Origin of the sequence: Brachybacterium tyrofermentans (genome assembly GCF_014897585.1) — a bacterium.
GTDB lineage: Bacteria > Actinomycetota > Actinomycetes > Actinomycetales > Dermabacteraceae > Brachybacterium > Brachybacterium tyrofermentans.
In genome coordinates this window covers 1-113919 of record NZ_JABUXW010000007.1, presented here as the reverse complement: position 1 = coordinate 113919, position 113919 = coordinate 1, and the positions used below count along the sequence as shown (strand labels likewise).

Sequence of the window (113919 nt, the reverse complement as noted above, 5' to 3'; positions counted from 1 at the left end):
CAAGGACGTGAAGCGGTGGATGCCGAGCGGGGTGACCTCCTCCTCGAGCACTCCACCCTGATGCACGTAATAGTGGAGCCGCTGCACCTCGGGACCCTGCGCGGTCTGCACGGTGCGCTCGGCGGTGGTGAACAGGGTCGCGGTGCGCCGCAGCACCAGACAGCCGGCGATCATCGGCTCCGCTGTCCACTGCTGGCGTCCGATGCTCGGCTCGATCCCCCCGCTCACCTGACCGGCGGCGATCAGCGACCGCAGCCCCACCCCGGCGGCGAATCGGCGCTGATCAGCGTGCTCGTCGAGCCACGGGGTCGCCGTGAACTGCGCTCGCGCGTAGCCGTCCAGCGCCGCGAGCTGCTCATCGCTCAGGGCGACCAGCATCTCCGGATCGCTCTCTCCCGCACGGTCCAGCACGTCCGCGGCAGCGGCGGCGTCGGCCGCGGAATAGGCGATGGGGGCCTCGGGGTCGCTCGAGCCGAGGCCGGCAGGGAGGTCAGGGACCGCCCCGGGCCCCGCGGGATCGGATGCTCCCGACGGGCCTGCTCGGGAAGGTTCGGGCTGGTCGGCGGGGGTCTGGCTCATACCTCGACACTATCGGCCAGGCACCCGCTTCCGGTGTGGGCCGAGGGACCGCACGACCTGGCGGACTGACGTCGGCTGTCGCCCCGCGGCCGCAGGGCCGACAATGGAAGGGCCGACAATGGAAAGGCCAGCCAGAGAGAGGCCGGCAAGGGAAGTGCACCTCCGCCCCGTGTGAAGGAGACGATCACCGATGACCGCTGACCCCGTGCTGCTCGACCTCAACGCCGATCTCGGGGAGGGCTTCGGTGACTGGTCGATGGGGGATGACGCCGCCATGCTCGACGTCGTGACCACGGCGAACATCGCCTGCGGCGGGCATGCCGGGGACCCCGGCACGATGCGTTCGGCCCTGCGCGGCGCGGCCGCCCGGGGCGTCGCGGTCACGGCGCACGTCGCCTATCCGGACCTGCAGGGCTTCGGCCGACGCTTCCTCGACATCTCCCCGACCGAGCTCACGGATCTCGTGATCGTGCAGGTGGGCGGCTTGCAGGCGATGGCGCGGGCCGAGGGGACCACGGTGCGCGGGGTGAAGCCGCACGGGGCGCTGTACAACGCCCTGGCCCACCACGACGCGCAGGCCGCCGCCGTGGTGCAGGCCCTGCGGGAGCTCGGCGGGGAGCTGTCGCTGCTCGCCGCTCCCGGGGCGGCCGTCCTCGCGCCGGCACGCACGGCCGGGATCAACGTGGTGCTCGAAGGATTCGCCGACCGGGCGTACCTCTCCGACGGGACGCTCCTGCCGCGCAGTCGCCCGGGCTCCGTGCTCACCGACACGAACGCCGTCGTCGACCAGGCGCTGGAGATCGCGACCGGGCGCCGCGTGCGCGCTGACGACGGGACGTGGGTCGATCTCCCCGTCCGCTCCCTGTGTCTGCACGGGGACACCCCCGGCGCGGTGACGCTCGCCCGCGCGGTCCGCGACCGTCTCGAGGACGTCGGCGTGCGGCTCGAGGCGGCTCTGTGACCAGGGATTCTGTGGGCAGAGATTCTGTGGGCAGCGGTTCTGTGGGCAGCGGTTCTGACGGAGCCGGAGCGCCTGAGCTGCTGGGGCCGCCCTCGGCGGTGCACCAGGCCGGGGAGGTCTCGATCCTGGCCGAGTATCCGGACACGGGCGCCGTGCTCGCCGCGGCCGCCGCTCTGCGAGCTCTTGCCCCCTCGCATCTGGTGGACCTCGTCCCCGCGGAACGCACGCTGCTGCTGGTCGGTGCGGCGCCGCGCGATCGCCACGAGCTCGCCGACCTGCTGAGCACCCTGCCCGCAGCGGCCGAGGAGCAGGCCGACGCTGCGGAGCACACCCTTGCCGTGGTCTACGACGGGGCGGACCTCGCCGAGGTGGCAGACCTGCTCTCGATGAGCACCGATGCCCTGATCGCCGCGCACACCGGAGCACTGTGGACCGTGGCGTTCGGCGGATTCGCCCCGGGGTTCCCGTACCTGGTCGCCGAGGAGCCGAGAACCGCGGAGCCGGTCGCTGAGGAGTCGGGCGCCGACGGACGCCCTGCCGGCGGCCCGCCCTGGGACGTTCCGCGCCGAGGAGAGCCGCGCACCTCCGTTCCCGCGGGCGCCGTCGGCCTGGCTGCCCGGTACTGCGGCATCTATCCCCGGCCCTCCCCGGGCGGGTGGCAGCTGATCGGGCGTACCGACGCCGAGCTGTTCGACCCGGAACGCACGCCGCCCGCGCTGCTCCTCCCCGGATCACGGGTGCGCTTCGTCGCCCGTCGACCGTCCGTGCGGGCCGCCGCCACGGCTCCCACACCAACCACGTCCTCTACGACGTCCACGTCCTCCACGTCCTCCACGACGACCAGAGCATCTGTCCTGGCCAGGGCGAGGTCAGGGGTCGCAGCGGCACCTCGTCGGCTGGGCCGTCGTCGTGATGCCGCAGCGACGCTCCCGCCGCCCGGCGACCCGGCGCTCGAGGTGCTCTCTCCCGGACCGCAGCTGCTGCTGCAGGATGCCGGACGGCCCGGCCACGGGGCGATCGGGGTGAGCCCGTCGGGGGCTTTCGATCGGGGAGCGCTGGCCCGGGCCGACGCCGCGGTCGGCAATCGGACCCATGCGACCGCCCTGGAGGCGCTGCTGGGGCCGGTGCGGCTGCGCGCCCTCGCCCCGACCGTCCTGGCGGTCGCCGGCGGAGCGGGAGAGATCACCGTGCGCCGGGCGGATCCCGAGGGCACAGCGCTCGAGCTCGACGCCGGCCAGGGTCTGGATCGGGCGATCGCCCTGGATCCCGGCGACGTCCTGACGCTGGGCGTTCCGCTGCAGGGTCTGCGCCGCCTGGTCGCGGTGCGCGGAGGGATCTGCGGCGTGAAACGGGCGTCCGACGCGGCGGTGCACCCTGCCGGAACTGATCACGCTGCCGGAACCGCCGACCACGAGCAGCAGACCTCGGACTCCCTGTTCCTCGGCTCCCTCTCGCACGACACGCTCTCGGGGCTCGGACCGGCGCCGCTGCGCACGGGCGACGTGCTGACCGTCGGCCGCGAGCAGGGGCTCGATGCCGTACCGGATGCCGTTCCCCGGACCGATGAGGACGGCCCGGTCGACGATGCAGCCGACGCTGCGGCCGACGACGCGACCACCCGTGCGGACGATGGCGGGGCAGGATCTCCCAGCCGCCACCTGCTCGAGATCCCGATGCACACCGGACCTCGCGACGATCTCCTGGGCCGCGGCGTGCTCGACGCCCTGCTCCGAGCTGAGTGGACGGTGCGCTCGGACTCGGACCGGGTGGGCGTGCGGTTGGACGGTCCGCCGCTGCCGGTCCCCGAGGGAACGGGGTCGCTGCCCAGCGAGGCGATGGTGCCCGGCGCGATCCAGGTCCCCCCGTCGGGCCTGCCGGTCGTGTTCGGCCCGGACCACCCCACCACGGGCGGGTATCCCGTGGTCGCCGTCGTGACCCGTGCGGGGTTGGACCGACTGGCCCAGGCGGCACCCGGCACCTCGGTGCGCTTCACGCCGGCAGCAGGATCCGCCCGCTGACGGACTGCCCCTGCCCCGAAGGCGCCGATGGTGCCACGATGGGGTCATGCCCCGACTGCTCCCGGACCCCGCCTACTTCGCCTCCCTGCCCACGGTGATCAGCTCCGGCGCGGTGATCCTGCGCGACGAGGACGGCCGCTTCGTGGTCGAGAAGCCGAACTACCGCGACCACTGGCTGCTGCCCGGCGGCGGCGTCGACCCCGGCGAAGATCCCCGACTCTGCGCGCAGCGCGAGGTCGCCGAGGAGCTCGGCCTGGACGTCGAGGTGGGCCGTGTGCTCGCGATCGACTGGATGCCCTCGAGCGCCGTGCGGAGCGCCCCGATGGGCGTGCACTTCGTGTTCGACGCCGGAATGATCCCGCGCGCCCAGCTCGAAGCGACGGTGATCCCGCAGGTCGAGGAGCTCGACGACTGGGCCCTGATCGACGAGGCCGACGCGGACATCCTCTCCCCCTGGGGCGGCGCCCGTGCCCGACGCGCGCTCGCCGTGCTGCGCGGCGAGGCGCTGCCCGACCTCACCGCGCACGCCCACCGCTGACGCCCCGCCGGGCGCCACCATGCGTCAAGATGTCCCCCGGACCTTCCTGCCCCTCCCGGAGATGACGATGAGCCCCGCCCCCGCTTCGCCCGACGAGTCCCTCGTGGACCCGGGCAGCACCCTGACCAGGTCGCAGCGCCTGGATCGCCTGCCCTTCACCCGCAAGCACGGGAAGCTGCTGGGGGCCTCCGGCATCGGCTGGGCGCTGGACGCGATGGACGTCGGCCTGATCTCCTTCGTGATCGCCGCGCTCAGCGTCCACTGGGGGATCTCCAAGGGCGACGGCTCCCTCATCGCCTCGGCGGGCTTCGCCGGGATGGCGATCGGCGCGAGTGTGGGCGGTCTGCTCGCCGACCGGATCGGCCGACGCAGCGTCTTCGCCCTGACGCTCCTGGTCTACGGCCTGGCCACGGGCGCCTCCGCGCTCGCGATGGGCGTCGGCGCGCTGATCGCGCTGCGCTTCGTGGTGGGGCTGGGCCTCGGGGCCGAGCTGCCGGTCGCCTCGACGCTGATGAGCGAATTCGCCCCGGCCCGGATCCGCGGCCGGGTGATCGTGTGGCTCGAGGCGTTCTGGGCCCTGGGCTGGATCCTCGCCGCCGTGATCGGCACCTTCGTGGCCGCCTCGGGGCCGACGGGATGGCGCTGGGCCCTCGCGGTGGGCCTCGTCCCCGCGGCATATTCGCTGGTGGTGCGGTGGGGCACGCCCGAATCGGTGCGGTTCCTCGAGCAGAAGGGCCGTCACGACGAGGCCGAGTCCGTGGTGCGCACCTTCGAGGAGTCGGCGGGCCCGGGAACTGGTTCGGCGACAGATCCCGTTGCCGGGGCATCCACCACGGTGAGCGCCGTGGCGCCCGCCGCAGTGGGTGAGGTCCCAGCAGCCGACGCCGTGCGCACGGGAGGGATCTGGTCGAAGGCCCTGCGTGCGCGCACGGCCGGGCTGTGGGCGGTGTGGTTCTGCATCAACCTGGCCTACTACGGCGCCTTCATCTGGATCCCGACGCTGCTGGTGGAGCGCGGGTTCTCCCTCACCCAGTCGTTCACCTTCACCCTGATCATCACGCTCGCCCAGATTCCCGGCTATGCGGTGGCCGCCTGGCTGATCGAGGTGCTCGGCAGGCGCTGGACCCTCACCGTGTTCCTCGCGGGCTCCGCCGTGGCCGCCACCTGCTATGGGCTGGCCGACTCGGAGGCGACGATCATCGCTGCCGGCTGCGCGCTGAGCTTCTTCAACCTCGGCGCCTGGGGCGCGCTGTACGCGATCGGCCCGGAGCTGTACCCGACGGCGGTGCGCGGCACGGGCACCGGCGCGGCCGCGGCGTTCGGGCGGGTCGCCTCGATGCTCGCGCCGTTCTTGGTGCCGGTGCTGGTCGTCGCGGGCGGGCAGGTGCTGGCGTTCGTGGCCTTCGCGATCGCCTTCGCCCTCGCCGCGGCCGCCGCCTTCACCCTCCCCGAACAGCGCGGACGCGCGCTCGCGGAGTAGCGGGCGCGCATCGGCGCAGCCGGATGACAGGGGTCTGGCCGTGCCGGGCGGGCGGGCGCCGAGCCGATCAGACGGGGCCGTCCCGGCCAGGCGGGGCTGAGCCGGCCAGGCGGGGCCGAGCCGGCCAGGCGGGGCCGAGCCGGCCGGGCGGGGCCGAGCCGGACGGGCGCCCCGGGGTCGATCAGGCCTCGTCGAGGGAGCCGTCGTAGGCGCAGATGGCGTCGACCTTCGCCGCGGAGGAGGACTCCGGGTCGAACTCGAGGTCCAGCCACACCTTGACCAGCTCCTTCGCGAGCTCGAGCCCGATCACCCGCTCACCCATGCACAGCACCTGGGCGTTGTTCGAGAGCACCGAGCGCTGCACCGAGTACAGATCGTGCGCGGTCACGGCGCGGATACCGGAGACCTTGTTGGCCGCGATCGCGACACCGAGGCCCGTGCCGCAGACCAGCAGTGCTCGGTCCGCCACACCGGCGGCGATCTTCTCCGCGGCCTCGACGGCGACGTTCGGGTAGTACGTGCCGTCCTCACGACCGGTGACGCCGACATCGACGACCGAGTCGACGCGGGGGTCGCTCTCGAGAAGCTCCTTCAGCGCGCTCTTGTGGCCGTACCCGGCATTGTCGGATCCGGTGATGATCTTCCAGCCCATGACTGCTCCTTCGTAGTGGTCGTGACGTCGGGGTGTTCGGGTCGACGTGGTGTTCGGGTCGTCGGGGTGTTCGGGTCGACGTGGTGTTCGGGTCGACGTGGTGTTCGTGGCGGGATCGGTGCTGGCGGCCAGCCACTCAGCCACTCAGCTGCTCAGCTGCTCAGCTGCTGAGCTGCTCCCCGAGGAGGGTCACGATCTTCGAGAAGGAGATCGCGCCCGGGTCCGGGGTGCCCACGGACTTGTCACCGTGGTTGCGGGCCCGGCCCATGGTGGCGGCGATGTCCGCCGTGGCCTCGGCGGCGGCGGTGGCCTTCTCGGCCGCCGCGACGACCGCGTCGGCCGCAGAACCTGCCGCATCCTTCGCGTCGGCGAGGGCTTCCCGGAAGGGCACCGCGGCGTCGACCATCGTCTTGTCGCCGGGCTTCGCACGGCCCAGCCGCTCGACGGCCTCGACGGCCTGCACGAGACCGGTGAGGAGCTGCTCGTCGCTCACGGGCTCCTCGTCGGCGAAGGCGCTGCCGAGGCTGGTCAGGGCCGCGCCCCACAGCGCACCGGACGTGCCGCCGGCCTCGGCGGACCAGGACGCCCCGGCCTGCACGAGCACGGTGCGTGCCCCGGCGCCGGACTCGGTGACGCGCTGCGCGGTGGCCTGCGCGGCGCGGATGCCGAGCACCATGCCCTGGCCGTGGTCGCCATCGCCGGCGACCGCGTCCATCCGGCCCAGCTCCGGCTCGAGCTCACCCAGCAGGGCCTCGACCTCGCCGAGGATCGCGGTGATCCGCTCGGCGCTGCCGCGGGACCCCTCGGAGGCCTCGGGGATCGGGTCCTCGCCGGGGGTGTACAGCTCCCCGCGCTCCTCCCCCAGGTCGCCGCCCACCGTGCCGCCGCGACGGAAGGCGGGGGTGTCGGCCGGGGCCAGCCAGTGCTGCTCGAGCTCCTCGTCCAGGCGCATCACGGTGAGCGAGAGCCCGGCCATGTCGAGGCTGGTCACGTGCTCGCCGACTTCCGGTCGCACCAGCGTGAGGCCGGCGTCGGCGAGGAGCGCCGAGGCATGCTTCCACACCACGAACATCTCCTCGTACTTCACGGTGCCCAAGCCGTTGAGGACCACGGCGACACGGTCGGAGTCCAACTCGGGGGTCTCCTTCAGCACGCCGTCCACGAGCACCTTCGCGAGCTCCGCGGCCGACGGCATGTCCACCTCGTCGATCCCGGGCTCGCCGTGGATGCCCAGGCCGATGGCCATCTTCCCCTCGGGGACGTGGAACAGCGCATCGTCGGCGCCGGGCAGCGTACAGCCGTCGAACGCGACCCCGAGGGACCGCGTGGCGTCGTTCGCCTTCCAGGCCAGGCGCTCGGCCTCCTCGAGGTCCGCGCCGGCCTGGATCGCGGCGCCGGCGATCTTGAACACCGTGAGGTCGCCGGCGATGCCGCGGCGGTCGCGGTGGTCCCCCTTCGCCCCGGAGGCCACGTCGTCGCTGACCGCGACGATGCGCACATCGATGCCCTCGGCGCGCAGCTTCTCCGCGGCGACGCCGAAGTGGAGCACGTCGCCCGCGTAGTGGCCGAAGCCGAGGATCACTCCCCCGCCGTTCTCGGCGTTCTTCGCCACCGAGTAGACCTGGTCGGAGGACGGCGAGGAGAAGATGTTGCCGCAGGGGGCGCCGTGCGCGAAGCCCGGGCCCACCCAGCCGGCGAAGGCCGGGTAGTGCCCGGAGCCGCCGCCGACCACGAGCGCCGGCTGGCCCTTCACGGTGGCGTTCTTGCGCACCACACCACCGTGGACCTGCAGCAGCTCCTCGGGGTGGGCGGCCACGAGGCCCTCGACGGCGTCGGCGGGGAAGGACTTCGGATCATCGAAGAGGTAGGTCATCGGAGTCTCTTTCGGTCGGAGGCGGGGACGGACGGGGGCTGGATCAGGACGCCGCGGTGCTCGCGTCGGCCTCATCCTGCACCTGCTCGCCGTGCAGGCGGGGCTGGTGCACCTTGAAGAAGAAGGTCATCGTGAAGGCGCAGGCGTACAGCAGGATGAAGGCCCAGACCACGCCGACGTTCCCGGCGAGCGGACGCACGATCGCGACCACGGCGGAGCCGAGGAAGGTCGCGCCGCCCGCAGCCGTCGTGTACATCGCCATCGCGGCGCCGGTGTGCTTCGGGGCGATCGCGGGCATGATCGCGCCCAGCGGCACGAAGCCGGCGAGCAGGATGCCGAAGACGGTGCCCGCGGCGACGGAGACCACGAAGCCCCAGTCGGAGCCGGCCGGGACCATGTGCGGCACGTACCACCACAGCAGCAGGCCGATGGCGGAGCCGACGATGCCGAACCAGCGCACCGTCTTCGTCCAGCCCCACTTGTCGCCGAGCGTGCCGAAGGCAGCGTTGAACAGGATGTTCCCGGCGTACACGATCGCGGTCATGACCAGCCACTGCGACTGGCTCCAGCCGAGGCCGCCGTCGTCGATCGACCCGGCGATGACGTTGGGCAGGATGATGAACATGCCGAACTCGGGGGCGGTGTTGATCAACCGGGTCAGGAAGCCCATCGCGATGCGCTTGTTGGTGAAGGTCAGGCGCAGGCCGGAGAGGATCACGCCCGCGGAGGACTCGCCCTGGGGCGCCAGGCGCATGGAGCCGTGCTTCTCGCGCACCCCGAACCAGGCGATGAGGAAGCCGGCCACGACCACTGCCGTGGAGGCAGCCATCGCCCCGGTCTGCCCGGTGTGGCCGCCGCCGAAGCCGCCGATCAGGAAGACGGCGACGATCGAGCCCAGGGTTGGGAAGCCGCCGGTGAACATGACGTAGAACCAGCCGACGCCGGCGCCGTTGCGCTCCTTGTCGATCACGGCGTTGATCCATACCAGGAACGCGAAGGCGAACAGGGGGAACCCGAAGCCGCGCAGGAAGTAGGAGATCGCGATGAGCGGCACCGACTCGAGCTGGAGGGAGCCGAGGAAGGCGAGCTGGAACACGACCCACACAGCCACGCCCAGGGCCATCACGCGGCGCGGGCCGATGAGGTCGGAGAGGGCCCCGGCGAGGTAGGAGCCGATGAGCACTGCGAGGCTGTAGGCGGTGATGATCTTCGCCGCGAGGTCGATCTTGTCGTCGCCGCCGCCGAAGGCCTGCGCGATGTGCGGGGAGACGAAGTTCGACTCGATGCCGTTGCCGGTCATGAACACGAGCACGCCGAGGAAGCCCCAGCGCAGCACGTGGGGGATGCCGAGGCGGTCCAGGAAGGTCTCCCGACCGCCTGTTCCACCGATCGGACCGGCTGCCTGCGTCGCCGAACTCATACAGGACACTCCTTCGTGTGGGCGCGGCCGGATCCCCGACCTTCGAACGCGACCCCGGGCTCGGCGAAGCGGGCCGAGGATCGGCACGACCATAGGCCGAATCCAGAACATACGTCAAGCACAAATGTGCCACTGGGAACCGACGTGCATCATCGGTGGGGCGATGACGATCAGGCGCCGCACGCGCCTCGCGGCGCGGCGGCGCCCGGCCTCACTCGGTGTAGGTGAACGGCGCGGTCATCTTGTCCACGTTGTCCTCGGTCACGAGGATGCAGTCCAGCGCCTGCTTCTCGGTCTCCGGCTCGGTGCCGTTGCGCAGCAGGTCATCGGCCATCTCGATGACCAGCTCCGCGAACGTCGCGACCGGCTGCAGCACCGTGTAGGCGAGCTCGCCGTTCTTGATCGCCTCGATGGCGTCCGGCGAGCCGTCGAAGCCGCCGACGATGATCCCCTCGAGCGCCCCGGCCTCCTTGAAGGCCGCGATCGCTCCCAGCGCCATCTCGTCGTTGCCCGAGATCAGGCCGGTGATATCGGGGTTGGCCTGGAGCAGCGACTGGGCCTTGTCATGCCCCTTGGTGCGGTCCCAGTCCGCAACCTCCTCGCCGACCTTCTCCAGATCCGGGTACTGGCTGATCGTGGTGGTGAAGCCGTTGGAACGGGTCTGGGCGTTGTTGTCCGAGGGCAGTCCGAACAGCTCGACGTACTGACCCTTCTCCCCCATCTGCTTCACCCACTCCTGGGCGCCGAGGGCGGCACCCTGGGCGTTGTTGGAGACCAGCTGCGCCTTGACGAGGCCGGCCTCGTTGATCTCCGCGTTGATGAGGAAGACGGGGATCTCGGCCTGGATGGCCTTCTTGATGGTGCCGATCGAGCCGTCGGCGTTCGCGGGGTCCATGATCAGGGCCACGGACTTGTTGGAGATCGCGGTGTCGACCAGGGTGTTCTCGGTGTTGGTGTCGCCCTTGTGGGCGCCGATGGTGGTCGTGTAGCCGAGCTCCTCGGCCTTCGCCGCGGCGACGTCGCCCTCGATCTTCCAGTACGGGTTCGAGGGGTCGTTGACGATGATCGTGATCAGACCGCCGTCCGTGCCCCCGCCGCCTCCATCGCTGCCGCCGTCGGACGACCCGCCGCCGGAGCCTCCTCCGGCGTCGTCAGAGCTTCCGGAGCACGCTGCGAGACCGGCCGCTGCGGCCCCGATGCCGAGTGCGGAGAGGAAATGCCTGCGTTCCATGATGTGTTCCTTTCAGGGCGACGTCTCCCGATCGGGAGGCGTCGGAGCTCGTGCGCGAGATGCGGCGAGCCGGATGGATGGAGAGGAGTGAGCGGGTGGAGAGAAGCGAGCGGGTGGAGAGGACTGAGTGGATGGAGAAGACTGGGTGGATGGAGAGCTGGGTCGAGGGGTCGGAGGTTGGATCAGTCGGTCGGTGGTGACCCCCGGCGCGGAGGCTCGGTCGACGAGGGTTCGGTCGACGAGGGTTCGGTCGACGGGGTTTCAGTCGACGAGGGCTCAGCCAGCGGGGGATCGGACGGGGAGCGCTGGGGCGAGGAGTTCTGCGCCGACGGGGATTCCGGCGAGGCGCCCGTGTCCGTCCCGGGCTTCCGTCGGGCCCTGCGCTTCGAGCCGCCGGGGCGGCCGTACTGCAGGGTGTTCAGCAGCACCGCGACCACGATGACCGCGCCCACGAAGACCGTCTGCCAGTAGGCGGAGACGCCGATGAGCACGAGCCCGTCGGAGAGGAAGCCGATCACGAAGGCGCCGAGCAGGGTGCCGCGCACCGTGCCGCGACCTCCCGAGAGCGCGGCGCCGCCGATCACCACGCCGGCGATGGCGGTCAGCTCATAGGTGTTGCCGGCGGTGGGGCTCGCGCTGGTCAGGGTCGAGGCGAGGATGATGCCCGCGACCGCCGAGCACAGCCCGGAGATGACGTACACCCACACGGTCACCGTGCGCACGGGCACCCCGGACAGCTGCGCGGCGCGCTCGTTGCCGCCGGTCGCGTACAACCACCGACCGAAGGTGGTGCGACCCAGCACCACCGCGATGACCAGGGCGATCACCGCCATGATGAGCACGCCGGCAGGGATGCCGAGGATGCGGTTGAACCCGAGCCATTCGAAGCCCGTGTTGCCCAGCGCCTCCTCGCCCGAGAGGTCGTTGATCGTGCGTCCGTTGGTCATCAGCAGGGCGAAGCCGCGCACCACGTAGAGCATGCCCAGGGTCGCCACGAAGGGCGCGACCTTGAACTTCGCCACGAGCACGCCGTTGATCAGACCCAGCGCCCCGCCGAGCACGATCGCGATGAGCACGGCCGCCGGGACGCTGGGGTACAGCGTCACCCCGAACATGCTCAGCGGCACGCCGCGCAGCAGGAAGCCGCCGATCACGGCGGTGAAGCCGAGGATCGAGCCGACGGACAGGTCGATGCCGCCCGTGAGCACCACGAGCAGCTGCCCCAGGGAGAGCAGCGCGAAGATCGCCACGTGGGAGGACATGATCAGGAGGTTGTCGACCGTGAGGAAGTTCGGGGACAGCAGCGAGAAGATGACGATGATCAGCGCGAGGGCCAGGAAGGCCCGACTCTCGATGAGGACCTTGGAGATGTCGAGCGAGGAGCGCTCCCGCGTCGAGGAGCCAGATGTCGACGAGCCCCGCTTCGAGCTGTCGGGCGTCGGACTGTCGGGGGTCGGGCTGTCGGGCATCCGGGGCGCGTCGCCTGCGGCGGTGGAGGTCATGAGGCGTATCCGTTCAGGGAGCAGGGTCAGGAGGAGACGACTTCGCCGGAGGCGGCCATGACGTCGGCCTTCTCGGCGTCGGGCCCGAACTCGGCGGAGATGCGGCCGCGGTGCAGCACGACGATGCGATGGGCGATGCCGAAGCACTCCTCGATCTCGGAGGTGGAGAACACGACGGCCAGCCCTTCGCGGGCACGGTCCGCGAGCAGGCCGAAGACTTCGGACTTGGCGCCGATGTCGATGCCGCGGCTGGGCTCGTCCAGCAGCATCACGCCGGGCCGGGTCGCGAGGATCTTGCCGATGACGACCTTCTGCTGGTTGCCGCCGGAGAGCGACCCGATGCTGACGTCGGGCCCGGGCGCCTTCACGGTGACGTCGTGGATCAACCCTGTGGCCAGGGACGTCTCCGCACGACGCGAGGTCAAGCCGCGACGCAGGAACTGCGTGATGCTCGCCAGGGTGAGGTTCTGGCCGACGGTCATCGTCGGCACCAATCCGTCGCGCTGACGGTCCTCGGGGACCAGGCCGATGCCCATCGCGAGGCGATCGCGGATCGATTCGGTGCCGAGCTCCTCGCCGCGGAACAGGATCCGGCCCCCGGCGATCTCCCCGCGACCGGCGACGGCCTCGAGCAGCTCCGTGCGACCGGCCCCCATGAGGCCGTAGACGCAGACGATCTCACCCTCGCGGACCTCGAGGGACAGCTGATCCACGACCGCGCGCTCAGGATTCTCGGGGTCCAGCACCGTGAGCTCCTGGATCTCCAGCACCGGTTCCCCGAAGTCGTAGCCCTGCGGGGCGGTGCCGAGGTCGAAGTTCTCGCCGACCATGTGCCGCACGATCCAGTCCAGGTCGATCTCCTCGCGTCGGCCGCGGGCGGTCATGGAGCCGTCCCGCAGCACCACCGCATGGTCGGTGACCCGCAGAGCCTCTTCGAGGTGGTGCGAGATGTAGACCAGGGAGACGCCACGGGAGGTGAGGTCCTCGATGATCTCGAACAGGATCTCGACCTCGCGGGCGGCGAGGGCCGACGTCGGCTCGTCCATGATGAGGATGCGGGCGTCGATCGACAGGGCGCGCGCGATCTCGATGATCTGCTGCTGGCCCACCCGCAGGTCCCCGACCATCGTGGAGGGGTCCACGTCCAGGTGCATCTCCGCCAGGAGCGCGGCGGTCTGCCGGGTCTCCTCGGCGAAGTCCACTCCCCCGTTTCTGGTGATCTCGCGGCCCAGGAAGATGTTGTCGCGCACCGAGAGGTTCGGGGCGAGGCTCAGCTCCTGATGGATGATCGCGATGCCGTGGTCGCGCGCGTCGTTCGTGGTGGCGAAGGTGACCGGCTCGCCCTCGAGGACGATCTGCCCCGAGGTGGGCTGCTCCACGCCGGAGAGGATCTTCATGAGCGTGGACTTGCCGGCCCCGTTCTCCCCGAACAAGGTGGTGACCTCGCCGCGGTGGATCTCGAAGTTCACGCCCTTCAGCGCCCGGGTGCCGCCGTAGGTCTTCACGATGTCACGGGCCTCCAGCACCCTGTCGCCACGGGTACTGTCCTCCGGTGCGACGGACCCGGTCGCGGTGCTCATGCCACCTCCAGGGAGACGGGGGTGACGAGCCAGCCCTCGGGGTTGATGGCGGTGAAGGCACCGGTCACGGTGACCGTCTTCCCGCTCAGCGTGCTCGGATCGACCGGATCCAGGACCTGCTTCTTCATCTCCTCGTTGAGGGCGGCGCCGGCGTCCTGGAACTCGATCTGGTTCGTGAACTGGCCGAAGCCGTAGTTCCCGGTGGCGTCGCGGAGCTCGGTGCCGTTGATGGCCGGGCCGGTCTGGATCCGCACGGTGACGTTCTTCGGCATGCCCTCGATGGCGACGTCGTAGATACCGGCCTGCCCCTCCCCGACCGTGCCGGTGAAGGTGGTGCTGTACACGGTGTTGCCGGCCGCCTCGACGCCATGGTCCGCGGCGGCAGCCTTCGGGTCCGCGGCGATCGCCGCGGCCAGCTCCGTCGCGGGGACCGCCTGCTCGGTGACCTGCTTCTGCACCGTCGGGAACTCCTGCGCTCCGAAGGTGGCCTTGTCGAACGCGGCGGGCCCGGCGACCTCCTCCTGCCCGTCGGGCACCACCTTGGTGCCCAGGACCACGACGAGAAGGGCGAGCACCGTGAGCGCGGCGGCGATCCACCGGCCCAGGTGCCTCTTCGGCGGGCGCGCCGGGCGGGGGCGGCTCCCGTGCTCGGCGACTGCTGCTGTGCTCATGGAGAGCCTTCCTCTGGAGGGGCCCGGCGGGCCGTCTGCTGCGGGCGGCGACGGGACCGGGGGCAGACCACGCGGTGGCCTGGATGGGAGGCGCGGGCCTGCCCTCATCGGCGGGCCGTGTGCGGCGGGATGGCGAGCTCGGCGTCGAGCTCACCGGACGTCCGTGGTGCTGATCGACAGCTGGTGATCCGGAGCGGCTGCGGTCCGGAACGCCCAGCGGGGTGAAGTGATCCGGAACGGCTGCGGTCCGGAACGACTAGGGGTGAGGTGGTCCGGAACGACTGCGATCCGGAAGGCTCGTAGGTGGGATGGGCAGCGGCTGATCGCCGGGACCCCGTGGCCGGAGCGTCAGGCGGGACGCTCCGACCACGACGTCGGCGTCGGCGGCCGCGGAGCCGTCGGCACCGCGGCCGGACGGGTCAGGTTCCGGGGAGGATCGAGACCTTGATCGAGGCGCCGGCGGAGTCGGCGACGGTGTCGAGGGCCTTCTGGACGTCCTTCAGGCCGAACTGGTGGGTGCAGATCTCGTCGAGCGGCAGCACGCCGGACTCGATGATCTTGATGGCGGCGGGCCAGCAGTGCGGGCCGAGGTGGGCGCCGAGCACGTCGAGCTCCTTGTCGTCGGAGATGATCGACCAGTCCACCGACACGTTCTCCTTGAACACCGAGTACTCGACGTAGCGGCCCAGCTTGCGCAGCAGGTTCAGTCCCTGCGAGACCGCACTGGGGTGGCCGGTGCACTCGATGTACACGTCGGCCCCATAGCCGCCGGTCAGGGCGCGGATCTCCTCGTAGACATCGACCTTCGAGGGGTTCAGGGTGAGGTCCGCTCCGCACTTCTTCGCGAGCTCGAGCTTGTGCTCGTCGAAGTCGAGGGCGATGACCATCTTGGGGGTCTTGTGCGAGGCACCGATGATCGCGCCGAGGCCGATCGGGCCGGCGCCGGCGACGACCACGACGTCGTCGAAGGTGAGCTGCGCGCGCTCGACGGCGTGCAGCGAGCAGCTCAGGGGCTCGGCGAACGCGGCGTGGTGCGGCGGGATCTCGGGGGAGATCGTGTGGGCGCGGGCGAGCGAGGGCACGATCATGTACTCGGCCATGCCGCCGTCGTAGTGCTTGAAGCCGAACATGTCGTGCGGGCCGCACATCCAGTACCAGCCGCGCTTGCAGTACATGCACTCCTCACAGGGCACGATCTGCTCGACGACGATCCTGTCCCCGAGCTTCACGCCATGCAGCGCGAGCGCCTCGTCGGACCCGGTGACGACCAGGCCGGTGATCTCGTGGCCGGGGGTGATGCCGGGCTCGACCCAGCGCTCACGGTTCTCGTCGCCCCAGAACTTGGCGGCACCGGCGTATGCCTTCAGGTCGCTCGCGCAGACGCCGACGGCCTCGACCCGGATCAGCAGCTCATCGGCGGCGGGGGTGGGCACGTCCTTGTCCTCGAGGCGGTAGTCCTCGGGCGCGTGCATCACCACGGCCTGCATGGTCTTGGGGACATCGGTCATCTCGACACTTCTCCTTCACTACGTTCAGGCTCACTGCGCGGCACCGGCGGCCGCCGTCCACGGATCCGCTCGGAGGGCCTGGCCACCCCGGGCCGCAGAAGCCGGTCACCTGTGAGCCTAGGCACAGGACGCACATTCGTCAAGCACAAATGTTCGACCGTGATGTCGGCACGTGGCGTGCGCAGAGGCGGGGGCAGAGGCAGGCACTGTGGCAGGCATAGGGGCGGACACCAGGACAGACCCAAGGGCGGGCGACGATCCGCCCAGACCTGCTCAGTCCCGTTCCGTCCTACTCAGCCCCCGTTCCGTCCCGCCCTGTCCCGATCAGCCCTGTTCGGACTCCGTGTCGGCGAGAACGGCTTCTGCCGTCGGCGCGTCCGTGATCAGCGTGGTGAACAGCGCGGCCTTCGCCCCGGCCCGGATCGACAGGGCCTTGCCGCGCCCGGCGGCGAGCGCGATCGAGGTGGGGATGGCGCGCAGGACCTCCGCCGAGGGACGCACCAGACGGTCCGAGCCGGGGTAGACCAGGGTGTTCCCGTCGGCGTCGTAGAAATGCAGGCACACGTCGCCCACCGCGCTGCGCAGCGACGGGTCATCGCGCGGGACCACGGACGTCAGGGACTCACGGCTCGAGTACGGGGCGCCGATGCCGGAGACCAGCACGGAGGCCCGGGTCCACAGGTCGGTGATGCTCATGAAGCTCGGATCGGCCTGCAGCGAGCGCCACAGGCTGGGGCTGGGCAGGGCCGGGGCGAAGATGAAACGCGGGTCGCCGCCGGTGCGGTCGGCGAGGTTCCGCACGATCTCGTTGGTCTGGAAGACGGGATCCGACTCCTGCTGACCGCCGACGGTGGGAGCGATGATCACGCCGCGCAGCTCGGGCATGCCGGGCATCCTGCTCACGGCGCGCGTGGTCGTGCCCGAGGAGATGAGGAGCACGTCGCCGCGCCGCAGCTCGAGCCGGCGCAGCTCCTCCCCCAGCAGGTCACCGATGCCGCGGAACTCCCGCTCGCGCTGATCGCCGGGGGCGATCCGCACCCGGTCGATGCCCAGCAGGTCCCGCAGCCGCTTCTCCAGATCGGTGACATCGGGGCCGGAGACGTCGAGGACCTCGAAGCGCACCATCCCGATGCGCCGGGCCTCGGTGAGCAGCTTGCTGACCGTCGGGCGGGAGACCCCCAGGTGCTCGGCCACCTCCGCCTGGCGCAGGTTGTCGAGGTAGTACGCGGACGCCGCGCGGTGCAGGAGCTGCGGATCCATGGTCGATTCGAGCATGCCCGCTCCTTTCGTCGTCAGTCCGGTCTCGTCGTCAGTCCGGTCTCGTCGTCGGTCCGTCCCCGACCCCTGCGTCGAGGCACGGATGTGCCCGGGTCACATATGTTCTGCCTGCCGATCCTATCGACGTCGGAGCCGGGCGCGCCCACGCCGAGCAGATCGGGCCCCCTCCCGGGAGGCGATCCGAGCCCGGGTACGGGTCCGGGCCGCGGTGCCGGAGCGACGCATATCGGGGCGCGGTCAGTGGCAGTATGGAGCAGGCCCATCGGCGGATCCGACCGGGCCATCACGCCGAGGCGGCGACGAAAGGGCTGGTCGATGACGAAGTACGAGGAGGCTGTGCTCGGCGTCGATATCGGCACGTCCAGCGCCAAGGGGGTGCTCGTCGCGCTCGACGGGACGATCCTGCGCACGGCGACCCGGGAGCACGCCGTCGAGCGTCCCGCGCCCGGCCATGTCGAGATGGACGCCCGGGTGTGGTGGGAGGAGTTCGTCGGGATCTCCGCCGAGCTCACCGCCGGCACAGATGTTCGCGTCACCGGGATCGGCGTGTCGGGGATGGGCCCGTGCGTGGTGCTGGCCGACGACGCCGGGGAGCCCGTGCGCCCCGCGATCCTCTACGGGGTCGACACCCGCGCCGAGCGGCAGATCCAGGAGCTCACCGACTGCTTCGGCGAGGACGAGATCCTCGCCCGCAGCGGCTGCGTGCTCTCCTCCCAGGCCGCCGGCCCGAAGATCCGCTGGGTCGCCGATCACGAGCCCGACGTCTTCTCCCGGGCGACGCACCTGTTCATGCCGTCGTCCTATCTCGCGTTCCGCCTCACCGGCGAGTACGTGCTCGATCACGCGAGCGCCAGCATGGTCACCCCGCTCTACGACACCGAGACCCTGGACTGGCATCGACCCTGGGCCGAGCAGGTCGCGCCGGGACTGGAGCTGCCGCCGCTGGCCTGGTCCGGCGACGTCGCCGGCACCGTGACGGCCGTTGCCGCCCAGGGGCTCAGCGGCATCGAGGCGGGCACGCCCGTGGTCGCCGGCAGCACCGACGCCTGGGCCGAGGCGATCAGTGTGGGCGCCACTGCGCCCGGAGACGTCATGCTCATGTACGGCACCACGACGTTCCTGGTCGCGATCACGGCCGAGCCGGCCCCGAGCCGTGCGATGTGGGTGACCGCCGGGACCACGCCGGGCACCTTCACCCTGTCCGGCGGGATGGCGAGCTCCGGGGCGATCACCGGATGGATGCGCGATCTGACCGGAGGGGCCGACTTCGAGGACCTGGTCCTGGAGGCGGCAGCGAGCGGCGTCGGCGCGAACGGCCTGCTCATGCTCCCCTACTTCGCCGGGGAGCGCTCCCCGATGCACGACCCGTCGGCCCGCGGCGTGATCGCCGGGCTGACCCTCTCGCACACGCGCGGCGATCTCTACCGGGCCACCCTCGAGGCCGCCGCCTACGGCGTGCGCCATCACCTCGAGGAGCTGCGCGCAGCGGGTGTGCGCGTCGAGCGGGTGGTCGCCGTGGGCGGCGGCACCCAGAACGAGCTGTGGCCGCAGATCGTCTCCGACGTCACGGGCCTCGCCCAGGAGATCCCGCGCCGCACCGTCGGTGCCTCCTACGGCACGTCCATGCTCGCCGCGCGCGCGGTCCACGGCCAGGACACCGACGCCTGGAACTCGATCGATCGCGTCTGCGTGCCGGACCCCGCCGCCACGGCGCGCTACGACGAGCTCTACCGGATGTACCGCGAGCTCTACCCCGCGACCCGCGACATCGCCCACTCCCTCGCGAGCATGCAGAGCGAGGGCTGACCGTCAGGCACCGGCCTGCCGTCGATCGGAGGATCCATGCACGAGAGCACCTCGCCCGGCCTGCACTCCGAGGACGCGGGCAGACCGACAGATGGGGCAGCCTCGACCGCCCTGCCGCCCCTGGACGCCCAGCGCCCGATCCCGCGGCACCAGCCGTTCGTCCACGATCTCGTCGGCGTGCTCCGCGCGCCGGTCCAGGCCTGGTCGCGGCCCGACGGCGCCATGCTCGGCGCAGGCGCCGAGGGCATCTACCTCGGGGACACCCGGGTGGTCTCCGACCTGCGCTGCGATGCCCGGGCCGCGGACCTCTCCCCACTGGGCGTGCAGGTGCGGGCCGCCGACGAGATCGTCCATCGTGATGTCGTCTCCACGGCGGACAGAGCGGGCGATCCGCTGCTGACCCTCGAACGCACCCGCACGGCGCACGCCGACGGGTTCCGGGAGCAGCTGCGCCTGGTCTCCGACGACGACCGTCCCCGCCGCGTGGTGCTCCGCCTCGCGCTGATCGCCGACGGGATGTCGATGTCCGCGGTGAAGGACCATCGCCTCGCGCTCGCCGAGGGCGAGGCCCGCCCGGCTGTCACCCTCGAGCCGGGCACGGCCCGGTGGCCGATCGGGACTGAGGGCGGTCGCGCACGGCTGACCGTGGGTGCCGGAACAGTCTCGCGCGGTCCCGACGAGGTCCTCTCGGCCGACGGGCCCATCGTGACCTGGACCGTTGCGCTCGAGGCGCCGGCCCGCGGGGAGGCGCTCGCCTCCTGGCGCCTCGACCTGGACGATCCGTCGGTCCCCTTCGAGGCAGCGAGCGAGCCGTGGGCCGGCGCCATCGCGCCGTCGGCCGCGGTGACCGATCCCGTCGCCTCGACCGATCCCGCCGCCTCGATCGAGCCCGGCACCGCAACGGCCCCCACCCCGGAGTCCCGCGCCGTCGACCGCCTGCTGCGCAGCTCCCTGTCGGACCTCGACGCACTGCGTCTGCAGGTGCCGGGCGAGCCCGCCCAGACCTTCTTCGCCGCCGGCGCCCCGTGGTTCTTCACCCTCTTCGGGCGTGATGCGCTGATCGCCGCCTCTCTCGCGCTGCCGGTGGACCGCTCGATCGCCGAGGGCACCCTGCGCACCCTGGCCCGTCACCAGGGGACGATCGTCGACGTGGAGACCGCGCAGCAGCCCGGGAAGATCCTCCACGAGGTGCGCGCCCAGGGCATGGACATGGTGGAGACGCGTCTGCCGCCGGTCTACTACGGGACGATCGACGCCACCCCGCTGTGGATCGAGCTGCTCCACGACGCCCGGCGCGCGGGGCTGGATGACGCGGTCCTCGCCGAGCTGCGGCCCGCGCTGGAGGCGGCGTCGCTCTGGCTGCTCGAGCACGCCGACGCCGACGGGGACGCTCTGCTGGAGTACCTCGACGACTCCGGGCACGGCCTGGCGAATCAGGGCTGGAAGGACTCCGGGGACTCGATCCGCTTCGCCGACGGCTCCGTCGCCACCGGGGCGATCGCCCCGGCCGAGGTGCAGGGATACGCCTATGCCGCAGCCCGGCACGCCGCGGATCTGCTGGAGGAGTCGGATCTGCTGGAGGAGCCAGATCTGCTCGAGGAGTCGGGCCCGGTCGAGAAGTCGACACTGCTCGAGGGGTCCAGGGACGGTTCCAGCACCAGCCTCCCCGGCCGCCTCCGCGCCTGGGCCGAGCGCCTGCACGCACGCTTCCACGAGACGTTCTGGTGCGAGGACGAGCTGGGGCCCTTCGTGGCGCTCGCCCTCGACGGCGAGAAGCACCCGGTCACCGGGGTCGCCTCGAACATGGGCCACCTGCTCGGCACCGGGATCCTCGATGCGGCGCAGGAGCGCCAGGTGGTGGACCGTCTGCTGCATCTGAGCCTGTTCTCCGGCTTCGGGATCCGCACCCTGTCCACGACCAACGGCGCCTACGGGCCGCTGCGGTACCACGGAGGCAGCGTGTGGACCCATGACACCGGGTACATCCTGCGCGGTCTGCTCCGCGCGGGGTTCGACGCGGAGGCGCAGGTCGTGGCCCGGGGACTGCTCCGCGCGGCCGACGGCTTCGACCAGCGCCTGCCCGAGCTGTTCGGGGGCACGAGCGGCGACGATGTCGATCCGCCGCTCCCCTATCCCGCCGCGTGCCGGCCCCAGGCCTGGGCCGCGGCGAGCGCCGTCCCGGTCGCGCAGGCCCTCGGAGCGCTGCCGCGCTGAGTAGCGGCGGCCCGCCGCCCAGCCCTCGCCAGCCCGTTGCTCCTCCCTCCGCGGGTACCCGTCACCAGCTGCACCCCGTACGGTGGGCCGCACCGCAGTTCCGAGCGAATGGAGCCCTCATGCACGCCGACCGCCTCACCGACTCGATCTGCTATCACGCCGAGGGCCCGTACTGGTCCGACACCTGGGGCGGGCTGCGCTGGGTCGACATGCTCGCCGGCGACCTCATGCACCTCGCCGCCGACGGCACGGTGCAACGGCTCTCCACCCCCAGCCCGGTGGTGGCCTGCGTGCGCCCCGCCTCGAGCGGGGGCGCGGTGCTCGCCCTCGAGAAGGGCTTCGGCCTCGAGGATCCCGACGGCTCGATGAGCCTGCTCCCGCCCCTGTGGGACGAGGATGTGCGGATGAACGAGGGGGCGATCGCGCCCGACGGCTCGTTCCTGTGCGGCTCGATGGCCTATGACGGCCGCCCCGGCGGCGCCTCCATGTGGCGCCTGCTGCCCGACGGCACCACCCGCCGCGAGGTCGGCGACCTCACCATCTCCAACGGGCTCGCCTTCTCCGCCGACGGCACTCTCGCGTACTACGTCGACACCCCGACGAACCGGGTCGACCTGTTCGACTGGTCCGACGCGGACGGTCTGACCCATCGCCGGCCCTTCGCCGATCTCACCGACCAGGACGGCTCCCCCGACGGGCTCACGCTCGACGCGGCGGGCAACGTATGGGTCGCGATGCACGGCGGCAGCCAGGTGCTGGGCCTCGACGGGCGCGGAGCGGTCGCCGCCCGGATCGAGGTCCCGGCGCGGCAGGTCACGGCCTGCACCTTCGGCGGCGAGGACCGCGGCACCCTGTTCATCACCACCAGCCGGGAGAACCTCCCCGAGGGTGAGGATCCGCAGGCCGGGTCCCTGTTCTCGGTGCGGCCCGGCGTGGCGGGCCCTGTCGACGAGCGGCTGTTCGCCGCCTGATCCGCAGGAACCGATCCAGCAGCGCGCACACAGGACGGCGCCCGCCCGACGGTCCTTCGTCGGGCGGGCGCCGGGTGTCGATCAGGCGTTCTGGGCGGGTCAGACCGCCGAGCCGGAACCGGTCGCGCCGGAGCCGGCAGGCTCCGCGTCGGCCGAATGATCGATGAATTCTCCGGTCTTGAGGGAGCCGAGCATCTCGTCGAACTCCTCCATCGCCTTCGCCGGCGGCTGAGGAGTGATCATGCTGATCACGATCGCCAGCACGAGGCAGACCAGGAAGCCGGGGACGATCTCGTAGAGATGCTGATCGCCGAACAGGCCCCAGGCGACGTCGGGCGTGAACTGGCCCCAGATGAAGACCACCGCAGCGCCGGCGACCATGCCCACGGCCGCACCGGCCATGGTGAGCCGGCGCCAGAACAGCGACAGCAGCACGATCGGTCCGAAGGCGGCGCCGAAACCGGCCCAGGCGAAGCCGACCAGGCCCAGCACGGAGCTGTCCGGGTTCATGGCCAGGATCAGCGCGATCACCGCGACGGCGAGCACGCCGATGCGGCCGCCCCACAGGGCACCCTTGGCGCTGAGCTTGATGCCCACGCCGCCCAGGAGGTCCTCGATCAGCGCGGAGCTGGAGACGATCAGCTGCGAGGAGATCGTGGACATGATCGCCGCCAGCACCGCGGCCAGCAGCAAGCCGGCGATCAGCGGGTGGAACAGGAGCTGCGAGAGGTCCAGGAACACCGACTCGCCGTTGGTGGCGTCGGTGAGGACCGCATCGGCGTTCTGCTGGAAGTAGGCCAGGCCGGCGAGCGCGGTGAACACGGCGCCGAGGACGCAGATGATCATCCAGCTCATGCCCACGACCAGGCCGTACTTCGCGTCGCGCGAGGAGCGCAGCGCCATGAAGCGCACGATGATGTGCGGCTGGCCGAAGTAGCCCAGGCCCCATGCGGCCGAGGAGACGATGCCGATGAAGGTGCCGCCGGCGGTCAGGGAGCCGAAGGTGGAGTTGACCTCGCGCACGGACTCGAACATCGCCACCGGTCCGCCGACGACGATCATCGCGGTGATGGGGACCGCGATCAGGGAGATCATCATGATGATGCCCTGGACGACGTCGGTGTAGCTGGCCCCGAGGAACCCGCCGAACAGCGTGTACAAGATGGTGACGCCCGCGACCAGCAGCATGCCCATGAGGTAGGAGCCGCCGAACGTCGACTCGAAGAACACGCCGCCGGCGACCATGCCGGAGGAGACGTAGAAGGTGAAGAACACCAGGATGATCACGCCCGCCGCGACGCGCAGGATGTTCGTGCGGTCATGCAGACGGTTGCCGAAGAAGCTCGGCACGGTGATCGAGTTGCCGGCGATCTGCGTGTACTGACGCAGGCGCGGCGCGACGAACGCCCAGTTCAAGCCGGCACCGAGCGTGAGGCCGATGGCCATCCACCCCTCGACCAGACCGTTCATGTACAGCGCGCCGGGCAGGCCCATCAGCAGCCAGCCGGACATGTCGGACGCGCCGGCGGAGAGCGCCGCGGTGAAGGGGTGCAGCTGGCGCCCGCCGAGCATGTAGTCCTCGCCGTCCGAGGTCTTGCGGAAGGCGTACAGGCCGATGGCGATCATGGCGGCGAAATACACCGTCAGGGCGATGATCTTGAAGACGAGATCCATGAGAGGACTCCGATCTCTGGGGTGGGGAAGGTGGTCGGGATGGGGGTCGAGGGGCGGACGGTCGGACGGAGCGCGCTCGGGACGAACGCTGCGGATCGGGGCACGGGGCCCCGTCATAACCCGGCGGCGGCGCGGGGCCGGCTCGGGGACATGGTGACGGGACGCCGTGCGGGCGTCGGTGCTGAAGGGTGACGCCGAGGATACGCCCCGTCCCGGCCGAAGACGCCCTCCGTTGCCAGACGGTGACATGCCCCGCGATCACCCGCCCCGCCCATGACAGTGCGCGCTGGGCTTCCCTCGATGGGAGCCCAGCGCGCACTGGCGTGGTCACAGTCGGCTGGTTCAGCTGTGTGGAACTGCTGATCCCCTCCCGCGAACACTGCACGGCTGGCTCGTACCTCGCCGACTGCTCCGCGTTCGCAGTTCGTCGATCAGCTGTACAGCGCCTCGGTGTCGTCGTCGACCCAGTCCAGGGTGCGCTCGACGGCCTTCTTCCACAGGCGCAGGTAGCGGTCGCGGGTCTCGTCGTCCATCGCGGGCTCCCAGCGCTTGTCCTCGGCCCAGTTGTCGATGACGTCCTGCTCGCCGTCCCAGAAGCCCACGGCGATGCCGGCCGCGTAGGCGGCACCGAGCGCCGTGGTCTCGATGACCTTCGGGCGCACGACGGGCACGCCGAGGATGTCGGCCTGGAACTGCATGAGGGTCTCGTTCATGACCATGCCGCCGTCGACCTTGAGCTCGGAGAGCTCGACGCCCTCGCTCTCGGCGTCGGCGACCATCGCGTCCAGCACCTCACGGGACTGGAAGGCCGTGGCCTCCAGGGTGGCCCGGGCGATGTGGTTCTTGTTGTGGAAGCGGGTCATGCCCACCATCGCGCCGCGGGCGTCGGAGCGCCAGTGCGGGGCGAAGAGGCCCGAGAAGGCCGGGACGATGAACAGGCCGCCGTTGTCGTCGACCTTCTTGGCGAGGTCCTCGATCTCGGGGGCGTCCTTGATCAGGCCCAGGTTGTCGCGCACCCACTGCACGAGCGAGCCGGTCACGGCGATCGATCCCTCGAGGGCGTAGACCGGCTTGTTGTCGCCGATCTTGTAGGCGACGGTGGTGAGCAGCCCGTTCTCGGAGCGCACCAGGTCCTCGCCGGTGTTGATCAGCATGAAGTTGCCGGTGCCGTAGGTGTTCTTGGCCTGGCCCACCTCGAAGCAGGCCTGGCCGAAGGTGGCCGCCTGCTGGTCGCCGAGGATGCCCGCGATCGGGGTGTCGATGAGCAGGTCGTTCTTGCGACCCTTCCCGTACACCTCGGAGGAGGACCTGATCTCCGGGAGCATGGACAGCGGGATGCCCATGTCCTTCGCGATGTCCTCGTTCCAGTCCAGGGTGTCGATGTTCATGAGCATCGTGCGCGAGGCGTTGGTGACGTCGGTGACGTGCACGCCGCCGCTGGTGCCGCCGGTGAGATTCCACAGCAGCCAGGCGTCGGTGTTGCCGAACAGCAGGTCGCCGGCCTCGGCCTTCTCCCGGGCGCCGTCGACGTTGTCGAGGATCCACTTCACCTTGGGGCCGGAGAAGTAGGTGGCCAGGGGCAGGCCCACGCGCTCCTTGTACTTGTCGGCGCCCTCGTCGCCCGCGAGCTCGTTGCAGATCTTCTGGGTGCGGGTGTCCTGCCAGACGATCGCGTTGTAGACCGGCTCGCCGGTGTTCTTGTCCCACACCACCGCGGTCTCGCGCTGGTTGGTGATGCCCACGGCCGCCAGCTGGTGGCGGTTGATGTCGGCCTCCACGAGCGCCTTGCCGACCACGTCGCGGGTGTTCTTCCAGATCTCCTTGGGATCGTGCTCGACCCAGCCCGACTTCGGGAAGATCTGCTCGTGCTCCTTCTGGCCGCTGGCGACGATCTGGCCGCCGTGGTCGAAGACGATCGCGCGGGTGGAGGTGGTGCCCTGGTCGATGGACATGATGTACATGGTGTCGTCGTTCATCGGAACTCCTTCGTCATGGATGAGTCGTCATGGATGAGCTGTCATGAGGTCGCAGCGCCACGTTCCGTCGCGAGGCCGCTGAGTCGGTCGGATCGGATGATCAGAAGTAGACGATCGAGGCTACGCCCGCGAGCGCGCCGCCGATCAGGGGCCCGGCGACCGGTACCCACGAGTATCCCCAGTCCGAGCCGCCCTTGTTCCTGATCGGCAGGATTGCATGCGCCAGGCGCGGGCCGAGGTCTCGGGCCGGGTTGATGGCGTACCCCGTCGGACCGCCGAGGGAGGCGCCGATCGCGAGCACCAGCAGCGCGACCGAGAGCGGGCCGAGCTCGTTCGGGGTGTTGCCGAACATGATGATCACGAACACGAGCACGAAGGTCGCGATGATCTCGGTGACCAGGTTCCAGCCCTTGGAGCGGATCTCCGGGCCGGTGGAGAAGGTGCCCAGGATAGTGCCGGGGTCCGTCTCCTGGTCGTAGTGGGTCTTGTAGGCGAGCCAGGCCAGCACGGCGCCGAGGAACGCGCCGATCAGCTCGGCGAGGAAGTACGTGAGGGTGGTGCCGACCGTCATCGGGATGCCCGGCGCGTACTCCGTGGCCTCGCTGAAGAGCAGGCCGAGGGTGACGGCGGGGTTGAGGTGGGCGCCGGTCTTGAAGGCGACCCACACACCGGCAAAGACCGCGAGGCCCCAGCCGAAGTTGATCATCAGCCAGCCGCCGCCGTTGCCCTTGGTCTTGCCGAGGATGGCATTGGCGACCACGCCACCACCCATCAGCGTCAGCATCGCGGTGCCCGCGATCTCCGACAGCAGGATCGTTCCGATCGTTTCCATCAGGTGTTCTCCTTAGCGATCCGCGTCGGTGCGGATCGGGATCCGGTCGAGCCCGGGTCCCTGGGAGGGGCGCCGCGGCGTCGATGGACGCGGCATGCCCCTCGGGTGGCGCAGCCCTGCCGCTCGTCGTGGAGCGGGGGCGCGTCGGGCGGAACCCTGATCGACCGGTCGCGGAGCCCCGAGGGAGCTCCGCTGGGGCGCGCACGGTGCGCGCCCCGCACGGTGCCCGGCTCTTGTCGCCGGGCACCGGAACGTCATCGTCGGGAGGGCACCTCCGGGGCGTCGGCGAGGCGAGCCGCGGCCTGCTCATCGCTGGTGGTGTGTTCGCCGTCCAGACGGGCGGCGATGAAGTCCCGGTAGGTCTCGACCTCGCGGTCGCGCGTGGCGTCGTCCCAGCCCAGCTCAGGGCCGACGAGCGCGGCGACCTCGGGCGCCGCGTGGACGCCGCGGTCGCGAGTCTCGTAGTCCAGGCGCGTGCGGCGCTGGAGCACGTCGATGAGGTGGCGGGCGCCCTCGGCGCGCACGGCGTAGAGGACCTCGGCGCGCAGGTAGCGGGGCGCGTGCTCGAGCGGGGTGCCGAGCGAGGGGTCCTCGTCGATCAGCGCGAGCACGTCCGAGAGCAGGGCGCCGTAGCGGAAGAGCAGACGATCCACCCGGATCTCGTCGAGGCCGTAGCGTCGGCCGATCTCCTGCTTGTCTCGCACGAGGGACTCGTAGCCCTGGGCGCCGATCACGGGCACCGAACGGGTCAGGCTCGGGCGGCCGGGCTGGGTGTCCTTGATCGCGAAGTCGACGACGTCCTCGGCCATCACCCGGTAGGTGGTGTACTTGCCGCCGGCGATCGCGGACAGGCCCGGCTCGATCTCCATCACGGTGTGCTCGCGAGAGACCTTGGTGGACCCGCCCTCGGAGTTCTTGCGCACCGGCTGCAGCAGCGGGCGCAGGCCGGAGTAGACGCCGATGACGTCCTCACGGGTGAGATCGTCGGCGAGCACGGCGTTGGCGTGCTCGAGCACGTACTCGATGTCCTCGGCGGTCGCGCCCACGTCGCGGGGGTCCTGGGTCCACGGGGTGTCGGTGGTGCCGATGACCCAGTACTCGTCCCACGGGATGATGAACAGGACGGACTTCTCGGTCTGGGTGATGATGCCGGTGTCCGGGACGGCGGGGATGCGGTCGCGGGCGATCGTGATGTGGATGCCCTTGGACGCGAGCACCTCGAGGCCGGCGTCGGCCCCGGCGAGGTCCTGCTGGTCCTGGGTCCAGACGCCGCCGGCCAGGATGGTGTCGCGGGCGTGGACCTCGAACTCCTCGCCGGTCTCCTCGTCGCGCACCCGGGCGCCGATCACGCGGGTGCCCTCGTGGAGGTAGTCGACGACGCTCGTGTAGTTGGCGACCGAGGCGTCGTGCTGCGCGGCGGAGCGCACCAGCATCATCACGAAGCGGGCGTCGTCCACCTGCGCGTCGTAGTACTCCAGCGCGCCCACGGCCTTCTCGCCGTCCAGGGCCGGGAAGACGTCGAGCATCTTGTCGTGCAGGAGGTGGCGGTGCATCGGCACGGCGCGCTTGCGGCCCACGGACTGCATCGCGTCGTAGAGCATCACGCCGGAGCCGATGAACGCCCGGTCCACGACCTTCTTGAAGAAGGGGAAGACGAACTTGATGGGCTTCACCAGGTGCGGAGCCGTGTGCTGGATGAGCAGGTCGCGCTCGCGCAGAGCCTCGGCGACCAGCTTGAAGTCGAGCATCTGGAGGTAGCGCAGGCCGCCGTGCATGAGCTTCGAGGAGCGCGAGGAGGTGCCGCTGGCCCAGTCGCGGGTCTCCACCAGGCCCACGCTGAGCCCTCGCGTCGCGGCGTCGAAGGCCGCGCCGGCGCCGTTGACGCCGCCGCCGACGACGAGCACGTCGAGCGGGTTCTGGGGGGTCGCGGCGCGAAGACGCGAGAGATGCTCCGCCCGGTTCCCCGGGGTGAGTTCTGACCGATGCTGATCGGACACGTGGGTGCTCCTTTGCCGTGACGTCTGCGCCGCGACGGCTGATTCCTCAGGTCCGGTCCTCGACGTCGGACCTCGGGATCGATCCTCAGAGATCGGGCCGTCGGGGCCGAGCATCCTGGTGCCGGAGCCGTCGCAGTGGGGGCCGCCGTTGGCTGCGGCACCCGGAGCCATCGTGGAACCTCCGTGCACCATCACGCAAGCCGCGTGCACGAACGTGCAACACTGAGGGCATGACCCCCGACGACCGCCTCGAAACGGCCTTCACGGCTGCACGGATGTACTACGGCGAGAGCCAGACGATGGAAGCCATCGCGAGCGCCCTGTCCGTCTCGCGGTCGACCGTCTCGCGGATGCTGCGCGATGCCCGGGAGGCCGGACTGGTGCAGATCTCGCTGCGTCCGCCCGGAGCGCACCGGGTCGAGGAGCTGCGCCGGCGGATCTCCCAGCTGTACGGCGTCCAGGCGCACGTGATCGCCGCCGGCGCCACCGAGGACGAGCGCGAGCGCCTGCAGGCGGTGGCCGACGCCGGCGCCACGATGCTCGACGAGATGCTCGAGCCGGGGATGACGATCGGGATGGCCTGGGGCACCACGATCGCCGCCCTGGTGGGGTCACTGCAACCGCGCCCGGTGCCGGGGCTGCGGATCGTGCAGCTCAACGGGGCGATCAACACCGAGGGCTCGGGCCTCACCTACGTCTCCACGGTGCTCTCCCGCGCCGCCGCGCTCTGGGACGCGACCGTGCACCACTTCCCGGTGCCCGCCTTCTTCGACTACGCCGCGACCCGGGATGCGATGTGGCACGAGCGCTCCGTGCACCGGGTGCTGGAGACCCAGCAGCAGTGCACCCTGGCCGTGTTCGGGGTGGGTGCCTTCGATGCGGCCGTGCCCAGCCACGTCTACACCAACAACTACCTGACCGGCGAGGACCTGCGGTCGCTGCGGGCCGACGGGGCGGTCGGGGACGTGTGCACCGTCTTCCTGCGCGCGGACGGCACCTACCGGGACATCGCGATGAACGCCCGCTGCTCCGGCCCGGACCCCTCCCAGCTGGCACGGATCCCCCGTCGCCTGCTGCTCGCGGCCGGCACCCGCAAGGCCCTTCCCCTGCGGGCCGCGCTGCGGGCCGGCGTCGCCACCGACCTGGTCATCGACGAGGTCACCGCGATGAGCCTGCTCGCGCTGCGCTGATCCACCCGCAGCCGCTCGCCCGTAGCCGCGGCCGCTCGCGTCCACCGGCACCAGGTGTGCAGGCTCCGCTATATCCGGCCACCCCGCACACCTCACGCCACCAGATACCACCCCACTCGACCCGACCCGGCCTAGCCCAGCCCCACTCGACCCGGCCCCACTCGGCCCGGCCCGGCCCTGAGGCACGGTGCCGAGTCGGCGCCGGGCCTCTGGTGATGAGCCGTGGCGATATCTCCACGTCACATCACCATCGGCCTGCCCAGTGCAGCGACCGCCGACCCTCCTCGGCGCAGTGCGGCATCAGGAACGTCGCGGGGATGCCGCGTGCAGCACTCGGAAGCTCTCGCAGACCACCGGCATGTCCGAGGCGAAGCCGTGGGCTGAGTGCTCCCGCCAGAACTGCTCGTGGAGACGGCGCCAGCTGGCCAGGGTCCGGTCCTCCTCCCCTTCGGCGCGGGCATGCTCCTCGGTGACCTTGTCGAAGGGCGTCACCTCGACCGCGACCACCTCGAGCACGGCGCTCGGCGCCCCGGCTCCGTCGAGCACGATCGACAGGTCCCCGACCGCGGGCAGCGGCTCACCGTCATCGGCGTAGTCCTGCAGCGAGGAGGCCGTGGCGGTCTTGATGCCCGCGAGCACCAGAGCCAGCAGCTCGTCGGCCTGCTCAGCCGTGGCGCCGAAGGCCCAGGCCTCCGGAGGCTCAGGCGGGAGGTCCGGATGGGCGGTGCGGGCCTGTGCCCAGAAGTCGTAATGCTCAGTGGTGTTCACCCTGAGACGCTATCGGTAGATTTCCAGCGTGACCAGTGAAGTGATCGTCTCGGCGGCACCTTCCTGTCTCGCTGGCCTTGCTGATCTCGCCGGTCCTGCTGGCCCTACTGGTCCTGCTGGCCCTACTGGCCACGGTGCCCCGTTGCGCCGTTCCCCGTTGCGCCGTTGCGCCGTTGCCCGTTGTCCCCGCCGGTCCCGCAGCCCCGCAGCCCCGATTAGCCTTCGACGGCGGAGAGGTCGAGGCGATCGGGGTGGGTATAGACGTTCATGCGGCCGTCGCCGTCCTCGGCCGCGCGGGTGAAGCCGACGAGCGTCATCCCGAACTCCTCGGCGGTCTCCACGGCGAGCGAAGTCGCTGCGGAGACGCAGGCCAGCATCGGGATACCGGCCATATACGCCTTCTGGGCGATCTCGAAGCTGGCTCGGGAGGAGACCAGCAGGAAGCAGTCACGCAGAGGCAGCCGGTCCTCGAGCAGGGCCCAGCCGATCACCTTGTCCACGGCGTTGTGACGGCCCACGTCCTCACGCACCACGAGGAGGTTCCCCTCGAGGTCGACGAGTGCAGCGGCGTGCACACCGCCGGTGCGGGCGAAGACGGGCTGGTGATCGGTGAGCTCGCGGGCGGCGGAGAGGATCGCGCGGGGATCGATGGCCCAGCTGCGCAGCAGCGTGTAGCGGCTCTTCTGCCGGACCGCGTCGATGCTCTCGGAGCCGCAGACCCCGCACGCGGAGGTGGTGGTGAAGTTCTTCGTGACCAGGGGCAGCAGCTGCGGCCGGGAGGTCGTGAAGTCCATGACGTTGTACGTGTTGCGCGCGAAGCCGCTGCCGTCGTCCACCACGGCGCCGTCGCAGTAGCGGGCCTCGACGATGTCCTCGCGGTCGCGGATCACGGCCTCGCCGTGCAGGAAGCCGTGGATGAGCTCGACGTCGTGGCCGGGTGTGCGCATGGTCAGCGACAGCTGCTGGCCGTTCACTCGGATGTCCAAGGGCTCTTCGACGGCGACGTGGTCGCCCTTGCGACCGGCGTACAGCGTGCCCTCACGCACCCGGACGGTGCGGATCCGCGTGGTGTCGGTGACCCTGCCCATCCTCCGAGGATAGACCGCTCACCTGCGCGGTGGTTCCTCGCCGCGGTCGGGCCCCTCCCCCGCTTCGGCCAGCTCCTTGATCCGTGCGAGCCGGCGATCCCAACCGCCGCCCACGGTCCCGAGCAGATCGGAGACCGCGAGGATCCGCGACGGCTCGACCGAGTGCACCCTTCTCGCCGATACCCGCTGGGCGTCGACCATCCCGGCGGTCTCCAGGATCCGCAGCTGCTTCGCGACGGCCTGCCGGGACAGTCCCAGATCGCGAGCCACGGCGCCCGCGTCATCGGGCTTCTCCGCCAGGCGCACCAGGATCTGCCGGCGGGTGCGGTCCGCGAGCGCGGTGAAGACGGCGTCAGCACCCGGACCGAGCAGACCATCCGACGGGTCCGGCGCCCCCGCTGGGTCCGTCGGGAACAGCCGGCGGTCCGGTTCGGGGCGCGGGCTCACCTCGCGGCTTCCGCCACCGTGCGCGCGACCTCGAGCTCCTCGATCCATCCCCGGGAGTTCTCCTCGAAGGTCGTGCGACGCACCGCTGCGTCGGCGCTCATCGTCGAGAAACCGTGCTCGCGCACGGTGAGCTGCACACCGTCTGCCGCGGTCGGACCGTCGGGGCGGATCGTGAACTCGACGACTGTGGACGAGGCATCGGCGTCGTCCGCGGCTCCGGCCGACGCACCGCTGAGCCAGCGGAACACCGCACGATGGGGCGGCTCGAGCGCCTCGGTCACGATCGAGAACGTGCCGTGCACGGGGTCGACGACAGTGGACACGGCACCGTCGGTGGTCACCTCGTGCTCGCGGTACTCCCCGTCGTTGATGTACCACCCCGGCTCGCAGACGATCGCGAAGACGGTCTCGGCTGTGGCGTCGATATGGATGCTGCGCTCGATCTCGTCCGGGACGTCGTCCGTGGTGAGACGGGGGTCGTGGTCGGTCATGACCTGCTCCTCGGCGTGGGGGCGCGGCCGCGACGACCGCTTCCCCACAGCGTGCCAGACGACGGACCGGGGTGCAACCCTATGGTTGCACCCGCGTTGGACGGCACGCCGAGGACGGTCCGGTCAGCCGTCAGTCGCGCCCGCGAGGATCCGAACGCCTCTCGGCCAGGTCGCGTGCCAGTTCGAGCTGCTGGTCCCAGCCGAGGGCGTTCTCCTCATAGTTCTTCCGACGCACCGCGACGTCCTCTCCGAGCCGGGCGAATCCGCTCTCCTGGACGGTCAGCCGCACCTCGTCGGACCGCGAAGAGCCGACGGGATCGATGGTGAACACGACGCTGTTGGAGGCGTCGGAGATCGCCCCGATGCCTCCTCCCAGCCAGCGGAAGCCGACCTTGTTCGGCGGCTCGTGCACCGTGGCCGACAGACTGCAGATTCCGTACACGGAGTCCTTGATCCGGGAGATCCCGCCGGCGGTCCGCACCTCGTGCTTGCGGTACTCGCCGTCGTTGATGAACCAGCCAGGCTCGCGCACGATCGCGAAGACGGTCTCGGCGGTCGCTCTGATGCGGATGCTGCGCTTGATCTCATCAGGGACGTCATTCGAGGTGGCGTGGGTGTCGGCAACACGCATGATGGAGCTCCTCGTGCTCGGTGAGCGGCCACGGTGCCGCCTGTCCCCCAGAGTGACAGAGTCCGGCCCGCAGTCAAGACCGACCCTCTCGGCGTGTCCGGGCGCCCTCTGCTGACCGCGCCGTCGCTGTGCCAGCCTGGAGGTCGGCGCGCAGCTCCGCATCGGCGCGCAGTCCCGCAGTGGCGCGCAGCTCCGCATCATCCATGGCTCTGCATCACCCACACGCACAGCGGCGCCTCCCGTTCGGGAGGCGCCGCCGTGCTGCGCAGGGCCGATCAAGCCGTTGCCCGGGCGCGATCAGGGGTTGGTGACCGCCGCGGCGAGCAGGTTGAGCGACTGCTCGAGGTCTTCCTCGGGGATGGCCGGGAAGCCGACCTGCTTCAGGAGCTTCTCGTCGGTGACCTTGGACCAGTCGTAGGTCAGGCTCACCTCGGTGGAGTCCGCGCCCTGGGACTTGAGCTCGTAGAGCCACTCCCAGCCGAGGGGCTCGGTGGGGGCGGTGCCATCGTCCGCCTCGGGTGCGGGCTGCCAGCCGACCATCTTGTTCTCGTCGTACGCGGTGACGAAGTTGTGGGTGCGGTAGTCGCCGCCCATCGCGTCGCGGTGCATGTTCATCACGAACTTCTCGCCGGACTTGTCGATGCGCTCGGTGTCGTCCGAGTTCCGGACGGTGCCCGAGCCGTCGAACTCGTGGTGCCGCGCAGGCAGCGTCAGCAGGCTGAACAGGTCCTTCGCGGGGGCGTCGATGGTGCGGGTCACGGTCACATGGGTCTCGTTGCTCGTCATGCCTTCACTGTGCCGCGTCGACGGGGCGATGTCATCCGCGAGCCGACCGCCCGGTCATCGCCGCTGGTCATAGCAGATCCGGGGCGATCACAGCGGATCCGCGACGGTCTCCTCGAGCGTGCGGGGAGCCCGGCCCAGCACGAGCTCGACGTCCCCGCTGACCACGTCGAGCTCGCCGGATCCGATCGCGGTGTACGTGCTGATCCAGGCGTCGACCTGCCAGTCGGGGGCTCCGTACGGGGCCCGGGAGGCACGCGCCTCCTCGAGCGTCTCGTCGACGTACTCGTACTCGGCACCGCGCGCCCGGGTCATCAGCAGCGCGGCCTCCCCGAGGGTGACGGCGACCGGGCCGGTGAGGTCCAGGGCCCGCCCAGCCCACGGGGCAGGGTCGCGCAGGATCCTCGCAGCGACCTCGGCGACGTCCGCGCGGGCCACGTACGCGCAGCGGCCCACCCCGGCCGGGCCACGGATCAGGCGTTCCTCGCCGGCGAAGTCGAGCAGCACGTCGGCGTAGAAGCTGTCGCGCAGGAACGTCCAGGCCACGCCCGAGTCCCGGAGCAGCTGCTCGGTGGCGCCATGATCACGGGCGAGCGTGAACTCGGCGCTCGGCGACGCCCCGAGGAACGAGGTGTAGACGATATGGCCCACCCCGGCCTCCGCGGCGGCCGTGATCGCGGTGCGATGCTGCTCGATGCGGTCCACGGCCTCCCCGGCCGAGACCAGCAGGAGGGCGTCGACGTCCGCGAACGCGGCGCGACAGGCTGCGGCGTCGGAGAAGTCCGCGACCGCGATCTCCGCGCCGGGCTCCCGCGGGGCCCGTGCCGCGTCCCGGACGATCAGGCGCAGCCGGCCCTCTCCGTCGGCCTCGATCGTGAGCAGGCGCGCGACCTCCCCGCCGACCTTCCCGGTGGCTCCCGTGACCGCGATACGCATCAGACCAGGCCCTTCTCCCCCAGCCAGCCCTTCGCGATGTCCGCGGAGCTCGCCTGCTCCTCGACGCTGCGCCGGTTCAGCTCGACGAGGTCGTCGGCGCTGAGCGCCTCGATCACCGTGGTGATCGCCGCCGCGGCATCATCGTCGACCTTCTTCGAGACGACCGGCACCACGTTCTGCGGGAGGATCAGCGATTCGGGATCCTCGAGCGGCACCAGATCGTTCGCGATGATCGCGGGGTCGGAGGTGTAGAGGTCCGCGAGCTGCACGTCCCCGTCGGTCAGGGCCTGGACGGTCAGCGGCCCGCCGCCGTCCTCGACGGGGACCACGGTGACGTCCACGCCGTAGACCGTCTTGACGCCCTCGGGACCATAGGGGCGCACCTCGAACTCGCTGTTGGCGGCGATCTTCAGGTCCTTGAGGCCGGCGAGGTCCGCGATCGTGGTCAGGGAGTTCGAGCTCGCGAAGTCGGAGGTCGTGGTGTACGAATCCTGGTCGGTGGCCTGCGCGAAGGGCAGCAGGCGCAGCCCGTCCGGGAGCACCTCGGACAGCGCCGAGTGGATCTCCTCGGGGCTCGCGGACTCCGCGTCGGGCTCGTAGTTCTGCAGCAGGTTGCCCGTGTACTCGGGCATCACATCGAGCGCGCCGCTCTCGAGCTCGGGGAGGTACACCTCGCGCTGGCCGATCTGGTACTGGCGGTCGACGGTGAGGCCGGCCTTCTCGAGCACCTGGGCGAACAGCTCGGCGATGATCTCGTTGGAGTAGTACGCCTGCGAGCCGACGACGATCGTGCCGGCATCGGCCGAACCGCCGCCGTCCGATGAGCCGCCGCCGGCGCCGTCCTCCTCCGCGAAGGGATCCGAGGAGCTGCAGGCGGCCGCGCCGAGTGCGACGCCGCCGAGACCGAGCGCGCCGAGCAGGTGACGACGGGTGCTGTGGATGGACATGATTCTCCTTGAGACAGGCGGGGCTTTGCGATCGTGGTGGGCAATCGAGTGGGCGGGCGATCAGGCAGTCAGGCGGGCGGGCGGTCAGGCGGGACGGGTGCCGCGGGGCAGGGTCAGTCGCTGGGTCAGCAGCAGGGCGAGGTCGAGCACGAGGGCGAGGGCGATCACCAGCACGGACCCGGCGATCATCTGCGGGTAGTCCTGGGAGCCGAGCCCCAGGAAGATGTAGCGGCCCAAGCCCCCGTTCCCGACGTAGGCGGCGAGCATCGCCGTGGCCACGACCTGCACGGTCGCCCCGCGGAAACCGCCGACGATCAGCGGCATCCCCAGCGGCACCTCGACCCGCGTGAGGATCTGCCATTCGGTCATCCCCTGCGCGCGGGCGGCATCGACAGTGGCCGGATCCGCGGATTCGACGGCCGAGGAGGCCCCGGCCAGCAGGGACGGGATCGCGAGGATCACGAAGGCGAGCATCGGCGCGGTGAGCCCGATCCCCACCATCAGGGCGAACAGGGTGACCAGGCCCAGGGTGGGCAGGGCTCGGGCGGCACCGGCGGCGGTCACCGCGATCCCCTTGCCGATCCCCGTGTGGCCCACGAACAGGCCCAGCGGGATGGCGATCAGGGCGGCGACGGCCACGCCCAGCACGGTGTAGCCGAGGTGCTCGAGGGTGCGCATCGGGATCCCGGAGGGCCCGGACCAGTGCGTGGGATCCCCGAGCCAGGCGAAGGCTTCGAGGTACGGGTTGCCGTTCATGACTGCCTCCCCGCATTGCTCTGCGCCGGCGACGGGGACCCGGCCTGCGTCTGGGGCCCGGTCTGGGGCTGGGTCTGCGCCTGCGTACGGGGTCGGGCCCTGGTGCGGGGTCGGGTGCTGGTCCGTGACCACGGCATGAGCGCCCTTCCCAGCAGCACCAGCAGGGCGTCGGTGAGCAGCGCGAGCACTGCGGTGAGCACCACGCCGGCCCCGATCTCGGCGAGGATGCCGCGGCGGAACCCATCCACGAAGAGCATGCCGAGACTGGGAACGCCGAGCACACCGCCGACGGTGACCAGCGAGATCGTGCTGACCGCGACGACGCGCACCCCGGCCAGCAGCACGGGGCCCGCCAGCGGCAGCTCGACCTGCAGGAAGCGGGCCGACGGCGCATACCCCTGGGCGGTCGCCGAGCCGAGCACGTCCCGGCTCACGGACCGGAAGGCGTCCGACGCCGCCGGCACCATGAGCGCGAGCCCGTACAGCGACAGGGCGATCGAGATGTTCAGCGGGCTGCGCACGCCGGTGCCGAGCAGGCCGGGCAGCAGCACGAACAGCGGCAGCGAGGGGATGGCGTACATCAGCCCGGCGGTGGTGGTGACACCGGTGCGCAGCCAGCCCCGGGAGTTGGCCAGCTTCGCGAGCGGCAGCGACAGCACGAACGCGACCAGGATCGGCGGGATGGCCTGCAGCAGATGAGAGCCGGTGTAGCCCGCGATCACGTCGAGGTTCTCGAGCACCCAGCTCACGGCGAGGTCGCCCCCCTCGGCTGGCCACCGGTCGGCGTGTCACTGGCCGGCTGGTCACTGATCGGCTGGCCGCCCCGGGTGCTCTCCCCCGTCGGCCCGTCACCCGCCGGCCCACGTCCTGCGGCGGCGCGGGACTCCAGCACGCCGGCGGCGCGCCCGTCGGCATCGACCACGACGTCGCGCCCGTCGACCCGCTCGACGTGCAGGGCGCGGATCCCGCGGTCCGCGCCCACGAAGCTCGCCACGAAGTCGTCGGCCGGATCTGAGAGGATCTCCTGCGGGGTGCCGATCTGGGCGATGACGCCGCCGGGCTTGAGGAGCACCACGCGATCGCCGACGAGGAAGGCCTCGTCGATGTCGTGGGTGACGAACACGATCGTCTTCTTCAGATCCCGCTGCAGGTGCATCAGCTCCTGCTGCAGCTCCCGGCGCACGATGGGGTCCACGGCACCGAAGGGCTCGTCCATGAGCAGGATGTTCGGGTCGGCCGCGAGGCCGCGGGCCACGCCCACCCGCTGCTGCTGGCCGCCGGAGAGCTGCCCGGGGTAGCGGCGGGCCAGCGCCGCGTCCAGGCCAACGGTCTCCATGAGCTCGTGGGCGCGCCGACGGGCCTCGTTCTTCGAGGTGCCGCGCAGCACGGGCACGGTGGCGATGTTGTCGAGCACGGTGCGGTGGGGCAGCAGACCCGAGGCCTGCATGACGTAGCCGACGCTGCGGCGCAGCTGCACCGGGTCCAGGCTCGCCACGTCGTCGCCGTCGATGTGCACGCGGCCCGACGTCGGATCCACCATGCGGTTGATCATCCGCATCAGGGTCGTCTTGCCGGAGCCCGAGGTTCCCACCAGCACGAGGGCCTCGTGGGAGGCGATCTCCAGGCTGAAGTCCTCGACGGCTAGCGTGCCGCCGGGATACTCCTTGCGGACGTTCTCGAATCCGATCACGGACAATCCCCCATCACGGGTCGTCGAGGGCAGCGGCGGCGGACGCCGACCGGTCCGGTGCCCGTGGGCATCGGGGCCGCCGGGCGGGTGCCCGGAGCACAGGACAGTACGGTATCGGTCCGACACACGGCGTGGGGCGTGCACCGCCTAAATCGGACCCCGACCGACCGAACGGCTCGCCGACCCCGCCGACGGGCAGGCCGTCCCGAGGCCTTCGCTCACCTGTTCGGCCCGCTCAGCCTGTTCAGCGCGCTCAACTCCCTCAGCTCGCCGAGGCTCGCGCCTTCATCCGCGCATCCAGCGCGAGCGCGATCCGGGTGAGCAGGAAGTTCAGCGCGATGTAGATGATCGAGACGACCACGTAGGTCTGCACCAGGTAGCGGGTGATCGAGACCATCGTCTTGCCCTGGAACTGGAGCTCGTTGTAGCTGACCACGTAGCCGAGGGTGGAGTCCTTGAGCAGGGTGACCAGGGCGAGGATCAGGCTGGGCAGGACCAGTCGCACGGCCTGCGGCAGGATCACGCTGAGCAGCGCATCGCGTCGGCCCAGACCGATCGCGGCAGCCGCCTCGTGCTGCCCGACGTCCACGGCCTTGATGCCGGCACGGAACACCTCGGCGGTGGTCGCGGCGGAGACCAGGATCATCGGGATCACCAGCATCCAGAACCGCGGGACGGTGACGCCGTAGGCGGGCAGGGCCAGCAGGAAGGCGTAGACCACCAGCAGCATCGGGATGCCGCGGAAGAACTCGATCCAGACGGTCGCCGCCCTGCTCAGCGCCCCGAACCGGGACAGCCGCGCCAGGGCGAGCAGCAGGCCGAAGGGGAAGGCGACCACGGCGGCGACGGCCGTGACCTTGAGCGTGCCCAGGAGTCCGCGGCCGAGGAACGCCAGGTAGTCGGCCCGCAGGTAGACGACCCACTTGTTCGGGTCCAGCTGCCCGTTCTTCTGGAACTGCCAGAGCCCGAGGCCGATCACGGCCAGTATCGCGACGGAGCTGAGGATCGACAGCAGCGCGATGCGCGCCCGCCCCTTGGGGCCCGGCGCGTCGAAGAGCACCTGCGTCGCGGTGCTGGAGGTGCGTCGGGGGCGGGTGGCGCGGGAGGCGGGGGCGGCGGGTGCTGTGGAGGCGCTCATGCCTGCGCTCCTGCCGTGACGTCCAGAGTGTTCCGGCGGCGCGAGGAGCCGTGGGGGTCCGGGGAGACGGCCCGCTCGAGGGCTCCGCCGAGGGCGGAGCCGCCCAGCGACATCCCGAGGTAGACGGCGCCGGCGACCAGGAACATGATCACGGCCTGTGCGTACTGGATATTGAGGGTCTGGGTGACCCAGGTGATCTCGCTGACCGCGATCGCCGAGCAGAGCGCGGAGCCGATCACGGTGCCGATGAACACGTTCACCAGCGGCTGGATCATGGTGCGGAAGGCCTGCGGGAGCACCACGTAGCGCAGGGTCCCGAAGAATCCGAGGCCGATGGAGCGCGCGGCCTCCGCATGGCCCACGGGCACGGTGTTGATGCCCGAGCGCACGTTCTCGCACACGAAGGCGGCCGACGAGAGGGTCAGCCCCAGCACGCCGCACCAGAAGTAGGGCAGGCGCAGGCCCACGTCCGGCAGGCCGAAGGCGATGAGGATCAGCAGGCTCAGCAGCGGGATGTTGCGAAAGATCTCGACGTAGATGGTCGCGGCCCAGCGCAGCGGCGGGATCGGGCTGACCCGGCACACGGCGAGGACGGTGCCGACGATCAGCGCGAGCACGTAGCCGAGCAGGGTCAGCGCGACGGTGTACGCGATGCCCTGCACCAGCAGGGGGATGTTCTCGGCGATGGCTTGCATCGGTGCCTCTCGGGACGGGGAGGTCGGTCGGCGCGGCGGGCTCCGTGCGGGGCCCGCCGCACCGGCGACGGATCAGGCGGGGAGATCGCCCGGGACGGGAGGCTCAGGGGCCTCGCCGTCGATGACCTCGCCGATGGTGGCGGTCCACAGGTCCTTCCAGGTGCCGGAGTCGATGATCTCCTGCAGGAAGGTGTTCACGAACTCGAGCGCGTCGTCGTCATCCTTCGACAGGCCGACGCCGTACGGGTCGTCGACGAAGGGATCGCCGACGACGGTGACCTCGGGGTCCGCGGCGGAGTTGCCGAGCAGGACGCCCTGATCCAGGACGTAGGCGTCGGCCCGCCCCTGCTTGAGCGCGGCGACGCAGGACTCGTTGTCCGGGAGGGTCTGGACGAGCGACTCGTCGTAGTCCGGGATGTTCTCCTCGGCGGCCTGCACACCGGTCGAGTTCGACTGGGTGACGATCTTCAGCCCGGTGAGGTCCTTGGGGCCGGAGATCGTGTCCTTGTCCTCGGTGCGCACCTGGATGGCGGTGCCGGAGAGGTAGTACGGGCCAGCGAAGTTGATGACCTCGAGGCGCTCGGGGGTGATCGAGTAGGTCGCGATCACGCAGTCCACGGTGCCGTTCTCGACGAGGGTCTCGCGGGTCTCGACGGTGGTGTCGATGTACTCGACCTTCTCTGCTCCCCCGTCACCGAGGATGTACTGCGCAAGCAGCTGGGTGAGGCCCGCGTCGAAACCGGTCGGCTGCCCACCGGAGGTGCTGGCCAGGGAGAACACCTGGTTGGCGAGGGTTCCGCCGCGCACCAGCTTGTCCTTCTCCTTGATGGCGGTGGCCCAGGCGCTGCCGGAGACGACGTCGTCCGCGGCGACCGGACCGGAGGCGACCGCGTCACCGAAGGGGCTGCCCGCGCCGCCGTCGTCGGAGCCGCCGCCCAGGTCAGGGCCGGCGCCGGTGTCGCTCGAGCAGGCGGCCAGGGCGATGCCGACGGGCAGGGCTGCCGCTGCGGCGACGACGGCGCGTCGGCCGGGTCGGAAGGGGGTGGGGGTCATGGATCTCTCCGGTCTCTCGGGTCGCTCCGGCGGAGCTGAAGGTCTGGTGCTGAAGGTCTGGCACTGCGGGTCGGGCGCTGCAGACGGGGCGGACTGTCAGTGCGCGAGGATCTTGGACAGGAAGGCCTTGGCGCGGTCGCTGCGCGGGGCGGTGAAGAACTCCTCGGGCTCGCCCTGCTCGACGATCTCGCCCTGGTCCATGTAGACGACGCGGTCGCAGACATGGCGGGCGAAACCCATCTCGTGGGTCACGACGAGCATCGTCATGCCCTGCTCCGCGAGCTCGCCCATCACGTCGAGCACCTCATTGATGACCTCGGGATCCAGGGCGGAGGTGGGCTCGTCGAAGAGCAGCGCCTTGGGCTTCATCGCCAGGGCGCGGGCGATGGCCACGCGTTGCTGCTGACCGCCCGAGAGCGCGGTGGGCAGGGAGTTCGCCTTGTCGGCGAGTCCCACGCGCTCGAGGAGCTCCCGGGCCTGCTGCTCGGCCTCCGCCTTGCTCGCGCCGCGCACCTTGCGCGGGCCGAGGGTCACGTTGTCGATCGCCTTGAGGTGCGGGAAGAGGTTGAAGCTCTGGAACACCATGCCCACGTCGCTGCGCAGCCGGGTGAGGTCCTTGCCCTCCTCGGGCAGACGCTCGCCATCGATCGTGATCTCCCCGTCGCTGATGGTCTCGAGGCGGTTGATGCAGCGGCACAGGGTGGACTTGCCTGAGCCGGACGCCCCGATCAGCGCGACCACCTCACCGCGGTGGATGTCGAGGTCGATGGTCTTCAGCGCCTGGAAGTCGCCGAAGAACTTGTCGACGCCGCGCAGCGAGATCAGCGCCTCGCCGATCTCCTTCGGGGCGCCGCCGGAACGGGAGGCGCGGGGCGTCCGGGCGGTGCCGGAACCGTCCGTGGGCCCGACCGTCCTGGCGGTGCCGGAACTGTCCGTCCCGGGGTCGGACCGCCCAGCGTCGTGCGCTGCCGGAGTCTCCGCGCCACGCGCTGCCGGCGTCTCCGCGCGGTGCGCTCCCGTGGGCTTGCTGCTGTCACTCATGGTCCGAGAATGCGCGGAATCGGGGCATCTGTCCAGATCAGGCCTCGATCGATCGCATGTCGGAACGATTTCGTGACCAGGGGCGTCACCCTGCGCACCCACGGGCGCCAGGTGCCCAGGATCCGCCATATAGCGGCTCCCTGCACACTGCCCGCCAGTGGATGCGATGCGCCCAGACGGCCCCGCCCAGCCAGGCCGGCCGAGTCAGCAACTCGGCGATCCAGCAGCCCTGCAGACCGGCAGGCCAGCCGACCGGCAGACCAGCAGCCCAACAGGCCAACAGGCCAACAGGCCAACAGGCCAACAGGCCAACAGGCCAGCCAACCAGCAGATCAGGCCCGGTAGTTGCCCTGGTAGACGGCCTCGAAGGGCGCATGGCCGCCCTGACGGTTCTCGATGGAGCTGACCACGACGTCCTTGGCCACGCGGGCGGCCTCGAGCGGGGTGGCGCCCTTGGCCAGCTCGGCGGTGACGGCGGCGGCGAGCGTGCAGCCCGCGCCGGAGACCCGCTCCTGGCCGATCTTGGGGCTGCGCAGCTCGACGGTCTGCTCACCGTCGTAGAACACGTCCACCGCGTCCTCGCCCTCGAGCACCACGCCGCCCTTGGCCAGCACGATCACGTCGTAGGTGTCGTGGATGCGCTTCGCAGCCTCGGTGAGCTCCTCGACGCTCTCGATGGACTCCATGCCCGACAGGGCGAGGGCCTCGAAGTGGTTCGGGGTGACGAAGGTGGCCAGCGGCAGCATCTTCTCCTTAAGCGCGTTGTCGGTGTCCAGGGCGGCACCGGGCTCCTGGCCCTTGCAGATCAGCACCGGGTCCAGGACCACGTTGGTGAAGCTGCGCTCGGCGAGCGAGGCGGCGACGGTGTCGATCGTGGCGGGGGTGCCGAGCATGCCGATCTTCACGGTGTCGATGTCGTGCACCGCGGTGGTGGCCTCGATCTGGTCGGCGATGACCTGCGGCTCCACGGGCACGAAGCGGTGCCCCCAGTCGTTCTTCGGGTCGAAGGACACGATGCAGGTCAGGGCCGCGGTTCCGAAGGTCCCCAGCTGATGGAAGGTCTTCAGGTCGGTCTGCGCCCCGGCGCCTCCGGTGGTCTCGGAGCCGGCGATGGTGAGGGCGACGTGGGTCATGGCGTTCTCTTCCTGCGAGGTGGTGATCGTGTGCGCCGCACGGCGATCGGTCCGACGGGGCCGTCCGACGGGGTCGCCCGGCGGGGCGAGCGTCCGGACGGACGACGGGGCCGACGCGGCGGCCGTGACCGCGCGCTCCCAGGGCGCCGGGCAGTGCCGGACCCGTCGCAACGGTCATGCCGCGCGCTCCCAGGGTCCTGAGGCCTCGATGTGAGGTGCCTCCGACCCGTCGCTGCGACAGGAGGCCGATCCTAACGCCTCGGGTACAGTGCCGGGCGTGCTGACCCCCGAGACCCCGGCGGATATCGCGGACCCGGCCCGGTCCGCGCGCTCCCTGACGTCCGGGTCTGGCGCGCCGAGCACCCCCGGGACCGACACCTCCCCGCAACCGGACGACGGGCAGGCGTCGACCGACGGGACGACGGATGTCCGGCCGACGGACGGTCGAGCGGCTGGAGCGCACGCATCGGGCGATCATCCGTCGACACCCTTCCCCGGCTGGGACTCCTGCTCGTCCCTCGAGCTCGCCGGGACGGACGAGCGGCAGGCTCCCGGGCGGCGACCACGTCCGTCGACCCAGCGCCCGCCGCGCACCCCACGCACCCCACGCACCCCACGCACCCCACGCACCCCACGCACCCAGCGTCCTCCCCTTCGCGGCCTGATCGATGATCACCTGGCCTCGACGCTGAAGTTCCTGGTGGTCGGCGGGCTGGTGTTCCTCCTGGACGCCGCGATGTACAACCTGCTGGTGTTCTGGCACCCCACCCAGGGATGGGGCGAAGGCCTCATGCACGCCGACCCGCTCACGGCGAAGGTGCTCACGATCGCCGCCGCGTCCTGCCTGACGTACCTCGGCAACCGCCTGTGGACCTTCGGCGACCGCCCGCGCCCGGACACCACCCGGTCGATCATGCTGTTCATCCTGATCAACGTGATCGCCTCCGGGCTGCAGCTGTCCTGCCTGGGCTTCTCCCGGTACGCGCTGGGGCTGGACTCGCTGCTGGCCGACAACATCTCCGGCACGCTGATCGGACAGATCGTCTCGACGTCGTTCCGCTACGTCACCTATGGACGCTTCGTGTTCCCCCGCCGTTGAATCCCCCGTTGTTGAATCCCCTGCCGTTGCTCCCCCAACGCTGCGGAGATCGTCGGGCGCGCCCCGGACCACCTGGGCGGACCGCGCCCCTCTCTGACAGACTCGGGTCATGGAGACCACCGGCCCTTGGACCCGCGCCGCTGCTGCGGCCGGCCTGCTCATCGACGGCGAGGCCCGCCCCACCGTCTTCGCCCGCATGTCTGCGAAGGCGGCCGAGACCGGCGCGCTGAACCTGGGGCAGGGCTTCCCCGACGACGCCCCGCCCGCCGTGGTGGCCGATGCCGCGGTCGCCGCGATCCGGGCCGGTCAGAACCAGTACCCGCCGGGTCTCGGCGAGAGTGTGCTGCGTGAGGCGATCGCCGAGCACCAGTCCCAGTGGTACGGGCTGCGCTGGGACCCCGCCAGCGAGGTGCTGGTGACCACCGGGGCCACCGAGGCGTTGGCCGCGACGATCCTGGCGCTCGTGGAGCCCGGCGACGAGGTGGTGACTCTCGAGCCGTTCTACGACCAGTACGCGGCGATCATCGCCCTCGCGGGCGGCGTGCACCGCACGGTCCCGATCACCTCGCGCACGGGCGATGACGGCGACCTGGTGCTCGACGTCGCGGAGGCGGACCTCCGCGCCGCGTTCTCCGACCGCACGCGTCTGGTGCTGGTGAACACGCCGCACAATCCCACCGGCCTGATGCTGTGGGTGGGGGCGCTGCAGGCGATCGTCGACGAGGCCGCCGCGCACGACGCGATCATCGTGACCGACGAGGTCTACGAGCACCTGACCTTCGGTCCCGCGCATCTGCCGATCGCGACGCTGCCCGGCGCGAAGGACCGCACCGTGTCGATCTCCTCGGCGGGCAAGACCTTCTCCGTGACCGGCTGGAAGATCGGCTGGATCACCGCCCGGCCCGAGCTGATCACCGCGATCATGAGCCTCAAGCAGTGGCTCACGTACTCCTCGGGCGCACCCTTCCAGCCTGCTGTCGCCGCCGGCCTCACGATGCCCACCTCGGCCTTCCACGACCTCGCCCAGGACCTCCGTGAGCGGCGCGACCTGCTCACCGACGGACTGCGCTCGATCGGGTTCCGCGTGAGCGTCCCGGAGGCCGGGTACTTCGCGGTGGCCGACGCCGCGCCGTTCGGCGAGACCGATGCCGCTGACCTGTGTGAGCGCCTGCCCGGGGAGGCCGGCGTGGTGGGGATCCCGCTGTCCGCGTTCTACCGGGATGGGCAGGCCGGCGAGGCGAGCTCGTACCTGCGGCTCGCGTTCTGCAAGTCCCGGGCCACGATCGAGCAGTCCCTCGAGCGGCTCGAGACCTGGGCCGCCCCGCGGCGCTGAGCAGCCCCGAGGTTCCCCGGCGCAGAAAGAAGCAGCCTGGCACGCGTTGAGCGTGCCAGGCTGCTTTCTTCGAACCGTGCGTGCACGGGACTCCGGTCAGTCTCGCGGCTGACTCACGACGCGGCGACCCAGGTGGGTTCCGTCGTGAAGTCCAGGAGCGCCTCGACGGTGAAGGAGCCGTCCTTGATCTGATCCTTGGGGACGATCATGGCGGTGTCCCACTCGCCGGTGCCCCCGTCGTGGAGGGTGCCGACGTCGAGCCAGTCGTTGGGCGTCATCGCGTACTCGTCGGAGTAGGTGTTCCCGGCGCTCGACACGTACTCGACCATCAGCGCGAAGCCCGGCTCGGCCGTGCCGTCACCGTGGTACGTCATCTTCACGGGCACGAGGATGTACGTCGAGTCGTCCCCGGGAGCGGTGTTGGAGCTGCTGACCTCCATGACCGCGTCGGTCGCGTCCCAGTTCACCTCACCGATGGTGACGTCGAGCTTGCCGCCGTCCCCGTCCTCGATCGTGAAGGTCTCCCCGAGTGCGTAGGGGGCGTCCTCGGTGCCCTTGCCGTCGCCCGCCGGGGCGGACTCCTCGGTGGTGGCCTCTTCCGAGGTCGCCTCCTCCTCGGTGGTGGCCTCTTCGGTGGGAGTCTCCTCCTCCGTGGTCTCCTCCTCGGTGGTGGTCTCCTCCTCCGTGGTCTCCTCCTCGGTGGTGGTCTCGCCGCCACCGCCGCCGGTGGGCTCGCCGCCGCGCGAGAAGAGGAAGATCCCTCCACCGACGACGATCAGCGCCAGCACGAGCAGCACGCAGCAGCCGCCGATGATGAACGGCAGCTTGCCGGGGCCCTTCTTCACGGGCAGCTGTTCTGTCTGCCCCGGGCCGCCGCCTCCGAAGGTCGGCGCGAAGGCCGGAGCATCCCCGAAGCCGCCGGGCTGGTCCTGCTGCGTCGGCTGGTTGTAGTCGCCGTTCGCGGACTGCTGGCCGTACCCGCCGTTCGCGGACTCCTGGCCGTAGCCCTGCTGACCCTGGCCAAAGCCCTGCTGGTCCTGCCCGAACCCTTGCTGGTCCTGCTGACCCTGGCCGTATCCACCGTTCGGTGACGGCTGGCCGTAGCCGCCCTGCGGATCCTGGCCGAATGGGTCACCGGACTGGGGCTGCTGGCCCCATCCGTTCTGCGGTGGCTGCGACATAGTCTCCTCCGGCGCCGTACCCGGCACCGTCCCCTCTCTCCCGACACGTCTGTGTGAGGCCGAACCCCCCTGGGCCCGATCGCCACATCGTACGTGGACGACCGGGCGGGGAGACGCCCTCCAGATCGCTATCCGGTCACGATGGGACGGCGATCGAGCTCACCCCCGGGTGAACATCTCCCCGTGGAAGCTGCGCCCGGCCACCCGCTGGGACGTGCCGGTGGCGTCGAGGTACGGGGTGATGCCGCCGCGATGCCGCGGGAAGCCCGCGCCCAGGATGAGCGCCAGGTCGATCTGCTCGGGCCGCTCGACGACGCCGGCGTCCAGCATGATCGCGATCTCCTCCGCGAGCCCGTCGCGGACCCGCTCCAGCAGAGCGTCGCCGACGAGGGCCGCAGACCCGTCCGCGCCGGGCGCGTCCGAACCTGCCGTCCCTGATCCGTCGGCCCCGAAGACCTCCGCGACCGTCGGGGAGACGGGCGGGTGCACGGCATCCTTGCTGCGCTCGGTGAAGTGCGCGGACCTCTCCGCCATCACGGAGAGCCCCGGCGAGGCGTGGAAGCGGTCGCCGAGCGCGCCCTGGAGCACGGTGCCGACGTGGTCGGCGACGGCGAGGCCCACGAGGTCCAGCAGCGCGAACGGTCGCATCGGCAGGCCGAGCGCGTCGAGGGAGGCGTCGACCTCGGCCGGGTCCGCCCCGGCGTCGAGCGGTGCGAGCACCCCGCCGAGCACCCGGAACAGCAGGCGGTTGACGATGAACCCGGGAGCATCGGCGCTGCGCACCGCGAACTTCCGCAACCGGCGCACCACCTCGAGGCCGGTCGCGAGGGTGGCCTCGTCGGTGGCCTCGGTGTGGATCACCTCGACCAGCGGCATCTTGGCGACGGGGTTGAAGAAGTGCAGGCCGACGACCCGCTCGGGGTGGGCCAGGCCCTCGGACATGGCCGTGACCGACAGCGAGGAGGTGTTCGTGACCAGCAGGGCGTCCTCGGACAGGACACCCTCGAGCTCCGCGAACACGGACTTCTTGATCGCGAGGACCTCGGGGACCGCCTCGAGCACGAGGTCGCAGTCGGCGAGCTGCTGCAGGTCGGTGGTGGCGTCGAGCGCACCGGCGATCGCCGTCGCGGTCTCCTCGTCGATCCGGCCGCGGGCCGCGGTCTGGGCGATGACCTCGCGGGCGGCGGCGAGGCCCTTGGCGGCCGTGGCCTCGTCGAGGTCGCGCATGATCACCGGCACCTGGAGCCCGAGGGCGAGCTGGGCGGCGATCTGGGCGGCCATGAGTCCCGCGCCGGCCACGCCGACGCGCTGGATCTCGCGTGCCCCGTCGACGGGCCGACGGTCGGGCTTGCCGCGGCGCAGCAGCTCGGCGCTGTACATCGAGGCCGCGGCGGCGTCGGAGCGGACGAGCTCGGCGAGCGCGTCGGCCTCTCGGGCCAGGGCGTCCTCCAGGGTGGAGCCGGGCAGCTTCTGGAGCAGGTCGAGGGCGCGGGCGACGGCCGGCGCACCCTGGCTCTCGAGCCGTGCGGCCCAGGTGCGACGGGTCTCGGCGCTGCCGTGGGCGGCGTCGAGTGCGTCGAGCAAGGCCTCGGCCTCGGGGGTGCCGACCCCGGGCAGGGGCGCCTCGCGGCCGGCCCAGGCACCGGGGAGCGCCGAGGGTGCGGCGGCGGCCTCGACGACGCTCGGGTCGACGATGTCCGTATCGGAGTCGTCGACGTCGACGTGTGCGGCGATCAGCGCGGCGAACTCGTCGAGCGCCTCGTCGAGGTCCTCGGCGATCTCGTCGATCAGTCCGATCTCGAGGGCCTCGTCGGCGCCGATCTGCTTGTCGCGGGCGGGGTCCTCGAGGATCATCCGCACGGCGGTCTCCGGGCCGACGACGGACTGCAGGAGCGTCGTGCCGCCCCAGCCGGGGAGGATCCCGAGGCTGGTCTCGGGCACGCCGAGCCCCTTCAGAGCGGCGGGGGCGGTGCGGACGTCGGCCATCAGCGCGACCTCGAGGCCGCCGCCGAGCGCGACCCCGTTGAGGTGCGCGAGGACCGGGACGGAGCTGGTGCGCACGCGGATCTGCAGCGCATGGGCGGCGCGGGTCATGGCCTCGACGTTCGAGACGGCGGTGGGGTCGGTGAACATCGACAGATCGGCGCCGGCGAGGAAGACGCGACCGGTGCCGGTCAGGGCGACGGCCTGGATCTCCCCGGCCTCGGCGCGGTCGAGCGCCGCGTCGATCGCGCCGGTGACGGCGTCGATGGAGCGGGGACCGAGGGTCGCAGGCCGCTTCTCCTCGCCCTCGGGCGGGGCGAAGGTCAGCACGGCCACGGTGCCGACGCCTGGGTGCTCGCGGTCCTCCGTGAGGACTCGGGTGACGTGCTCGGTGTAGCTGCTCATCAGTGACCTTTCGCGATCTCTTCGTCGAGGGGTGGCGGATCCCCGCACGGTTGTCTGATACCGCGGGTTTCAGATAGATCATGCCTCAGAGCGCGGCCCGGTGTCCACCGCGGCCGCAGCGCTCAGGCGAGGTCGGGCAGGGTCCGGCACAGCCGGGCATGCTCCCGCGCGGCCTGGCACGGTCGGGCAGGGTCCCGGGCGGCCTGGCACAGTCAGGCCGCAGTCACCCACGTGCCCTCCTCGAGGTCCGCGGCGACGACCGGGGAGAGCACGATGTGCCCGCCCTCGGGGGCGTCCTGCGGGATCAGGAAGGCGATCTGCTGGGAGAAGTCGGTCCCGTCGGCGACCTCCCAGGGCAGCTGGGACTGGAGGGGCGTGATGGCATAGCTGTCGCCGTACTCCGTGCCGTCCTCGGCCACGTAGGTCACGCTCACCCAGAACGCGGTCGAGAGAGTGCCCTCGCCGCGGAAGGCCGCCTCCAGCGTGGTCAGCATGTACTTCTCGCCGGACCCGGGGGCGTCGTTGAACGTGTTGGCCTCCGCGACCTCCGTGGTCGCGTCCCAGTCGATCTCGGTGACGGCGACCTGCACTTCGCCGATGTACTCGTCGGGCGAGACGACGGGGAAGGTGGTGCCCATCGGCACAGCCGCCTCCTTGCCCACGGGCGCGGCCTCGAGGGATTCCCCGGTCCCGCCGGTCTCGGTGCCAGCAGTCTCCGACGGGTCACCGCCGGTGACGGCACGCACCCCGAAGAAGCCGCCCACACCGAGGAGCAGTCCCAGGATCAGGGCGACGCATCCGATACCGGCGAAGAAGGTCGTCCGGGAGGAGCGAGGGCGCTGTCCGTCGGGCCCGCCGGCGCCCATCGGCTCGGTGCGCGGCGTCGGGGCAGGGGTGCGCAGAGATGACTGGTCCATGGTGTGCCGGGCGTGCGCCGGGGTCCCCCTCCTCAGCGTGGCGTGCGGCGCGCGGCGAAGATCCGTGCGTCTCGGGCAACGCTAACGCACCCGGGCTGCTGCGGGACGACGCAGCGAGTGGTCACCGCGGGTCGAAGTAGAGGATCTCGCCGCTGTAGGTCTCCACCCCGAGCCGGAGCCCGTCGAGCTCGTCGTCGGGGAGCAGGAGCAGGCTGTGGAACTCGGCGCTCTGCCCGCTGCCGAGCGGCCGCACCTCCTGCATCGGATCGGGGAGGAGCCCCTGCGCGATGTCCTGGTAGTAGGCGCGGTGGGACTCCCCGGAGATCCACAGCTCCTCGACGGGGGCGAGCTGCCCCGGCCCGTCGTAGACGACCTGATAGGCCACCTCGACCAGCCGGTAGCCGTCCTCGACCACCGTCGTGCCCCGGGCGCCCGGAAGGCTCGCATCGAGATCCACGGCGAGGGCGCTCACGCTGATCGTGCCGCCGGTCCACGTCGTCCAGCTGAGGGTGTGCTCACCGACGACGGCCGGGTCGTCGAAGCCGCCGGTGCCGTCCGAGAGCTCCTCACCCTGGTCATCGGTGACGACTCCGGGGGTCTTGTCCGGCGCGGCCTCCTGCGTCTGCCCGGAGCGCGTGGCGGGCGCCGCGGCCGGGTCGGGGTCCGGATCCTGATCGAGCAGCCGCAGTGCGCCGCCGACGATCAGGCCGACGGAGCCGACCAGCGCCACCACCTGCAGCGCGACGATGGCGACGATCGCCCACGGCGGGAAGCCGCGCGAGGGCCGTTCGCCCTGCGGATCCGGGCCGGCGGCGCCGGGTGACCGACGCTCTGCTGCGGGCGTGGACGAGAGCGCTGGCGCGAAGATCTCCGTCTCCGACGGGAGGGACCCACGCTCCCAGTCGTAGCCGGACGGGGTCCCCCGCTGCTGCTCCATGGGACGAGCATAGGCGTGAGCCGCACCCGGCGCGCCGTCGTGACCAGGACGGGCCGGAGGGATCCGCATGAGCCCGGACAGCACGATGCGCCGCGCCTCCCCCTCCCCGGGAAGCACGGCGCACCGCGGATACGGGACGGGGCCCCCACCCCGTCCCACCCTGGTCAGACCGGGAACTGGGAGAACAGGTACGTGACGTCAGATCCGAACCCCGACTGAGCGGTGGCGTACCAGGTGCCGTCACCGCCCCCGTCGGTCGTTCCGGCGACCTCGCAGGTGGCGTGCGCACCGGTGTCGAGCACGGTGCAGTCGATGGGGATCTCCGGCGGGACATCACCATCGGGGTGCTCGGCCATCAGCACCGCGTTGAACGCGGCATCCTCGACATCCGCCGCAGTGACGTTCTCGAGCTCCGCCACCCCAGCCCCCCAGAGTCCCAGTGGCGTGCCCTCCGGGATCGACAGCTCCGTGAGACCGTCGGCGTCGGCGCTGAGCAGCAGCGCCGAATGGCCGAACGCCACAGGAACCAGCCGTGCCTCGATCGGGAGCTCCTGCGATCCCTCGGTGAGCAGGCAGCTCGCCGAGGATCCTGCCAGCGAGGCGATGCCCTCGCACTCGACGTCCGTCCCGCCGAAGAACTCCTGGCCCGCGACCTCCTCGCCGGTCATCGACGTCACGGCCCGATCCTCCCCGTACAGATAGTTCATGACGAAGTACTGGGTCCCGTTGGAGGCGGGCACAGTCTCGGTCGAGATGGTCCCGGCCCAGTCGGCAGGAAGATCGACGGGGGTTCCGCTGTCCGAGCCGTCTCCCTGGTCGTCGCCACCTTGGTTGTCACCCTGGTCGCCACCACCCTGGTCGCCACCCTGGTCGTCGCCACCCTGGTTGTCACCTTGGTCGTCACCACCCTGTTCGTCACCACCCCGACCGTGGCCGCCGTCCCCCCGGCCCTCGTCGTGGCGATGCTCTGCGCTCCTCCCCTGGGAGCTGTGGTCACCCGCCCCACCCGTCTCATCGGCAGCCGACTTGTCGGCGCCGCCGTCAGCAGCCGTGCCAGCAGCCTTGTCGACACTCTTGCCGACATGCTTGTCGGCGCTCTTGTCGACCACAGCCGCGGCGTCGTCGGCGCCGGTGCCGGCTCCGGAGCCCGCGTCCGCCACGACCGCGCCCTGCCCCTCGGCTCCTCCGGCACGCGCCCCCTCGGCGCTGTCCGGAGCCGGGGCTCCACCACAGGCGCTCAGGAGTGCCCCTGTCGCCATCACCGCCATCAGCATCGACCCTCTGCGCACTCGGCGCCCACCACGCGTTCCTGCAGACATTGTGTTCACTCCCCCGTGAAATCGGCCCGGTCCGAGACGGATCGCCTCGTTGGTTCCGGCAGGGACTGCGTCGTCCCCGGAAGCGACTTTACGATCTCTTGACCTAACTACCAACTGTTCTTTAATGGAGAACTTGTGAAGGAAGCCTTGCTAACCACAACCGTCAGGTTGTAGGTTCGTCGTGTGCATCAGATCTCCGACGACCGGGTCGACGCCTGGTTCCACGCCCTCTCGGACAGGACGCGCCGCGACATCCTGCGACGCGTCCTGGTCACCGAGCAGTCGGTATCGTCCCTGGCCAGGAACTACTCGATGAGTCTGACCGCCGTGCAGAAGCACGTCGGCGTGCTCGAACGAGCAGGCCTGATCACCCGCCGCCGCACCGGCCGGGAGACCCTGACCCGGGGCGACGCCGGCACCGTGCGCTCCGCCGCGCAGCTGCTCACCGAGCTGGAAGCCGTCTGGCGCGAGCGCATCGCCCGCATCGACGATCTCCTCGACGCCGAGGCCGACCCGGCTCCGACGCCCCCGTCCCACCCGAAGGACTGATCATGCCTGTCACCGATATCAGCCACGACCTCGACGCCCTCACTCTGACCATCACCGCGCAGTTCGCCGCACCCGTTCAGCGCATCTGGGACATCTACGCGGACCCGCGTCAGCTGGAGAAGGTGTGGGGCCCGCCGGAGTACCCGGCCACGGTGGTCGACCACGATCTCTCCCCGGGCGGTCGGGTCACCTATTACATGACCGGCCCGGAAGGCGATCACGTCTACGGGTACTGGAACGTGCTCACGGTCGAGGAGCCCTCCTCCTTCAGCTACGAGGACGGCTTCGCGGATGAGAGCTTCGCCCCGAACCCCGAGATGCCGACCTCGACCTGCGTGAGCACCTTCACCGAACAGGACGGGACCACCCTGGCGAGGTACGTGACGACCTTCGGAACCCGTGAGGGTCTCCAGACGGTGCTCGACATGGGCGTCGAAGAGGGCTCGCGCTCCGCGATCGACCAGATCGACAGCCTCGTCGCCTGATCACCTGATCACCCTCAACGCGGCCGTCTCGCACGGGGCGGCTGCTTCGCACGGGGCGGCCGCCGCGCGTCACAGGGCGACTCTGGGCGCGAGCGTCTGCTCTGCGACACATTTCTGGGCACCACAGGCCATCGGGAGTAGCGTCGCTGCGTCGGCTCCAAGGGCCGACGGAGCGACGCTCCTCTCCGATCTCCGATGCCTCCCGAGGAGCCTGATGACCCTGCAGGACCAGTCCGCCCGCGAGCCCTCGCCCGAAGGACCCGACATCGCGGACGATGCCGTGCCGGACCCTTCCTTGCCGGACACTTCCGAGCTGAGCGATGCCGTGCTGGACGACCCCGTGCTGGACAACCCCGTCTGGTCCTCGCTGACCGGCCACCACGCGCACCAGGCGGTCGGGAACGACCTCGTCAAGCACTTCCCCGAGGACGTCTCCCCCTTCGTCGGGGTGAAGGACTGGGAGCACCCCGAGGTGTGGGAGGCGATCCTGGACGTGTTCGGGCACGGCGCCACCGTCGGTGTCTCCCATGCCGACCCCGTGCTGCCCGAGGGCTGGGAGCGGGTGTTCTCGATCCCCGGCGTCCAGCTGGCACAGACGGCTCGTCTGCGCGCCCGCCCCGACCCCGAGGTCCTCGAGCTCGGTGCCGCGGATTCGCCAGACATGCTCGCCCTCGTCGAACGGACCAAGCCGGGACCGTTCCTGCCCCGCACCCATGAGCTGGGGCGGTACGTCGGGATCCGCCGCGAGGGGCGCCTGATCGCGATGGCCGGGGAGCGCCTGCACCCCGACGGCTGGACCGAGATCAGCGCGGTCGCGGTCGACGCCGACCACCGCCGACAGGGCCTCGCCTCCCGCCTCGTGCTCGACGTCGCCTTCCACATCCAGCAGCGCGGGGACCGGGCCCTGCTGCACGCGTCGGCCGCCAACACGGGGGCGATCAGCGGCTACGAGAAGCTCGGTTTCGCGCTGCGGCGACGAGTCACCTTCGGCGCCGTCCGCACGCCCTGAGCCTTCTCGACACCGTGCTCGGACGGCGGCTCGTGACGTACGGTGGAACGCCCTAGGAGGTCCGAGATGACGACGTCGACCGGCGCCCTCCCCACACCCCGCCGCGTCCCTCGCGCTGTGCATGTGGCGGAGGCGATCCTCTACGGTGCCATGGCGGCGCTGCTCTTCGAGGTGCTTCCCCTGCCGATCATCGCCCGGCTCCTGCTCCTCCTCGTGCTCCTGGCACTGTTCGGCACGCTCGGGATCACGGCACAGATCCGGTGCTGGGGAGCCTTCATCGCTCCCGCGTTCACGCCGGCACGGGTGGCGAGCTCGGTGTTCATCGCGGTGAGCTGCCTGCTGGCCACCTGGCTGCCCCATGACGCGCCGTTCGCAGGGCGCGCAGCGGTCACCGTCGCGCTGCCTCTCGCCTACTACCTGCTCATGCGCTGGGACGATGCCCGCACAGTCGTGTTGCTGCGCAGCCGTGAAGAGGCCCACCGCGCTCGTGGAGCACATCCCGCGGCCGGCACGCGCTCCCCCGTCTGAGCAGATCGGCCACAGCGGCGATCGTCCCGGCACCCCTCGTCGAGGCCGACGCTCAGCGCTCAGTGATCAGTGATCAGCACTCAGCGCCGCCACCCGCTCAGAGGGCGAGCGACTCTGCGGAGCAGGACTCCGTCGTGATCTCTGCATCGGCGATGCGGAGCGTTCCCTGCGCCGAGAGCGTCACCTCGGCCCCGTGCTCGTCCGCGGCGCGGACCAGGTACAGCGCTCCCTGTCGCGTCGGGCGTCCGAGCTCGGAGAACCCGTGCTCGACGAGCACCGGGTCGACTGCCGCGATGATCTCGTCCCATCCGTCGTCCCCGGAGACGCCGGGCAGGGTCGTCCCGGTCTCCCAGTCGCCCGGCGAATACCGGCACACCCCCTCTCGCTCCTGCACCTCCCGCCGGTGCTCGAGAAGGCTCCACTCCTGACCGGTCGACTCGCCGAGTGCGGAGGTGAGCTCCGCGGCGACCTCGTCGTAGTGCGCGACGGCCTCTCCCGCGGGCAGAGGCACCACGCCACCACAGGCGGTGAGCAGCGCCGCGGCGGAGAGCAGCAGTGGGACACGGCCGGTGCGTCGGCGCTCTGTGCGGCACGCAGCATCGTCCACCGTCGTGCGCGCAGTCATCCGTCCCCCCGCCCCGTTGTCGACTCCTCCGTCAACCGCTCACTACGTCAACCAGCCGCTCCGTCGACCACTCGTCATCCGTCGCGATCGTCTCGTCGTTCGTACCGATCGTCGTTCGTCTCCAGAGCGCGGCCGAGCATCTCGTGCCTCCCGACAGTGTGCACGATCGGAGCCGCGAGGGCTGGTGCGCGAGGGTCCGCCGTCTCCGGGCAGACCGAGCCTCCTCCCCCAGGTACGGTCGTCGCATGGATGACACCGCGATGTGGCCGCAGCAGCTCGAGGACCTGGATCGCAGCGATGAGTCCCTGAGGGGATGGGTGGCGGAGCGGATCCATCGGCTCGAGGCCGACGGGCGCCGCAGCGCCGACACCCATCTGGTGAGCGTGGACCTGCCCGCGAGCTGGGACATCCAGCTCTATCTCAAGGACGAGTCGACGCATGCCTCGGGCAGTCTGAAGCATCGGCTGGCCCGCTCGCTGTTCCTGTTCGCCCTGGTCAACGGCCAGCTGCGGCCGGGGATGCCGGTGATCGAGGCGTCCTCGGGGTCCACCGCCGTGAGCGAGGCGCACGTCGCCAAGATGCTGGAGATCCCCTTCGTGGCGGTGGTGCCGCGGTCCACCAGCACCAGCAAGATCGCGCTCATCGAATCGGCCGGCGGCCGCTGCCACTACGTGGACCACGCCGAGCAGATGGCCGCCGAGTCGCAGCGGCTGGCCGACGAGCAGGGCGGACTGTTCATGGACCAGTTCACGCATGCCGAACGGGCCACCGACTGGCGCGGGAACAACTCGATCGCCGTCAGCGCGTTCGAGCAGCTGGAGCTCGAACCGCATCCGGTGCCGCGCTGGATCGTCGTCGGCGCCGGCACGGGCGGCACCAGCGCGACGTTCGGCCGTCTGCTGAGGTATCGCAGCCTGCCCACCGCGCTGTGCGTCGCCGATGTCGAGAACTCCGCCTTCTTCGAGGGCTGGGTGCGGCAGGACCCCACGGTCACCACGGAGCACAGCTCCCGGATCGAGGGGATCGGCCGCCCACAGGTCGAGCCGAGCTTCATGCCCGGAGTGGTGGATCGGATGATCCGGGTGCCCGATGCCGCGTCGGTCGCCGCCGCCCGCTACCTGTCGGAGCACCTGGGGCGGCGTGTCGGCGCCTCGACCGGCACCAACCTGGTGGCGGCCGCGCAGCTGATCACCCAGATGCGCGACCGTGGACAGAGCGGCTCGGTGCTCACGCTGCTGTGCGACAGCGGCGACCGCTACGCGGACACCTACTTCGACGACGACTGGGTCGCGGCGCAGGGCTGGGACCTGGGCCCCTGGCGGGCCGAGCTCGAGCGCAAGCTGCCGCTCGGGGGCGCCTGAGTCGAGTACCGAGCGTGGGGATTCCTCCCCATCGTCGTGGCGCGGCACCCCCCAGTACGCTGACCGCACACGGCTCGGGGGAGCCCGGACGAGGGGGAACCATGACGACTGCACGACGACCCGGCGCGCTGGCCCTGCTCGGCGCACTCACGCTCGCGCTGAGCTCCTGCTCGCTGCTGCCCGCCGGGGACGGTCCTGAGCTCGCCGACGACGACGTCATCACCATCGGCAACTCCGCCGCGGGGATGTTCGGGTACTTCGGGCACGGTTCCACGACCGTCGCGGCCGACACGATCAGCCAGCGCTATGAGCTCCCGAACGGGGCGGAGATCTACGAGACCACGGACGAGCTCGACCCCGAGGCACGCGACCTCATCGAGGTGCGGGCCGGGAAGTACGTGGCCTGGGAGGGGAAGCTCTCGGAGAAGCGGCGCGCTCCCTGCACCGACATCGCGGCCACGAGCGTCTCGATCTCCGGATCGATCACCCATGACTCCGACGTGCAGGACTGCGCGGACGACACACCCCTGCACACGCTGAAGCAGTCCGTCCGCGATGCGGAGCCCGAGCTGTTCGGGCAGCTCGCCCACCCGATCGACGACTGGACGATCGAGATCCGTCCCTGGACCGAGGAGGGCCCCGCCGGGGGCGGCCCGGACGAGTCCGCCCCGATCGAGCGCTACGAGCTCTCTGCAGCACAGCACGAGATCGGCATGGGGATCACCGCGCAGAACGCTCCGGCCGACTGGGGCGCCGATCTGGCTCCCGAGGAGGGGAGCGGGGCACCTCTGGGCTGGGACAACACCGGACTCGTGCTCACCGACCTCAACGCCTTCCTGCTGAACCAGAAGACGCTCGGCTGCGGCGACCAGACCGGGGAGATCCGGATGACCAAGCACGGGAAGCCCGCCCAGACCTGGACGTACCGGCTCTGCCCCGGTCAGCACAGCGAGGCCCTCGCGCAGACCCTGCGCGGGCTGTGAGGCCGGGCGCGATGAGCTGCATCCCCTGGGGCCCGATGATCACGACACGAGCCGTCCGGGCCATCGCGCTGCTCGCCGGGAGCACGTTGATGCTGGGCGCCTGCGCGATGCCAAGTCTGTCGGGGCTGGGCGGCGGACCCGATCTCGCCGCGACCGAAGTCATCACCCTCACCCACCCGCAGACCATGCCCGACGGGTACTACGGCGAGACGACGATCGAGATCGGGGAGCACACCCTCACCGAGCGGTACGTGCTGCCAGACGGCACGGAGATCTATTCCGTCGAGCAGGAGCTGAGCGCGGAGGATCGCGACCACCTCGAGCAGGCCACCGAGACCTACCTGGACTGGGAGCCGTCGGTCCCTGCCGACGAGAGGATCGACTGCATGGACGCCGGCCTGCAGACCGTCGAGGTCTCCGGATCGATCACCCATGCATCGTCCATGCAGGACTGCGACCCGGAATCCCCCTTGCGCGAGCTCAACGTCCTGGTCCGCGACTCCCAGGGAGAGAGAGTCGAACAGCTCGCTCGGCCCGCCGCCGACTGGACGGTCGAGTTCCGCCCCTGGGCCGGGGACGGTCCGGACGAATCCGCCCCGGTCGAGACCTACGCGCTGGACGGCGACGGCTTCGCCGAGGGCACGTACATCACCGCCGGCAACGTCCCGGACGGCTGGGGCGGATCCCTCACCGAGCAGGAGGACCCCTACGCGACCACCGGCACCGCACGCTTCCTGGCACCCTGGTCGCTCATCGGTCCCGTCCTGGCCGATCTCAACACGCTCCTCCTCGAGCACGACCCCTCGACCTGCGAGGACCCGAGCGGCGAGGTGCGCGTTCGCTACGAGGGCACCCAGGAGCGGACCTGGACCTCTCAGCTGTGCCCCGGCGAGCCGTCCGAGGCCCTCGTCGAGGAGCTGCGCGGGCTGTGACCCGGTGAGGACCCTCGGTGCGGGCGCTGCCGCCCGCACCTGAGCCGGCATCGCCCGGCGCCGGACCGGGCCGGCGCGGGGCTCACACGAAGGCGCTGGTCCCCGTGATCGAGCGACCCACGATGAGCGACTGCATGGTGTCGGTGCCCTCGTAGGTGTGCAGCGCCTCGATATCGCTGCGGTGGCGCACCACGCGGTTCTCCAGCAGAATGCCGGAGCCGCCGAGCAGGTCACGGGCGTCCGAGGCGATCTCCCGGGCGGCGCGGGTGTTGTGCACCTTGGCCAGCGAGGCCTGCTCGGGGCGGATCGTGCCGGCGGCCTCGAGCTCGGCGAGCCGCACGCAGTACAGCTGCATCGAGGTGAGCGTCTGCAGCATGGAGGCCAGGCGCACCTGGACGCTCTGCGCCTTGGCGAGCGGGCGCCCGAACTGGATGCGGGTGGTGGCGTGCTCGAGCGCGGCCTCGTAGCAGGCGGTCGCATGGCCGAGGGCACCCCAGGCCACACCCGCACGGGTCGCGAACAGGACCCTCGAGGTGTCCTTGAAGGAGCGGGCGCCGGGCAGCCGCGCATCCAGCGGGATCGTCACGTCGCTCAGGGTGATGTGGGCCTGGTGGATGGCGCGCAGGGCGACCTTGCCACGGATCACCTCAGCCTCGTAGCCGGGCAGCGACTGGTCGACGAGGAACCCGCTGACCTGGCCGTTCAAGGCCTCGTCGCTCGGGTCGTCGACCCTGGCCCACACCACGGAGACGCGGCAGCCCGCACCGTTGCCGATCCAGCGCTTCTCACCGGAGAGCACCCAGTTCTCGCCGTCGCGGCGGGCGACGGTCTCCAGGGAGACGGAGTCGGAGCCGTGATCGGGTTCGGTGAGGGCGAAGGCGGCGTACTCGGTGCCGCTCGCGAGCGGCTCCGCCCAGCGCTGCTTCTGCTCCGGCGAGCCCAGCAGCATGATCGAGCGCAGGGCGAGCCCGCCCTGGACGCCCACCATCGTGCCGACGGAGCCGTCGATCCGCGAGAGCTCCATGTTGACCAGGCCGGTCGCGAGCGGGGTGAGCGCGCGATGCCCGGGGACGTCGAGACCGTCGGTGAGCAGGTCGAGGTCGCCGAGACGACCGATCAGCTCGATCGGGTACTCGCCGCGGTCCCACCAGTCGTTGATCTGCGGGAGCACCTCGGCGGCCAGCGAGCGCGCGTCGCGCCAGGCCGCGAGGTCCTCGCCGGCCACGTCCTGGAACAGAGAGAAGTGGTCTGCGGTGACAGGGAGCAGCTCGGCAGGCGTCGCGGCGGACGCATCCGGAGCGGAGACCACGGCGCGGTCGGTCACCACGGAGTCCCGCACGGCGTCATCGGCACTGCCGGGATTGCCGCCGAGGGAGATGTGCCCGGGGGCGGGGGCGTTCCAGGGGGTGCTGGTCATGTCACGCGTGCTGTTCGTACTGGTCATCAGGAGATCCTCTCGATGATGAGGGCCATGCCCTGCCCGCCGCCGACGCACAGGGTGGCCAGGCCGAAGCGGCCGTCGCGCTCGCGCAGGCCGTTCAGCAGGGTGGTGGTCATCCGGGCACCGGTGGAGCCCCAGGGGTGGCCGAGCGCGATCGCGCCGCCGTGGACGTTGAGCTTGTCGTGGTCGATGCCGAGGTCCTCGGCCGACGGGAGGACCTGCGCGGCGAAGGCCTCGTTGAACTCGACCAGGTCGATGTCCTCGATGCTCATCCCGGCGAGCGCGAGGGCCCGTCGGGTGGCCTCGACGGGACCGAGGCCCATGATCTCGGGGCTCAGGCCGGTCACTCCGGTGGAGATCACGCGGGCCAGCGGGGTGATGCCGAGCTCCTCGGCGTACTCGGCCTCCATGATCACGAGCGCGGCGGCGCCGTCGTTGAGCGGGCAGCAGTTGCCGGCGGTGACGGTGCCGTCGGGGCGGAAGACGGGATCCAGGCCGCCGACGGACTCGAGGGTGACGCCGGCGCGCGGGGAGTCGTCGGACGCGACGACAGTGCCGTCGGGCAGGGTGACGGGGGTGATGTCGCGCTCGAAGAACCCGGAGGCCTTCGCGGCCTCGGCGCGGTTCTGCGAGCGCACCGCGTACTCGTCCTGGGCTGCGCGGGAGATGCCGCGCAGCTCCGCGACGTTCTCGGCGGTCTGACCCATCTGGATGTAGGCGTCGGGCAGCTCGCCGTCCTCGCGCGGATCGTGCCAGGGGGCGGGGATCTCCCGGCTGGCGCGCTTCTCGGTGCGCTCCCAGGCCTCGCGGAACTGCGGGTCGCGGGCGTCCTCCTCCATGAGCTTGCCGGTGCTGGAGGAGATCGACTCGACGCCCGCGGAGATCACGGCCTTCGCCTCGCCCGAGACGATGGCGTGGAAGGCGGCGCGCGTGGTCTGGATCGAGGAGGCGCAGAAGCGGGTGACGGTCGCGCCGGGCACGGCGTCCAGGCCGAGACGGATCGCGACGGTGCGGGCGAGGTTGCCGCCCTGCTGCCCTTCGGGGATCGCGCAGCCCAGCTGCAGGTCGTCGATGGTGCTGGGGTCCAGCTGCGGCACCTGGTCGAGGGCCGCACGGATCATCTGGGCGGCGAGGTCGTCCGGGCGGACGTCCTTGAGCGAGCCCTTGCGGGCGCGGCCGATGGGTGAGCGGGCTGTGGCGACGATGACGGCCTCGGGCACGAGGGATCTCCTTCGACGGCGGTGTCTCCGGGCGCTGCGGAGGACTCCCCGACACCCGGCCTTTAGGTGATACTACGGGTTGCAGGTACCTGATGTGAAGTCCGGCGAGGACTCGGCCGCACCGTTCAGCCGCGCCGAGCGGTCAGGAGCGGACTCGCCCGGCCGTCGATCGCAGCGCCGGGCGCACCGATCACGAGGTCCACCACGAGCATCTCGTCATCGGCCTGAGCGCCTACCCTGTCCGGCATGACCACCTCCGGCCCCACCTTCACGATCGACACCCCCTCGCTCGAGGATGTGCCGGCGCTGGCCCGGATCCACGTGCGCGGCTGGGAGATCGCCTATGCGCACCTGATCTCCGGCGACGAGTGGTTCAGGCAGGAGGCGATCGACCGCCGGATCGAGCACTGGACCCACTGGCTCACGCCCGGGACCCGAGCGGCCGACGAGGGCGTATACCGGGTGGGCCGCGACGCGGAGGGCGTCGTGATCGGTCTGGCCGCCTCCTGGCCGCCGCGCGACGCGCAACCGGTACGGCCGCGCGAGCTGTCCGTGCTCTACCTCGACGAGAACTGGCTGGGCACCGGCGTGGCACGAGCCTTGACCGAGGACATCCTCGAGGGCGGCCCCGCGAGCGTCTGGGTCGCCGAGGACAACCCCCGCGCACGACGCTTCTACGAGAAGCTCGGCTTCACGCCCGACGGTGCGACCCAGGTCGAGGAGCAGCTCGCCAACATCCGCGACCTCCGTATGGTGCGGTGACGTCGGCATGCTCCGCCACGATGAGCCCATCGACCCCATGGCCGCGGCCGAGATCCGCGTGCTCTCCGACAACGACAGCGGCGCGGTCGCCCGGGCGTCCCGCTCCTGGGCGAATGCCCTCCCCGCCTGGCTCGACCTCGCCCACGAAGGGAGCAGCGTCTTCCTCCTCGCGGTCGTCGACGGCTCGCCCCTCGGAGTCGCCGAGCTGCGGCCAGGGCGGATCGCGGAGATCCGCAATGTCGGGGTGCTGCCCGCCGCCCGGGGTCGCGGCATCGGCACGGACCTGATGCACGCTGCTGAGAAACGATGCGCTCCGGCCACCGCGGTTCGCCTCCGGGTCGGCCTCGACAATCCGGGCGCTCGGCGTCTCTACGAGCGCCTGGGCTACGCGGGCACCGGTGAGCTGCAGACGACCACCTACGAGTTCCGCGACGCGGACGGACACCTCCGATCAGCCACCGAGACCGACGAGTGGATGGAGAAGCGGCTGGCAGGACTGCTCTGAGACAGCAAGGATCACGCACTCCACCGATCCCCGTCCCCCGTGAGTGGCATGGCGTCGGCCCCAGGATCCACCTGCAGGATGACGGCCTCGCGCTCCCCGTCGGACGCGCCGGCCCCGTGCTCGCGGGGATAGTCGAAGCATGAGAAACGCAACCATCGCCACCAGCCGCACCCGAGCCACCTCCGACCACCTGATCGACTACCGCCCGCTCCCCGCCGCCTGGGGCGACGTCGAAGCCCTCCACGAGCTGCGGGCTGCCAAGGCCCTGGCCGCCGAGCGCGGCCTCGACCCCAGCACCCTGGAGATCGCGACGAGCGACGGCGGCCCGCGCCGCAGCCGTCGGCAGCTCGCGCTGCTCCGCCGCGAGCGCGGCACCCACGCCCGCACCCACCGAAGCCACCGGGGCCACCAGGGCCACCAGGGCCACCAGGGCCAAGCCGCCGGGAGTCTCGCCACCGCCTGAACACCCCGATCCAGCACCGATCACCCGCGCAGCCCCTTCCCGAATCGTCGTCGGGCGCCCGCCCGGCCCGATCCCCCACGGAGTCCTAGGATCACGGGTATGACCGACAGCCGCGCCGACATCGCCTCTGGCGACCTCCACCCTGCCGACCACCGTCTCGCCGCGGAGCGCCTCGACTACCTCTCCGGGTCGCTGGCCGATGACGCCCCGGAGGACCCGCTGGCCCTGTTCGACGTCTGGATGGACGAGGCGTTCGCCCGGCGCGAGGAGCACGGCGACCTCTCGGACCCGTCGGCCGTGGTGCTCTCCACCGTGGCACTGGATCCCGACGGCTCCCCGCGACCACGCTCGCGCACCGTGCTATTGAAAGGGCACGACGAGGGCGGATTCGTCGTCTACACGAATCTCGCCTCGTCCAAGGCCGCGGAACTCGACATCACCCCTCGCGCGGCGCTCCTGCTGCCCTGGTATCCGCTCCAGCGGCAGGTACGGATCGAGGGCCGAGTCGAGCCCGTGCCTGCGGGTGAGTCCGACGCCTATTGGGTGCAGCGTCCGCGCGGCTCGCAGCTGGGCGCCTGGGCCTCCCATCAGTCCCGCGAGATCGGGTCGCGGGCCGAGCTCGATGCGCAGTATGCGGAGGCTGAGGCGCGGTTCGACGGGCAGGTGATCCCGCGCCCGGACTTCTGGGGCGGCCTCCGGATCCACCCCGAGCGCGTCGAGTTCTGGCAGGGCCGGCAGAACCGCTTCCACGACCGCATCGCCTATTCGCTCGGGGCCGACGGCGTCTGGGAGCGGCATCGGCTGAAGCCGTGAGCACGTCCTTCGGATCACACATCCAGATGGCGGAGGAACCGCTGCGGGGCGTCGAGGAAGCTCCGCCAGGTGCGCACCAGGTCGAGGTCGTCGTAGGCGACGCTCCGCAGACCCCATGGGCCCACTTCGAGGAGATCAGCGCCGGGCAGCGCGGCGAGCACCGGGGAATGCGTGGACAGGATGATCTGCGAGCCGTTCGCCACCAGCTCGCGCAGCAGTCCGAGCAGGGCGAGGCATCCGCTGATCGACAGCGCGGACTCGGGCTCGTCCAGGAGCCACAGCCCACGGATCCGTGAGCGCTCGGCGACCAGCTCGAGGAACGATTCGCCATGGCTGCGCTCGTGCATCATGCCGCCCACGCCGATCTCCTCGTAGTACGTGAACAGCGAGTGCATGGTCTCGGCGCGCAGGAAGAAGCCGGACTTCGCAGCGCCTGCGCCGCGCACCAGCTGGAGGTGGTCGGCGAGCGGTGACTCCGTGGTGCGGGTGGAGTGCATGGCGCCGGTCCCCCCGCCCTCGGGGTTGAGGCCGTAGGCGCCCGCGATCGCCTCGACGAGGGTGGACTTCCCGGCGCCGTTGTCGCCGGTCAGCACGGTGATCTGTCCGAGCTCGAGACCGTCGTCGAGCAGCTGGCGCACGGGCGGCAGCGTCGCGGGCCAGATCGACCTGTCCGCCGGAGCCAGGGGGTGATCGCGCACCGCCCGCAGCGGAAGCAGGGGCGGGAGCAGCTGACCGCTCATCCCGGGCATCCGTGCTGGGAGGCGATCGCTTCGCGCGGCACCGGCCCGCCCGGATCGAGGACACGTCCGGGGCCGAGAGCACGCCCCGAGTCGGGAGCGCGCCCCGGGACGGCGTCGTCGGCTCGTTCCGATCCGGTGTTCCAGGTCTTCATCGCTCCAGGATGTCTCATGGCCCCGACACCCTGAGTAGGCTTCCGGGCATGCACGGATCCCCGACCCCTCCCCGCTCCCGCACTCCGCTCGTGGTCGGGATCATCGCCGCGATCGCGTGCCTGGGCCTCGCGCTGCTCGTGGTGGTCGGACTGGTCGTCGGCGGCGTGCTGTACACCAGCGGCCGCACGGATCAGGAGGTCCCCGCAGGCCCGGGCACGAGCACAGGAGACCTGGTCCTGCCCCCGGAGGTCGACGTCGACGCGCCGTACCTCGAGCTGAGCGCCGCGGCCGACGGCCGCCCCGTCGTCGACGTCTATGTCGACTTCCTGTGCCCCCATTGCGCCACCTTCCACGACGCCCAGGGCGCGGACCTCCAGCAGATGGCCGAGGACGGCGAGATCACGCTGCGCCTGCACCCCCGCCCCATGCTCGATCCGAACTCCTCCCCGGCCGGCTATTCGAGTCGCGCCGCGAACGCCGCGATCTGCGCGTACTCCCAGGACGCGGACCCGGCGGCGTGGTTCGCGGCGGAGACGGCGCTGTTCGACTCCCAGCCCGGGGAGTCCGGCCTCACCGATGAGGAGCTGTCCGACCTGGTGGGCGAGGCGACCGGCGCCGACGTCAGCTCCTGCGTCACCGAGGGCACCTACATCCCCTGGGTCCAGGATGTCGTCGAGCCCGAGGCCCGCCAGAGCGCCGAGGGCACGCCGACCGTGCTGATCGACGGCGAGACGTTCACCGGCGACGCCGCCGAGGCAGGGTCGCTGAAGACTGCTGTCGACGCGGCGTGAACCGGCCTGGGCGACCGCCCGGCCGCACGCCGGATGACGTCGCGGCGACCGGGTGGCGAACACCCGAGGACGCCTCGGGAACGTCGTACGAACGTCTCGGGAACCCGGGGACAGAGACCCGATCGGGCGCTCTACGGTGGCTCTATGCACCCTCGGACCAGGCATGACCCCGTCGGACTCACCCGTGACGCCGGGTGGGGACTCACCGTCGAGCGCACCGTGGCCGCCTCCGTCCCGGAGGTGTGGCACCGGCTGCTGACCGAGTGGCTCCCGCCGTGGCTCGGCGTCGACTCCATCCCGCAGATGGTGGGCGCCCCGCTGCGCCATCGCGGCAGGACGCGCGGCCGGGTCATCGGCTGCCATGTGGGCCGACGGGTGCGGATACGGTGGACCCCGGAGTCCCTCGACCATGAGACGGAGTTCGAGGTGACGCTGCAGGCATCCGCACTCGGGACGCCTGCGGGCACCACGATCACGATCCACCAGGAGCGGCTGCTGGGCGTGGCCGAGCGGCAGGGCCAGCTCGAGCACTGGGTCGAGGTGCTGGACGACGCGGCGGAGGCCCTCGCGCAGGAGAGCGTGGTCACGCACGACCTGCCCAGCTGACACCGGCGCCGTCCCGACGCGCGCTACTCCTCGTCGGCGTGGGAGATCGCGCCGTCGCCCTCGGCGATCTCGGCATCGCGGCGCACCTGCTCGGTGCGCACGACGTCGATGTCCACTCCGCCGGAGATGCCGGCGACCTTGCCGTCGAAGCGGACCTGCCACACGGCCCAGTCGGCCTGCGGGGGCCGGACGTGCTCGGAGTACAGCCAGTCGGGGCGGGGGCCGGTGACCGGAAGCCCGTAGTGCTGACGCCAGTCCGACGACGAGTAGATGACCAGACGGCGGCCCCAGGCCTTCTCCACGGCAGCGGTGAAGTCGTCGATCTCCGTCTGCGCGTCAGCCCCGTCAGGGCGGTCCTCGCAGGCACCGTCGAACTCGAGATCGAGCGCCGGAGGGAGGGCGGAATCGTCCGGCGGGGCCGCCGCGAGGAAGTCCGCGGCCTGCTCGGCGCCCGAGGAGCACAGGGTGAAGTAGTGGTAGGCGCCGGTGGTGAGGCCGGCGGCCCGGGCCCCGTCCCAGTTCTGCTGGAACGTGGCATCGGTGTATCCCGTGCCCTCGGTGGCCTTGATGTACGCGACGGTGAATCCGTCGGCGGAGACCTTCGCCCAGTCGATCTCCCCCTGGTGGGCGGACACGTCCAGCCCCATGGTCTCGTCGGCCCCGAGCTCGATGTCGCCGGGGAGGTTCTCGAGGGCGGCGGCATCGGTGGGGGTGGTGGCGATGGTCAGGGCGTCGTCGTCGGCCTGGAAGGGCTCTCGCTGAGTGGCGCCGCTCGCCGTGCCGTCGCCCCGGATCGCTCCGATGAGCGCGGCGGTGCAGCCGCCGAGGACCAGCAGCAGGGTCAGCGCGAGGACGCCAGCGACGAGCTGTCGGCGTCGGACCTGCTCAGGAGTGAATCGGGGCACGGGCGCGACGCTACCGGAGTGAGCGCTCCAGCACGGGGAGGACGTGCCGCGAGGAAGCGATTTCCCGGTTGCGGTGCGCCCACCTGATCAGCGGGCGAAGAGGGTGGCGAAGGCGCGCAGCAGCTTCGGCGGCTCGTCGGCCCGCTCGCTCTGGAGGTCGGTGAAGATGTCCTCCATCTCGTCAGGTGAGAAGTAGCCGTGGTCGCGGTAGGCGCGGGCCCGTTCGATGATCGAGGGGATGTCCAGCTCGGGGTGGAACTGGGTGGCGTACTGGCGGGTGCCGACGCGGAACATCTGCACCGGTGCGGTGCGCCCGGACGCGAGCGCCGTGGCGTGGTCGGGAAGGGTGTGCACCGCTTCCTTGTGGCCGACGAGTCCGGTGAACACACCCGGCAGGCCCGCTTCGCGGATCAGGGGATCCTCGCGGCCGGCATCGGTGAGGGTGACTTCGACGGCGCCGAGCGGCTCACCGTAGGTGCGATCGATGACGGCGCCCTGGTGGGTGCCGAGCGTCCCGATGCCGTAGCAGGCACCGAGGAACGGGATGTCCTCGGCGACCACCTGGTCGAGGACCCGGAAGATCTCGCGCTCAGCGTGCTTCTCGGCGTCGGACTTGGCGTCCTCGGGCTCCGAGACCGTGAAGGGACTGCCGCAGAGGATGATGCCGGAGATATCGTCCGCAGAGAGCTCCGGGAACGACTCACGGTCCAGGCGCGCCCAGATCAGATCGTCCTCGCGCAGGCCGGTGAAGTCGAGCACGGCGGCCCTCTCGGTGAGGGCGACGTCGTCTTCGGGGCGGGTGGCGATCTGTACGAACGGTTTCACGCAAGAATGCTAACCGTCCGGGCCGGGCCGCCCTGCCAGGCCGGTTCTGCCGTCGGCCCTACCAGTCCTACCCGTCCTTCCCGTCCGACCCGTGCGATGCCCCCTGAAGGAGACCTCCATGATCGAGTCCACCACCGGAACCGGCGATGACGCTGCGACGACGGGCACGCTGGTCGCCGGGTACGCACTGCCGCCCCTTCTCGCGTCGAACGACGATCCCGGGGTGATCGCGTGGCGTGCCGAGCTGCCGCAGATCGTCGCGACGGTGCTGGAGGAGTGGTCCTTGGTGGCGTCGGCCCCGTTCTCTCCCGGAGGGTCAGCCGCGTGGGTCGCGCCGGTGCAGGACCGCGACGGCGCGGAGCTGGTGCTGAAGGTCGCGTGGGCCCATGAGGAGTCTCGGGACGAAGCGGCCGGTATGGCGGCGTGGCAGGGACGCGGCGCCGCCCGGGTGCTGCGCAGTGAGCTGCAGGGGCAGACGTCGTTGCTGCTGATGGAGCACGTGCTCCCCGGGACGCCCCTCGCCGACCTGCTGACCTGGCCGGAACGGGACGACGTGACTGCGGGGCTGCTGCGTCGACTGTGGTTCCGGCCCGAGGCCGTGCTGCCCGCCGCGGAGGCTGCACAGTTCCGCCCGCTGTCGCATATGTGCGCCTGGTGGGCAGATGAAGCGGCGGCCCGCGCGGAGGCCGGGCGTTCCTCCCTCCCCCGGGAGGTCGTGGACCGAGGACTGGCCATGTTCCGTTCCCTGCCGTTGGAGTGGGGCGGGGATCAGGTGCTGCTGGCGACCGACTTCCATCCGTCCAACGTGCTGGCGCGGGGTGAGGGGGTGGCACGGGAGTGGGTGCTGATCGATCCGAAGCCGTATGTGGGCGATCCGCATTACGACCTGCTGCAGCACATGCTCAACGATCCCGACCGGGTGACCTCGCAGCCGAGCGCCTTCGCGGAACGGATGGCAGGCCTGACAGGTCTGGATCCGGTACGGGCCAAGCAGTGGCTGTTCGCTCGCTGTGTGCAGGAGGCCGGAGTCATGGACGGTGCGGCACAGGCCGCTCTGAGACTGGATGCCGACGGCGTGGAGTGAGGGGCCCGGTTCGACGATCCCGATCAGGAGCCGGCCACCCGGTCACGACGCGGTCAGTCACTCCCGGCATCTGGGTTCTTCGCGGGGCCCCTCTGTGTCGCGATATCCGGTGAGGGCGGGTCAGCCTCCACGCCTGCTCCTGACGCTCCTGAAGCTCCTGAAGCTCCTGACGCTCCTGAAGCTCCTGAAGCTCCTGAAGCTCCTGAAGCTCCTGAAGTCCTGAAGCTCCTGAAGCTCCTGACGTTTCTACGGCATCCGGTGCCGTTGCGGTTCTTCCTCGACGGCGGGTGCGGCTCGTCAACAGACGCCAAGCCCTCTCGCGCTGCGCCCTGCGTCGCCTTCCGTCGCCCCGTCCGGCGCCATGCGCCGGAACGGCTCCCGGGTCGAGGGCCTCCGGAACCGCTTCCGGACGCTCTTGCGCGGTCTCGGCAGGTGGCTCCACGGCAGAGGCATCCGGGGAGGGCGCGTCTCGGTACGTCGCATCCATGCCAGTTTCGACCGGGCCAGTTTCGTCCGGGTCATTCGCGTCCAGGTCGATCGTGTCCAGGTCGATCGTGTCCGGCGGCTGGGCGCCGACCGGTGATGGGCGTGGCGGGCGACTCAGCGGCGTCGGCGTGGTCACGCGGGTGACGCCGGAATGACCGGTCCATGCGACCTGATGACCCGGATGGTCCGAATCGTCGACGCGCTCGACGGACAGAGCGTCGTTCTCCTTCTGGTTGCAGTGCGCGCAGGCGTCCTCGCCGTTGTCGAGGCTTGTTGGGCCGCCCCGCGCGTAGGGCTTGATGTGGTCGTTCTGGCGCGACTGCGCATTGCAGAACGGACCACGGCACGACGTATCGCGCCAGGTGAGGAACTTCGCCAGGGCAGACGGGAAGGCGCGGCCACGGGATTCCACGGCGACCAGCTCCCCCGAGGTGGGATGCGTGAACAGACGACGGATGGTGGCGCGAGTGACCGGGCCGTCTTCCCCGAGGGGATCGGCATCGGCGGCCCGAGGCGGCGCGACTGCTGCCCGGAGCTGCTCCCGTACCGCCTCGGGCGGGACAGGGCCGTACCCCTCGATGTGCGCAGGATCGCCGGCATCGGGCCGGAACAGGGCGCGGTCGGTGATGATCACGCCGAGGTCCAGCTCCACCTGATCCATCGCGCCGTCTCGGCACAGGACGGTGTCGACCAGAGCGTCCGCCATCAACGCGCCATGGCCGGTATCCCCACCCTCGGCCCGGCGACGTTCTGCCTCGAGCGACAGACGTTTCTGCAGCAGGCGGGCATCGATCGCCGGGAGATGGGCGTGCAGATCCGCCATGCCGTGGTCGCCCGGCGTGATCGTCACTCCACGACCTTTCCGCGCGCGGCGATGCCGCAGAACCGACCCTTCGGCGTCCAGGTCCATCATCGCGGCGGTGGCCTCATCTCGCCATCTCCTCACCCCGGCCCCGTCCAGGGACGGCAGCCGCTCGCCGAGGATCGCATCGACCTCGCGGAGCTGTGCGCCGTCGAGCACCGACACCGAGCCCGCAACGGCGTAGGCGGCCCGCGAGGAGACCTTCCGCTCGGCCATCGCGGTCAACATGTTCGGCATCGAGTCGACCAGCCGTCGGGCCGACGCCAGCGAACTGCCAGCGGCCGACGGCGAGCACCGCGCGATCAGGGACAGGTCCCGACGGGTGCGCCCGTCGGCCTGCTTGTCCAGGATCGTCGATGAACGCACTGCGGAATCCTCCTGGGCCGCCTCATCCCGCGCCTCCGCCAGACGATCCCGGCGGGTCACCTCGGCGAGCGCTACGACCGTGCGGGCTTCGAGGGCATCCTGCGCGCCCCTGATCACCTGCTCGGAGACCATGAGGTGAGTGATGCTGCTGCGCGCCATCCCCTGCGTCTCGAACAGAGCGCCCGGATCCTTCGCGAGCGCTTCGAGGAGGAAGCCGACGTCGCCGAGCAGCTGCGCCAGCCCGTCCATGCCTCCCTCTCGCACAGCATCGAGCGACCACGGAGAGTTCGAGGAACCTTCCGCATCACCGATATTGCTGCGCGTCGTCGACATGCCCCCAGTATCCCGCGCCCGACCGACAGATGAAACAGGTCGAGGAAAATGTGGATACAACCCGTGATGATCAAGAGCTCGCTCCTGGAGCAGCCATCACGCTTACGCTCCGTAGCACCCTGACCTGGGTTTTCAGTCCATCTGCGGGCCCCAGAGACAACGCCGGAGACATCCGCGACGAGGTTCTCCACAATTCCGATGTGGATATTGTGGAAAACTACCCCATGGGGAGGAAAGGTCACGGCAACGACTCCGGCGAAGCAGTCATCATTCTGCATTGTTCGCACGGATCTCCGCTGATTTCGGGATGCTCTGTGGACAACGTCTGGTGGGGAGGAAAGGCGGCCCGCAGACTGGGGCCCTGTCCGGAGCCGAGCCCGGCACCACCTCCGGGGCCGAGCAGTAGCCGAGCAGGGGGCCGGGGTCGAGCAGGGGGCCGAGCAGGGCCGATCGAGGGGGCCGAGTCCGGGGCTCGACCGAGGCCGCGATCGGAACCTGCGCCCAACCCCTCCTCCTCCCCAGCATCGAGGGCCACAATGAGACCCATGACGACACTCGCCGATTTCACTGCGACCACGATCACCGGCACCGAGAAGGACCTCGCCGACTACGCCGGCTCCCCCGTCCTGGTGGTCAACACCGCCAGCAAGTGCGGCTTCACCCCGCAGTACGCAGGCCTGCAGGACCTCTACGCGCGCTTCCACGAGAAGGGCCTGATGGTGCTCGGCTTCCCCTGTGACCAGTTCATGCACCAGGAGCCCGGCACCGAGTCCGAGATCGCCGAGTTCTGCTCCGTGAACTTCGGGGTCGAGTTCCCGATGTTCGCGAAGGTCGAGGTCAACGGGGACGGGGCGCACCCGCTGTACCAGTGGCTCACCGGCTCCCATGGCGACATCCCCGCCGGGGACATCGGCTGGAACTTCACGAAGTTCCTGGTGGGACGCGATGGGACGGTGCTGGGCCGCTACGCCTCGGACGTCGAGCCCGCGGATATCGCCGATGACATCGAGAAGGCCGTGGCCGCGTCGGCCTGACCAGGAAGGCCGTGGCCGCGTGGCCCGACCAGGAAGGCCGTGGCCGCGCGGCCTGACCAGGGCGGAGCCCACACGGCACGACACGAAACGGCCTCACCCCGGCCCGGCCCGGCACGACACGAAACGGCCTCACCCCGGCCCGGCCCGGCACGGCCCGACACGGCCAGGCCAGGCCAGGCCAGGCGCGACGCTGCCGACGGCCCCGCGTCGCCTGCGCGCGGGGCCGCCGATCAGGCAGCGGCTCACTCCATAGAACGATCAGACAGCGGTACCCGCCATGGACCGGTCAGCCGGCATCGGCCCATCCGTCGGCCACGATCTGCTCGCGGTCGGCGGCCCGGTCAGTGTCCAGGAGCGTGTCGCGCCCGTCGGCAACCCGGATCCGTCCCACCCAGGCACCGAGCCCGCGGGTCGCGGTGTCCGTCGTCATCGCCAGACGGATCTGGACCTCGCCCGCGAGCACCGGCGAGCCGCCGGGTCCCGAACTGTCTGATCCCGAGCCTTCAGATTCCGAGCCCTCAGATTCCGAGCTGTCGACCAGGGGGAAAACGCCGCTCCACTGCTGCCGCCTGCCCCAGCCGGTGATCTGACCGTCCGGCACCGCGACGCTCTCCTGATGCTTCGCCTCGAGGGTGCCGGCGAGCGGGATCCACGTCGAGCCCTGGTCCTGCGAGGCCTCGACGGCGAGCATGTCGTACGCGGTCTCGAGGTGGGCGAAGAGATCCAGCCGCAGCTCCGGCGCCGCGCCTGACGTGGGCAGGTCGACCGCAGCGGTCAGCGTCGCCGTCGTGCCGTCCTCCTGGCCTGCACGCCACCCGGAGCGCACCCCTTCGGGCACGATTCCCAGCGCATGAGCCACGCAGGTGGAGACCTCGCGGCGGGTGGCCGACGTGCTCGACCATTCGCGCGTGGGGTGCACCGAGTTCGCGAGCATGATGACGATCGTGTCGGTGAGCGGGTCGATCACCAGTGAGGTACCGGTGAATCCGGTGTGCGTCCCGCTGTACGGGCTGGTGAGGCCCGCGTGATAGAACCAGGCCTCCAGCTCCGGGCCGAGCCCGCGCCGTGCGCCGCCCACCCCGGTGATCTCCGCGATGCGGTCCGTGTACATGTCCTGCACGGTCGCGGCCTTGAGGATCCGGGCGCTCCCGTAGCGTCCGCCGCCCAGGAACATCTGCCCCAGCACCGCGAGGTCGCGCGCGGTGGAGAAGACTCCCGCGTGCCCGGCGACACCGCCGAGGGAGTAGGCGTTCTCGTCGTGGACGTGCCCGTGCACCAGGTACCCGTAGTACTCGACGTACTCCGTCGCGGCGATGCGCTCGCGCAGGTCAGCGGGCGGGTTGTACATCGTCTCGTGCATCCCGAGGGGCTCGGTGATGTGCTCGCGGACGTACACGTCGAGCGTCTGCCCGGAGAGCTTCTCCACGATCAGACCGAGGGTGATCAGACCCAGATCGCTGTAGACGTACTCGGTGCCCGCGGGGGTCTTCGGCGCGACGGTGAGCACCGCATCCAGGCGCGAGGGCACATCCGGGTACGCGGAGTAGAGGTTGATGAAGGCCGGCAGGCCGCCGACGTGCGTGAGCAGCTGCTGCACGGTGACCCGCCCCTTCCCGTTCTCCGCGAAGCGCGGCAGGTAGGAGGAGACGGTGTCGTCGAGGGCGAGCTCGCCCTGCTCGACCAGCTGCATGACAGCGGTCGCCGTGAAGATCTTCGAGATCGAGGCGAGATCGTAGATCGTGTCGGTGCGCGCAGGGATCCACTGGTCCTCGGGCAGCTCCTCGCTCGCATCCTTCCAGCGCAGCGCGTAGCCGTCGGCGTGCTCGAGGGCGAACCCGGCCTGCGAGGCGATCAGCACGGAGGCCCCGGCGAAGCGCGGCGGATCGAACTCGAGCCCGGCGCGGATGATGCCGGGCAGCTCCTCGAGCGTCTCGGCGTCCAGACCCACGGCACCTGGCTGGGCCTCGCGCAGGGTCTTCCCGGATCCACGACGGTCCCAGGGGTGGCGATGCGGTTCGCCGTGACGCCAGCTCGGGGCGGAGCGGGCGGACTTCGCGGCGGGACGTCTCTTGTACGGGGCGGGGTCGCCGGCGGCGAAGGCCGCGGTGGGGAGGCCGACGGCGGCGGTCGTCGCGGCCAGGGCGGTGGCCGTCAGTCCGGTCCGACGAGTGATCCGGTGGTCCATGAAGCTCCTTCGCATCAGGGTCACCCGCAGCCGACGAGGTGCGGCGCGGGCCGTCGGCCACGCTATCGACGGGCGCCGTGGTGTGGCAAGCGTCACGCCCGGTCGGCGGGTCGGGAGTCTCGCCCGGTCAGCGGGAGGGGAGCCCCGCCCTCCCCCGGCGCAGAGCAGTGATTCCGTACACCAGGATCCCCGCCCCCACCAGCAGGAGCGTGGCGCGGAGCAGCCCCATGACGATCCCCAGGATGGTGACCACCTGCACCAGACCGGCCATGCCGTCCGACATCGATGCCGGGTCGCCGCCCGCGGTGACGTTGACGGTGACACCGAGCGCCCAGGCCACGATCAGCACGATCCCGCCACGACGCAGGAGCCCGCGCCCGCGGACCACCACCAGGATCGACAGGATCAGCAGCGCGAGCCCGAGCCCCAGGGAGATCAGGCCGCCGACGAGCAGGAGCCCACCGAGGACCATCGAGGCCGCGAGCTCAGGATCCTCGAAGGGGGCCAGGGGCAGCAGGACGGCGGCGAGCTGGACCAGCAGGCCGCCGATCCCCAGCACCCCGGCGATCACGACCAGCGCGATCGCCGGGGTCACGGGTGGCTGACCCTGGACGCCCTGCTGCGGGACGGTGGTCATCTCAGCCTCGCTCCAGCTCGAGCACGGGCACGCAGGGCGGGCTGAAGCCCAGCACCTGCCCGTAGAACGACAGGGTCGCCTCCGCCGCGCGGATGATCGAGGAGGCCTTGCGGAACCCATGCTGCTCGCCCTCGAACAGGAGATAGGCGTGCGGGATGCCCTTGGCGGCGAGCGCATCGCGGAACAGCTCGGACTGGCTGGGCGGCACGATGCGGTCCTCGTCGCCCTGGAGCAGGAGCACCGGCACCTCGAGCTCGTCGACGTGATGCAGCGGGGCGCGCTCGACGTAGAGATCCTTCCGCTCCGGGTACGGGCCGACGAGACCGTCGATGTAGCGCGATTCGAAGTCGTGGGTGTCCAGGCGGAACTTCTCGAGCTCGGCGACGCCGAAGCTCGAGGCGCCCGCGGCGAAGGTGTTGGTGCGGGTGAGGCAGGCCAGCGTGGTCCACCCTCCGGCGCTGCCGCCCTCGATCGCGATCCGTCCCGGATCGGCGATGCCCTCCGCGACCAGGTGCTCCATGACGGCGACGGTGTCCTCCACGTCGACCACGCCCCACTGGCCGCGCAGCCGGTTGCGGTAGGCGCGGCCGTAGCCGGTCGAGCCGCCGTAGTTCACGTCGACCACCCCGAGCCCGCGGGAGGTGTAGTACGCGGTGGGCAGATGCAGCACCGGGGAGACGTGCCCGGTGGGGCCGCCGTGCACCCGTGCGATGAAGGGTGGCAGATCTCCCTCACGACCGGCCAGACCCTCCTGGTGGGGACGATGGACGATCGCGTGGACCACGCCGCCGTCAGGGTCGTTCCGCAGCGGCACCTCGATGCTCTCGCTCGTGGGCAGCACGGCCGGATCGGGCGCGTCGGAGCGGGAGGAACGCACCAGCGTGAGCGGGGAGAGCACAGCCGATGGGTCGGCCGGCGACGCATCGGCCGGAGCGGCCGGCCGAGCGGCAGCCGACGGATCGGCCGGCGACGCAGCAGCCGGAGCGGCAGGCTGAGCGGCGGCCGGAGCGGCCGGCCGAGCGGCGGCCGACGGATCGGCCGGCGACGCAGCAGCCGGAACGGCAGGCCGAGCAGCGGCCGCAGCATCCGTCGGGACAGCGGACGCTCCCCGCGCCAGGTCCAGCCGCGCGACGCCGATCGCGGCGAACTGCGTCGGCGAGGAGCCGGCGAGCACCAGCAGCCCGTCCCCGCGCAGCTGCATGCCGGCGATCGAGGTGAGCGGGCAGTCCAGGGGCTGCAGGTCGCCGGTGCCGATCCGCAGGATCCCGAGGCCGTCCGCGGCGCGTCCGTAACGCACCAGAACCGTGTCGGCATCGAGCACCTGGAACCAGGTCGTGCCGAGCGACCACATCGACCCGGCGAACTCCTGGTCGAGCTCGAGGACCTGCTGGGCGCCGTCGTCGGTCGTCCACACCCAGGGATTCCACCAGCCCGACGCGTCGGAGATCGCGAGCAGGCGCTGGTCGTCGAGCCATTCGGGCTGCAGCACGGAGGTCTCGGCGTCGCCGAGGACGATCCGGCCCTCCCCGGCGCTGCCGCCCAGCAGCGGGGCGACGTGGAGCTCGGTGCCGTCCCACGGCATCCTCGGGTGCTCCCAGCTGATCCACGCGATCTGGGAGGCGTCGGGGCTGACCCGCGGATGGGCGACGAAGCGGGACGCCGGCGTCACCCGGCGAATCGCCGACGGGTCCTCGGCGGCCGAGCCGTCCAGGGGGACGGCGGCGATATAGCGCTCGATGTGCGGTGCACCGTCGGCCCCGGACCGCGGGCCCTGCTCCCCACCGGTGTGGTCCTCGCAGACCCACCAGACCTCGTCGGTGCCGTCGGCGAGGCGGACCGGCGTGGGATCTGCCCAGCGCAGGGAGGGTCCCTGCGCGCTGGCGACCTCGGGGCCGACTGGCGAGAGCGGGCGCGGCTGCTCCCCCTCGTGGAACGCATGGACCCGCTGGTCCTCGAAGTTCACGAAGACGACCAGGGGTGGATCCCCGGCGCCGCCCGGAGAGGCAGACGTCTCGGCACCGCCCGGAGAGGCAGTGTCCCCCGCACCGCCGGGAGAGGCAGAGGCCTCGGCGCCGGGTACGGCCGTCCAGCTCGTGCCGCCGTACTCGTGCACCCGGGACCGCGCGTTGAACGGCGCGGGCAGCACGGTCACGGGATCGGTCGATGGACCGTCCATCGGGGCCGGCCCGTCGTCGACGGAGGGCAGGGCGACGGGGCCCGCGGAGCGCACGATCGCGAGGCGACCGCCCTCCGTCGCGATGCCCTCGGTCCACCACACGGCATCGCCCACCAGCTGCGGAGCGCCGAGCCGGGTGCCGCCGGTGGCGAGCAGCTCGGCGGAGATGGGCGAGGGCCAGGACCCGTACGGAAGCGTCGTCACCATGAGGACAGGGTAGACATGCGAGCGCTCCGACATCTGCGGATGTGGACGGCCGACGCCCACCGGGCCGCACCCGTTCGCGGACAGGCCCTGTCCGCACGGCCGGAGATGCTCGAGCCATGACGTCACAGAACTCCTCCCTGATCACTCCGATCTCACGTCTGACCGGCGGCTACGGCAGCCTCAACGCCTTCGCCGCCGTGACCGGTCCCGGCGGGGCCCGCGGTTTCCTCGAGTTCCTCGGCGCGGTGCTCGACGCCGTCGAGACGCCCGAGGCCCACGCTGTGGATACCGATGGCCTCCTGATCCACTCCGAGGCGCGGATCGGCGATTCGTGCCTCATGGTCGTCGACTCCAAGCCCGGCTGGCCCTTCACCCCGGCGCTCCTCCAGGTCAACGTCGAGGATCCTCACGAGGTGCTGCGACGCGCCCTCGCCGCGGGCTCACGGATCATCACGGAGGTCTCCCCGTTCTACGGCTCGACGATCGCGCGGTTCCAGGACCCGTGGCACAACGTGTGGTGGCTGTACGGGCCGGAGGATGCCGATGCCCCGCCCCTGGAGTGGGACCCCGAGACCGCCGCGCAGGAGGGCGAGAGCGAGGTGCACGCGACGATCTGCCGGGCGATGGAGCAGCTGGCCCCGCCGAGCGGTCCCTGAGCTCCGCGGCGGCTCAGACCAGGATCGATCCCTCCACGGTGAGCACGGTGGCGCCACCGATCCAGATCGGCCCATCCGCCTCGACCTGCACATCGATGCGTCCTTCGCGCTCCAGCACGGTGCCCTGCGCCGCGGTCCACCGTGCAGGCATCGGCTCGCGGCCCACCAGCCACTGGGCGATGCCCGCGTTCAGGCTGCCGGTGACGGGGTCCTCGATGCCGCCGAGCGTGAAGGCGCGGACCTCGTAGAGCGGATCGGCACGGGCGGGATCTGTGCCGGCGGCATGCGTGTCGGCGGGATCAGTGCCGGCGGGATCGTGGCGCCCCACGACCCCGAGCTTCGCGTCCGCCATCCCTGCCAGGTCCGGGGCCAGCGACAGGACCTGCTGGGCCGATTCCAGCTCGAGCACCCTCCAACCCGGCCCGTTGTCGGCCCAGGCGTGTGCGAGCACCGAGGAGCGGGGCACCCCGAGCGCCGACGCGAGTCCGATGACGTCGGCCTCCTCGAGAGGACCGCTGCGGCGCAGCGGCGGAGCGGCGAAGGCGAGCCGGTCCCCGTCACGGCGCACCGTGATGAGCCCGGCCGCGCATTCCTGGATGATCTGCTCACCGGTTGGCTCGCCGCCTGCCCACAGCCAGGCTCGCGCGGTGCCGAGCGTGGGATGCCCGGCGAAGGGGAGCTCGCCCGACGGGGTGAAGATCCGCACCCGGTAGTCGGCCTCCTGCGTGGTCGGCGCCAGCAGGAAGGTGGTCTCCGACAGGTTGGTCCAGCGCGCCACGCGCTGCATGTCTGCGTCGCTCAGGTCGTCGGCATCGAGCACGACGGCCAGCGGATTGCCGCGCTGGGGACGATCGGCGAAGACGTCGAGCTGGAGGAAGCGACGCAGAACGGGCGCGGTGGGAGACATGACGACCAGTCTCGCACCGCGCCCGTCAGCAGGCTCAGCAGGTCATGCGGGTCGGCAGTCCAGCCGGTCCAGCTGGTCCAGCCGGTTCAGCCAGTTCACGTGGATCTGCAGACCTGCCGGCTCAGCGACCGGCGTCGTCGAGAGCCTTGTCCTCCGCGAGCATGACGTCGATGCCGTAGTCATCGGGCTCGGACTCGGGGATGTCGGTGCCGCTCAGCGATGCACCGGCGGTCTCCTTGAGGAACATCAGGGCGATCATGCCGACCACGCAGCCGATCATCACGTACACCGCGGGGAACTCGAGGAACCCGGTGGACTCCACGACCGCCTCGTTCAGCGGCGCGGCCGTGCCGCCGAAGATCGAGGTGAACACGTTGTAGGTGACGGCGAAGCCTGCGAAGCGCACATGGGCCGGGAACATCGCCGGGAAGGTCGCCGAGATCGTGGACAGCTGCGGGATGTACAGCAGGCCGAGCACCGCGAAGCCCACGATCGCGAGACCGAAGCTCTGTCCCATCAGCATGTACATCGGCAGCGCCATGACGAACAGGCCGACCATCGAGAACCACCACATCTTCTTGCGGCCGATCCGATCCGACAGGGATCCGCAGAACGGGATCACCGCCATCATCGCGACCTCGCCGACCAGGATCACCATCAGCGACTCGTTCGAGGTGAGGTGGATCTTGGTCTCGAGATAGCCGGGCATGTAGGTCAGCAGCGTGTAGTTCGCGATGTTCAGCGGGATCACGAGGCCGGCCATGACCAGGATCGGGCGCCAGTACTTCACGATCAGGTCGCGCAGACCGCCGGTCGCGCTCTCCTCGGACTCGCCGGCCTCCTCCAGGTCCTGGAACACCGGGGTCTCGTCGAGCTTGGACCGCAGGTAGAGGCCGATCAGGCCCAACGGGGCGGCGATGAAGAAGGGCACGCGCCAGCCCCACGCCGCCATGGCGTCCTCACCGATGGCCAGCTGCAGGATCAGCACCACCACGGTGCCCAGGGCGAAGCCGCCCAGGGTGCCGAACTCGAGGAAGCTGCCGTAGAGGCCGCGGCGCTTGTCCGGGGCGTACTCGGCCATGAAGGTCGCCGCGCCGCCGTACTCGCCGCCGGTGGAGAAGCCCTGGACCAGGCGCAGCACCGCGAGCAGGATCGGGGCGAGGATGCCCACCTGCTCGTAGGTGGGCAGCACGCCGATGAGGAAGGTCGCCGCAGACATCAGGATGATCGTCAGCGCGAGCACGTGCTTGCGGCCCAGACGGTCGCCGAGCGGCCCCCAGATGAACCCGCCGAAGGGACGGGCGATGAAGGAGATCGCCAGGAAGGCGTAGGTCCAGAAGAGGCCCTCGGAGCCCGAGGGGAAGAAGTGCGCCGCGATGTAGGTGGCGACCACGGCGTAGGCGCCGTAGTCGTACCACTCGGTGGCATTGCCCATCGCGGAGGCCGCGACGGCCTGGCGGATGGTGCGGCGGGGAGGGAGGTCCTCGAAGGCGGTGCCCTCGGAGCCAGAGACCTCGGGGACAGTGCCCTCGGAGGGCGTGGGATCAGGGGTGGTCGATGTCGTCACAGGGGACTTCCCGTTCTTCGCGCACGTGCCGGGGGCACGTCGTGGCGGCGCTCCCGATGACGCGGCGAGAGCACCCACGAGGTCAGGAGCGGCCGACGGCAGGAGACCATCGGACTGCGAGCGTGCACGACGGATCCGTCCTTCGACCCAGCGGCGCACGCCGTCGTAAACGCGGTCACGCTATGCAGTTTCTCGACGCGTCACCACCGGACGCCCCCTCGAGCGCTCCGTCGAGCGCCTCATCGACGCAGGTCAGCACGTCACGAGTGGAGAGGAATCTGTTGTAACCGATTGGTAAGTACCGCGCGGCGGACGCCCCGCACACCGTGAGGATCCTCAGCGATCGTCGCTGTGCGGCACCTGCTCGCCCTCCCCCGGAGCCCGCGCGAGGTCCTGAGGCGCTGTCCGCGGATCCACCGGGGACCCGGAGAGATACGCAGCCCGCGCGAGCACGTTCGAGGCGACCGACGACACGATGATCAGCGCGAGCACCGTGACGACGGACTTGAGCAGCAGCGCTGGATCGAATCCGTCGACCCGGGCATGCTCCAGGAAGGCCCCCATGACGATCATCGGCAGTCCCAGGCCGGTGGCCGGCGAGAGCACGTTGATGCGGCTCAAGGAGTCGCGCGCATGGAACATCGACAGCGCGGCGGTGAGCATCCAGAACGCGCCGCCCAGCAGGAGCACGGCGATGAGGATGCTCACCGCGATATCGAGCACGGCGATCATCGGCGCCCCCTGGTGAGAATCCGTGCCAGGGCCACGGTGGCCAGGATGCCCAGCACGGAGGCGATCAGTGCGGCGTCGACCGCGGCGGCGGAGGCCTTCAGAAGGCCCACCAGGACGATCAGTCCGACACCGGAGAAGAACACGAGGTCGCCGACGACGGCCCGGCTGGCGGCGTCCGGTGCAGTGGCCACCCGGAAGAGACCCACCAGGATCGCCGCGCCGAGCAGAGCGACGGTCACCCACAGGATCACGCTCATGACTCCTCCTCCTCAGCGGTGGTGGGGCCGGGCCGATGACCGTCCCGGCCGTGCTCATGCAGGGACCGAGCGACGCGGCCGTCCACGAACCGCTCGTCGCCGAGCCCGCCCCGGCGCGTATTCAGGGCGGCGTCCGCCCCGTCTGCTCCCCGCGTCGCCCTCAGCAGCCGCTCCTCCATCTCGCCCAGATCGGCGAGGACCTGCTCCCGCGACTCGGCGAACAGGGCGTGGACGAACAGGCTCGAACGCTCCTCGCGGGTGCCGTGGGCGATCCCGACGACCAAGGTGCCCGGCGTGATCGTGATCGAGGAGGACATCGTGATGATCTCGATGTCCGTGGTGGCCCGCAGCGGATACTCGACGATCGCCGGGGAGCTCAGGGTCCGCCTGCTGTAGACGCCCTTGGCCATCTGGAGAGATCCCTTGAGGATCTCCCCGAAGATCCACAGGGCATAGGAGGCCATGTACCCGAGGCGCCTCATCGTCCGATCACCGCCTCCACATAGGCATCGACGTCCAGCAGGTCGGTCGCGGCGGTGTCGATCGTCGGCAGCACCAGGCCGATGCCCACGAACATCGCGAGCGACAGCGCCATCATCGCCGCACCCGGCATCGCCAGGCGCCACGGCACCCGGACCTCGTCCGGGAGCGGGAGGGGATCGCCGCGCCCGACGCGCGGGTCGTCAGGGCGATAGGTGGTCATGTCCTCGCCCCATGCGATACCTCGCCACATGCGCTGCAGGCCGAGCAGCGACCCCACCGACGCGACGATCACCGCGAGGATCGCCGCCCACCCGAGCATCGACCCCCCGATCGTCACCTGCTCGGCGGAGGCCCGCAGCAGCCCCACCTTGCCCCATAGACCGGAGGTGGGCGGCAGGCCGACGAGGCTGAACAGCCCGAGCGCGAGGACCCCGACCACCCAGGGATCCCGGCGCGCGAGCCCTGAGATCCGGTCCAGGCGACCGGATCCGTAGGTGTGCTCGATCGCGCCGGTGGTCAGCAGCAGAGCCGACATCGTGATCACGTGGTGGACGAGATAGAGGATTCCGGCCGTGACGGAGAGCTGGGTGAACAGCACCAGGCCGAGGAGGATGTGTCCCACGCCGGAGACCATCTGGTGGCCCATCGCCGTCCGCACCCGCCGGGCGCTCGCCGTCGAGAAGGCGCCCACCAGGATCGTCACGAGCACCAGCACCGCGAGCACCGCCAAGAACGGCAGCCCGTCCGAGAAGGTCACCGCGACGATGCGGTACATCGCGTACAGCGCGACCTTGGTGTGCAGGGCGGAGAACAGCGCCATGATCCCGGCAGAGGTGCCGGGGTACGCCCGCGGCAGCCACGAATGCACGGGCACCATGCCCGCCTTCACGGCGAGGGAGAGGAGCACGACGGCCAGGGCCGCCGCGGTCGCCGGGTCCTCGCTCCCGGCGCCGGCGAGCGAGGCCAGGTTCACCGTGCCCGCGGTGCCGTAGACGAACCCGACGCCGATCAGCAGCACCGTCGAGGTGAGCAGGTTGACCAGCACGAAGAGTCGGCCGATGCCGAGGCGTCGCCAGCTGCCGGTCACGGCGATCAGCGCATAGGAAGGCATCAGCATGACCTCGACCCAGACGAACAGGTTGAAGAGGTCGCCGGTGAGGAGTGCGCCGTTGACCCCGGCGCTCAGCAGCAGCACCAAGGGCGGCAGGAAGCGATACCGCGACTCCCCGGTCAGCACCAGGAAGATGCTCGCGGCGAGCGTCGCGACCGCGGTGACCAGCAGCATCACCGCACTGAGCGTGTCGGACACGAAGGGGATGGCGAGCACGTCGGAGAATCCGCCGACGGCGTGGGAGATCACCGGTTCGGTGCGATGCCAGGCCAGCAGCCAGAGCGCGCCGAGGCCGACGGCGATCGGCACGCCGATCAGCACCGCGGTGTCGACCGCCCGGCGGCGCACGAGCAGCAGGACAGCCGCCCCGAGCAGCGGGGCCACGACGAAGATCGGCAGGAGGGAGGGGGGAACGGTGGGAATCATGAGTCAGGGTTCTCCCCGGTCGCCGGGTGCTGGGACATGTCGTCGTCCCGGCCGATCACAGCGAGAGTCAGCATGAAGATGGTGACCGCCATGGTGATGACGATCGCGGTCAGCACGAAGGCCTGCGGGAGCGGGTCCGCCATGTCGGCGCGCGAGGAGACGTCGGTGAGCGGCTCGGCACGCCATCCCGGCACTCCGGTCGCCAGGAGCACGAAGTTCGCGGCGTGGCTGATCAGCGTCATCCCGAACACCGCGCGCACCATGCTCCGCTGGAGCAGCAGGTACACGCCGCCGGCGACGAGGACGGCAACAGTCAGGCTGAGGATCATCGGCGACCGCCCTCCTTCGGCTTCGTTCCGGTCGTCAGGTGCGAGGTGCCGACACCGACTCGGCGCCGACGGACGACCTCTTCTCCGCGAGTGGTGTCCAACGGCCCGGGCAGCTCGCCCTCGACCGCCTCATCGGTCCGCTCACGAGTGCTCTCGCCCGGCGTGGCGGACCCGGTGGAGGCGCCGGCCCCCAGCAGGTTCACCGCGACCATGACCAGGCCCAGCACCGCGAGGTACACGCCCAGGTCGAAGATCATCGAGGTGGACACGTGGGCACCCAGCAGGTGTCCGTGCAACGGCTCGAGGAAGCCACCCTTCAGGAACCCGAGGGCGCCGGCGCCGAGAGCCACCGCAATGCCCCCTCCGATGAGGAACAGGGGGAGCCTGAGCGGGCCGATCTGTCGATCCGTCGACGTGGACAGATACATCAGCGCGACGATCGCGGACCCGACGAGCGCGGCGATGAATCCGCCGCCCGGCTCGTTGTGCCCGCGCAGGAAGAGCATGATCGAGAGGAGCGCGAGGATCGGGGCGGTCACCCGCACCATCAGCTGCAGCGCGGCGGAATTGCCCCAGGCGCTGTTGATCGCCCGATCGGCCGAGGTCCCCTCGCCGCGCAGTGCCGGCGCCCTGTCGGCGTCGGTGCCGTCCTCGCTGCCGGTCTCGCCGTCGGGGTCGATGAACATGTGTCGCACGCTGGAGAGCACGGCGACGATCGCGACGCCTGCCATGCCGAGCACGGACAGCTCGCCGAGCGTGTCCAGGGCACGGAACTCCACCAGGATGACGTTGACGATGTTGTGGCCGCCGGTGATCTCCTCGGCGTGCGCGATGTAGTACTCGGCGACGTCGCTGCGCTCGCGTCGACCCATGAACAGGTACATGCCGGCACCGGCGGCGAGCCCGACGCCCACGGCCAGGAACAGCGCTCCGCGGCGCGGGGCACGCCCGGGGGGATCGAAACGCCGCGGGAGCCTCTGCAGCACGAGCATGATGATGATGATCGTCAGCGACTCCACGAGCAGCTGGGTCAGGGCGACGTCGGGCGCTCCCAGGACGAGGATCTGCACCGTCGCGAGAATGCCCACCGCGGAGAGGGCGACCGCCGCGCCGAGGCGGTCCCGCCGCGTGCAGACCACCACGACCGCCACGAGGATGAGTACGAAGAGCACGACGTCGAAGGGGACGGTGAGCCCTGGCGTCAGCGCGGGGAGATCCCCGACGAGGGCGACGAAGGCCGCCAGCATCACGACGCAGAATGCTGCCAGGATCGCGGCGAGATGCCGCATCGGGTCGTCACTCGCGATAGGCCTGACGAGCAGCAGGGCGAAGCGCCTGGCCAGGCGGTCCACCGCTCCCAGGATCCGCGCCCCGTCGACGGGGAACGGATTCGCCTCCAGGGTCGGGAGCAGCCTGCGGCGTCCGAGCGCGAACAGGGTGCCGAGGACGATCACGCCGACCGTGATCGCCAGTTCCGGCGTGACGCCGTGCCAGAGCGCGAGATGCGGATGGTGCTCCCCGCCGAGCGCCGCGTCCATCGCCCGGGCGACCGGGGTGTCCAGCACGCCCACGACGAGAGCCAGCGGGAGCCCCGCGAGGATCGGCAGGGCGGCAGGCCAGAGCAGCAGCGGAGCGGGGCGGTGGGCGTTGTGCGCCTCGCGGACGGCCCCGGTCGGGTCCGTCGATCTGGTCATGGCCTCTGCTGCGGCCGGGTCTCCTGATGTCGCCTCGGCGTCGAGTCGCGCCAGCGCGGCCTCGTCCCGGCCGTCGATGAAGACGCCGAGCACGATCTTCGCGCAGTACGCGAAGGTGAGCACGCTGGCGCCCGCGATACCGAGTGCGACCACCCAGCCCATCGCCGGAGCCCCACCGAGGTCCAATGCCCCGGTCAGGAGCGCCTCCTTGGAGACGAAGCCGAGCATCGGGGGCAGCCCTGCCATGGACATGCAGCCCAGCAGCGTCACCACGAAGCTGCCGGGCAGCGCCCGTGCGAGAGCCGGCATGCGCCGCAGCTCGCGCGTATGGACAGCATGGTCGATCACTCCGACCATCATGAACAGGCCGGACTTGAACAGCGCGTGGGCGATGGTGTGCAGCACCGCAGCCAGGATCGCCGCCTCCGTGCCCACGCCGATGAGGGTGACGATCAGTCCCAGCTGGCTGACCGTCGAGTAGGCCATGAGCTTCTTGAGGTCGCGCTGCTGGAGCGCGAGGAAGCCGCCCACGAAGGCGGTGACCAGGCCGGCCGTGATGAGCAGGACGTTCCAGGCGATGACGTCATGGAAGGCCGGGCTGAATCGGAGCAGCAGGAAGATGCCTGCCTTCACGACAGCGGCCGCATGGAGGTACGCCGAGACCGGCGTCGCCGCGGCCATCGCATCGGGCAGCCACACGTGGAACGGGAACTGGGCGGACTTCGTGCAGGCGGCAACGGCGATCAGCAGCCCGACGAGCGTGGCGAACGCGGGGTCCTCGGACCAGACGTCCGCGGCGAGCACCTCGGTCACCGAGGAGGTGCCCAGGCGCAGGATCATCAGCGAGACCGCGATCAGCAGGGAGAGGCCGCCCAGGAACGTGATCAGCAAGGTGCGCATCGAGGCGGCCTGTCCTCCGCGCCCGGAGCGGGCGATGAGGAGGAAGGAGGCGATCGAGGTCAGCTCCCAGGTCACGAAGAGCAGCACGAGGTCATCGGCGAGCACCAGCGCGACCATCGACAGGGTGAACAGCGCCATCACCAGGGAGAAGCTCAGCTGCCTGCCCGGCTCCAGGTAGCGGGCCGAGTACGCGAGCACCACGGCACCGATGACCAGGGCGATCATCGCGAACACGATCCCGATTCCATCTGCGCGCAGTGCAAGATCGATATCCCACTGCGCAGCCCACGGGATCGAGAACGTGGTGACTGCCGGCCGGGTCTCTCCGGCGAGGACGGCCTGGGACGCCGGGACGAGAGCTGCGGCCGCGAGCAGATACAGGCCGGCGAGGATCCAGCAGGCGGAGCGGCCGAGAGCACGGTCGAGGACCGGAGTGATCGCCACCGTCGCGACCAGTATCAGCACCGTCCACAGCACCGACATCGTCAGCGCCCCGACGTGGAAGGGGCGGTGGCGTCATGGCGGGGCATATACGGATTCTAGCGACGATCCGCGAGCGGCCAAACCCCGTCTGCTGCGCAGGTGTCCCTGCGACCTCGCGCGCACGCGCGACAAGAAATAAGACTCCCTCCGACCCCGCGCCCTCCGCGCTGTGCGGAAGGTCACGGGGGCGGAGGGAGTCGGTCGGTGCTCGCGGTGATGCCTGCAGGCACCGGGCTCCCGCGTCATCGCCTGAGGCATCAGGCGTACGCGGCCGGTGTCAGCCCTTGCTGTTGCCCCGGCCGCGCTCGAGCAGCACCTGGACCACGGAGGGCTTGGGTCCCACCTCGTCGTAGTCGGGGAAGTAGGAGAGCTGGGCTCCCCATGCGCCGTCCTCGCCCGGGTGCTGCACGGAGACGAAGGCGCTGCGGTCCTCGTCGCGGATGATCGGGCCGCAGGTCTCGCCGTCACGAGGCACGGAGAGGAACTGCTCGACCCGGCCGCGGGAGTCGCCATCCAGCGTGACCCGGAACAGGCCGTCGTTGTAGCCGATGCCCGAGGGAGCGCCGTCGGTGGAGATCCAGAGGTTGCCCACCGCGTCGAACGCCAGGTTGTCGGGGCAGGAGATCGGCGAGACCTGCTCCACCGGGAAGCCGGAGAAGTAGGTGGTGTCGCCCTGCGCCGGGTCGCCGCACACCATCAGCAGGTTCCACGCGAAGGTGGTCGAGGCCTGGTCGCCCTGCTCGTCGATCTCCACGATGTGGCCGTCACGGTTCTCGGCGCGCGGGTTCGCCTCGTCGGCCGAAGCCTTCCCCGCCGTGCCGCGGCCGGAGTTGTTGGTGCAGGCGACGTACACGCGACGGGTGGCCAGCGAGGGCTCGACGTCCTCGCAGCGGTCCATCTTGGTGGGGCCCACGGCGTCGGCCGCGAGGCGGGTGTGCACCAGGACCTCCTCGGCGCTGAAGCCGGGGACCGCCGACTCGCCGTCCACCAGCAGCGGCAGCCACTCGCCGGTGCCGTCGAAGGAGCCGTCGGCCGGGACCGCGCCCGAGCCGTCGATCTCCGCGGCCGGCGAATTGCCGGAGAACTTCGCGACGTACAGGTCGCCGCTGGTCAGCAGCGTCATGTTGTGCGCCTTGTCGCCCTCGACATAGGTGCCGTGGGAGACGAACTTGTAGAGGTAGTCGAAGACCTCGTCGTCACCGGTGTAGGCCACCACGTGGCCGTCCTCGGAGAGGATGACGTTCGCGCCCTCGTGCTTGAAGCGACCCAGGGCGGTGTGCTTGCGCGGGGTGGAGGTGGGGTCGAAGGGGTCCACCTCCACGATGTAGCCGAAGCGGTTCGGCTCGTTCTCGTAGCCCTCGTTGCGTGAGTCGAAGCGGTCGTGCTTCGACTCCCAGTTCCGGGCGGTGGCCTTGTCGGCGAGGCCGTAGCGCTTCTCCGCGTCGGAGGTGCCCGGCGTGCGGAAGTAGCCGTGGAAGTTCTCCTCGCCCGAGAGCAGCGTGCCCCACGGGGTGAGCCCGCCGGAGCAGTTGCCGAAGGTGCCCAGCACCGTGGTGCCCTCGGGGTCCTCGACGGTCTTCACCAGGTCGCTGCCGGCCGCGGGGCCGGTGAGCTCGAACTCGGTGTCCAGCAGGATGCGGCGGTTCAGCTCGGCGCCCTGCACGTAGGAGTACGGGAAGTTTGTGTTCTTCCGCTCCAGCTCGACGACGGTGAGCCCGTGGGCGGCCATCCCGATCTCGATGCGCTCGTCCTCATCGGTCTCCGGCGGGAGCATGAGGTTCTCGTTCGTGTACTCGTGGTTCACGAACATCACGGCGCGCTTGCCGTGGCTGCCCGGGATCTCCTGGATCTCCGTGTAGTCGTTGTTGTAGCCGAACTGCCGCTTCTGCGCCTCGGCGCTCTGGGCGTTCCAGTCGAAGTCGGGCGCGTCGTCGAACAGCGGATCGCCCCAGCGGATGACCGGGTGCCAGGCGTAGCCCTCGGGCACGGTGAACTCGTCGACCTCGTAGTCGACCGGGGCGATGGCCTCGAAGAGCAGCTTGGTGCCGTTCGGGGCCGGGACCCGCGAGCCGCCCTTGCCGTTGCCCTTGCCGTTCCCGATGCCCTGACCCTTGCCGTTCCCGTTGCCGGGATCGGCGAGCGCACCCTGGGTGCCGCCCAGCGCGATCGCGAGCGCGCCACCGGTGCCTCCGAGGACGGCACGACGGGTCAGCGCCGAGGAGGCGATGTCGCGGAACGTCGGGTTGTCCGAGTGGTTGCACGGCCCTGCTGCGCACTGGTTCGCGCACTTGAGAGCGCAGGTCACGGCCGAGCGCTTGCCGCGTGCCGCATCCTTCATGAGCAGGGGGATGTCGATCAGGGCCATGGGGTGATCCTTCGCAGTCGATCCGTCGCTCGGCCGAGGCACGAGCAGGGGCATGACGACAGTGCCCCTGCGAGGTGATCACGGGCCCACCCGAGGGCGACACCCCGGTGAACTCTGGGGTGCGAACGCGTGACGGACCGGGCCGGTGCACGCGGGTCCGTCACCGCGCAGAGGTCCTCCACGACGGCCGACGGCCCCTGGGACTGTTCCGCAGAACAGGTCCAGGGGCCGTCGTGAGGGCTCAGCACCCGGGGGGCCCGGTGGGTCCGGTGGGGCCGGGGGCCCGAATGCCGGCGGCCCGGGGGTCCGGTGGCCCGTGGGCCGGGGCCTCGAGGGTCAGAATCTCGTCGGCGGCACGAAGGTGTCCGGCTTGACCAGCACCACCGGGACCGGAGATTCGATCGCGATCCGCTGCGAGGTGGACCCCAGCAGGATCTTGCCGATCGGGGTGCGGCGACGGATGCCGAGCACCACCAGGTCGACGGGGTCGGACTCGACGGCATCGAGGATGTCGTCGGCCGGGTCGTCGCGCGTGGGCACGGTGCGCAGCTCGTGCTCGAGGCCGGTCTCCGCCAGACGCTCGGGCAGCGAGCGCTGGTCCGTCACGCCGCGGGCCTTGCGCGGATCCGGCGGGCGCTCGGAGGCGAGCACGAGGAGCTTCGCATCGCGGCGCCTCGCCTCCTCGATCGCGTACGTCAGAGCGGCCTCGCTGGTGGCGCTGGGGACGTAGGCCAGCAGGATGGTGGTCATGGCATCTCCCGGGAGTGTGGCGTCGTGGGACGGGTCGGTGTCTGGCGTGCCGTGCGTGTCTGGCGTGTCTGGCGTCGCAGCCGAGGCCGCGAGGTCACGGCTTGCCGAGGTCGTCGGGATGACGGAACCGTGTGCGTCGGGCCTTGACCGCGCTGTTGTAGAACCAGGTGATCGCGTAGAGCACGAGGCCCACGGCGAGCAGGCCGCCGGCGATGACGTAGTTCTGCGCAGGTTGGGCGAGCGGGGTGATCAGGGCGAACGAGGTGATCGCTCCGATCACGGGCAGCACCGTCGGAGTGCGGAAGTGGTCCGCATCGACCTTGTCCTTGCGCAGCACGAGCACCGAGATGTTGACCATCCCGAACACGGCCAGCAGCAGCAGGGCGGTGGTGCCGCCGAGCGCCTGGATGGTCTCCTCGGCGAGCACGAACTTCACCGTGAGCACGAGCACGAAGGCCAGTCCGGTGGAGAACACGATCCCGGCCCACGGGGTGCGGGCCGTGGCCAGGACGCCCTTGAGGAAGCCCGGCAGCACGCCCTGCTTGGACATGCCGTAGAGCAGACGCGAGGCCATCATCATGTTGATCAGCACCGTGTTGGCGACGGCGAAGATCGAGATGAACGCGAAGATCGTGTCGATCGGGATGCCGGGGGCACCGACCTTCACGACCTCGAGCAGCGGAGTGGTCGACTCGGTGAGCCGGCCGATCGGCACCACGGCGACCGCGAGGATCGAGATCAGCACGTAGACCACGCCGGTGATCGACAGGCCCGCGATGAGCGCCTTCGGGAAGTTCTTGACCGGGTCCACGGTCTCCTCGGCCATGTTGACCGAGTCCTCGAAGCCGACCATCGAGAAGAACGCCAGGGCGGTCGCTCCGATGATCGCCATGAACATGCCCTTCTCGTCCTGCGTCTCGAAGAGGATCACGCGCGAGAAGTCGGCCTCGCCGCGGGCGACGGTGAAGAAGCCGACGACGATCACCAGCATCAGGCCGGTGAGCTCGATGCAGGTGAGCACGACGTTCGCCTTGACGGACTCGGCGACGCCGCGCAGGTTGACCAGGGCGACGAGCACCAGGAAGGCCAGGGCGATCCCGGTCGCGACCCCGCCGGCGGAGGCGCCGAGGGACTCCTCGAGGCCGAAGGCCTTCAGCACGTTCTCCGCGAGGAAGATCGCGCTGGTCGAGGCCGAGGTGATGCCGGAGGACAGTACCGCGAAGGTCACCATGAAGGTGAGGAAGTGGATGCCGAAGGCTTTGTGCACGTACAGCGCCGCACCGGCGGCCTGCGGATACTTGGTCACCATCTCCACATAGGAGAGCGCCGAGACCATGGCCACGGCGAAGGCGATGATGATCGGCACCCAGCCGGCGCCGCCGACCTCGCCGGCGACCTTGCCGGTCAGCGAGTAGACGCCGGTTCCGAGGATGTCACCGACGATGAACAGCAGCAGGAGCTTGGGCGTGATCGCCTTCTTCAGCTCCGGCTGCTCCGAGGGGGCGCTGCCCCCGGGGGCGATGGGGGCGGCCTCGCGTGGCTCGCTCATGGGAATCCTCCCGGAATGGGGACACGATCTGACCGCTCAGGGCGGCAACGGGCTCGGACAGAGCACCATTGCCCAGGGAACCGCGGGCGGTTGTGCGGGAACTCTACTCTGCCGGCTCCTCTGCCTGCGCCGACTCCTCCGCGTCGGCGTCCCTCACCGACAGGCGCAGCGTCTGGACCCATTGGCGCGAGGCGTCCGAGCTGATCGCCAGCACCCCGAGCGCCGAGGCTCCCGCACCCACCAGGAGCGAGTGCGCGACATCGCCGGCCATCGACGTGGCCAGCGTGAGGCGCGTGATCGCGTCGGCTGCGAACAGCGCCATCAGGACGATCCGTGACCACCTGCTGCGACGCAGCACCCCGACCAGCAGCAGCACGAGCGCCACCGCGAAGGCGGAGGCGAGATAGACCCCGTCGGCCTCCGGGAAGATCGAGGACGCCTCGGCGAACAGGCTCTGGAAGTCCACGCCCAGCAGGCGGCCCACCCACTGCGCGATGACCACGCAGGACTGCAGCACCACCAGCGCCCCGGTGAAGACGACGGTGGGCGGAGGGAGGTGGTGGTCCGTCGCGCGGGTCACGATCTCGTGGAGGTCGTCGACCGTCCCCTGCCACTGCGCCGAGAGCTCGCCCCCGAGGTCTGCACGGCCGGAGCCGCTGCTGCGCAGACGGGCCGCGACCAGGGCCGACTGGGTGGCCGCGCGGGCCCGCGCCTTCATCACCGTGGTGCCCGTGGGCCGATGGCGCGGCAGCATCATCGCGCTGGCCCCGTCGGAGCGGGAGGCGGCGTCGGCGACATCGATCACCGGGAGATGGCCGTCGGTGCGGAAGCGGTCTCCCTGGCCGTTGCGGTGGTGGTACGCCGTGGAGAACTCGGCGATCACCTCGACCGGGATCTCGGGGTCCGCGAAGCGCACCGTGTCGATGAGGTAGTCGCGCTCGACATCGATGTTCTCGTCGATGCGGTGCGTGATCTGCAGGGTGAAGAAGGAGAAGCCGACGGCGCGGTCGTAGGTGCCGGCCGCGAGCCAGTCGGCGCGGTAGCCGCCGGGCAGCACGAAGTCCGTGGGCATCCGCCAGAAGCGCACGTGGTGCCGTTTGGTGGTGGTGCCGCCCACCTCCTGCTGGTACGTGAAGTCGTGGCGACGACCCATCAGGTACAGGTTCGAGACCGGGGCACCCGGGTACGAGCGCCTCAGGAGGGTGGAGCGCACCATCGACCAGGCCGAGGCCAGCGTGCGCTCCTCGGCGAGGGCCCAGCCGGCGCGGCGCATCGCCACGTGCAGATCCCGCTCGGGCCCGTCGAAGGCCAGATTGATCGGATCCGACAGCACCCCCTCGGTGGTGCGGGTGCGGCCGAAGAAGTAGTCCGGCAGATAGATCCAGGTCATCAGCTGATGCAGGCGCGGGAGCGTGATGTAGGTGAGCAGCAGCCAGAAGCCGACCAGGTACAGCAGTCGCACCGGCGTGAGGGAGAAGCCCTCGAACAGGTACAGCAGCGCCAGCCAGATCGAGACCACGACACCAATGACGATGAACAGGGTGTCCAGCAGGGCGTACACCTCGAACCGCTGCCTGCGCGGCGAATGGCCGCGGGAGTGGTCGTAGTCGGGCGGCTCCGTGGGAAGCGGCCTCTCCAGCGGGACGACCGACGCGTCGCGCGCCGGCGTCACCGGCCAGGCCCTGCGGTCCGCGATCTCATGGGGCCATCGTAGGGGGCCGCCCTGCCTGCTCCCGGGGAGCTCCCGCTCCGGCGGCCGATGCCCTCCGACGCCTTTCGATGTCTCCGCCGTGCGCGAACGGCTGAGGTGGATCCACGCCGGCGGGCCTAGTCTTGCGCAGTCCCCATCGAAGGAGCACCACCTGATGACCAGCATCCCCGCTGTCCGTTTCCATGACGGCCACGAGATCCCCCAGCTCGGCTACGGCGTGTGGCAGGTCGAGAACGACGTCGCGGCCGACGTCGTCGAGCAGGCCCTGCGCGCCGGCTACCGACACCTCGACACCGCCGCGGTCTACGGCAACGAGGAGGGCGTGGGTCGTGGCATCCGCGCCTCCGGCGTGCCGCGCGAGGAGATCTTCGTGACCACCAAGCTGTGGAACGACTCCCACGGCCGTGACGACGCCCTCGCCGCGATCGACACCTCACTGGAGAAGCTCGGCCTGGACCACGTGGACCTGTACCTGATCCACTGGGCCAAGCCCATCCAGGGCCAGTACGTCGAGGCCTGGAAGGCGCTCATCGAGATCCAGAAGAGCGGCAAGGCCACCTCGATCGGCGTCTCGAACTTCCCGAAGGCGGAGCTCGAGGAGATCATCGAGGCCTCCGGCGTGACCCCGGTGATCCACCAGGTCGAGACCCACCCGACCTTCCAGCAGACCGAGCTGCGCGAGGTCGAGGGCGCCCACGAGATCCTCCACCAGTCCTGGTCCCCGCTCGGCCAGGGCAGTGAGAGCAACGACCTCGGCGACCCCGTCATCACCGACATCGCCGAGGCGCACGGCGTGACCCCCGCGCAGGTCGTCCTCGCGTGGCACCTCGCCAAGGGCTTCGTCGTGATCCCCAAGTCGGTCACGCCCGAGCGGATCATCTCGAACTTCGCCTCCGCCGACGTCACGCTCACCGAGGGAGAGATCGCCCGGATCGACGCCCTGGACCAGGTCGACGGCCGCATCGGCGGCGACCCGCAGACCTGCAACTTCTGATCTGCGCCTGATCCACAGGTGATGGACGCCTGATACGCAGCTCGGCCCGGCCCCTGAGGGGTCGGGCCGAGCATCGTTCGGGGCCGGCATCGTGACGAGAGCTCGACGGTGAGGGCTCGAGGGTGAGGGCTCGAGGGTGAGGACCGACGGCGGGATCAGTCCCGGCGTGCGGCCCGGGCCACGGCCAGTGCGCCGATCAGGCCCAGCAGCAGGAATCCTGCCGACCCTGCCATCGCGATCCGCGATCCGTCGGTGAAGACGGTGCCCAGCTGGTCGAGCGTCCCGCTCCCGGCGCCCTGGGCGCGCAGCTGGGAGAGGATCGACCCGGCCGAGTCGGTCATGGCCTGCCCGTAGCGGGCGGCCTCCCCCGTCAGCGACCCGGTGCCGGCGGACAACCCGGCCGCGAGGAACGCGCCGGAGACGGCCGTTCCCAGCGCGGTGCCGAGCTGGCGGACGGTGGACTGCGTGGCCGAGCCCTGCCCGGACTGCTCCGGCGGCACGGGGGCGAGCACGGTGGAGGTCAGCTGCGCGGAGGCGAGCCCCAGGCCCAGCCCGTAGACGACGAGGGTCACGACGAGCAGCGCGATCGGGGTGGCCGGTCCGAGGAGCAGTGCGAGCACGCCGACGCCGAGCACCTCGAGCCCGAGGCCGACCAGCACGGTGCCGGGCGCCCCGATCGCCGCGGCGAGATGCCGGGCCAGGGTTCCCGAGAGGAACGCGCCGCCGGCCATCGCGGCGAGCACCAGGCCGGCCTGGAGCGTGCCCAGGGCCAGCACGTTCACCAGGTACAGGGGCAGCACGAACAGCAGGCCGAACTCGCCGATCGCCACGGTCCCGGCGGTGAGGTTGCCCCAGGCGAACGCCCGCAGACGGAACAGCGACAGGTCCAGCAGGACCTCGCGTCCGGCGGCGCCGCGGCGGCGCTCCAGGCGCAGGAAGGCGATCAGAGCCAGGAGGCCGACGAGCAGCAGCACCGGGGTCAGAGAGAGGCCGACGGGCCCGTGGATCGTGAGGCCGCCGATCTCCAGCGGTGCCTTCTGCGTCCACCAGCCCAGGGTCGTGGACTCGACGATCGCGAACACGAGGGATCCGAGCGCGAGGGCGCTGAGCAGCGCACCCATCACATCGAGGTCCCGCCGCCCGCCCTGGGGGCGCGGCGCCTCCCGGGTCTCCCCCACCCAGGCGATGGTGCCGGCGATGACCAGCAGACCGATCGGCACATTGACCAGGAAGATCCACGGCCAGGAGAACGAGCTGGTCAGCCAGCCGCCGAGCAGCGGGCCCAGGGCTGCGGCGCCGGCCATCACGGCGCCCCACACCCCGAACGCCGCAGCACGCTCGGAGCCGCGGAAGGTGGCATTCACGGTCGAGAGCGTCGAGGGCAGGATCAGCGCTCCGCCGACGCCCTGCAGCAGTCGGGCGGCGATCAGCGCGGCCGCTCCCCCAGCCATCGCCGCGAGCACGGAGGCGATCACGAACAGGGCCACTCCGGCGAGGAACAGCCGGCGCCGGCCCAGGCGATCGCCCATGCGCCCGGTGATCAGCAGCAGCGCGGAGAGGACCACGGCGTAGCTGGTGGAGACCCACTGCGCGTCGGTGAGGTCCAGGCCGAGGTCACCGATGATCGTGGGCAGCGAGACGGCGACGATCGACCCGTCGATGACGATCAGGGCGAGGCCGGCCGCCAGGACGCCCAGTGCCTTCCAGCGGCGCGGGTCGGTCGAGGGATCGGCGGGGGCGCCGGCGGGCCGGCGGCCAGCGGGCTCGGGGTCAGCTGGCGTGGCGTCAGCGGTCGATGCGTGGGGCGCGGTGGCGGCCGATGCGGTCGCCCCGGAACGGTGGGGGCGTGAGTTCGTCATGTCCCTAGATTATGACTCTGTGTCAGATCCGTCGATACATCGAACAGTTGATCCTCGCGCCATCCGCCGACGGCGCCCTATACCTCCATCGGCCCCGCCCGCTGAACCCTGCCGCAACGGTCGCGCCCGACGGGCCGCTCGCATCCGGCTCGCCGGCCGGCCCAGGGGTCCTCGGTCGGCCGTGCCCCGTAGCCTGGAGCGGAACCCCCGAGAAGAGGAATCCCATGCCTGCAGCACATCCCGTCGTCCCGTCCCTCGAGCTGGCCGGCGGCCGCTCGATCCCCCAGCTCGGCTACGGCGTCTTCAAGGTCGAGGACGACGTCGCGGCCGACGTCACCCTCCAGGCGCTCGAGGCCGGATACCGCCACCTCGACACCGCGAAGGTCTACGGGAACGAGGAGGGCGTGGGCCGCGCGATCCGCGAGGCCGGCGTGCCGCGCGAGGAGCTGTTCGTGACCACGAAGCTCTGGAACGACGCCCAGGGCTTCGACGACGCGATCGCCGCCTGCGAGGCCTCGCTCGAGCGCCTCGGCCTGGACTACGTGGACCTCTACCTCGTGCACTGGGCCGTGCCCTCGCAGGGGCAGTACGTCGAGGCGTGGAAGGCTCTGATCGAGCTGCAGAAGCGCGGGCTGGTGCGCACGATCGGCGTCTCGAACTACCCCGCGCCCCAGCTCGCGGAGATCATCGAGGCCACGGGCGTCGTGCCCGCGATCCACCAGATCGAGCTGCACCCCTACTTCCAGCAGCGCGAGCTGCGCGAGATCCACGCGCAGCACGGGATCCTCACCGAGTCGTGGGGCCCGCTGGGCCAGGGCAAGTCCGACCTGCTGGAGAACAGCGTCATCACGGACATCGCCGCAGCGCACGGGGCGACCCCGGCCCAGGTGGTGCTGGCCTGGCACCTCGCGCACGACATCGTGACGATCCCGAAGTCAGTCACGCCCTCGCGCATCGTGGAGAACCTCGCCGCCGTCGAACTCGTGCTCACGAGCGACGAGATCGCCGCGATCGACGAGCTGGACCGCCCCGACGGCCGCGGCGGCGCCGACCCGGCGACCAAGACGGCCTGAGCCGCTCCCCAGCACTGGACTGCCGGCGCCTGGGCACCTGGGCGACGACAGCTCGTGTGGCTGGACGGGGCCGGGCCGGGCTGGGCTGGTCCGGGCGTCGCCGGGCCGGGCCGGAGCTCAGAAGTAGACCGCGAGCGGTCCCGTCGGCCCGTCGATGACCTGCACCGGAGTGTCGAACACGCGGGAGAGCACGTCACCGTCCATGATCTCGGCGACGGGGCCGGCCTCGACCACGCCGCCGTTCTTCATGGCGACGATGTGGTCGGAGTAGTGGGCCGCGAAGTTGATGTCGTGCAGCACCACCACGATGGTGCGGCCCAGCTCGCGGGCGGCGTCGCGCAGGCGCCCCATCATCTGCACGCTGTGGCGCATGTCGAGGTTGTTCAGCGGCTCGTCCAGCAGCACGTACTCGGTGTCCTGGGCGAGCACCATGGCCACATAGGCGCGCTGGCGCTGGCCGCCGGAGAGCTCGTCGAGATAGCGGGACTCCAGCTCGTCGAGGTGCAGGAAGTCGATCGCCTCGGAGATCTTCTGCTCGTCCAGCGCGGTGAGCCGCCCCTTGGAGTAGGGGAATCGGCCGAAGCCCACGAGCTGGCGCACCGTGAGGCGGGTGACGAAGTGGTTCTCCTGGCGCAGCACCGAGAGGATCTTCGCGAGGTCCTTCGAGGCGGTCGAGGAGATGTCGTAGCCGGCCACCTCGATCGCGCCCTCGTCGATCCCCAGCAGGCGGCCCGCCATCGTGAGCATCGTCGACTTGCCGGCCCCGTTGGGTCCCACCAGGGCGGTCACGCCGCCGGCGGGGATCTCCAGGGTGACCGGGCCGATCTCGACGGTGCCCGACGAGGAGGTGTACGTCTTGCGCACTGCATCGATGCTGATCACAGGCGTCCCTTTCGCATGATGACGACGAGGAACACGGTCCCGCCGACGAGTTCGATGATGATGGAGACGACGCCCTGCGCATAGAACACGTGGTTCATGAGGAAGTAGGCGCCGGCGAGCACGACGAAGCCCACCAGCACCCCCACCGGGAGCAGCCGCCGGTGGTCGTGGGTGCCGGCGAGCTGGTAGGTGAGCGTCGCGACGAGGAAGCCGAAGAAGGTCATCGGGCCGATGAGGGCCGTGGAGACCGCCATCAGCACCGAGACCAGCACGAGCGTGTAGATCGTCTGCCGGCCGTGGTCGATGCCGACGTTGATGCACACGTCCCGGCCCAGCGAGATCACGTTGAGGGTGCGGGCGTTGAGCCAGATCAGCACACCCGCCACGAGGCACAGCGGGATCGCATACGGCAGGTACTCGACGCTCGCATTGGTGACCGAGCCGAAGAGGCGTGCGGTGAGCACGTCGAACTCGCTCGGGGTGAGCAGGCGCTGCATGAAGCTCGAGACGGACCCCAGCCCGCCGCCGAGCACGATGCCGATCAGCAGCATCACCTGGAGGTTCGCGTACTTGCCGCGCAGCAGCCAGCCGTAGAGCAGCACGGACATCGCCACCATCAGCGCCACCTGGATCAGGAACTGCCCGGTGCCCTGGAGAGCCACCACCCCGGCCACGCCGAGGGTGTAGACGGCGGTGGTCTGGATCGCGGTGTACAGCGACTCGAAGCCCATGATCGATGGGGTGATGATGCGGTTGCCGGTGACCGTCTGGAACGCGATCGTGGCCGTGGCCTGGCAGAACGCGGCCACCCCCATCACCACGAGCGAGGTCGCGCGCAGCTCGGCGATCAGCCAGAAGCCACGGGAGCCGATCGGCATGGGGTTGCCGATCGCGAGCAGGCCCAGGGCGAAGGCCGCGGCGAGCACCGCGAGCGTGACCAGCACGATCCAGTAACGCCGTCGGGACCGGCCGTCGGCGAAGGCTCCGGAGCTGCTGCGGACGGAGCTGCTGCGGGACGACCGCGGCACGCTCAGCGGCGCGATCTCCTCGGCGGTGTCGGTGGGAGCCGTGGAGATGTCGAGGTGGTCGCTCCCGGTCGAGGTCCCCAGGCGACGGGACGGGCTGGTCACGATCGTGCGGCGCTCATCCGCGTGGCGTTCATCCATGGCGGCGCTGCTTCAGCAGGAGGGCGATGAACACGATCGCGCCGAGGATGCCGAGGATCAGGGAGACCGGCACCTCGAAGGGCATGATGATCGTGCGGCTGACCAGATCGCACACGGTGACGATGGCGATGCCGAGCAGGCATACCCAGGGCAGGTTGCTGCGCAGGTCGTCGCCGCGCATCATCGACACCACGTTGGGCACGATGAGCCCGAGGAAGGGCAGGTTGCCGACCACCACGGTGACCACGCCGGTCGCGATCGCGACCAGGCCCGTGCCCAGCAGCAGCACCCGCTGGTAGTTCACGCCGACGTTGGTGGCGATGTCCTCGCCGAGCCCGGCCACGGTGAGCCGGTCCGCCACGAAGAAGACCGCGATGCCGACCAGGAGCACGATCCACAGCACCTCGTACTGTCCGCGCAGCACCGAGGTGAAGGACCCGGCGAACCACACGCCGAGGTTCTGCAGGGCGTCGAACTGCAGGGCCACGAAGGTGGAGATCGCGCCGACGACGGAGCCGAGCATGATGCCGATGATCGGCACGATCAGCGAACTGCGCAGGGTCACCCGGCGCAGGAAGGCGAAGAACACCATCGTGCCCACGAACGAGAACACGATCGCCACGGTCATACGGGTCATGAGGTCCGCCTGGGGGCTGACCACCATCACCAGGACCAGGCCGAGGCCCGCCCACTCGGTGGTGCCCGTGGTGGAGGGCTCCACGAAGCGGTTCTGGGTCATGAGCTGCATGATCAGCCCCGACATCGCCATCGCCGCGCCGGCCAGGACCAGCGCGATCGTGCGCGGCACACGGGTGATCGCGAACATCTCGGCGCCGTCGTCGGCCCCGAGGACGTCGTAGACGCCCGTGCCGAGCGAGGCGACCAGCAGCAGCACCACGATCACGATGCCGATCACGAGCTTGCCGTCGAGGAGTCGCTCGCGGCCGCGGCGCGGCGCCGGCGGCGCCCCGAGGGAACGGGCCGCGGGAGCGGGTGGAGCGGGCATCAGGTCACCTGGTCCTGGGAGGGGTGGCGGTCACGGGGCGGTTCCGGCGGAGGGTCGGCACGGCGGGCACCGGTCCGGGCGGGCCGACGCACGACGCGGCGACCGGTCCCCGCAGGGTCCCGGCCGCCGCCTCTCGGTCACCAGCTGTGCACGAGGCTCAGGCCGTGCCCTCGAGGGCGTCGGCGAGGGTCTCGAAGTACTCCGTGTAGGTCTGGATCGACTCGTTGGTGTACGTATCCGCGGGCATGTACACGAGGTTGCCCTCGGCGATCGCGGTGACCCCGGCGAGCGCCTCCGAGGCCTCGAGCACGGTCGCGGCCGGCTGGTACGAGGGATCGTCGGCGCTGATCGCGGCGTCCCGATCCATGACCAGGATCCAGTCGGGGTTCGAGCTCGCGATGGCCTCGACGGAGATGTCGTCACCCTGGTGGTCGTCGCTCGCGCCTTCGACCTCGAGCGCGGGGACGAAGCCGAAGGCGTCGAAGGTCCAGCCCAGCGTGCGGCCCGCCCCGGGGGCGATGTAGCCGATCGCGCCGCCGGAGACGTTCACGGCCATGACGGTGGCGGAGCCGTCGTAGGCGGCGGTGACGCGCTCCATGGCGGCATCCAGCGCAGCGCCGAGCTCCGTCGCCTCGGTGTCCTTGGAGAAGATCTGGCCGAGGGCGGTGATCTGGCGCTTCAGCTCGTCGGCGAAGGGCTTGTCGTCGCGGGGGTCCAGCTCGAGGATCGTCGCGTCCGGCGCGTACTTCGTGAAGTCGTCGTGGTACTGCGCGAAACGCTGGCCGTTGATGATGAGGGTGGGCTCGGCGGCGACGACGGCCTCGAGATCGGGCTCGCGATGGTTGCCGAGGTCGATGATCGACTCGTCGTCACGGTAGGAGTTCGTGGTCGGCATGAGCGCGCGGGCCGCGGCGGTCAGCGTGACGTCCCAGCTCTCGAGCGTCTCGAAGGTGCGGTTGTCGGTCGCGACGACGGACTTCGGCGGGGTCTGCACGGCCTGGGTGCCGTTGTTGTCCTCGATCTCCACGGTGTCCGCGGGGTTCTCGCCGGCGGCGTCGGCCGCACCGCCGTCACCGGCTCCGGCAGAACCGCCGCAGGCGGTGAGGACCAGACCGAGAGCGCCGGCTGCGGACGCGGCGCCGAAGTGGCGGCGGGAGAACGAAGTCATGAGGGAAGGGCCTTCTGTCAGTGGTCGGGCGCTCGGGGCGCCGCAGGACACTACTGAGGCTAGCCTCACCTCCGCGCTTTACGCCACTCGGATCTTGCGATATTCCGGAATGCTTCTGTGATCGTGGGCACTCCGGCCTTCCGTAAGCTGGCCCTCTTCACGGATCCGGGTGGATCCAGGGGGCCGACGGGGTGAGGCATGGCGGGACAGATCGAGGGTGGGCGTTCGACCGACGGGTCGGGACCAGGCGCAGCAGGACCGAGCACTCCTGAGCCAGGAGCAGCGGGACGGAGCACTCCTGAATCGGGCGCAACCGGACCGGGCCAGGCGCTGCCTGATTTCCGAGGCGGCACGGAGGGCGCGGGAGGCCAGGCAGGTGAGCGCGCGAGGGGCGGCCTCGCGGGAGGGTCCGCGCCGAGCCGTCCCGACGGAGGCCACCCTCCCCGCGAGCTTCTCCTCGCCGGGCTCGGCGGCTGCGGCCTGCTGCTGATCCTGCTCGTCGTGGTCGCACTGGTGCTGTGGAACACGGTCCTGTCCCCCAGCCCGGAGCAGACTCCCACCACGGCCCCCACGACGGAGGAGTCCTCCTCCCCGTCAGAGCACCCCGGGGAGTATGTCCCCGGCGAGGACGACGAGCCCCTCACCGGAGGCTCGCCCACGCTCACCTCGGCCCCGACCCGGCCCTGCACCATCCACGACGGCACGACCCGGTCCATGGCGTCCGCGGGGACGGTGCGCGGCGGCGGGATCGAGTACGACCTGCAGGAGGGCTGGTCGACCGGGATCGACTGGGGCACACAGGAGTCGTACATGGTCGACCTCGCCTCCTCCGAGCAGGCCGTCGAGGACGGCTGGTACTCGGTGGCGACCGTCGGCGGCGTCGAGTTCCCCGACGAGGAAGGTGGATACCCGGGCGCCCAGGAGGCGGCCCGCACGATCTTCCAGTGCGATGTCACCCGGGACGTGGTCCGGGATCTCTACGTCGACCCGCTCGAGGTGCAGGATCTGCGCGATGAGGCGATCACCATCGACGGGCAGGACGCCTGGATCGTCGCGGGAACGGTCCCTCTGGCCGCGGATCAGGATTTCGGGACCACGGACTCCTGGGACCTGGTGGTCATCGTGATCGATGCACCACAGGGGCCGGCCGCGCTCGTGGCCGGTGCCGCGACCGGGATCGACCAGCAGGTCGCCGACCTCGAGGCGATCGTCGCCAGCCTCGCGGTCGTGGACTGACCCGCGCCCTCGGCTGCGATCGAGGGCCCACCCTCACCCCTGCGACGTCGGGGCGCCCAGGGTCGGAGCGGGTCCGGCGGGAGCAGGCCCGGCGGAAGCAGGCCCGGCGCGAGCTGGTCCGGCGGGAGCAGGCCCGGCGGGAGCTGGTCCTGCGGGAGCAGGCCTGGCGGGAGCAGGTCCGGCGGATGCAGGCCCAGATCGGCGCGGGTCCAGCAGACCAGCGAGCAGGAGGCCGAGCGTCGGCACCAGCAGCACCGAAGCCAGCACGTCCGTGGGATGGTGCAGTCCGAGGGCGACGCGGGACCAGGCCGTCGCACCGACCACGAGCACCGCGAGCACGATGCCCACCGTCCTGCGCGCGTCGACCCGGCGATCCGCCGGATTGCGCCTGCCCTGCTGGTCCCTGCTGTCCTGACCGCCGGGCCTGCCACGAACGCCACGACCCCCGGGCAGCGAGCAGAGGATCCCGACGCAGAGCGCGGCCGCGACGGCGGTGTGGCCGCTGGGATAGCTGAACGACTCCGGCGACAGCACGAGGGGATGGATCAGGAGATCCGCGTCCGGACGCGGCCTGCGCACCACGAGCTTGATCCCCTCGACGGCGACCCAGGGGACGAGGACCACGAGTCCCGTGCGCAGGCCGTCCCATGCGCTGCGACGCAGCACTCCGACGACCACGACCATCACGCCCATCAGCAGCGCTGCCGACAGCGGACCGAGGGCGAGGTCGATCCCGGTCGCGAGCCCGGCTGCAGCCCCGTCCAGGCCGGTGCTCGCCGCCCTGACAACGGCCCGGTCCAGCTCGCCCACCGCCGGCAGCCCGCGGATGGCGTACCCGGCCACTACCGTCAGGAACAGGGCGGCGACCAGGAGGGCCACGAGGAGGCCTCGACGGCCCCGCGGTGCCGGGCCAGGACGCCGCACCCGGACGGAACGCCGTGCCGGAGCAGGATTCCGCGCCGGACAGGGCTCGTGGGGGTCGGTCGGGAGGGTGCGCACGCGGTCCAGTGTCCGCCGTCCGACATCGATTCCGGGAATCTGTCGATCTCGGCGTCGCCCGTTCGTCATAGTGGTGACCGAGCCGCCCGGACCGGTCACCGCACCGATGGAGGAGTGACGATGAAGTACGTACTGCTGCTGATGGGGAACCTCGCCGACGATCGCTGCGGCGAGACCGACGACGCACCCGGCCCGGAGGAGTTCATGGCCTTCGACGCCGCGCTCGAGAAGGCCGGCGTCCTGGCCGGGGGCTTCGCCCTCACCGACCCCGAGGAGGGCACAAGCCTCACCAAGGCCGACCGCGACGCGGAGCCCGTGATCACCGCCGGCCCCTACGCCGAGAGCCGCGAGTTCGTGGGCGGCACGATCGTGCTCGAGGTCGACACCCTCGACGAGGCCCTCGTCTGGGCCGCGAAGTGCCCGGGGGCGATCGGAGGACGCATCGAGGTGCGCCCCCTGCTCGACCTCTGAGAGCCATGACCCACCGCGCGGCGCACGAGGACCTGCCCGCGGACGACGTCCTCGCCCGGGTGCACCGGGAGGAGCACAGCCGTCTGCTCGCCACCCTCGTGCGCCGCTTCGGAGATCTCGACCTCGCGGAGGACGCCGCCCAGGAGGCCATGGAGTCCGCACTGCGGACCTGGCCGCAGCAGGGTGTTCCGCAACGGCCGCTGGCCTGGCTGACGACCGTCGCGAAGCGGTCCGCTCTGGATCGGGTGCGTCGCGATGCGACCGCCGCCCGTCGCCTTGCCGAGCTGCACCTGAGGGAGGGCGCGACGGTCGCCCCGTCAGCCGATGCCGAGGCCCTCGTGGCCGGGGACCTGCCCGACGATCGCCTGGCCATGCTCCTGGGCTGCTGCCATCCGGCGATCGCACCGGTGGACCGCATCACCCTGATGCTGCGCTTCGTGGCCTCGCTGAGCACGGCGGAGATCGCGCAGTCGCTGCTGGTCCCGGTGCCGACGCTGCAGGCGCGGATCACCCGCGCGAAGAAGCGGATCGCAACGAACCGCATCCCGCTCACGGTGCCGACGGACCCGGCCGAGCGTGCCCGACGCCTGCCGCTCGTGCTCACGGCGATCTCGCTGATCTTCACCGAGGGATACGCCGCGACCAGCGGCGACACTGCGATCCGACGCGAGCTCACCGACGAGGCGATCCGGCTGGCGCGGATCACCCATCGCCTGGCGCCGGGGCCCGCCGAGCCCGGCGGACTGCTCTCCCTGCTGCTGCTCACCGACGCCCGTTCCCCCGCTCGCGAGGACGCCGAGGGGATTCCCGTCCCGCTCGAGGAGCAGGACCGCTCCCGCTGGGATGCGACCCTGATCGAGGAGGGGCTCGAGCTCGTCCGGGAGGCGGCCGGGAGGCCGGACGCCGATCGCTTCACCATCCAGGCGTCGATCGCAGCCCTGCATGCCGAAGCTCCGCGTTTCGCGGACACCGACTGGGCGCAGATCGTGGTGCTCTACGACCTGCTGCTGAGCCGCGGCGAGGACCCGGTGGTGCGGATGAACCGCGCGATCGCCGTGGGCAGGGCGCAGCATCCGGCCGACGGGCTGGCGCTGCTCGAGGCCTTGGCCGGGGATCCGGAGCTGATGCACCATCACCCGTTCCACATCGCCCTGGCCCTGTTCCAGGACGAGACGGGAAATCCCGAGGAGGCCGCGGCTTCCTGGCGCCGCGCGCTGGAGCTGGCCGGGGGCGCCGCCGAACGGCAGTTCATCGAGCGTCGGCTGCGCTCGCTCGGCGAGGCCCCGACCGCGTGAGCTCGGGAACCCCGCCGGGGAGCGTCCACCGGGCGTGTCCGCCAGGGAGCGCCCGCCCGGGCCGACCGGGCGCTCAGCCCTTGACGGCCTTCTTGCCCTGGGAGAGCACGAGGGCGGCGGCGATCGCGAGCAGCCAGCTGTCCTTGGCCACGGCGGTGCCGTCCTGGCTGGGGCGCACACCGTCGGCCTCCGTCATCCCGGGGGTGCGCAGGTACATCGACACCATGGAGCCGGAGAAGCCGGCGAGGGCGAGGCCCGCGACCTTGGTGGGCACGAAGGGCAGCAGCAGGGTGGCGCCCACGGCGATCTCGCCGTAGCTGAGGAACTTCGCGAACTGCTCGGGGCTGAGCTTGGCCAGCGGCGGCACGCCCTGGGCGGCCATACCCTGCAGGCTGGCGGCCATCTCGGCGGGCATGCCGAGCTTGCCGATGCCGGAGTTGAGGATGAAAGCGCCGGGGACGGCGCGAAGGATCGCGGTGCTGAGTGCCATGGGTGAACTCCTCCAGAGATGTGGTTACGTTTTCAACTATAAGTCACTGCAGTCCCGCTGTCGACCTCCCCGGGCAGATCCGCTCCCGCAGGAACCGATCTCCACGGGATACTGGGGTGATGGCCTCCAGCATCGCACCCCACCGCGTCCGCGCCGGGGACCGATGAGCTCACTCGCCCTGACCATGGTGCTCGTGGCGGCCCTCTGCCACGCGGTGTGGAACCTCGCGGCGAAGCGGGTCCAGGCCGACGGCTACGCCTTCGTCTGGCTCTACGACCTGGGATCCGTCGTGCTGTGGGCTCCGCTCGCGATCATCACCCTGGTGCTCTCCGGGGTGGGGCTCTCCCCCGCCCTGCTGCTCGCGACCCTCGTCTCCGGGGTGCTCCACATCGCCTATCAGCTCACGCTCCAGACGGGCTACGCCCGCGCCGACCTGGGCGTGGTCTACCCGGTGGCCCGTGGGGTGGGACCGGTGCTGAGCATGGGCGTCGCGATCCTCGTGCTCGGCGAACGTCCCGGCTGGATCGCCGCCGTAGGGGCGCTCGTGGTGGTGGGCGGCATCGTCGTGGTCGCCACCGGACGCTCGGCGGCCGGCGGGCACGGGATGCGCGCAGGGGTTGCCTGGGGCGCTGCCACCGGCCTCGCCATCGCGGCGTACACGCTGTGGGACAGCTACTCGGTGACGACGCTGGGCCTGCCCCCGGTCGCCTATTTCGTCATCAGCTGCCTGTGGCAGGTGGTGCTCATGACGCCGCAGCTGCTGCGCAGGCACCGACCGAGCGTGAGGCCCGTCCTGGCACAGCACTGGCGGGACATCGTCCTGGTCGCAGTGCTCTCGCCTCTGGCCTATGTGCTCGTGCTGAGCGCGATGCAGACCGCTCCGGTCTCTCTCGTGGCTCCCGCGAGGGAGTCGAGCATCGTGGTGGGGTCGCTGCTCGCCTGGTGGCTGTTCAAGGAGCCTGACCTGCTGCGGCGGATGCTCGGCGCGGGGATCGTGCTGACCGGGATCGTGCTCATCGCGGTGTGAGCGCGGCGCCCCTGAGCACTGTTCTCGGACGCTTGCCTCGGCCCCTGCTCCCGCGCGGCGCCCTCAGCGACGGCCGCGCAGGCGGTCCATCTCCTTGGCCACCTTGTCCTCGCTCTCGCCCGGGCCGAACAGCGACCAGCCCTGCCAGAACAGGCCGAGCCCCCAGAACACGAGAACGAACAGCGGCCACGGGAAGCCGAACCCGCCGCTCGCCCAGGACCAGAGCAGGAAGGCATTGATCAGCACGTACACGACCACCTGGACCGCGAAGTTGCGGCGGGCATGGAGATTCCCGACCGCCCGGCGGCGCAGGTCGGTCTCGTCCTCGAAGGAGCTCGCCATCGGGGCTGCGTTCTCCTGCGGAACCTCTGTGTTCTCGAATGACGGCTGCATCGCGGATCCTCCGGTCAGTGCGGTCCCGCCGGCGGCGGTTCCTGGTCGACTTCGACAGTAGGTGCGGCGTGATCAGCGCACCCGTGACGCCTGTCATCGATCCGACGGACGCGCGTCACCGCCGCGGACCGGGGCCGGCGCCTACGCCTCAGGCGCGGGCGATGATCTCGCCGTGCAGCAGGGAGAACCAGCCGTCGGCGTCCTCGGCCCAGCGCGTGAAGTCCTGTGCGTACGCCTCCCTGTCCTCGGCGCTCGCCCAGCCCTCGCGCTCCAGCTGCTGTGCGAGCGGGCCCACGGTGAGGCGGCCGGCGCAGGTCGCGGCCCAGCCGCGGCGAGCCTCCGGGGTCGCGTACAGCCAGGTGGATGCTCCCGCGGTGACGTCCTCGAACCCTGCTTCGTGGGCCCAGGCCAGCAGGCGTCGGCCGGCGTCGGGCGTGCCGCCGTTCGCGCGGGCGGCCTGCAGGTACAGCTCGAGCCAGCGCTCGATGCCCGGCACCTCGGGGAACCAGCGGAAGCCCTCGTAGTCGCTGTCGCGCACGGCGACGATCCCGCCCGGGCGGACGACCCGGCGGAACTCGGCGAGCGCGGCCACGGGCTCGGGCAGGTGCTGGAGCACCTGGTGGGCGTGGAGAACGTCGACGGACCCGTCGGCCAGCTCCAGCGCCTGGGCGTCGCCGACCAGCACCTGCGTGCCCTCGATCCCCTGTCGCGCCAGCTCGGCGCGGGTGAGCTCGGCGGCGTCCTCGTTCACCTCGAGGGCGACCAGGTTCTGCGGGCCGACGATCCGCGCGAGGTCCGCGGTGATCGTGCCGGCACCGCTGCCGACGTCGAGCAGCCGCTGCCCGGGCTCCAGGTGCGGGAGGAGGTGCGCGGCAGAGTTCTCGGCGGTGCGGGTGCGGTGGCTGCCCAGCACCGCAGCGCCGTAACCATGGGTGTAGGCGGGCGATGCGGGGGTTGCTGGGGATGCGGAGAGGTCTGCCATGACCGCACGCTAGGCGACGCCTCCGTGCCCGGCCATCGAGGCTCAGCTGCCGGACGGCTCCGTGGGTACCTCCGGGTATGCGGCTGTGGACTCTGCCGTCGCGTGCTTCGCCGCGCGGCGGTCCCAGAGGGCGGCGACCACCACGACCGCGATGCCCACCACTGCGCCGATGGCGGTCTCCAGCACGCGGGCCTGGAGCGTCGGCCCGACCGGCTGGGGATGTCCGAGCTGCACCATGAGCAGGGCGAGCGGGGTGATGAACAGCAGCGCGAAGGCGTAGTTGCGCATCACGTACATCTCAGCGAGGAACTGCAGCACCACGATCCACACCACCAGCTGCCAGGGCTCGGCGGGGAAGGAGAGCAGGAACGCCGTGGTGACGACGCCCAGGGTGGTGCCGAGGATGCGGTGCAGCCCGCGCTCGAGCTGCAGGGTGCGGCCCGGAGCCGTCAGGGGTGCGATCGCGGCGATCTGCGCCCAATAGGGGAAGGGCAGCCCGGAGGCGAGGCCCAGGGTGCCCGCGATCGCGGCGGCGATCGCGAAGCGGCTGAACTCGGCGCCCAGCTGACCACGGGACCACGTCTCCGTGCTGGGTCGTACGTCGGCCCCCGGATGGCGCTCCCCCGCCCAGTGGCCGAGCAGGCCCAGCACCACGCACAGGCTCGCGCTCGCCCCGGCCACCAGGAAGGCGACCCAGATCGGTGCGGCCGGCGGAGCGGCCCCCACCGCGGCCACCGCGAACAGCGGGAAGATCGCCCCTCCCGGCTTCAGCCCGCGGGCGAGGACCACGGTCGCGGCGACGCCGGCGACGACGGCGCCCACCAGGATCGTCGTCCAGGACTCCGCCGTCGGGCTCAGGGACTCGCCGAACCGCGCGAGCGCGGCACCGAGGGTCACGCAGAGGGTGAGCATCGCGCCGGCGAGCGCCTGGCGGTGGAAGCGCATCCGCGTGGGCTCGTACCTCGAGTAGATGCCGGTGAACGCGCCGAAGCCCACGAACATCGCCCACGCCACGTGATCCGTCAGCAGCAGCACGACCATCGGGATCGCCAGACCGAGGGAGATGCGGAACGCCGGGATGTGGTCCACGCGGCTGGGGCCGAGACTCACCAGGCGGCCGACCGTGGATTTGATCTGCGAGGGTGCCAACGGCACGTGGCTCCTTCCGGGACGACAGCGCGGCCGGGCCGCGGCCGACCCTGCTGTGGTGACGGTGGGAGAGGGACGGGCGGGCGGAGGGATCGCGAGGACGTCAGCGATGCGGGCCACCAGGGCATCCGGAGGGGGACGCGCACGAGACGCGGCCCCACTCTCTCCTCGCCACTCTATTCCTGTCGGCGCGGCCGGTCACCCCCTGGTCTGCTCACACCCGTGGGAGACTGCAGGTCATCCTGCTCCACCTCCGTCGGCCGGCGCTCGTCGGCCCTCCCCCTCCGGAGTCGACATGACATCCCCCGACAGCACTGCCTCCCCGGACGGCCCGGCCTCCTCAGACGGCTCGGGCTCCTCAGGCGACCCAGGCTCGCCCGCCTCCCCCGCCCCCGTCGGCGGCGCCGGCGTCATCGAGACCACCGGCATCGAGATCATCGCCGAGTCTGAACGGACGGCGAAGCCCCGGGACCTCGTGTGGCCCTGGTTCGCCGCGAACGTCTCCGTGTTCGGCATGAGCTACGGCTCCTACCTGCTGGGCTTCTCGATCAGCTTCGTGCAGGCCACGATCGTCGCGGTGATCGGCATCGTCATCAGCTTCGCGCTGTGCGGGCTGGTCGCGATCGCCGGCAAGCGCGGCAGCGCACCGACGATGGTGCTCTCCCGCGCGGCCTTCGGCGTGCACGGCCAGAAGGTGCCGGGCATCGTCTCGTGGCTGACCTCGATCGGCTGGGAGACCTCGCTCGCGATCTCCGCCGTGCTCGCCACCGCGACCGTGTTCGACGTGCTGGGCCTCGCCTCCGGACAGGCCGTCACCGTGATCGCCGCGATCCTCATCGCCGCGCTGATCGTCACCGCGAGCGTGCTGGGCTATCACACGATCATGAAGCTGCAGTCGATCCTGACCTGGGCGACCGGCGCCATGACCATCCTGTTCATGATCCTCACGATCCCCCACATCGACCTCGCCGCCGTGCTCTCCGCCCCGTCGGGCTCCCCGCAGGCGATGATCGGCGCCCTGGTGATGGTGATGACCGGCTTCGGGCTGGGCTGGATCAACATCGCCGCGGACTGGTCGCGCTACCAGAAGCGCACGGCGTCCGACGGGTCGATCGTGCTGTGGAACACCGTGGGCGGCGCGGCCGCCCCGGTGGTGCTGGTGATCTTCGGCCTGCTGCTCGCAGGGTCCGACGAGGGCCTCGCCGGCGCGATCGAAGGCGACCCCATCGGCGCGCTCGTGACGATCCTGCCGCTGTGGGCGCTGATCCCCTTCTGGATCGTCGCCGTGCTGACCCTGGTCTCCGGCGCCGTGCTGGGCATCTACTCCTCGGGCCTGACGCTAATCAGCCTGGGGATCCGCATCCCGCGCCCGGCCGCCGCCGCGGTGGACGGCGTGATCCTCACCGCCGGCACCATCTGGGTGGCGTTCTTCGCGACCAGCTTCATCGGCCCCTTCCAGAGCTTCCTGATCACCCTCGGCGTGCCCATCGCCGCCTGGGCAGGCATCCTCATCGCCGACATCCTCAGCCGGCGCGCGAACTACGACGAGAAGGCCCTGTTCGATCCCGCCGGTCGCTACGGCGCCGTGGACTGGACCTCGGTGATCACCATGGTGGTCGCCTCGATCCTCGGCTGGGGCCTGGTCGTGAACTCCTTCGCCGAGGCCGCGCCGTGGAACAACTGGCAGGGCTACCTGCTCGAGCCGCTGGGCCTGGGAACCTTCGTCGATGACCCGGCCGGCGCCTACTGGGACGGCAACTGGGCGTACTCCAACATCGGGGTGCTGCTGGCCCTGGTGCTCGGCTTCGTGGTGACCTGGTTCGCGCGGCGCGGGAAGATCCGCCGCCAGGAGCAGCGCTGAGCTGAACGCCCGGCCGCCGACCGTGTCGTCCGCCTGCCCCGCTTCGCGGACAGATCCTGTCCTCTCCGGGCTCTAGCGTGCAGGTATGACCTCAGAGAGCACTGACAGCACCCCTTCCCCGTCACCTCGTCCCGTCGTCCTGGTTCCCGGCTATTGGCTCGGCGGCTGGGCGTGGGAGGAGGTCGTCCAGCACCTCCACGACGCAAACGTCTCGGCGACCGCGGTGACCCTGCCCGGCATGGACCCGGGAGACCCGGAGCGCGCATCCCGTGGACTCGAGGAGCAGGCAGATCACCTCGAGCGGCTCGTGACCGAGCTGGTGGCCGAGTCCGGTCCGGTGGTCCTGGTCGCGCACAGCGGCGGGAACCTCCCGGTGATGCGGCTCCTCGGGCGCAGCCCGGAACTGGTGGCCCATGTGGTCTGGGTGGACAGCGGGCCGCAGCTCGACGGCACCATCGGCGCACCGGACCTGCCGTCCGACATCTCCGAGGTCGCCCTGCCACCGTACGAGGAGCTCGCCGAGACGGCGAGCCTCGAGGGCCTCACCGCGCGGCAGCTCGACTGCTTCCGGGAGCGCGCCGTGCCTCAGCCTGCCGCGGTCATGCGGGAGCCGCTCCACCTGGAGACGGAGGGCTGGCGAGACCTGCCCGCGACGATGGTCTGCTGTTCGCTGACCTCGCAGGATGTCCAGGGTATGGCGGGCCAGGGCCATCCGATGATGGCCCCGGTCACCGCCGTGCGGGATCTCGAGCTCGTGGATCTGCCGACGGGGCACTGGCCGCAATGGAGCCGACCCGATGACCTCGCGGCGCTCCTCGCCGAGCGTGCACGACGCGTGGCGCCAGCGGCTCTGACGGACCCCCGCAGCGCCTGATGTCGGCCGGGCGCTCAACGCCCGTCTGCCGCGCGGCGCGGGAAGATCCGCCGCCATGAGCAGGGTTGAGCTGACTGCCCGACGTGGTCAGAACTGTCGTGGCGGCCTCGCAAGGTCCAGGATGGACCGATGCGTCCTGCCCCTGCCCACCCAGCCCTGCCCTGGCTCGCCGCGCTCGGGGTGATGCTGATGTGGGCCTCGTCCTTCCTGGTCATCCGGGTGGCGGGGAACGACTTCGCCCCCGGTGCGATGGCGCTGCTGCGGATGGGCTCCGCGGCGGTCGCTCTGCTGCCCCTGCTGTTCCTGGGCCGAGTGCATCGGCCCCGCAGCGGGCGGCTGTGGGCCGCGGTGATCGGCTGGGGCGTGGCCTGGTTCGCGGCGTACATCGTGGTGCTCAATGCCGCGGAGCTGTTCCTGGACTCGGCCACCGCGGCGATGCTGGTCAACCTGGCTCCGCTTCTCGTGGCGGTGGCCTCCGGGCTGCTGCTCGGGGAGGGCCTCTCCGTGCGGCTGCTCGCCGGGGTGCTGGTCGCCTTCAGCGGGATCGTGCTGATCACGGTAGGCGCCTCCACCGGGGACCTCTCCGGCCTCGGGGTGGTGCTGGGACTGGCGGCCGCACTGCTCTATGCGGGCAGCGTGCTCGCGCAGAAGCTGCTGCTCGCCCACGTCGACTCCACCTCGATGACGGTGATCGGGGTGCTGAGCGGCGCCCTGGCCTGCCTGCCCTTCACCCCGGCGCTCGTGACGGAGGTCAGCGCGGCCCCGGCCGGTGCGGTGCTCGGAGTCGTCTACCTCGGCATGTTCCCCACCGTGCTCGCCTTCCTGCTGTGGGGCTACGCCCTGACCCATACCGGGGCCGGGCTGCTCAGCTCCTCCTCGCTGCTGGTCCCGGCCCTCACCCTGGTGCTCGCCGGACTGCTGCTGGGAGAGGTGCCCCCTCCACTCGCGGCAGTGGGCGGCGTGCTGTGCCTCGCCGGGGCCTCCTTCGCGGTGGCGCCGGCTGTGCTCACCGCCCTGCGTCGGCAATAGGTCGCCGACCAGGGGAAGAGCAGGGCTGGGGAGCCAGCCTGCGCGAGCCGCGGCTCACGGGCCCGTCGGCGGTGACTCACGAGCCCGTCAGCGGTGACTCACGCGCCTTGTCGGCGATGATCTGGCGGCTCGACCCTGCATGGTGTGTCGGTGAGCGCCGCCTCACCGACACACCATGCAGGGTCGACAGCGAGGACCGGGCCGGAATTTGTCAAGGTGAATGAGGCCAGTGGGAGTCAGGCGGCGGTCTGGTAGGC

At 70.9% G+C, this 113919-nt stretch carries 103 protein-coding genes (1 of these 103 only partly in view); 35 read left to right on the top strand and 68 right to left on the bottom strand.

Features of this window, described 5'->3' with window-relative positions:
• On the bottom strand, positions 1 to 579 hold the 5' portion of the coding sequence (locus INT49_RS06815) for a hypothetical protein (protein WP_193116966.1). It extends 333 nt beyond the left edge of the window; the window shows 579 of its 912 coding nt (coding positions 1-579); its start codon is at positions 577 to 579; its stop codon lies beyond the left edge, outside the window.
• Positions 580 to 769: 190 nt separating this feature from the next.
• On the opposite strand from INT49_RS06815, the gene INT49_RS06810 reads away from it, so the two are divergent.
• The 4 genes from INT49_RS06810 (at position 770) to INT49_RS06795 (ending at position 5576) form a co-directional block, all read left to right on the top strand.
• A complete protein-coding gene (locus INT49_RS06810; RefSeq protein WP_193116965.1) occupies positions 770 to 1540 on the top strand; it encodes a LamB/YcsF family protein in 771 nt (256 codons plus the stop codon).
• An 11-nt stretch (positions 1541 to 1551) separates the two neighbouring features.
• Positions 1552 to 3558, top strand: coding sequence for a 5-oxoprolinase subunit B/C family protein (locus INT49_RS06805; protein ID WP_319021539.1), 2007 nt, complete (start codon positions 1552 to 1554; stop codon positions 3556 to 3558).
• A gap of 46 nt (positions 3559 to 3604) precedes the next feature.
• Positions 3605 to 4096, top strand: coding sequence for an NUDIX domain-containing protein (locus INT49_RS06800; RefSeq protein ID WP_193116964.1), 492 nt, complete (start codon positions 3605 to 3607; stop codon positions 4094 to 4096).
• Between the two features lie 67 nt (positions 4097 to 4163).
• Positions 4164 to 5576, top strand: coding sequence for an MFS transporter (locus INT49_RS06795; RefSeq protein ID WP_193116963.1), 1413 nt, complete (start codon positions 4164 to 4166; stop codon positions 5574 to 5576).
• Positions 5577 to 5757: 181 nt separating this feature from the next.
• Here the strand turns inward: INT49_RS06795 and INT49_RS06790 are convergent, their stop codons facing one another.
• The 9 genes from INT49_RS06790 to INT49_RS06750 form a co-directional block, all read right to left on the bottom strand.
• Positions 5758 to 6228, bottom strand: coding sequence for a ribose-5-phosphate isomerase (locus tag INT49_RS06790; protein ID WP_193116962.1), 471 nt, complete (start codon positions 6226 to 6228; stop codon positions 5758 to 5760).
• Between the two features lie 160 nt (positions 6229 to 6388).
• The gene (locus tag INT49_RS06785) at positions 6389 to 8101 is read right to left on the bottom strand and encodes a dihydroxyacetone kinase family protein (RefSeq protein WP_193116961.1); all 1713 of its coding nucleotides are present in this window, start codon (positions 8099 to 8101) and stop codon (positions 6389 to 6391) included.
• Positions 8102 to 8144: 43 nt separating this feature from the next.
• On the bottom strand, positions 8145 to 9521 hold the full coding sequence (locus tag INT49_RS06780; RefSeq protein WP_193116960.1) for an RbtT/DalT/CsbX family MFS transporter: 1377 nt from the start codon (positions 9519 to 9521) through the stop codon (positions 8145 to 8147).
• 211 nt (positions 9522 to 9732) lie between these two features.
• Positions 9733 to 10752, bottom strand: a complete 1020-nt coding sequence (locus INT49_RS06775) for a D-ribose ABC transporter substrate-binding protein (protein ID WP_193116959.1) — start codon at positions 10750 to 10752, stop codon at positions 9733 to 9735.
• A gap of 182 nt (positions 10753 to 10934) precedes the next feature.
• On the bottom strand, positions 10935 to 12254 hold the full coding sequence (locus INT49_RS06770; protein ID WP_226849876.1) for an ABC transporter permease subunit: 1320 nt from the start codon (positions 12252 to 12254) through the stop codon (positions 10935 to 10937).
• A gap of 26 nt (positions 12255 to 12280) precedes the next feature.
• Positions 12281 to 13834, bottom strand: a complete 1554-nt coding sequence (locus INT49_RS06765; protein WP_193116958.1) for a sugar ABC transporter ATP-binding protein — start codon at positions 13832 to 13834, stop codon at positions 12281 to 12283.
• Positions 13831 to 14505 carry a DUF2291 domain-containing protein gene (locus INT49_RS06760; protein WP_193116957.1) on the bottom strand — a complete coding sequence of 225 codons (675 nt, stop codon included), beginning with the start codon at positions 14503 to 14505 and terminating at the stop codon, positions 13831 to 13833. Before INT49_RS06760 ends, INT49_RS06765 begins: the two co-directional genes overlap by 4 nt.
• Before the next feature lie 419 nt (positions 14506 to 14924).
• Complete coding sequence (locus INT49_RS06755; RefSeq protein ID WP_193116956.1) at positions 14925 to 16013, bottom strand: zinc-binding dehydrogenase; 1089 nt, start codon at positions 16011 to 16013, stop codon at positions 14925 to 14927.
• Positions 16014 to 16337: 324 nt separating this feature from the next.
• Positions 16338 to 17288 (bottom strand): sugar-binding transcriptional regulator, encoded by a 951-nt coding sequence (locus INT49_RS06750; protein WP_193116955.1) that lies wholly within the window; start codon positions 17286 to 17288, stop codon positions 16338 to 16340.
• A gap of 318 nt (positions 17289 to 17606) precedes the next feature.
• Here INT49_RS06750 and INT49_RS06745 point away from each other — a divergent pair, with 318 nt between their 5' ends.
• From INT49_RS06745 to INT49_RS06735, 3 genes are all read left to right on the top strand, one after another.
• Positions 17607 to 19097 carry an FGGY-family carbohydrate kinase gene (locus tag INT49_RS06745; RefSeq protein WP_193116954.1) on the top strand — a complete coding sequence of 497 codons (1491 nt, stop codon included), beginning with the start codon at positions 17607 to 17609 and terminating at the stop codon, positions 19095 to 19097.
• A gap of 36 nt (positions 19098 to 19133) precedes the next feature.
• Positions 19134 to 21311 (top strand): glycogen debranching N-terminal domain-containing protein, encoded by a 2178-nt coding sequence (locus INT49_RS06740; RefSeq protein WP_226849874.1) that lies wholly within the window; start codon positions 19134 to 19136, stop codon positions 21309 to 21311.
• 119 nt (positions 21312 to 21430) lie between these two features.
• The gene (locus tag INT49_RS06735) at positions 21431 to 22282 is read left to right on the top strand and encodes an SMP-30/gluconolactonase/LRE family protein (protein WP_193116953.1); all 852 of its coding nucleotides are present in this window, start codon (positions 21431 to 21433) and stop codon (positions 22280 to 22282) included.
• Between the two features lie 99 nt (positions 22283 to 22381).
• On the opposite strand, the gene putP is transcribed toward INT49_RS06735, so the two are convergent.
• The 4 genes from putP to INT49_RS06715 form a co-directional block, all read right to left on the bottom strand.
• A complete protein-coding gene (gene putP, locus INT49_RS06730; RefSeq protein ID WP_193116952.1) occupies positions 22382 to 23956 on the bottom strand; it encodes a sodium/proline symporter PutP in 1575 nt (524 codons plus the stop codon).
• 431 nt (positions 23957 to 24387) lie between these two features.
• Positions 24388 to 25932: a glycerol kinase GlpK gene (glpK, locus tag INT49_RS06725; RefSeq protein ID WP_193116951.1), complete on the bottom strand. Its 1545-nt coding sequence runs from the start codon at positions 25930 to 25932 to the stop codon at positions 24388 to 24390.
• A gap of 100 nt (positions 25933 to 26032) precedes the next feature.
• The gene (locus tag INT49_RS06720) at positions 26033 to 26755 is read right to left on the bottom strand and encodes an MIP/aquaporin family protein (protein ID WP_193117016.1); all 723 of its coding nucleotides are present in this window, start codon (positions 26753 to 26755) and stop codon (positions 26033 to 26035) included.
• A gap of 263 nt (positions 26756 to 27018) precedes the next feature.
• Positions 27019 to 28761, bottom strand: a complete 1743-nt coding sequence (locus INT49_RS06715) for a glycerol-3-phosphate dehydrogenase/oxidase (RefSeq protein WP_319021538.1) — start codon at positions 28759 to 28761, stop codon at positions 27019 to 27021.
• Positions 28762 to 28991: 230 nt separating this feature from the next.
• Here INT49_RS06715 and INT49_RS06710 point away from each other — a divergent pair, with 230 nt between their 5' ends.
• The gene (locus INT49_RS06710; RefSeq protein ID WP_226849870.1) at positions 28992 to 29951 is read left to right on the top strand and encodes a sugar-binding transcriptional regulator; all 960 of its coding nucleotides are present in this window, start codon (positions 28992 to 28994) and stop codon (positions 29949 to 29951) included.
• 300 nt (positions 29952 to 30251) lie between these two features.
• Here the strand turns inward: INT49_RS06710 and INT49_RS06705 are convergent, their stop codons facing one another.
• The 16 genes from INT49_RS06705 to INT49_RS06630 all read right to left on the bottom strand — a co-directional run bounded on the left by INT49_RS06705 (position 30252) and on the right by INT49_RS06630 (position 43548).
• The gene (locus tag INT49_RS06705) at positions 30252 to 30719 is read right to left on the bottom strand and encodes an ASCH domain-containing protein (RefSeq protein ID WP_193116950.1); all 468 of its coding nucleotides are present in this window, start codon (positions 30717 to 30719) and stop codon (positions 30252 to 30254) included.
• 215 nt (positions 30720 to 30934) lie between these two features.
• Positions 30935 to 31807, bottom strand: coding sequence for a formate dehydrogenase accessory sulfurtransferase FdhD (gene fdhD, locus INT49_RS06700; protein WP_193116949.1), 873 nt, complete (start codon positions 31805 to 31807; stop codon positions 30935 to 30937).
• A gap of 18 nt (positions 31808 to 31825) precedes the next feature.
• Positions 31826 to 32254: an ArsR/SmtB family transcription factor gene (locus INT49_RS06695; protein ID WP_319021537.1), complete on the bottom strand. Its 429-nt coding sequence runs from the start codon at positions 32252 to 32254 to the stop codon at positions 31826 to 31828.
• Positions 32251 to 32745, bottom strand: a complete 495-nt coding sequence (locus tag INT49_RS06690; RefSeq protein ID WP_193116947.1) for an SRPBCC family protein — start codon at positions 32743 to 32745, stop codon at positions 32251 to 32253. The genes INT49_RS06695 and INT49_RS06690 overlap by 4 nt, the downstream gene beginning before the upstream one ends.
• A 130-nt stretch (positions 32746 to 32875) precedes the next feature.
• Positions 32876 to 33376, bottom strand: coding sequence for an SRPBCC family protein (locus INT49_RS06685; protein WP_193116946.1), 501 nt, complete (start codon positions 33374 to 33376; stop codon positions 32876 to 32878).
• Between the two features lie 297 nt (positions 33377 to 33673).
• Positions 33674 to 34162 (bottom strand): SRPBCC family protein, encoded by a 489-nt coding sequence (locus tag INT49_RS06680; RefSeq protein ID WP_193116945.1) that lies wholly within the window; start codon positions 34160 to 34162, stop codon positions 33674 to 33676.
• A gap of 87 nt (positions 34163 to 34249) precedes the next feature.
• Positions 34250 to 35095, bottom strand: a complete 846-nt coding sequence (locus tag INT49_RS06675; protein WP_193116944.1) for an SDR family oxidoreductase — start codon at positions 35093 to 35095, stop codon at positions 34250 to 34252.
• Positions 35095 to 36042, bottom strand: coding sequence for an ABC transporter substrate-binding protein (locus INT49_RS06670; protein ID WP_193116943.1), 948 nt, complete (start codon positions 36040 to 36042; stop codon positions 35095 to 35097). Before INT49_RS06670 ends, INT49_RS06675 begins: the two co-directional genes overlap by 1 nt.
• An 84-nt stretch (positions 36043 to 36126) precedes the next feature.
• Entirely contained in the window at positions 36127 to 36798 is a 672-nt protein-coding gene (locus INT49_RS06665; protein WP_193116942.1) for an ABC transporter permease, read from the bottom strand.
• Positions 36795 to 37547: an ABC transporter permease gene (locus INT49_RS06660; protein ID WP_193116941.1), complete on the bottom strand. Its 753-nt coding sequence runs from the start codon at positions 37545 to 37547 to the stop codon at positions 36795 to 36797. Before INT49_RS06660 ends, INT49_RS06665 begins: the two co-directional genes overlap by 4 nt.
• On the bottom strand, positions 37544 to 38488 hold the full coding sequence (locus INT49_RS06655) for an ABC transporter ATP-binding protein (RefSeq protein WP_193116940.1): 945 nt from the start codon (positions 38486 to 38488) through the stop codon (positions 37544 to 37546). Before INT49_RS06655 ends, INT49_RS06660 begins: the two co-directional genes overlap by 4 nt.
• Before the next feature lie 262 nt (positions 38489 to 38750).
• The gene (locus tag INT49_RS06650) at positions 38751 to 39626 is read right to left on the bottom strand and encodes an amino acid ABC transporter permease (RefSeq protein ID WP_193116939.1); all 876 of its coding nucleotides are present in this window, start codon (positions 39624 to 39626) and stop codon (positions 38751 to 38753) included.
• Entirely contained in the window at positions 39623 to 40321 is a 699-nt protein-coding gene (locus INT49_RS06645; RefSeq protein WP_193116938.1) for an amino acid ABC transporter permease, read from the bottom strand. Before INT49_RS06645 ends, INT49_RS06650 begins: the two co-directional genes overlap by 4 nt.
• A gap of 72 nt (positions 40322 to 40393) precedes the next feature.
• Complete coding sequence (locus tag INT49_RS06640; protein WP_193116937.1) at positions 40394 to 41374, bottom strand: glutamate ABC transporter substrate-binding protein; 981 nt, start codon at positions 41372 to 41374, stop codon at positions 40394 to 40396.
• 96 nt (positions 41375 to 41470) lie between these two features.
• The gene (locus INT49_RS06635) at positions 41471 to 42415 is read right to left on the bottom strand and encodes an amino acid ABC transporter ATP-binding protein (protein ID WP_319021536.1); all 945 of its coding nucleotides are present in this window, start codon (positions 42413 to 42415) and stop codon (positions 41471 to 41473) included.
• Positions 42416 to 42747: 332 nt separating this feature from the next.
• A complete protein-coding gene (locus tag INT49_RS06630) occupies positions 42748 to 43548 on the bottom strand; it encodes a hydroxymethylpyrimidine/phosphomethylpyrimidine kinase (protein ID WP_193116936.1) in 801 nt (266 codons plus the stop codon).
• Between the two features lie 277 nt (positions 43549 to 43825).
• Between INT49_RS06630 and INT49_RS21065 the strand changes: the two genes are divergently transcribed.
• Both INT49_RS21065 and INT49_RS06620 read left to right on the top strand, forming a co-directional pair.
• Positions 43826 to 44647: a GtrA family protein gene (locus INT49_RS21065; RefSeq protein WP_319021535.1), complete on the top strand. Its 822-nt coding sequence runs from the start codon at positions 43826 to 43828 to the stop codon at positions 44645 to 44647.
• A 109-nt stretch (positions 44648 to 44756) separates the two neighbouring features.
• On the top strand, positions 44757 to 45980 hold the full coding sequence (locus INT49_RS06620) for an aminotransferase class I/II-fold pyridoxal phosphate-dependent enzyme (protein ID WP_193116935.1): 1224 nt from the start codon (positions 44757 to 44759) through the stop codon (positions 45978 to 45980).
• Positions 45981 to 46093: 113 nt separating this feature from the next.
• Here the strand turns inward: INT49_RS06620 and INT49_RS06615 are convergent, their stop codons facing one another.
• The 5 genes from INT49_RS06615 to INT49_RS06595 form a co-directional block, all read right to left on the bottom strand.
• Positions 46094 to 47161, bottom strand: a complete 1068-nt coding sequence (locus INT49_RS06615; RefSeq protein WP_193116934.1) for a hypothetical protein — start codon at positions 47159 to 47161, stop codon at positions 46094 to 46096.
• 159 nt (positions 47162 to 47320) lie between these two features.
• Complete coding sequence (locus INT49_RS06610) at positions 47321 to 49549, bottom strand: 3-hydroxyacyl-CoA dehydrogenase NAD-binding domain-containing protein (protein WP_193116933.1); 2229 nt, start codon at positions 49547 to 49549, stop codon at positions 47321 to 47323.
• 212 nt (positions 49550 to 49761) lie between these two features.
• Positions 49762 to 50466 (bottom strand): hypothetical protein, encoded by a 705-nt coding sequence (locus INT49_RS06605; protein ID WP_193116932.1) that lies wholly within the window; start codon positions 50464 to 50466, stop codon positions 49762 to 49764.
• 121 nt (positions 50467 to 50587) lie between these two features.
• A complete protein-coding gene (locus INT49_RS06600) occupies positions 50588 to 51403 on the bottom strand; it encodes a hypothetical protein (RefSeq protein ID WP_193116931.1) in 816 nt (271 codons plus the stop codon).
• A gap of 164 nt (positions 51404 to 51567) precedes the next feature.
• A complete protein-coding gene (locus INT49_RS06595) occupies positions 51568 to 52677 on the bottom strand; it encodes a hypothetical protein (RefSeq protein ID WP_193116930.1) in 1110 nt (369 codons plus the stop codon).
• Positions 52678 to 52905: 228 nt separating this feature from the next.
• On the opposite strand from INT49_RS06595, the gene INT49_RS06590 reads away from it, so the two are divergent.
• The 4 genes from INT49_RS06590 to INT49_RS06575 all read left to right on the top strand — a co-directional run bounded on the left by INT49_RS06590 (position 52906) and on the right by INT49_RS06575 (position 55293).
• Positions 52906 to 53271: an ArsR/SmtB family transcription factor gene (locus INT49_RS06590; protein WP_193116929.1), complete on the top strand. Its 366-nt coding sequence runs from the start codon at positions 52906 to 52908 to the stop codon at positions 53269 to 53271.
• Between the two features lie 2 nt (positions 53272 to 53273).
• Positions 53274 to 53756, top strand: a complete 483-nt coding sequence (locus tag INT49_RS06585) for an SRPBCC family protein (RefSeq protein WP_193116928.1) — start codon at positions 53274 to 53276, stop codon at positions 53754 to 53756.
• A 214-nt stretch (positions 53757 to 53970) separates the two neighbouring features.
• On the top strand, positions 53971 to 54765 hold the full coding sequence (locus tag INT49_RS06580) for a GNAT family N-acetyltransferase (RefSeq protein WP_193116927.1): 795 nt from the start codon (positions 53971 to 53973) through the stop codon (positions 54763 to 54765).
• 66 nt (positions 54766 to 54831) lie between these two features.
• Entirely contained in the window at positions 54832 to 55293 is a 462-nt protein-coding gene (locus INT49_RS06575; RefSeq protein WP_193116926.1) for a hypothetical protein, read from the top strand.
• 97 nt (positions 55294 to 55390) lie between these two features.
• On the opposite strand, the gene INT49_RS06570 is transcribed toward INT49_RS06575, so the two are convergent.
• Entirely contained in the window at positions 55391 to 55918 is a 528-nt protein-coding gene (locus tag INT49_RS06570; RefSeq protein WP_193116925.1) for a hypothetical protein, read from the bottom strand.
• A 245-nt stretch (positions 55919 to 56163) separates the two neighbouring features.
• On the opposite strand from INT49_RS06570, the gene INT49_RS06565 reads away from it, so the two are divergent.
• From INT49_RS06565 to INT49_RS06555, 3 genes are all read left to right on the top strand, one after another.
• On the top strand, positions 56164 to 57279 hold the full coding sequence (locus INT49_RS06565) for a PLP-dependent cysteine synthase family protein (protein ID WP_193116924.1): 1116 nt from the start codon (positions 56164 to 56166) through the stop codon (positions 57277 to 57279).
• 101 nt (positions 57280 to 57380) lie between these two features.
• Positions 57381 to 58262 (top strand): hypothetical protein, encoded by an 882-nt coding sequence (locus INT49_RS06560; RefSeq protein ID WP_193116923.1) that lies wholly within the window; start codon positions 57381 to 57383, stop codon positions 58260 to 58262.
• Between the two features lie 35 nt (positions 58263 to 58297).
• Positions 58298 to 59194 carry a hypothetical protein gene (locus INT49_RS06555; protein ID WP_193116922.1) on the top strand — a complete coding sequence of 299 codons (897 nt, stop codon included), beginning with the start codon at positions 58298 to 58300 and terminating at the stop codon, positions 59192 to 59194.
• A gap of 82 nt (positions 59195 to 59276) precedes the next feature.
• Here INT49_RS06555 and INT49_RS06550 read toward each other — a convergent pair whose 3' ends face one another.
• From INT49_RS06550 to INT49_RS21380, 3 genes are all read right to left on the bottom strand, one after another.
• A complete protein-coding gene (locus INT49_RS06550; RefSeq protein WP_193116921.1) occupies positions 59277 to 60638 on the bottom strand; it encodes an acyl-CoA dehydrogenase family protein in 1362 nt (453 codons plus the stop codon).
• Complete coding sequence (locus INT49_RS06545) at positions 60638 to 61855, bottom strand: acetyl-CoA C-acetyltransferase (RefSeq protein ID WP_193116920.1); 1218 nt, start codon at positions 61853 to 61855, stop codon at positions 60638 to 60640. The genes INT49_RS06550 and INT49_RS06545 overlap by 1 nt, the downstream gene beginning before the upstream one ends.
• A gap of 125 nt (positions 61856 to 61980) precedes the next feature.
• The gene (locus tag INT49_RS21380; RefSeq protein ID WP_264298753.1) at positions 61981 to 62103 is read right to left on the bottom strand and encodes a hypothetical protein; all 123 of its coding nucleotides are present in this window, start codon (positions 62101 to 62103) and stop codon (positions 61981 to 61983) included.
• Between INT49_RS21380 and INT49_RS06540 the strand changes: the two genes are divergently transcribed.
• From INT49_RS06540 to pdxH, 4 genes are all read left to right on the top strand, one after another.
• On the top strand, positions 62102 to 62617 hold the full coding sequence (locus tag INT49_RS06540; RefSeq protein ID WP_193116919.1) for a GNAT family N-acetyltransferase: 516 nt from the start codon (positions 62102 to 62104) through the stop codon (positions 62615 to 62617). The two genes, INT49_RS21380 and INT49_RS06540, sit on opposite strands and share 2 nt — an antisense overlap.
• Before the next feature lie 7 nt (positions 62618 to 62624).
• Positions 62625 to 63122 carry a GNAT family N-acetyltransferase gene (locus INT49_RS06535; protein ID WP_193116918.1) on the top strand — a complete coding sequence of 166 codons (498 nt, stop codon included), beginning with the start codon at positions 62625 to 62627 and terminating at the stop codon, positions 63120 to 63122.
• Between the two features lie 139 nt (positions 63123 to 63261).
• Positions 63262 to 63585: a hypothetical protein gene (locus INT49_RS06530; RefSeq protein ID WP_193116917.1), complete on the top strand. Its 324-nt coding sequence runs from the start codon at positions 63262 to 63264 to the stop codon at positions 63583 to 63585.
• A gap of 99 nt (positions 63586 to 63684) precedes the next feature.
• Positions 63685 to 64398, top strand: coding sequence for a pyridoxamine 5'-phosphate oxidase (pdxH, locus tag INT49_RS06525; RefSeq protein ID WP_193116916.1), 714 nt, complete (start codon positions 63685 to 63687; stop codon positions 64396 to 64398).
• A 14-nt stretch (positions 64399 to 64412) separates the two neighbouring features.
• Here pdxH and INT49_RS06520 read toward each other — a convergent pair whose 3' ends face one another.
• Positions 64413 to 65138, bottom strand: a complete 726-nt coding sequence (locus tag INT49_RS06520) for an AAA family ATPase (RefSeq protein WP_193116915.1) — start codon at positions 65136 to 65138, stop codon at positions 64413 to 64415.
• A 200-nt stretch (positions 65139 to 65338) separates the two neighbouring features.
• On the opposite strand from INT49_RS06520, the gene INT49_RS06515 reads away from it, so the two are divergent.
• Together INT49_RS06515 and INT49_RS06510 are read left to right on the top strand one after the other, a co-directional pair.
• On the top strand, positions 65339 to 66082 hold the full coding sequence (locus INT49_RS06515) for a DsbA family protein (RefSeq protein WP_193116914.1): 744 nt from the start codon (positions 65339 to 65341) through the stop codon (positions 66080 to 66082).
• Positions 66083 to 66226: 144 nt separating this feature from the next.
• The gene (locus INT49_RS06510; protein ID WP_193116913.1) at positions 66227 to 66688 is read left to right on the top strand and encodes an SRPBCC family protein; all 462 of its coding nucleotides are present in this window, start codon (positions 66227 to 66229) and stop codon (positions 66686 to 66688) included.
• Between the two features lie 23 nt (positions 66689 to 66711).
• Here the strand turns inward: INT49_RS06510 and INT49_RS06505 are convergent, their stop codons facing one another.
• Positions 66712 to 67593, bottom strand: coding sequence for a glycoside hydrolase family 25 protein (locus INT49_RS06505; protein WP_193116912.1), 882 nt, complete (start codon positions 67591 to 67593; stop codon positions 66712 to 66714).
• Positions 67594 to 67680: 87 nt separating this feature from the next.
• A complete protein-coding gene (locus tag INT49_RS06500; RefSeq protein WP_193116911.1) occupies positions 67681 to 68418 on the bottom strand; it encodes a glutamine amidotransferase in 738 nt (245 codons plus the stop codon).
• Positions 68419 to 68536: 118 nt separating this feature from the next.
• On the opposite strand from INT49_RS06500, the gene INT49_RS06495 reads away from it, so the two are divergent.
• Positions 68537 to 69502: an aminoglycoside phosphotransferase family protein gene (locus INT49_RS06495; protein ID WP_193116910.1), complete on the top strand. Its 966-nt coding sequence runs from the start codon at positions 68537 to 68539 to the stop codon at positions 69500 to 69502.
• Here the strand turns inward: INT49_RS06495 and INT49_RS06490 are convergent.
• Positions 69447 to 71549: an HNH endonuclease gene (locus INT49_RS06490; RefSeq protein ID WP_193116909.1), complete on the bottom strand. Its 2103-nt coding sequence runs from the start codon at positions 71547 to 71549 to the stop codon at positions 69447 to 69449. The two genes, INT49_RS06495 and INT49_RS06490, sit on opposite strands and share 56 nt — an antisense overlap.
• Positions 71550 to 72094: 545 nt before the next feature.
• Between INT49_RS06490 and INT49_RS06485 the strand changes: the two genes are divergently transcribed.
• Complete coding sequence (locus INT49_RS06485) at positions 72095 to 72583, top strand: glutathione peroxidase (RefSeq protein ID WP_193116908.1); 489 nt, start codon at positions 72095 to 72097, stop codon at positions 72581 to 72583.
• Between the two features lie 286 nt (positions 72584 to 72869).
• Here INT49_RS06485 and INT49_RS06480 read toward each other — a convergent pair whose 3' ends face one another.
• The 3 genes from INT49_RS06480 to INT49_RS06470 all read right to left on the bottom strand — a co-directional run bounded on the left by INT49_RS06480 (position 72870) and on the right by INT49_RS06470 (position 77788).
• The gene (locus INT49_RS06480) at positions 72870 to 74768 is read right to left on the bottom strand and encodes a serine hydrolase (protein ID WP_226849866.1); all 1899 of its coding nucleotides are present in this window, start codon (positions 74766 to 74768) and stop codon (positions 72870 to 72872) included.
• Positions 74769 to 74895: 127 nt separating this feature from the next.
• Entirely contained in the window at positions 74896 to 75405 is a 510-nt protein-coding gene (locus INT49_RS06475) for a hypothetical protein (RefSeq protein WP_193116906.1), read from the bottom strand.
• 1 nt (position 75406) lies between these two features.
• Entirely contained in the window at positions 75407 to 77788 is a 2382-nt protein-coding gene (locus INT49_RS06470; protein WP_193116905.1) for a S9 family peptidase, read from the bottom strand.
• A gap of 116 nt (positions 77789 to 77904) precedes the next feature.
• Between INT49_RS06470 and INT49_RS06465 the strand changes: the two genes are divergently transcribed.
• Positions 77905 to 78444, top strand: a complete 540-nt coding sequence (locus tag INT49_RS06465) for a VOC family protein (RefSeq protein WP_193116904.1) — start codon at positions 77905 to 77907, stop codon at positions 78442 to 78444.
• 13 nt (positions 78445 to 78457) lie between these two features.
• Here INT49_RS06465 and INT49_RS06460 read toward each other — a convergent pair whose 3' ends face one another.
• From INT49_RS06460 to INT49_RS06405, 12 genes are all read right to left on the bottom strand, one after another.
• Positions 78458 to 79351, bottom strand: a complete 894-nt coding sequence (locus tag INT49_RS06460) for a PhzF family phenazine biosynthesis protein (RefSeq protein WP_193116903.1) — start codon at positions 79349 to 79351, stop codon at positions 78458 to 78460.
• A gap of 121 nt (positions 79352 to 79472) precedes the next feature.
• Positions 79473 to 80918, bottom strand: a complete 1446-nt coding sequence (locus INT49_RS06455; protein ID WP_319021534.1) for an MFS transporter — start codon at positions 80916 to 80918, stop codon at positions 79473 to 79475.
• Between the two features lie 336 nt (positions 80919 to 81254).
• On the bottom strand, positions 81255 to 81650 hold the full coding sequence (locus tag INT49_RS06450) for a cation:proton antiporter (RefSeq protein ID WP_193116902.1): 396 nt from the start codon (positions 81648 to 81650) through the stop codon (positions 81255 to 81257).
• Positions 81647 to 81907 (bottom strand): monovalent cation/H+ antiporter complex subunit F, encoded by a 261-nt coding sequence (locus tag INT49_RS06445; protein WP_193116901.1) that lies wholly within the window; start codon positions 81905 to 81907, stop codon positions 81647 to 81649. Before INT49_RS06445 ends, INT49_RS06450 begins: the two co-directional genes overlap by 4 nt.
• The gene (locus INT49_RS06440) at positions 81904 to 82389 is read right to left on the bottom strand and encodes a Na+/H+ antiporter subunit E (protein ID WP_193116900.1); all 486 of its coding nucleotides are present in this window, start codon (positions 82387 to 82389) and stop codon (positions 81904 to 81906) included. The genes INT49_RS06445 and INT49_RS06440 overlap by 4 nt, the downstream gene beginning before the upstream one ends.
• The gene (locus INT49_RS06435; protein WP_193116899.1) at positions 82386 to 83927 is read right to left on the bottom strand and encodes a proton-conducting transporter transmembrane domain-containing protein; all 1542 of its coding nucleotides are present in this window, start codon (positions 83925 to 83927) and stop codon (positions 82386 to 82388) included. The genes INT49_RS06440 and INT49_RS06435 overlap by 4 nt, the downstream gene beginning before the upstream one ends.
• On the bottom strand, positions 83924 to 84256 hold the full coding sequence (locus tag INT49_RS06430) for a sodium:proton antiporter (protein ID WP_193116898.1): 333 nt from the start codon (positions 84254 to 84256) through the stop codon (positions 83924 to 83926). The genes INT49_RS06435 and INT49_RS06430 overlap by 4 nt, the downstream gene beginning before the upstream one ends.
• Positions 84253 to 87333, bottom strand: a complete 3081-nt coding sequence (locus tag INT49_RS06425; protein WP_193116897.1) for a DUF4040 family protein — start codon at positions 87331 to 87333, stop codon at positions 84253 to 84255. The genes INT49_RS06430 and INT49_RS06425 overlap by 4 nt, the downstream gene beginning before the upstream one ends.
• A gap of 277 nt (positions 87334 to 87610) precedes the next feature.
• A complete protein-coding gene (locus tag INT49_RS06420; RefSeq protein ID WP_193116896.1) occupies positions 87611 to 89698 on the bottom strand; it encodes a PhoX family protein in 2088 nt (695 codons plus the stop codon).
• A 336-nt stretch (positions 89699 to 90034) separates the two neighbouring features.
• Positions 90035 to 90448, bottom strand: coding sequence for a universal stress protein (locus tag INT49_RS06415; protein ID WP_193116895.1), 414 nt, complete (start codon positions 90446 to 90448; stop codon positions 90035 to 90037).
• Between the two features lie 94 nt (positions 90449 to 90542).
• The gene (locus INT49_RS06410; RefSeq protein ID WP_193116894.1) at positions 90543 to 91997 is read right to left on the bottom strand and encodes an APC family permease; all 1455 of its coding nucleotides are present in this window, start codon (positions 91995 to 91997) and stop codon (positions 90543 to 90545) included.
• A gap of 103 nt (positions 91998 to 92100) precedes the next feature.
• Positions 92101 to 93669 carry an LssY C-terminal domain-containing protein gene (locus tag INT49_RS06405; protein WP_193116893.1) on the bottom strand — a complete coding sequence of 523 codons (1569 nt, stop codon included), beginning with the start codon at positions 93667 to 93669 and terminating at the stop codon, positions 92101 to 92103.
• A gap of 193 nt (positions 93670 to 93862) precedes the next feature.
• Here INT49_RS06405 and INT49_RS06400 point away from each other — a divergent pair, with 193 nt between their 5' ends.
• On the top strand, positions 93863 to 94702 hold the full coding sequence (locus INT49_RS06400; RefSeq protein ID WP_193116892.1) for an aldo/keto reductase: 840 nt from the start codon (positions 93863 to 93865) through the stop codon (positions 94700 to 94702).
• 155 nt (positions 94703 to 94857) lie between these two features.
• On the opposite strand, the gene INT49_RS06395 is transcribed toward INT49_RS06400, so the two are convergent.
• Positions 94858 to 96561: a DHA2 family efflux MFS transporter permease subunit gene (locus INT49_RS06395; protein WP_193116891.1), complete on the bottom strand. Its 1704-nt coding sequence runs from the start codon at positions 96559 to 96561 to the stop codon at positions 94858 to 94860.
• A 224-nt stretch (positions 96562 to 96785) separates the two neighbouring features.
• On the opposite strand from INT49_RS06395, the gene INT49_RS06390 reads away from it, so the two are divergent.
• Positions 96786 to 97634 (top strand): aldo/keto reductase, encoded by an 849-nt coding sequence (locus tag INT49_RS06390; protein WP_193116890.1) that lies wholly within the window; start codon positions 96786 to 96788, stop codon positions 97632 to 97634.
• A 117-nt stretch (positions 97635 to 97751) separates the two neighbouring features.
• Here the strand turns inward: INT49_RS06390 and INT49_RS06385 are convergent, their stop codons facing one another.
• The 4 genes from INT49_RS06385 to INT49_RS06370 all read right to left on the bottom strand — a co-directional run bounded on the left by INT49_RS06385 (position 97752) and on the right by INT49_RS06370 (position 101856).
• Complete coding sequence (locus tag INT49_RS06385) at positions 97752 to 98516, bottom strand: iron ABC transporter ATP-binding protein (RefSeq protein WP_193116889.1); 765 nt, start codon at positions 98514 to 98516, stop codon at positions 97752 to 97754.
• Positions 98513 to 99682, bottom strand: coding sequence for an iron chelate uptake ABC transporter family permease subunit (locus INT49_RS06380; RefSeq protein WP_193116888.1), 1170 nt, complete (start codon positions 99680 to 99682; stop codon positions 98513 to 98515). Before INT49_RS06380 ends, INT49_RS06385 begins: the two co-directional genes overlap by 4 nt.
• Positions 99675 to 100688: an ABC transporter permease gene (locus tag INT49_RS06375; protein WP_193116887.1), complete on the bottom strand. Its 1014-nt coding sequence runs from the start codon at positions 100686 to 100688 to the stop codon at positions 99675 to 99677. The genes INT49_RS06380 and INT49_RS06375 overlap by 8 nt, the downstream gene beginning before the upstream one ends.
• A gap of 157 nt (positions 100689 to 100845) precedes the next feature.
• On the bottom strand, positions 100846 to 101856 hold the full coding sequence (locus tag INT49_RS06370; protein WP_193116886.1) for a siderophore ABC transporter substrate-binding protein: 1011 nt from the start codon (positions 101854 to 101856) through the stop codon (positions 100846 to 100848).
• A 501-nt stretch (positions 101857 to 102357) separates the two neighbouring features.
• Here INT49_RS06370 and INT49_RS06365 point away from each other — a divergent pair.
• Entirely contained in the window at positions 102358 to 103092 is a 735-nt protein-coding gene (locus INT49_RS06365) for a hypothetical protein (RefSeq protein ID WP_193116885.1), read from the top strand.
• A gap of 33 nt (positions 103093 to 103125) precedes the next feature.
• Here INT49_RS06365 and INT49_RS06360 read toward each other — a convergent pair whose 3' ends face one another.
• Positions 103126 to 103971, bottom strand: a complete 846-nt coding sequence (locus INT49_RS06360; protein WP_193116884.1) for a phosphatase PAP2 family protein — start codon at positions 103969 to 103971, stop codon at positions 103126 to 103128.
• 240 nt (positions 103972 to 104211) lie between these two features.
• On the opposite strand from INT49_RS06360, the gene INT49_RS06355 reads away from it, so the two are divergent.
• Positions 104212 to 104562 carry a YciI family protein gene (locus INT49_RS06355; RefSeq protein ID WP_193116883.1) on the top strand — a complete coding sequence of 117 codons (351 nt, stop codon included), beginning with the start codon at positions 104212 to 104214 and terminating at the stop codon, positions 104560 to 104562.
• Positions 104563 to 104567: 5 nt separating this feature from the next.
• The gene (locus INT49_RS06350) at positions 104568 to 105857 is read left to right on the top strand and encodes an RNA polymerase sigma factor (RefSeq protein WP_193116882.1); all 1290 of its coding nucleotides are present in this window, start codon (positions 104568 to 104570) and stop codon (positions 105855 to 105857) included.
• A gap of 73 nt (positions 105858 to 105930) precedes the next feature.
• On the opposite strand, the gene INT49_RS06345 is transcribed toward INT49_RS06350, so the two are convergent.
• Positions 105931 to 106347, bottom strand: coding sequence for a DoxX family membrane protein (locus INT49_RS06345; protein ID WP_193116881.1), 417 nt, complete (start codon positions 106345 to 106347; stop codon positions 105931 to 105933).
• A 163-nt stretch (positions 106348 to 106510) separates the two neighbouring features.
• Here INT49_RS06345 and INT49_RS06340 point away from each other — a divergent pair, with 163 nt between their 5' ends.
• Complete coding sequence (locus INT49_RS06340; RefSeq protein ID WP_193116880.1) at positions 106511 to 107374, top strand: DMT family transporter; 864 nt, start codon at positions 106511 to 106513, stop codon at positions 107372 to 107374.
• Positions 107375 to 107437: 63 nt separating this feature from the next.
• On the opposite strand, the gene INT49_RS06335 is transcribed toward INT49_RS06340, so the two are convergent.
• From INT49_RS06335 to INT49_RS06325, 3 genes are all read right to left on the bottom strand, one after another.
• Positions 107438 to 107767 (bottom strand): 2TM domain-containing protein, encoded by a 330-nt coding sequence (locus INT49_RS06335; protein ID WP_193116879.1) that lies wholly within the window; start codon positions 107765 to 107767, stop codon positions 107438 to 107440.
• A 148-nt stretch (positions 107768 to 107915) separates the two neighbouring features.
• Entirely contained in the window at positions 107916 to 108749 is an 834-nt protein-coding gene (locus tag INT49_RS06330) for a methyltransferase domain-containing protein (RefSeq protein WP_193116878.1), read from the bottom strand.
• A gap of 42 nt (positions 108750 to 108791) precedes the next feature.
• A complete protein-coding gene (locus INT49_RS06325) occupies positions 108792 to 109904 on the bottom strand; it encodes an FUSC family protein (RefSeq protein ID WP_319021533.1) in 1113 nt (370 codons plus the stop codon).
• Between the two features lie 289 nt (positions 109905 to 110193).
• Here INT49_RS06325 and INT49_RS06320 point away from each other — a divergent pair, with 289 nt between their 5' ends.
• From INT49_RS06320 to INT49_RS06310, 3 genes are all read left to right on the top strand, one after another.
• Entirely contained in the window at positions 110194 to 111759 is a 1566-nt protein-coding gene (locus INT49_RS06320; RefSeq protein ID WP_193116877.1) for a purine-cytosine permease family protein, read from the top strand.
• A gap of 85 nt (positions 111760 to 111844) precedes the next feature.
• On the top strand, positions 111845 to 112633 hold the full coding sequence (locus INT49_RS06315; RefSeq protein WP_193116876.1) for an alpha/beta fold hydrolase: 789 nt from the start codon (positions 111845 to 111847) through the stop codon (positions 112631 to 112633).
• A 129-nt stretch (positions 112634 to 112762) separates the two neighbouring features.
• A complete protein-coding gene (locus tag INT49_RS06310; protein ID WP_193116875.1) occupies positions 112763 to 113662 on the top strand; it encodes a DMT family transporter in 900 nt (299 codons plus the stop codon).
• Positions 113663 to 113919: the final 257 nt, after the last annotated feature.

Bases quoted from the DNA above. Each gene is read 5' to 3' on its own strand.
- INT49_RS06450 (WP_193116902.1), bottom strand. From the start codon at position 81,650: ATGATCGCCGTGCTCGATATCGCGGTGAGCATCCTCATCGCCGTGCTC.
- INT49_RS06355 (WP_193116883.1), top strand. From the start codon at position 104,212: ATGAAGTACGTACTGCTGCTGATGGGGAACCTCGCCGACGATCGCTGC.
- INT49_RS06530 (WP_193116917.1), top strand. From the start codon at position 63,262: ATGAGAAACGCAACCATCGCCACCAGCCGCACCCGAGCCACCTCCGAC.
- INT49_RS06480 (WP_226849866.1), bottom strand. From the start codon at position 74,768: ATGGACCACCGGATCACTCGTCGGACCGGACTGACGGCCACCGCCCTG.
- INT49_RS06605 (WP_193116932.1), bottom strand. From the start codon at position 50,466: ATGGACCAGTCATCTCTGCGCACCCCTGCCCCGACGCCGCGCACCGAG.
- INT49_RS06435 (WP_193116899.1), bottom strand. From the start codon at position 83,927: ATGATTCCCACCGTTCCCCCCTCCCTCCTGCCGATCTTCGTCGTGGCC.
- INT49_RS06370 (WP_193116886.1), bottom strand. From the start codon at position 101,856: ATGACTTCGTTCTCCCGCCGCCACTTCGGCGCCGCGTCCGCAGCCGGC.
- INT49_RS06580 (WP_193116927.1), top strand. From the start codon at position 53,971: ATGACCCTGCAGGACCAGTCCGCCCGCGAGCCCTCGCCCGAAGGACCC.
- INT49_RS06615 (WP_193116934.1), bottom strand. From the start codon at position 47,161: ATGTCGCAGCCACCGCAGAACGGATGGGGCCAGCAGCCCCAGTCCGGT.
- INT49_RS06540 (WP_193116919.1), top strand. From the start codon at position 62,102: ATGACCACCTCCGGCCCCACCTTCACGATCGACACCCCCTCGCTCGAG.
- INT49_RS06350 (WP_193116882.1), top strand. From the start codon at position 104,568: ATGACCCACCGCGCGGCGCACGAGGACCTGCCCGCGGACGACGTCCTC.
- INT49_RS06380 (WP_193116888.1), bottom strand. From the start codon at position 99,682: ATGGATGAACGCCACGCGGATGAGCGCCGCACGATCGTGACCAGCCCG.
- INT49_RS06710 (WP_226849870.1), top strand. From the start codon at position 28,992: ATGACCCCCGACGACCGCCTCGAAACGGCCTTCACGGCTGCACGGATG.
- INT49_RS06375 (WP_193116887.1), bottom strand. From the start codon at position 100,688: ATGCCCGCTCCACCCGCTCCCGCGGCCCGTTCCCTCGGGGCGCCGCCG.
- INT49_RS06670 (WP_193116943.1), bottom strand. From the start codon at position 36,042: ATGTCCATCCACAGCACCCGTCGTCACCTGCTCGGCGCGCTCGGTCTC.
- INT49_RS06600 (WP_193116931.1), bottom strand. From the start codon at position 51,403: ATGGAGCAGCAGCGGGGGACCCCGTCCGGCTACGACTGGGAGCGTGGG.
- INT49_RS06445 (WP_193116901.1), bottom strand. From the start codon at position 81,907: ATGAGCGTGATCCTGTGGGTGACCGTCGCTCTGCTCGGCGCGGCGATC.
- INT49_RS06320 (WP_193116877.1), top strand. From the start codon at position 110,194: ATGACATCCCCCGACAGCACTGCCTCCCCGGACGGCCCGGCCTCCTCA.
- INT49_RS06775 (WP_193116959.1), bottom strand. From the start codon at position 10,752: ATGGAACGCAGGCATTTCCTCTCCGCACTCGGCATCGGGGCCGCAGCG.
- INT49_RS06610 (WP_193116933.1), bottom strand. From the start codon at position 49,549: ATGAGCAGCTACACCGAGCACGTCACCCGAGTCCTCACGGAGGACCGC.
- INT49_RS06550 (WP_193116921.1), bottom strand. From the start codon at position 60,638: ATGACCAGTACGAACAGCACGCGTGACATGACCAGCACCCCCTGGAAC.
- INT49_RS06790 (WP_193116962.1), bottom strand. From the start codon at position 6,228: ATGGGCTGGAAGATCATCACCGGATCCGACAATGCCGGGTACGGCCAC.
- INT49_RS06575 (WP_193116926.1), top strand. From the start codon at position 54,832: ATGACGACGTCGACCGGCGCCCTCCCCACACCCCGCCGCGTCCCTCGC.
- INT49_RS06330 (WP_193116878.1), bottom strand. From the start codon at position 108,749: ATGGCAGACCTCTCCGCATCCCCAGCAACCCCCGCATCGCCCGCCTAC.
- INT49_RS06430 (WP_193116898.1), bottom strand. From the start codon at position 84,256: ATGATCCTCAGCCTGACTGTTGCCGTCCTCGTCGCCGGCGGCGTGTAC.
- INT49_RS06345 (WP_193116881.1), bottom strand. From the start codon at position 106,347: ATGGCACTCAGCACCGCGATCCTTCGCGCCGTCCCCGGCGCTTTCATC.
- INT49_RS06770 (WP_226849876.1), bottom strand. From the start codon at position 12,254: ATGACCTCCACCGCCGCAGGCGACGCGCCCCGGATGCCCGACAGCCCG.
- pdxH (WP_193116916.1), top strand. From the start codon at position 63,685: ATGACCGACAGCCGCGCCGACATCGCCTCTGGCGACCTCCACCCTGCC.
- INT49_RS06795 (WP_193116963.1), top strand. From the start codon at position 4,164: ATGAGCCCCGCCCCCGCTTCGCCCGACGAGTCCCTCGTGGACCCGGGC.
- INT49_RS06785 (WP_193116961.1), bottom strand. From the start codon at position 8,101: ATGACCTACCTCTTCGATGATCCGAAGTCCTTCCCCGCCGACGCCGTC.
- INT49_RS06800 (WP_193116964.1), top strand. From the start codon at position 3,605: ATGCCCCGACTGCTCCCGGACCCCGCCTACTTCGCCTCCCTGCCCACG.
- INT49_RS06765 (WP_193116958.1), bottom strand. From the start codon at position 13,834: ATGAGCACCGCGACCGGGTCCGTCGCACCGGAGGACAGTACCCGTGGC.
- INT49_RS06335 (WP_193116879.1), bottom strand. From the start codon at position 107,767: ATGCAGCCGTCATTCGAGAACACAGAGGTTCCGCAGGAGAACGCAGCC.
- INT49_RS06315 (WP_193116876.1), top strand. From the start codon at position 111,845: ATGACCTCAGAGAGCACTGACAGCACCCCTTCCCCGTCACCTCGTCCC.
- INT49_RS06420 (WP_193116896.1), bottom strand. From the start codon at position 89,698: ATGGCCCTGATCGACATCCCCCTGCTCATGAAGGATGCGGCACGCGGC.
- INT49_RS06565 (WP_193116924.1), top strand. From the start codon at position 56,164: ATGGATGACACCGCGATGTGGCCGCAGCAGCTCGAGGACCTGGATCGC.
- INT49_RS06395 (WP_193116891.1), bottom strand. From the start codon at position 96,561: ATGACGAACTCACGCCCCCACCGTTCCGGGGCGACCGCATCGGCCGCC.
- INT49_RS06425 (WP_193116897.1), bottom strand. From the start codon at position 87,333: ATGTCGGTGCTGTGGACGGTGCTGATACTGGTCGCGACGGTGGCGATC.
- INT49_RS06490 (WP_193116909.1), bottom strand. From the start codon at position 71,549: ATGTCGACGACGCGCAGCAATATCGGTGATGCGGAAGGTTCCTCGAAC.
- INT49_RS06690 (WP_193116947.1), bottom strand. From the start codon at position 32,745: ATGACCGACCACGACCCCCGTCTCACCACGGACGACGTCCCGGACGAG.
- INT49_RS06570 (WP_193116925.1), bottom strand. From the start codon at position 55,918: ATGACTGCGCGCACGACGGTGGACGATGCTGCGTGCCGCACAGAGCGC.
- INT49_RS06440 (WP_193116900.1), bottom strand. From the start codon at position 82,389: ATGAGGCGCCTCGGGTACATGGCCTCCTATGCCCTGTGGATCTTCGGG.
- INT49_RS06390 (WP_193116890.1), top strand. From the start codon at position 96,786: ATGCCTGCAGCACATCCCGTCGTCCCGTCCCTCGAGCTGGCCGGCGGC.
- INT49_RS06585 (WP_193116928.1), top strand. From the start codon at position 53,274: ATGCCTGTCACCGATATCAGCCACGACCTCGACGCCCTCACTCTGACC.
- INT49_RS06555 (WP_193116922.1), top strand. From the start codon at position 58,298: ATGATCACGACACGAGCCGTCCGGGCCATCGCGCTGCTCGCCGGGAGC.
- INT49_RS06810 (WP_193116965.1), top strand. From the start codon at position 770: ATGACCGCTGACCCCGTGCTGCTCGACCTCAACGCCGATCTCGGGGAG.
- INT49_RS06645 (WP_193116938.1), bottom strand. From the start codon at position 40,321: ATGCAAGCCATCGCCGAGAACATCCCCCTGCTGGTGCAGGGCATCGCG.
- INT49_RS06620 (WP_193116935.1), top strand. From the start codon at position 44,757: ATGGAGACCACCGGCCCTTGGACCCGCGCCGCTGCTGCGGCCGGCCTG.
- INT49_RS06560 (WP_193116923.1), top strand. From the start codon at position 57,381: ATGACGACTGCACGACGACCCGGCGCGCTGGCCCTGCTCGGCGCACTC.
- INT49_RS06485 (WP_193116908.1), top strand. From the start codon at position 72,095: ATGACGACACTCGCCGATTTCACTGCGACCACGATCACCGGCACCGAG.
- INT49_RS06475 (WP_193116906.1), bottom strand. From the start codon at position 75,405: ATGACCACCGTCCCGCAGCAGGGCGTCCAGGGTCAGCCACCCGTGACC.
- INT49_RS06675 (WP_193116944.1), bottom strand. From the start codon at position 35,095: ATGCGTATCGCGGTCACGGGAGCCACCGGGAAGGTCGGCGGGGAGGTC.
- putP (WP_193116952.1), bottom strand. From the start codon at position 23,956: ATGGATCTCGTCTTCAAGATCATCGCCCTGACGGTGTATTTCGCCGCC.
- INT49_RS06310 (WP_193116875.1), top strand. From the start codon at position 112,763: ATGCGTCCTGCCCCTGCCCACCCAGCCCTGCCCTGGCTCGCCGCGCTC.
- INT49_RS06460 (WP_193116903.1), bottom strand. From the start codon at position 79,351: ATGTCTCCCACCGCGCCCGTTCTGCGTCGCTTCCTCCAGCTCGACGTC.
- INT49_RS06630 (WP_193116936.1), bottom strand. From the start codon at position 43,548: ATGACCCACGTCGCCCTCACCATCGCCGGCTCCGAGACCACCGGAGGC.
- INT49_RS06410 (WP_193116894.1), bottom strand. From the start codon at position 91,997: ATGAGCGAGCCACGCGAGGCCGCCCCCATCGCCCCCGGGGGCAGCGCC.
- INT49_RS21380 (WP_264298753.1), bottom strand. From the start codon at position 62,103: ATGCCGGACAGGGTAGGCGCTCAGGCCGATGACGAGATGCTCGTGGTG.
- fdhD (WP_193116949.1), bottom strand. From the start codon at position 31,807: ATGGGCAGGGTCACCGACACCACGCGGATCCGCACCGTCCGGGTGCGT.
- INT49_RS06745 (WP_193116954.1), top strand. From the start codon at position 17,607: ATGACGAAGTACGAGGAGGCTGTGCTCGGCGTCGATATCGGCACGTCC.
- INT49_RS06680 (WP_193116945.1), bottom strand. From the start codon at position 34,162: ATGACGAGCAACGAGACCCATGTGACCGTGACCCGCACCATCGACGCC.
- INT49_RS06635 (WP_319021536.1), bottom strand. From the start codon at position 42,415: ATGAGTGACAGCAGCAAGCCCACGGGAGCGCACCGCGCGGAGACGCCG.
- INT49_RS06515 (WP_193116914.1), top strand. From the start codon at position 65,339: ATGCACGGATCCCCGACCCCTCCCCGCTCCCGCACTCCGCTCGTGGTC.
- INT49_RS06740 (WP_226849874.1), top strand. From the start codon at position 19,134: ATGCACGAGAGCACCTCGCCCGGCCTGCACTCCGAGGACGCGGGCAGA.
- INT49_RS06735 (WP_193116953.1), top strand. From the start codon at position 21,431: ATGCACGCCGACCGCCTCACCGACTCGATCTGCTATCACGCCGAGGGC.
- INT49_RS06755 (WP_193116956.1), bottom strand. From the start codon at position 16,013: ATGACCGATGTCCCCAAGACCATGCAGGCCGTGGTGATGCACGCGCCC.
- INT49_RS06760 (WP_193116957.1), bottom strand. From the start codon at position 14,505: ATGAGCACAGCAGCAGTCGCCGAGCACGGGAGCCGCCCCCGCCCGGCG.
- INT49_RS06685 (WP_193116946.1), bottom strand. From the start codon at position 33,376: ATGCGTGTTGCCGACACCCACGCCACCTCGAATGACGTCCCTGATGAG.
- INT49_RS06640 (WP_193116937.1), bottom strand. From the start codon at position 41,374: ATGACCCCCACCCCCTTCCGACCCGGCCGACGCGCCGTCGTCGCCGCA.
- INT49_RS06650 (WP_193116939.1), bottom strand. From the start codon at position 39,626: ATGAGCGCCTCCACAGCACCCGCCGCCCCCGCCTCCCGCGCCACCCGC.
- INT49_RS06510 (WP_193116913.1), top strand. From the start codon at position 66,227: ATGCACCCTCGGACCAGGCATGACCCCGTCGGACTCACCCGTGACGCC.
- INT49_RS06665 (WP_193116942.1), bottom strand. From the start codon at position 36,798: ATGAACGGCAACCCGTACCTCGAAGCCTTCGCCTGGCTCGGGGATCCC.
- INT49_RS06535 (WP_193116918.1), top strand. From the start codon at position 62,625: ATGCTCCGCCACGATGAGCCCATCGACCCCATGGCCGCGGCCGAGATC.
- INT49_RS06495 (WP_193116910.1), top strand. From the start codon at position 68,537: ATGATCGAGTCCACCACCGGAACCGGCGATGACGCTGCGACGACGGGC.
- glpK (WP_193116951.1), bottom strand. From the start codon at position 25,932: ATGAACGACGACACCATGTACATCATGTCCATCGACCAGGGCACCACC.
- INT49_RS06780 (WP_193116960.1), bottom strand. From the start codon at position 9,521: ATGAGTTCGGCGACGCAGGCAGCCGGTCCGATCGGTGGAACAGGCGGT.
- INT49_RS06465 (WP_193116904.1), top strand. From the start codon at position 77,905: ATGACGTCACAGAACTCCTCCCTGATCACTCCGATCTCACGTCTGACC.
- INT49_RS06340 (WP_193116880.1), top strand. From the start codon at position 106,511: ATGAGCTCACTCGCCCTGACCATGGTGCTCGTGGCGGCCCTCTGCCAC.
- INT49_RS06520 (WP_193116915.1), bottom strand. From the start codon at position 65,138: ATGAGCGGTCAGCTGCTCCCGCCCCTGCTTCCGCTGCGGGCGGTGCGC.
- INT49_RS06400 (WP_193116892.1), top strand. From the start codon at position 93,863: ATGACCAGCATCCCCGCTGTCCGTTTCCATGACGGCCACGAGATCCCC.
- INT49_RS06415 (WP_193116895.1), bottom strand. From the start codon at position 90,448: ATGACCACCATCCTGCTGGCCTACGTCCCCAGCGCCACCAGCGAGGCC.
- INT49_RS06595 (WP_193116930.1), bottom strand. From the start codon at position 52,677: ATGCTGATGGCGGTGATGGCGACAGGGGCACTCCTGAGCGCCTGTGGT.
- INT49_RS06470 (WP_193116905.1), bottom strand. From the start codon at position 77,788: ATGGTGACGACGCTTCCGTACGGGTCCTGGCCCTCGCCCATCTCCGCC.
- INT49_RS06750 (WP_193116955.1), bottom strand. From the start codon at position 17,288: ATGCTCGAATCGACCATGGATCCGCAGCTCCTGCACCGCGCGGCGTCC.